General features: G+C 71.9%; 99 protein-coding genes (1 of these 99 cut by a window edge). 56 read left to right on the top strand and 43 right to left on the bottom strand.

Translation table 11 applies throughout. From position 1 onward, the window contains the following. Nucleotides 1-180 carry the 5' portion of an endonuclease/exonuclease/phosphatase family protein gene (locus GXW74_RS28040; RefSeq protein WP_338148266.1) on the bottom strand. The gene continues 753 nt to the left of window position 1, outside the view, so only the first 180 of its 933 coding nucleotides appear in the window; it begins with the start codon at nt 178-180; its stop codon lies beyond the left edge, outside the window. A 135-nt stretch (nt 181-315) separates the two neighbouring features. On the opposite strand from GXW74_RS28040, the gene GXW74_RS18080 reads away from it, so the two are divergent. The 4 genes from GXW74_RS18080 (at nt 316) to GXW74_RS18065 (ending at nt 3,704) form a co-directional block, all read left to right on the top strand. Continuing rightward, complete coding sequence (locus GXW74_RS18080; RefSeq protein WP_211847934.1) at nt 316-1,095, top strand: enoyl-CoA hydratase/isomerase family protein; 780 nt, start codon at nt 316-318, stop codon at nt 1,093-1,095. A gap of 69 nt (nt 1,096-1,164) precedes the next feature. After that, complete coding sequence (locus GXW74_RS18075; RefSeq protein WP_211847933.1) at nt 1,165-2,121, top strand: alpha/beta hydrolase; 957 nt, start codon at nt 1,165-1,167, stop codon at nt 2,119-2,121. Between the two features lie 534 nt (nt 2,122-2,655). Next, nucleotides 2,656-3,045, top strand: coding sequence for a thermonuclease family protein (locus GXW74_RS18070; RefSeq protein WP_211847932.1), 390 nt, complete (start codon nt 2,656-2,658; stop codon nt 3,043-3,045). Between the two features lie 125 nt (nt 3,046-3,170). After that, entirely contained in the window at nt 3,171-3,704 is a 534-nt protein-coding gene (locus tag GXW74_RS18065) for a M23 family metallopeptidase (protein WP_211847931.1), read from the top strand. 352 nt (nt 3,705-4,056) lie between these two features. Here the strand turns inward: GXW74_RS18065 and GXW74_RS18060 are convergent, their stop codons facing one another. Further along, the gene (locus GXW74_RS18060; protein ID WP_211847930.1) at nt 4,057-4,536 is read right to left on the bottom strand and encodes a YaiI/YqxD family protein; all 480 of its coding nucleotides are present in this window, start codon (nt 4,534-4,536) and stop codon (nt 4,057-4,059) included. Between the two features lie 119 nt (nt 4,537-4,655). On the opposite strand from GXW74_RS18060, the gene GXW74_RS18055 reads away from it, so the two are divergent. After that, nucleotides 4,656-5,183, top strand: coding sequence for a thiamine pyrophosphate-binding protein (locus GXW74_RS18055; protein WP_211847929.1), 528 nt, complete (start codon nt 4,656-4,658; stop codon nt 5,181-5,183). Beyond that, nucleotides 5,183-5,782 (top strand): thiamine pyrophosphate-dependent enzyme, encoded by a 600-nt coding sequence (locus GXW74_RS18050; protein WP_211847928.1) that lies wholly within the window; start codon nt 5,183-5,185, stop codon nt 5,780-5,782. The genes GXW74_RS18055 and GXW74_RS18050 overlap by 1 nt, the downstream gene beginning before the upstream one ends. A 417-nt stretch (nt 5,783-6,199) precedes the next feature. Here GXW74_RS18050 and GXW74_RS18045 read toward each other — a convergent pair whose 3' ends face one another. Beyond that, entirely contained in the window at nt 6,200-6,484 is a 285-nt protein-coding gene (locus tag GXW74_RS18045; protein WP_211847927.1) for a hypothetical protein, read from the bottom strand. Between the two features lie 324 nt (nt 6,485-6,808). Between GXW74_RS18045 and GXW74_RS18040 the strand changes: the two genes are divergently transcribed. The 4 genes from GXW74_RS18040 (at nt 6,809) to GXW74_RS18025 (ending at nt 11,150) form a co-directional block, all read left to right on the top strand. Continuing rightward, nucleotides 6,809-7,696 carry a thioesterase family protein gene (locus tag GXW74_RS18040; protein ID WP_211847926.1) on the top strand — a complete coding sequence of 296 codons (888 nt, stop codon included), beginning with the start codon at nt 6,809-6,811 and terminating at the stop codon, nt 7,694-7,696. A gap of 99 nt (nt 7,697-7,795) precedes the next feature. Further along, entirely contained in the window at nt 7,796-8,776 is a 981-nt protein-coding gene (locus GXW74_RS18035; protein ID WP_211847925.1) for a Bug family tripartite tricarboxylate transporter substrate binding protein, read from the top strand. Between the two features lie 141 nt (nt 8,777-8,917). Continuing rightward, nucleotides 8,918-10,264 (top strand): LLM class flavin-dependent oxidoreductase, encoded by a 1,347-nt coding sequence (locus GXW74_RS18030; protein WP_211847924.1) that lies wholly within the window; start codon nt 8,918-8,920, stop codon nt 10,262-10,264. A 58-nt stretch (nt 10,265-10,322) separates the two neighbouring features. Beyond that, nucleotides 10,323-11,150, top strand: coding sequence for an NADPH-dependent oxidoreductase (locus tag GXW74_RS18025; protein WP_246523597.1), 828 nt, complete (start codon nt 10,323-10,325; stop codon nt 11,148-11,150). A gap of 169 nt (nt 11,151-11,319) precedes the next feature. Here the strand turns inward: GXW74_RS18025 and GXW74_RS18020 are convergent, their stop codons facing one another. The 3 genes from GXW74_RS18020 to GXW74_RS18010 form a co-directional block, all read right to left on the bottom strand. After that, the gene (locus GXW74_RS18020; protein WP_211847923.1) at nt 11,320-12,282 is read right to left on the bottom strand and encodes a UDP-glucuronic acid decarboxylase family protein; all 963 of its coding nucleotides are present in this window, start codon (nt 12,280-12,282) and stop codon (nt 11,320-11,322) included. A gap of 374 nt (nt 12,283-12,656) precedes the next feature. Then, nucleotides 12,657-14,864: a glycosyltransferase gene (locus GXW74_RS18015; RefSeq protein WP_211847922.1), complete on the bottom strand. Its 2,208-nt coding sequence runs from the start codon at nt 14,862-14,864 to the stop codon at nt 12,657-12,659. Nucleotides 14,865-14,871: 7 nt separating this feature from the next. Beyond that, nucleotides 14,872-16,506, bottom strand: coding sequence for a thiamine pyrophosphate-binding protein (locus GXW74_RS18010; RefSeq protein ID WP_211847921.1), 1,635 nt, complete (start codon nt 16,504-16,506; stop codon nt 14,872-14,874). A gap of 167 nt (nt 16,507-16,673) precedes the next feature. Between GXW74_RS18010 and GXW74_RS18005 the strand changes: the two genes are divergently transcribed. Continuing rightward, nucleotides 16,674-17,654, top strand: a complete 981-nt coding sequence (locus GXW74_RS18005; RefSeq protein WP_211847920.1) for a Bug family tripartite tricarboxylate transporter substrate binding protein — start codon at nt 16,674-16,676, stop codon at nt 17,652-17,654. Between the two features lie 114 nt (nt 17,655-17,768). Next, nucleotides 17,769-18,743, top strand: a complete 975-nt coding sequence (locus GXW74_RS18000; RefSeq protein WP_211847919.1) for a Bug family tripartite tricarboxylate transporter substrate binding protein — start codon at nt 17,769-17,771, stop codon at nt 18,741-18,743. Nucleotides 18,744-18,974: 231 nt separating this feature from the next. On the opposite strand, the gene GXW74_RS17995 is transcribed toward GXW74_RS18000, so the two are convergent. Genes GXW74_RS17995 through queG form a run of 3 tightly spaced genes read right to left on the bottom strand, consistent with a single transcriptional unit; the run spans nt 18,975 to nt 21,270 of the window. Next, nucleotides 18,975-19,535: a VUT family protein gene (locus tag GXW74_RS17995; RefSeq protein ID WP_211847918.1), complete on the bottom strand. Its 561-nt coding sequence runs from the start codon at nt 19,533-19,535 to the stop codon at nt 18,975-18,977. After that, nucleotides 19,532-20,236 carry a 7-cyano-7-deazaguanine synthase QueC gene (gene queC, locus GXW74_RS17990; RefSeq protein WP_211847917.1) on the bottom strand — a complete coding sequence of 235 codons (705 nt, stop codon included), beginning with the start codon at nt 20,234-20,236 and terminating at the stop codon, nt 19,532-19,534. Before queC ends, GXW74_RS17995 begins: the two co-directional genes overlap by 4 nt. Then, nucleotides 20,233-21,270, bottom strand: a complete 1,038-nt coding sequence (queG, locus tag GXW74_RS17985; RefSeq protein ID WP_211847916.1) for a tRNA epoxyqueuosine(34) reductase QueG — start codon at nt 21,268-21,270, stop codon at nt 20,233-20,235. The genes queC and queG overlap by 4 nt, the downstream gene beginning before the upstream one ends. A gap of 112 nt (nt 21,271-21,382) precedes the next feature. Between queG and GXW74_RS17980 the strand changes: the two genes are divergently transcribed. Further along, nucleotides 21,383-21,955 carry a MarR family winged helix-turn-helix transcriptional regulator gene (locus GXW74_RS17980; protein WP_211847915.1) on the top strand — a complete coding sequence of 191 codons (573 nt, stop codon included), beginning with the start codon at nt 21,383-21,385 and terminating at the stop codon, nt 21,953-21,955. 74 nt (nt 21,956-22,029) lie between these two features. On the opposite strand, the gene queF is transcribed toward GXW74_RS17980, so the two are convergent. From queF to GXW74_RS17945, 7 genes are all read right to left on the bottom strand, one after another. Then, a complete protein-coding gene (queF, locus tag GXW74_RS17975) occupies nt 22,030-22,503 on the bottom strand; it encodes a preQ(1) synthase (protein ID WP_211847914.1) in 474 nt (157 codons plus the stop codon). Continuing rightward, a complete protein-coding gene (tgt, locus tag GXW74_RS17970; RefSeq protein WP_211847913.1) occupies nt 22,500-23,624 on the bottom strand; it encodes a tRNA guanosine(34) transglycosylase Tgt in 1,125 nt (374 codons plus the stop codon). The genes queF and tgt overlap by 4 nt, the downstream gene beginning before the upstream one ends. Continuing rightward, complete coding sequence (gene queA, locus GXW74_RS17965) at nt 23,621-24,661, bottom strand: tRNA preQ1(34) S-adenosylmethionine ribosyltransferase-isomerase QueA (protein WP_211847945.1); 1,041 nt, start codon at nt 24,659-24,661, stop codon at nt 23,621-23,623. Before queA ends, tgt begins: the two co-directional genes overlap by 4 nt. Nucleotides 24,662-24,718: 57 nt before the next feature. Beyond that, the gene (locus GXW74_RS17960) at nt 24,719-25,096 is read right to left on the bottom strand and encodes a hypothetical protein (protein ID WP_211847912.1); all 378 of its coding nucleotides are present in this window, start codon (nt 25,094-25,096) and stop codon (nt 24,719-24,721) included. A 73-nt stretch (nt 25,097-25,169) separates the two neighbouring features. Further along, nucleotides 25,170-26,780 (bottom strand): hydantoinase B/oxoprolinase family protein, encoded by a 1,611-nt coding sequence (locus tag GXW74_RS17955; RefSeq protein ID WP_211847911.1) that lies wholly within the window; start codon nt 26,778-26,780, stop codon nt 25,170-25,172. Then, nucleotides 26,777-28,849, bottom strand: coding sequence for a hydantoinase/oxoprolinase family protein (locus GXW74_RS17950; protein ID WP_211847910.1), 2,073 nt, complete (start codon nt 28,847-28,849; stop codon nt 26,777-26,779). Before GXW74_RS17950 ends, GXW74_RS17955 begins: the two co-directional genes overlap by 4 nt. Further along, complete coding sequence (locus tag GXW74_RS17945) at nt 28,842-29,801, bottom strand: Bug family tripartite tricarboxylate transporter substrate binding protein (protein ID WP_211847909.1); 960 nt, start codon at nt 29,799-29,801, stop codon at nt 28,842-28,844. The genes GXW74_RS17950 and GXW74_RS17945 overlap by 8 nt, the downstream gene beginning before the upstream one ends. Before the next feature lie 237 nt (nt 29,802-30,038). Here GXW74_RS17945 and GXW74_RS17940 point away from each other — a divergent pair, with 237 nt between their 5' ends. The 7 genes from GXW74_RS17940 to GXW74_RS17910 are packed head-to-tail and all read left to right on the top strand — an operon-like array spanning nt 30,039 to nt 37,885. Beyond that, complete coding sequence (locus GXW74_RS17940) at nt 30,039-31,109, top strand: TRAP transporter substrate-binding protein (RefSeq protein WP_211847908.1); 1,071 nt, start codon at nt 30,039-30,041, stop codon at nt 31,107-31,109. Continuing rightward, the gene (locus GXW74_RS17935; protein ID WP_211847907.1) at nt 31,106-31,741 is read left to right on the top strand and encodes a TRAP transporter small permease subunit; all 636 of its coding nucleotides are present in this window, start codon (nt 31,106-31,108) and stop codon (nt 31,739-31,741) included. Before GXW74_RS17940 ends, GXW74_RS17935 begins: the two co-directional genes overlap by 4 nt. After that, entirely contained in the window at nt 31,738-33,102 is a 1,365-nt protein-coding gene (locus GXW74_RS17930) for a TRAP transporter large permease (protein ID WP_211847906.1), read from the top strand. Before GXW74_RS17935 ends, GXW74_RS17930 begins: the two co-directional genes overlap by 4 nt. A 21-nt stretch (nt 33,103-33,123) precedes the next feature. Then, nucleotides 33,124-35,193, top strand: a complete 2,070-nt coding sequence (locus GXW74_RS17925) for a hydantoinase/oxoprolinase family protein (protein ID WP_211847905.1) — start codon at nt 33,124-33,126, stop codon at nt 35,191-35,193. After that, entirely contained in the window at nt 35,190-36,821 is a 1,632-nt protein-coding gene (locus GXW74_RS17920) for a hydantoinase B/oxoprolinase family protein (RefSeq protein ID WP_211847904.1), read from the top strand. The genes GXW74_RS17925 and GXW74_RS17920 overlap by 4 nt, the downstream gene beginning before the upstream one ends. Further along, nucleotides 36,818-37,297 carry a MaoC family dehydratase gene (locus tag GXW74_RS17915; RefSeq protein WP_211847903.1) on the top strand — a complete coding sequence of 160 codons (480 nt, stop codon included), beginning with the start codon at nt 36,818-36,820 and terminating at the stop codon, nt 37,295-37,297. The genes GXW74_RS17920 and GXW74_RS17915 overlap by 4 nt, the downstream gene beginning before the upstream one ends. Before the next feature lie 54 nt (nt 37,298-37,351). After that, on the top strand, nt 37,352-37,885 hold the full coding sequence (locus GXW74_RS17910) for a carboxymuconolactone decarboxylase family protein (protein ID WP_211847902.1): 534 nt from the start codon (nt 37,352-37,354) through the stop codon (nt 37,883-37,885). A gap of 219 nt (nt 37,886-38,104) precedes the next feature. On the opposite strand, the gene GXW74_RS17905 is transcribed toward GXW74_RS17910, so the two are convergent. Together GXW74_RS17905 and GXW74_RS17900 are read right to left on the bottom strand one after the other, a co-directional pair. Beyond that, the gene (locus GXW74_RS17905; protein ID WP_211847901.1) at nt 38,105-38,563 is read right to left on the bottom strand and encodes an amidohydrolase family protein; all 459 of its coding nucleotides are present in this window, start codon (nt 38,561-38,563) and stop codon (nt 38,105-38,107) included. A 190-nt stretch (nt 38,564-38,753) separates the two neighbouring features. After that, on the bottom strand, nt 38,754-39,686 hold the full coding sequence (locus GXW74_RS17900) for a Bug family tripartite tricarboxylate transporter substrate binding protein (RefSeq protein ID WP_211847900.1): 933 nt from the start codon (nt 39,684-39,686) through the stop codon (nt 38,754-38,756). A gap of 77 nt (nt 39,687-39,763) precedes the next feature. Between GXW74_RS17900 and GXW74_RS17895 the strand changes: the two genes are divergently transcribed. From GXW74_RS17895 to GXW74_RS17885, 3 genes are read left to right on the top strand one after another with little or no spacing between them, the layout of a single operon-like run. After that, nucleotides 39,764-41,440 carry a thiamine pyrophosphate-binding protein gene (locus GXW74_RS17895; protein WP_211847899.1) on the top strand — a complete coding sequence of 559 codons (1,677 nt, stop codon included), beginning with the start codon at nt 39,764-39,766 and terminating at the stop codon, nt 41,438-41,440. Between the two features lie 3 nt (nt 41,441-41,443). Then, on the top strand, nt 41,444-42,406 hold the full coding sequence (locus GXW74_RS17890; protein ID WP_211847898.1) for a 3-hydroxyacyl-CoA dehydrogenase family protein: 963 nt from the start codon (nt 41,444-41,446) through the stop codon (nt 42,404-42,406). Then, entirely contained in the window at nt 42,403-43,173 is a 771-nt protein-coding gene (locus GXW74_RS17885) for an SDR family NAD(P)-dependent oxidoreductase (protein WP_211847897.1), read from the top strand. The genes GXW74_RS17890 and GXW74_RS17885 overlap by 4 nt, the downstream gene beginning before the upstream one ends. Here GXW74_RS17885 and GXW74_RS17880 read toward each other — a convergent pair whose 3' ends face one another. Continuing rightward, on the bottom strand, nt 43,174-43,383 hold the full coding sequence (locus tag GXW74_RS17880; RefSeq protein ID WP_211847896.1) for a hypothetical protein: 210 nt from the start codon (nt 43,381-43,383) through the stop codon (nt 43,174-43,176). Between the two features lie 142 nt (nt 43,384-43,525). On the opposite strand from GXW74_RS17880, the gene GXW74_RS17875 reads away from it, so the two are divergent. Further along, nucleotides 43,526-44,728 carry a Zn-dependent hydrolase gene (locus GXW74_RS17875; protein WP_211847895.1) on the top strand — a complete coding sequence of 401 codons (1,203 nt, stop codon included), beginning with the start codon at nt 43,526-43,528 and terminating at the stop codon, nt 44,726-44,728. A gap of 264 nt (nt 44,729-44,992) precedes the next feature. On the opposite strand, the gene GXW74_RS17870 is transcribed toward GXW74_RS17875, so the two are convergent. The 3 genes from GXW74_RS17870 to GXW74_RS17860 all read right to left on the bottom strand — a co-directional run bounded on the left by GXW74_RS17870 (nt 44,993) and on the right by GXW74_RS17860 (nt 51,008). After that, nucleotides 44,993-46,594, bottom strand: a complete 1,602-nt coding sequence (locus GXW74_RS17870) for an AMP-binding protein (RefSeq protein ID WP_211847894.1) — start codon at nt 46,592-46,594, stop codon at nt 44,993-44,995. 1,160 nt (nt 46,595-47,754) lie between these two features. After that, nucleotides 47,755-48,468: a ligase-associated DNA damage response endonuclease PdeM gene (gene pdeM, locus GXW74_RS17865; protein WP_211847893.1), complete on the bottom strand. Its 714-nt coding sequence runs from the start codon at nt 48,466-48,468 to the stop codon at nt 47,755-47,757. Next, nucleotides 48,465-51,008, bottom strand: a complete 2,544-nt coding sequence (locus tag GXW74_RS17860) for a ligase-associated DNA damage response DEXH box helicase (protein WP_211847892.1) — start codon at nt 51,006-51,008, stop codon at nt 48,465-48,467. Before GXW74_RS17860 ends, pdeM begins: the two co-directional genes overlap by 4 nt. A gap of 48 nt (nt 51,009-51,056) precedes the next feature. Between GXW74_RS17860 and GXW74_RS17855 the strand changes: the two genes are divergently transcribed. The 6 genes from GXW74_RS17855 (at nt 51,057) to bfr (ending at nt 56,486) form a co-directional block, all read left to right on the top strand. Continuing rightward, entirely contained in the window at nt 51,057-52,109 is a 1,053-nt protein-coding gene (locus GXW74_RS17855; RefSeq protein WP_211847891.1) for a ligase-associated DNA damage response exonuclease, read from the top strand. Continuing rightward, on the top strand, nt 52,106-53,701 hold the full coding sequence (locus GXW74_RS17850; RefSeq protein ID WP_211847890.1) for a cisplatin damage response ATP-dependent DNA ligase: 1,596 nt from the start codon (nt 52,106-52,108) through the stop codon (nt 53,699-53,701). The genes GXW74_RS17855 and GXW74_RS17850 overlap by 4 nt, the downstream gene beginning before the upstream one ends. A 55-nt stretch (nt 53,702-53,756) precedes the next feature. Beyond that, on the top strand, nt 53,757-54,542 hold the full coding sequence (locus GXW74_RS17845; RefSeq protein ID WP_211847889.1) for an HpcH/HpaI aldolase family protein: 786 nt from the start codon (nt 53,757-53,759) through the stop codon (nt 54,540-54,542). A gap of 129 nt (nt 54,543-54,671) precedes the next feature. Further along, the gene (locus GXW74_RS17840; protein WP_211847888.1) at nt 54,672-55,694 is read left to right on the top strand and encodes an extracellular solute-binding protein; all 1,023 of its coding nucleotides are present in this window, start codon (nt 54,672-54,674) and stop codon (nt 55,692-55,694) included. A gap of 7 nt (nt 55,695-55,701) precedes the next feature. Beyond that, nucleotides 55,702-55,881, top strand: a complete 180-nt coding sequence (locus GXW74_RS17835) for a (2Fe-2S)-binding protein (RefSeq protein WP_211847887.1) — start codon at nt 55,702-55,704, stop codon at nt 55,879-55,881. 116 nt (nt 55,882-55,997) lie between these two features. Continuing rightward, nucleotides 55,998-56,486: a bacterioferritin gene (bfr, locus tag GXW74_RS17830; protein WP_211847886.1), complete on the top strand. Its 489-nt coding sequence runs from the start codon at nt 55,998-56,000 to the stop codon at nt 56,484-56,486. A gap of 273 nt (nt 56,487-56,759) precedes the next feature. Here the strand turns inward: bfr and GXW74_RS17825 are convergent, their stop codons facing one another. Together GXW74_RS17825 and GXW74_RS17820 are read right to left on the bottom strand one after the other, a co-directional pair. Beyond that, nucleotides 56,760-58,430 (bottom strand): ABC transporter permease, encoded by a 1,671-nt coding sequence (locus GXW74_RS17825; RefSeq protein ID WP_211847885.1) that lies wholly within the window; start codon nt 58,428-58,430, stop codon nt 56,760-56,762. A gap of 251 nt (nt 58,431-58,681) precedes the next feature. Next, nucleotides 58,682-59,500, bottom strand: a complete 819-nt coding sequence (locus GXW74_RS17820; protein WP_338148265.1) for a bestrophin-like domain — start codon at nt 59,498-59,500, stop codon at nt 58,682-58,684. A gap of 103 nt (nt 59,501-59,603) precedes the next feature. On the opposite strand from GXW74_RS17820, the gene glcF reads away from it, so the two are divergent. Then, the gene (gene glcF, locus GXW74_RS17815; RefSeq protein WP_211847884.1) at nt 59,604-60,920 is read left to right on the top strand and encodes a glycolate oxidase subunit GlcF; all 1,317 of its coding nucleotides are present in this window, start codon (nt 59,604-59,606) and stop codon (nt 60,918-60,920) included. Between the two features lie 47 nt (nt 60,921-60,967). Then, the gene (locus tag GXW74_RS17810; RefSeq protein ID WP_211847883.1) at nt 60,968-61,537 is read left to right on the top strand and encodes a tetratricopeptide repeat protein; all 570 of its coding nucleotides are present in this window, start codon (nt 60,968-60,970) and stop codon (nt 61,535-61,537) included. A 135-nt stretch (nt 61,538-61,672) separates the two neighbouring features. Here GXW74_RS17810 and GXW74_RS17805 read toward each other — a convergent pair whose 3' ends face one another. After that, a complete protein-coding gene (locus GXW74_RS17805; RefSeq protein ID WP_211847882.1) occupies nt 61,673-63,982 on the bottom strand; it encodes a Hint domain-containing protein in 2,310 nt (769 codons plus the stop codon). Between the two features lie 342 nt (nt 63,983-64,324). On the opposite strand from GXW74_RS17805, the gene ada reads away from it, so the two are divergent. After that, entirely contained in the window at nt 64,325-65,398 is a 1,074-nt protein-coding gene (ada, locus tag GXW74_RS17800) for a bifunctional DNA-binding transcriptional regulator/O6-methylguanine-DNA methyltransferase Ada (RefSeq protein ID WP_211847881.1), read from the top strand. 78 nt (nt 65,399-65,476) lie between these two features. Further along, the gene (locus tag GXW74_RS17795) at nt 65,477-66,418 is read left to right on the top strand and encodes a 2-hydroxyacid dehydrogenase (RefSeq protein ID WP_211847880.1); all 942 of its coding nucleotides are present in this window, start codon (nt 65,477-65,479) and stop codon (nt 66,416-66,418) included. A 12-nt stretch (nt 66,419-66,430) separates the two neighbouring features. On the opposite strand, the gene GXW74_RS17790 is transcribed toward GXW74_RS17795, so the two are convergent. Next, entirely contained in the window at nt 66,431-67,141 is a 711-nt protein-coding gene (locus tag GXW74_RS17790) for a transposase (RefSeq protein ID WP_246523592.1), read from the bottom strand. Here GXW74_RS17790 and GXW74_RS17785 point away from each other — a divergent pair. Together GXW74_RS17785 and GXW74_RS17780 are read left to right on the top strand one after the other, a co-directional pair. Beyond that, nucleotides 67,140-67,961 (top strand): BglII/BstYI family type II restriction endonuclease, encoded by an 822-nt coding sequence (locus GXW74_RS17785; RefSeq protein WP_211847879.1) that lies wholly within the window; start codon nt 67,140-67,142, stop codon nt 67,959-67,961. The two genes, GXW74_RS17790 and GXW74_RS17785, sit on opposite strands and share 2 nt — an antisense overlap. Next, nucleotides 67,945-68,601 carry an MT-A70 family methyltransferase gene (locus GXW74_RS17780; protein WP_211847878.1) on the top strand — a complete coding sequence of 219 codons (657 nt, stop codon included), beginning with the start codon at nt 67,945-67,947 and terminating at the stop codon, nt 68,599-68,601. Before GXW74_RS17785 ends, GXW74_RS17780 begins: the two co-directional genes overlap by 17 nt. 151 nt (nt 68,602-68,752) lie before the next feature. Here the strand turns inward: GXW74_RS17780 and pyk are convergent, their stop codons facing one another. The 3 genes from pyk to GXW74_RS17765 form a co-directional block, all read right to left on the bottom strand. Continuing rightward, the gene (gene pyk / locus GXW74_RS17775; protein ID WP_246523605.1) at nt 68,753-70,186 is read right to left on the bottom strand and encodes a pyruvate kinase; all 1,434 of its coding nucleotides are present in this window, start codon (nt 70,184-70,186) and stop codon (nt 68,753-68,755) included. A 539-nt stretch (nt 70,187-70,725) separates the two neighbouring features. Further along, nucleotides 70,726-72,006, bottom strand: a complete 1,281-nt coding sequence (locus GXW74_RS17770; protein ID WP_211847876.1) for a glycerate kinase type-2 family protein — start codon at nt 72,004-72,006, stop codon at nt 70,726-70,728. Nucleotides 72,007-72,378: 372 nt separating this feature from the next. Further along, complete coding sequence (locus GXW74_RS17765; protein ID WP_211847875.1) at nt 72,379-72,765, bottom strand: nuclear transport factor 2 family protein; 387 nt, start codon at nt 72,763-72,765, stop codon at nt 72,379-72,381. Between the two features lie 153 nt (nt 72,766-72,918). Here GXW74_RS17765 and GXW74_RS17760 point away from each other — a divergent pair, with 153 nt between their 5' ends. Next, complete coding sequence (locus GXW74_RS17760) at nt 72,919-73,230, top strand: DUF1244 domain-containing protein (protein ID WP_211847874.1); 312 nt, start codon at nt 72,919-72,921, stop codon at nt 73,228-73,230. A 196-nt stretch (nt 73,231-73,426) separates the two neighbouring features. Further along, complete coding sequence (locus tag GXW74_RS17755) at nt 73,427-73,696, top strand: DUF2312 domain-containing protein (RefSeq protein ID WP_211847942.1); 270 nt, start codon at nt 73,427-73,429, stop codon at nt 73,694-73,696. A gap of 739 nt (nt 73,697-74,435) precedes the next feature. Here the strand turns inward: GXW74_RS17755 and GXW74_RS17750 are convergent. Continuing rightward, entirely contained in the window at nt 74,436-78,008 is a 3,573-nt protein-coding gene (locus GXW74_RS17750; protein ID WP_246523591.1) for an ABC transporter ATP-binding protein, read from the bottom strand. Nucleotides 78,009-78,126: 118 nt separating this feature from the next. On the opposite strand from GXW74_RS17750, the gene GXW74_RS17745 reads away from it, so the two are divergent. The 4 genes from GXW74_RS17745 to GXW74_RS17730 all read left to right on the top strand — a co-directional run bounded on the left by GXW74_RS17745 (nt 78,127) and on the right by GXW74_RS17730 (nt 83,812). Next, nucleotides 78,127-79,038: a LysR substrate-binding domain-containing protein gene (locus GXW74_RS17745; protein ID WP_211847873.1), complete on the top strand. Its 912-nt coding sequence runs from the start codon at nt 78,127-78,129 to the stop codon at nt 79,036-79,038. Nucleotides 79,039-79,204: 166 nt separating this feature from the next. Beyond that, complete coding sequence (locus GXW74_RS17740; RefSeq protein ID WP_211847872.1) at nt 79,205-80,380, top strand: serine hydrolase domain-containing protein; 1,176 nt, start codon at nt 79,205-79,207, stop codon at nt 80,378-80,380. A gap of 117 nt (nt 80,381-80,497) precedes the next feature. Then, a complete protein-coding gene (ilvD, locus tag GXW74_RS17735) occupies nt 80,498-82,354 on the top strand; it encodes a dihydroxy-acid dehydratase (RefSeq protein ID WP_211847871.1) in 1,857 nt (618 codons plus the stop codon). A gap of 225 nt (nt 82,355-82,579) precedes the next feature. Beyond that, nucleotides 82,580-83,812, top strand: coding sequence for an alpha-hydroxy acid oxidase (locus tag GXW74_RS17730; protein ID WP_211847870.1), 1,233 nt, complete (start codon nt 82,580-82,582; stop codon nt 83,810-83,812). Between the two features lie 68 nt (nt 83,813-83,880). Here GXW74_RS17730 and GXW74_RS17725 read toward each other — a convergent pair whose 3' ends face one another. Continuing rightward, the gene (locus tag GXW74_RS17725) at nt 83,881-84,267 is read right to left on the bottom strand and encodes a c-type cytochrome (protein WP_211847869.1); all 387 of its coding nucleotides are present in this window, start codon (nt 84,265-84,267) and stop codon (nt 83,881-83,883) included. Between the two features lie 311 nt (nt 84,268-84,578). Here GXW74_RS17725 and hemA point away from each other — a divergent pair, with 311 nt between their 5' ends. Continuing rightward, on the top strand, nt 84,579-85,790 hold the full coding sequence (gene hemA, locus GXW74_RS17720) for a 5-aminolevulinate synthase (RefSeq protein WP_211847868.1): 1,212 nt from the start codon (nt 84,579-84,581) through the stop codon (nt 85,788-85,790). Between the two features lie 67 nt (nt 85,791-85,857). Next, on the top strand, nt 85,858-87,159 hold the full coding sequence (locus tag GXW74_RS17715) for a DUF3422 family protein (RefSeq protein WP_211847867.1): 1,302 nt from the start codon (nt 85,858-85,860) through the stop codon (nt 87,157-87,159). Between the two features lie 136 nt (nt 87,160-87,295). Here the strand turns inward: GXW74_RS17715 and GXW74_RS17710 are convergent, their stop codons facing one another. After that, nucleotides 87,296-88,933, bottom strand: coding sequence for a GMC family oxidoreductase (locus GXW74_RS17710; protein WP_211847866.1), 1,638 nt, complete (start codon nt 88,931-88,933; stop codon nt 87,296-87,298). Nucleotides 88,934-89,058: 125 nt separating this feature from the next. Here GXW74_RS17710 and GXW74_RS17705 point away from each other — a divergent pair, with 125 nt between their 5' ends. Both GXW74_RS17705 and GXW74_RS17700 read left to right on the top strand, forming a co-directional pair. Further along, a complete protein-coding gene (locus GXW74_RS17705; RefSeq protein ID WP_211847865.1) occupies nt 89,059-89,925 on the top strand; it encodes an alpha/beta fold hydrolase in 867 nt (288 codons plus the stop codon). Continuing rightward, entirely contained in the window at nt 89,922-90,722 is an 801-nt protein-coding gene (locus tag GXW74_RS17700; RefSeq protein WP_211847864.1) for an ABC transporter substrate-binding protein, read from the top strand. The genes GXW74_RS17705 and GXW74_RS17700 overlap by 4 nt, the downstream gene beginning before the upstream one ends. Nucleotides 90,723-90,822: 100 nt before the next feature. On the opposite strand, the gene GXW74_RS17695 is transcribed toward GXW74_RS17700, so the two are convergent. Together GXW74_RS17695 and GXW74_RS17690 are read right to left on the bottom strand one after the other, a co-directional pair. After that, on the bottom strand, nt 90,823-92,532 hold the full coding sequence (locus tag GXW74_RS17695; protein WP_211847863.1) for an N-acyl-D-amino-acid deacylase family protein: 1,710 nt from the start codon (nt 92,530-92,532) through the stop codon (nt 90,823-90,825). A gap of 12 nt (nt 92,533-92,544) precedes the next feature. Next, a complete protein-coding gene (locus GXW74_RS17690) occupies nt 92,545-93,528 on the bottom strand; it encodes a quinone oxidoreductase family protein (protein ID WP_211847862.1) in 984 nt (327 codons plus the stop codon). Between the two features lie 179 nt (nt 93,529-93,707). On the opposite strand from GXW74_RS17690, the gene GXW74_RS17685 reads away from it, so the two are divergent. After that, nucleotides 93,708-94,556, top strand: coding sequence for a hypothetical protein (locus tag GXW74_RS17685; protein ID WP_211847861.1), 849 nt, complete (start codon nt 93,708-93,710; stop codon nt 94,554-94,556). Between the two features lie 451 nt (nt 94,557-95,007). Here the strand turns inward: GXW74_RS17685 and GXW74_RS17680 are convergent, their stop codons facing one another. The 7 genes from GXW74_RS17680 to GXW74_RS17650 form a co-directional block, all read right to left on the bottom strand. After that, the gene (locus GXW74_RS17680) at nt 95,008-95,505 is read right to left on the bottom strand and encodes a cupin domain-containing protein (RefSeq protein WP_211847860.1); all 498 of its coding nucleotides are present in this window, start codon (nt 95,503-95,505) and stop codon (nt 95,008-95,010) included. 160 nt (nt 95,506-95,665) lie between these two features. Continuing rightward, nucleotides 95,666-96,151 carry a hypothetical protein gene (locus tag GXW74_RS17675; RefSeq protein ID WP_211847859.1) on the bottom strand — a complete coding sequence of 162 codons (486 nt, stop codon included), beginning with the start codon at nt 96,149-96,151 and terminating at the stop codon, nt 95,666-95,668. 77 nt (nt 96,152-96,228) lie between these two features. Beyond that, nucleotides 96,229-97,410 carry a M20 aminoacylase family protein gene (locus GXW74_RS17670; protein ID WP_211847858.1) on the bottom strand — a complete coding sequence of 394 codons (1,182 nt, stop codon included), beginning with the start codon at nt 97,408-97,410 and terminating at the stop codon, nt 96,229-96,231. A 161-nt stretch (nt 97,411-97,571) separates the two neighbouring features. Continuing rightward, nucleotides 97,572-98,429, bottom strand: a complete 858-nt coding sequence (locus tag GXW74_RS17665) for an SDR family oxidoreductase (protein ID WP_211847857.1) — start codon at nt 98,427-98,429, stop codon at nt 97,572-97,574. Then, the gene (locus GXW74_RS17660) at nt 98,426-100,123 is read right to left on the bottom strand and encodes a dihydroxy-acid dehydratase (protein ID WP_211847856.1); all 1,698 of its coding nucleotides are present in this window, start codon (nt 100,121-100,123) and stop codon (nt 98,426-98,428) included. The genes GXW74_RS17665 and GXW74_RS17660 overlap by 4 nt, the downstream gene beginning before the upstream one ends. 36 nt (nt 100,124-100,159) lie before the next feature. Beyond that, nucleotides 100,160-100,552, bottom strand: coding sequence for a VOC family protein (locus GXW74_RS17655; RefSeq protein ID WP_211847855.1), 393 nt, complete (start codon nt 100,550-100,552; stop codon nt 100,160-100,162). A 75-nt stretch (nt 100,553-100,627) separates the two neighbouring features. Continuing rightward, complete coding sequence (locus tag GXW74_RS17650; RefSeq protein WP_211847854.1) at nt 100,628-101,602, bottom strand: Bug family tripartite tricarboxylate transporter substrate binding protein; 975 nt, start codon at nt 101,600-101,602, stop codon at nt 100,628-100,630. A 200-nt stretch (nt 101,603-101,802) separates the two neighbouring features. Here GXW74_RS17650 and rplM point away from each other — a divergent pair, with 200 nt between their 5' ends. The 4 genes from rplM to GXW74_RS17630 all read left to right on the top strand — a co-directional run bounded on the left by rplM (nt 101,803) and on the right by GXW74_RS17630 (nt 104,507). Continuing rightward, entirely contained in the window at nt 101,803-102,288 is a 486-nt protein-coding gene (gene rplM, locus GXW74_RS17645) for a 50S ribosomal protein L13 (RefSeq protein WP_211847853.1), read from the top strand. Between the two features lie 4 nt (nt 102,289-102,292). Continuing rightward, nucleotides 102,293-102,778, top strand: a complete 486-nt coding sequence (gene rpsI, locus GXW74_RS17640) for a 30S ribosomal protein S9 (protein WP_211847852.1) — start codon at nt 102,293-102,295, stop codon at nt 102,776-102,778. A 138-nt stretch (nt 102,779-102,916) separates the two neighbouring features. Continuing rightward, entirely contained in the window at nt 102,917-103,882 is a 966-nt protein-coding gene (gene argC, locus GXW74_RS17635; protein WP_211847851.1) for an N-acetyl-gamma-glutamyl-phosphate reductase, read from the top strand. 76 nt (nt 103,883-103,958) lie between these two features. Then, on the top strand, nt 103,959-104,507 hold the full coding sequence (locus GXW74_RS17630; RefSeq protein WP_211847850.1) for a gamma carbonic anhydrase family protein: 549 nt from the start codon (nt 103,959-103,961) through the stop codon (nt 104,505-104,507). 339 nt (nt 104,508-104,846) lie between these two features. Here GXW74_RS17630 and GXW74_RS17625 read toward each other — a convergent pair whose 3' ends face one another. Then, a complete protein-coding gene (locus tag GXW74_RS17625) occupies nt 104,847-106,343 on the bottom strand; it encodes a caspase family protein (RefSeq protein ID WP_211847849.1) in 1,497 nt (498 codons plus the stop codon). 140 nt (nt 106,344-106,483) lie between these two features. Here GXW74_RS17625 and GXW74_RS17620 point away from each other — a divergent pair, with 140 nt between their 5' ends. From GXW74_RS17620 to GXW74_RS17600, 5 genes are all read left to right on the top strand, one after another. Then, the gene (locus GXW74_RS17620) at nt 106,484-107,995 is read left to right on the top strand and encodes an acyl--CoA ligase (RefSeq protein WP_211847848.1); all 1,512 of its coding nucleotides are present in this window, start codon (nt 106,484-106,486) and stop codon (nt 107,993-107,995) included. Nucleotides 107,996-108,178: 183 nt separating this feature from the next. Beyond that, nucleotides 108,179-109,159 carry a 2-dehydropantoate 2-reductase gene (locus GXW74_RS17615; protein ID WP_211847847.1) on the top strand — a complete coding sequence of 327 codons (981 nt, stop codon included), beginning with the start codon at nt 108,179-108,181 and terminating at the stop codon, nt 109,157-109,159. After that, the gene (locus tag GXW74_RS17610) at nt 109,156-109,725 is read left to right on the top strand and encodes a hypothetical protein (RefSeq protein ID WP_211847846.1); all 570 of its coding nucleotides are present in this window, start codon (nt 109,156-109,158) and stop codon (nt 109,723-109,725) included. Before GXW74_RS17615 ends, GXW74_RS17610 begins: the two co-directional genes overlap by 4 nt. 53 nt (nt 109,726-109,778) lie before the next feature. Beyond that, nucleotides 109,779-110,369: a hypothetical protein gene (locus tag GXW74_RS17605; RefSeq protein ID WP_211847845.1), complete on the top strand. Its 591-nt coding sequence runs from the start codon at nt 109,779-109,781 to the stop codon at nt 110,367-110,369. Further along, nucleotides 110,366-110,998, top strand: coding sequence for a hypothetical protein (locus GXW74_RS17600; RefSeq protein WP_211847844.1), 633 nt, complete (start codon nt 110,366-110,368; stop codon nt 110,996-110,998). Before GXW74_RS17605 ends, GXW74_RS17600 begins: the two co-directional genes overlap by 4 nt. Before the next feature lie 647 nt (nt 110,999-111,645). On the opposite strand, the gene GXW74_RS17595 is transcribed toward GXW74_RS17600, so the two are convergent. Further along, on the bottom strand, nt 111,646-112,779 hold the full coding sequence (locus GXW74_RS17595) for an OmpA family protein (RefSeq protein ID WP_211847843.1): 1,134 nt from the start codon (nt 112,777-112,779) through the stop codon (nt 111,646-111,648). Between the last annotated feature and the right edge of the window lie 154 nt (nt 112,780-112,933).

The following is a 112,933-nucleotide window of genomic DNA, read 5'->3' as shown; positions in this document are numbered from 1 at the left end:
ATGCCGCTCCGGCGCGGCGACGCCGAGCCGGTCCCGGATCCCCGCAGTCAGGCGGGCCAGGGTCGTCTTGCGTCCGTGAGGCGGCCGCAGGGGCTGCAGGTTCATCCGGTGGTCGATCCAGGGGTTCAGCCGGCCGATCAGGCCGCCGCGCTTGGGCAGATATAGTAGGCGACCCGGCACCTGCCATCCCAGGACAATTGATGCAGTCCGACGGTGCATGCGCGCCATGCCCGCCCGGATGGGACCGTCATGGCGCCGGCGCATGGCCAGCGGCGCCGGCTTCGGGAAGTATGGGCGGCGAGAAGGGGAACGCCGATGACCGAAGACACCCGCCTGGACCCGCCGAGCCTTGAGATCGCGGGGCCGCGCGCCACCATCCGCCTGCACCGGTCGCGCCACCGCAACCGGATCGAGCCGGGCGACATCGTCCGCATCCTGGAACATCTCGACACCGTCGATGCCAACAGGGACCTGCGGGTGCTGGTGCTGGCGGCGAGCGGCCCTGCCTTCAGCGCCGGCTTCCACCTCGGCGGATTCGCCGAGGACAAGGAGGCCGCCGCCCGCGCCCCCGGCTTCGACGCCATGGTCGACCGCTTCGAGGCGGTGCGCATCCCGACCATCTGCCGGTTGCAGGGGGGCGTCTACGGCGGCTCCACGGATCTCGCCCTGACGGCGGATTTCCGCATCGGCGTGACCGGGATGGAGATGTTCATGCCGGCCGCGCGGCTCGGCGTGCACTACTACCCGGGCGGGCTGCGGCGCTACGTCTCGCGCCTCGGGCTCAACACCGCCAAGCGGCTGTTCCTCACGGCCGAGAAGCTGGGTGCTGAGGAATTGCTGCGCATCGGCTACCTGACCCATCTGGTCGCGCCGCAGGATCTGGATGCGGCGGTGGACCGGCTGGCGGGGACGCTCGCCGCCATGGCGCCGCTCGCCGTGCAGGGGATGAAGCAGGCGCTGAACGAGATCGGCCACGGCGCGCTCGACGTCGCTGCCTGCAACGAGCGGGCGCGGATCTGCAAGGAGAGCGCCGATATCCAGGAAGGCCTCGCGGCCTTCCGGGAGAAGCGCACGCCGGTGTTCCGCGGCGCCTGACGGCCGCGCAGCCTCCTCGTTCCCCGACACCGCCCGCGCGGCGGCGCGGCCCTGCGGAAGGAAGCCGACATGCCCCTCGATTCCGGCGCCCAGCGCGTTCTTGACCTGATACGCGAGATCGGGCGTCCGCCACTGCACACGCTGAGCCACGAGGCGGCGCGAGCCGCCTATGCCGCCTCCCGCCGCGTGCTGCAGCCCGAGCCGCCGGCCGTCGCCGAAACCGATGACCTGGTCTGCCCCGGTCCGGCCGGGCCGATCCGGCTGCGCCGCTACCGGGGCCTCGGCACCGCGGCCGGCGAGGCGCTGCCCTGCCTGGTCTTCCTGCATGGCGGCGGCTGGGTGATCGGCGACCTCGACAGCCATGACCAGCTCTGCCGCAGCCTGGCGAACCATGCCGGCGCGGTGGTGATCGCGGTGGACTACCGGCTGGCGCCCGAGGCGCGCTTCCCCGCCGCGGTCGAGGATGCCGTCGCCGCGCTGCGCTTCGTCGCCGCCGAGGCGGCACGGCTCGGCATCGACCCCGCGCGCATCGCGGTGGGCGGGGACAGCGCCGGGGGCAACCTCGCCGCGGTGCTGGCGCTGATGGCGCGGGACGGCACGGTGCCGGCGCCGGGCTTCCAGCTCCTGCTCTACCCGGCGACCGATCTCGGCGGGAACACGCCGGCCTATCAGCGCTTCACCGAGGGCTATCCGCTGACCACCACGACGATGCGCTGGTTCATCGACCACTACGTGCCGGAGGCGGCGCAGCGGTACGACTGGCGGGCTTCCCCGCTGCGGGCGGTGACGCTCTCCGACACTGCGCCGGCCTTCGTCATGACCTGCGGCCACGATCCGCTGGTGGACGAGGGCATCGCCTATGCGCGGCGCCTCGACGAGGAGGGGGTGCATGTCACCCATCTGCACCTCGCCGACCAGATGCACGGTTTCCTGACCATGGGCCGCCTGATCCCGGCGGCGGAGCTGACGATCCGCCAGGCGGCGGCGGTCCTGCGGGTGCATTGGGGGCTGGACGGGTCGGCGTGAGCGCGGGCCGGCCACGGCGGCATCAGGGCGTCGGGGCGGCAGGCGCCGCATCGGCGACGGCAGGGCAGCCGGCCAGGGCAGCACGGACGCGCCGGTGCGCAAGCCGCGGGCGGGCCGGGGCATCGCCGGGGCCGTGGGCGGCGCGTCGCCGCGGCAGCCGTTCCGGTCGGCTGTGCAATGGGAAGGCGTTTTCGTCCCCGGCGTTCGGAGCTTGGCTTCGCGTCGCCCGGCATTTGGGCTCCCCACGAAGTGCGCGCGCCGTTCCCTCCGCACCTGGGCGATGCCTCGACACTCAGGGCATGCGGCGGCACATGCCGGGTTATGCGAACAGCCCTTTGGAATGACCGGTGAGGGCGGAATTGGAGGGGCTCCGCCCCTCCAAGCCACCCCGCCAAAGGCCCGAGGCCTTTGGAAACCATCAATTGGTGCCGCGCGGCCCGGCCGGCCCTGCCCCGCATTATCCACGGCATTCCGGGAGGCAGTGCGCCGCCCGGCGCACCCGCCTCCGGGGCCTTCGCCGCGCGGGCATCGGCGGTGGATGGCGACACCCTGGCGACGGCCGGCGGAAGGCTGCGCATTCACGGCATCGATGCTCCGGAATCCGACCAGACCTGCCGGCGCGGTGGCCAAGCCTATGCCTGCGGCGAAGCGGCGCGGCGGGCCCTGGCCGCCCTGCCGGGGAACGGGCGCCTGACCTGCGAGGCGCTCGACACCGACCGCTACGGCCGCCGCGTCGTCCGCTGCCGCAACGCCGGCGGCCTCGACATCGGCCGCGAACTGGTGCGCCAGGGCTGGGCGGTCGCCTTTGCCCGCTATGCCGAGGATTACGCCGCAGAGGCGAATGAGGCGCGCGCCGCCCGTCGCGGCCTCTGGGACGGCAGCTTCGAAAACCCCGCCGACTGGCGCGCGAGGCATCGTCCGTAGCGGGAGGGAAGCCGTTCCGCCCGCATTTCTTGTGGTGGGCGCGGCGGGTCGTCGGGTTGACGGGGTCGGCTGGCCCGGCCAATGCATGGGCGGGCTTCACGAAATGTAACCGGAGATATCACTGTATGCGCCAGACGCGCCTCACGACGCGCCTGATCCGATCCTTGGGCCTGGCCGGCCGGTTCCGTGCAACCATCCTTGCCGCTGCCGCCCTGTTTCCCGCCGCCGCCCTCGCTGCCCCTTGCCCGACCGGGATGCCGGTGGCCGGCGAGTTCTCCTCCGGCTTCGGCTATCGCGGCCGCGGCTTCCACCCCGGGGTGGATATTCGCGCGCCGATCGGCTCCGCGGTCCGCGCCGCCTCGGGCGGCACCGTTGTCTTCGCCGGGCGCTACTACGCCTACGGCATCATGCTCGAGATCGAGCACCAGGACGGCACGCGCGCCCGCTATGCCCATCTGGCGCGCATCGACCGCGATGTCCGCGTCGGCGAGCGCATCATGGCCGGTCAGGTCATCGGCGCCGTCGGCCGGACCGGGCGCAGCACCGGGCCGCACCTGCATGTGGAGCTGCGCCGCGACGGGCGGCCCACCGATCCCTGGCCCTGGCTGACGCGGACCGCCTGCACGGACGGCATCGAGATCGCCGAGGCGCGGCGCTGAGAGACCGTTTGGAAAGTCCGGCACCGGCCCGCACCCCCACCCGGCCTCGGGCGCCATACCGCCGACCCCGTCCGATGAGGTCATCGGCCAGAGCCTGCGGCATGATACGAGCGGCACGAGTTCTTGACTCGTGCCGAGGCCGCGAATGCGGCCCGCCGGCAGTCCGACGAAGCCAAGCGAGCCGGAGGTTTGCGCCCGGCGCCTGAGGGCAGGAAAAGCCTCATGCCAGCGGTCGCGAATAGCGGCCGCTGGCATGAGTCCCGGAGGTCCAGGGGACCCGGTCCCCTGGCGGGGGTCTCGGGGGCGGCGCCCCCGAGCCTCGCCTCGCTTCCTTATCGCCCCGGGCGCGAGCCTACCCGCGCGCCTTTCGGATCGCCGCCTGGGCCATGGTGTCGAGCGCGCTGAGGAAGCGCGACTTGTCCGCCCCGCCCATCGGTGCCGGCCCGCCCCCGATGGCGCCGATCTCCCGCAGGTGGCGCGCCACCTCCCGCCCCGCCAGCGCGCTGCCGATATTGTCCGTGGTCCAGGGCTTGCCCTTGAAGGACAGCGCGAAGGCCCCCTTGGCGAGGCAGCGCGCGGCGAGCGGGATGTCGGCTGTCAGGCAGATGTCGATCGGACGCGCTTCCTCGGCGATGAAGTCGTCGGCCTTGTCGGCCCCCTCGGCGACCACCACCAGGCGCACGAAGGGTACGGGCGGCGGGCGAACGGGCCGCGCGCCGTTGGTCACGAGGATCACCTGCAGGCCGAGCCGGCCGGCGACGCGCACCGCCTCCTCCCGCACCGGGCAGGCGTCGGCGTCGACCAGGAGGCGGGGCAGGGCGGGCGCTTCCATACGGCCACTCCTATGCGGTCGAGCGGCGCGGCCGTGCAAGCCGGATCGGCCGACCTGCCTTGGCGTTCCCGCCTGCCGGTGCGATACCGCCGGGACTGTGTTGAGGAGACGGGCAGACGATGAGCAGCACGGCCGAAGCGGCCCCGACATGGCACGGCATCCTGCGCCAGGCCTTCAAGGACCAGGACGTTCGCCTGGTCACCTATGTCCCCGACAACGTGTTGCGGCCGCTCATCGATGGCTGCCATGCGGACCCCTTCTTCACGACCTTCTCCTGCACGCGTGAGGAAGAGGCCGTCGGCATCGTCACCGGCGCCTGCATGGCCGGGATGCGCGGCGTCGTGCTGATGCAGACCTCGGGCTTCGCCACCCTGCCGAACGCGCTTGCCTCCCTGCCGGTCGCCTTCCAGGTGCCGGTGGTGATGGTTGTCAGCGAGCGCGGCACGATGGGCGAGTTCAATCCGGGCCAGGCGATCGTCTGCCGGACCATGCGGCCGATCCTCGATTCGATGGGCATCGAGCACCACACCATGACCCGGCTGGACGAGGCCGCCTTCGTCGCCGACCGCACCATCCGCCAGGCCTTCGCGACACGCTGGCCGGCCTGCCTGATCATTTCCCCGCTGCTGAGCGGAGGGCGCAAGTGATGACCGAGACGACCGGCAACCTGCATGTGATGAACCGCGCGGCGCTGACGAAGCGGCTGGTCGCGGGGCTGAAGAACCGCGAGGCGGTGATCGGCGGCATCGGCAATTCGAACTGGGATCTCTGGGGCGCGGGGCAGCGGCCGGAGAACTTCTACATGCTCGGCAGCATGGGCCTCGCCGCGCCGATCGCCTTCGGCGTCGCGATCGCGCAGCCGGCCCGGCGCGTCTTCGCGCTGGAGGGGGACGGGTCGCTGCTGATGCAGCTCGGCTGCCTGTCCACCATCGCGGCGCAGGCGCCGAAGAACCTCGCCATCATCGTCTGGGACAACGGCATCTACCAGATCACCGGCGGGCAGAGCACGCCGGCGGCGCAGGCGAGGACCGACATCGTCGCCATCGCCCGCGCCTCGGGGATCGCATCGGCTGCCTGGGCGGCCGACGAGGCGGAATTCGACGTGCTGGTGGCCAGGGCCCTGACCACCGACGGGCCGCATGTGATCGGCGTGAAGATCGACAACGAGCCGGGCCGCAACCAGACCGACCGCGACCCGATCCGCTTCCGCGAGAGCTTCATGCGCGCGATGGCGGAACCGGTCTGACCGGCGCAGGGCGGTTCGTGCCACCTGGTCCCGAAGGCGTGCGGCCTTCGGGACTCTCCTCTGCCTGCGGCCCACCGGGCCGCGCGCCGTCGCCGCTGGCGCGGCGGAGGCGCGAGTCGAGGCGGGGCGGGCGGTCCGGGCCCTGAAACCGCGGCCTGCGACGGAGCGCCCCGATGCGCCGCGTCGCGATATCGCGGGCCGGCGGCGGGCTGCCGACGTGCCCGCCGGCCTTCCGGCTGACCAGCCATCGGCATACCTCCTTCGGGCTCGGGGCGCTCTGCCTGTGCCTCGTTCGCCATCCGGCGGGCGCGCCCGGCCTTCGCGCGCGGGCTGGCGGGACGGCGGCGCGGATCGCGAGGCCGCCGGCGTCTGCGGGATGCAGCAAGGCCCCCCCCCCCGGGGGGGGGGAGGCCAGTGTCAGATGATCGGCCCGCGCAGGAAGCCCAGCGCCGGCAGCGGCGTCCATTTCCGCGGCAGGTCCGAACGCCGGATGGGCGCCACCGAATAATGCGGCACGGGCTGCTTCGCCCGCACCAGCCAATCCGCATAGGCCTTGACCTGCTGGTCCCGCCAGGCGCGATCGTCCAGCGCCTGGGCGCGCGATCGGAACACCTCCGCCACGCGGCTTCTTCGCCCCACCGTCGCCACGACGGCCCAGAGCGTGTCGTCATCCCCGGCGCGGACACTGACCAGGATCCCCACGGGCGAAAACCTTGCAAATCGGCCCCCGGCGGGTCAAGGCCCGCGACGGGTCACGCGGCCGTGCGGGAGGCGAGGCCGATCCTCTTCAGCGGGCCGAACCCGTGTACCAGCTTCACCTGCGCGACGGCGGCGTCGTGGATCGATGCCGTCGGCGTGCCGCGGTGCGTTCGCCCATCAGGCTGAACAGGCCGACATCCATGCCGTGTTTCCCTTCCTCTCTGGCCCCGATGGTCCCGCACCAGGTCGGTGGGCTCAAGGGACCCTGGCTTGCGGTACCGCGCGCGGCGCGCTGATCTGCCGTCCGGAATGCGGGGAGCGGAACGCGTGATCGTCATCGGCCGGGGCAGCGTGCAGCAGGAGGAATGCGACGTGATGGGGCACATGAACGTGCGCCACTACGTCGCACGTGTGGCGGATGCGCTCGCCTGGCTGATGCTGGAGGCGGGGCTGCCGCCTTCCCGCGGGGCGCTTTCGGTGCTCGACCAGCACATCCGCTTCCTGCGGGAGATGGCGCCGGGCACGCCCTTCACCATCCTCGGCGGCACCGTGGACCGGCGCGGCGACCGGCTGCGCTGCTTCGCCGAGATCCGCAATAGCGCCACCGGCCTGCCTTCGGCGACCGTGGTGACCGACCTCGGCCATGCCGACCCGGCCACCGGCGCGCTGCGGCCGCTGCCGGAAGGCCTGCGGTGGGAGGCGCTGCGGGTCGCGGTGCCCGACCACGCCGCGCCGCGCGGCCTGGCCTTCGCGCCGCCGCGCACCCTTCCGAACCGCGAGGAGGCGCTGGCGATGGGCCTCGCCGAGGCCTATCGCGGCGCGGTCCGCCCGGACGAATGCGACCGCGACGGCGTCATGCGCTCCGACGGTGTCATCGCCCGCGTCTGGGACGGCGTGCCGAACCTGCGCAACCGCGGCACCGGCCTCGGCGTGAAGGAGGAAGGCATCGGCGGCGCCGCGCTCGAATACCGGCTGCTGCACCTGCATCCGCTGCGGGAGGGGCAACTCGTCACCGTCACCAGCGGCCTGCGCGCGCTGGCCGAGAAGACCACGACCTGGACGCACCTGCTGCATGACGGCGAGACCGGCGCGCCGGTGGCGGCGGCGGAGGCGGTGGGCGTCGCCTTCGACCTCAAGGCACGCAAGGCCATTCCCATCCCGCCGGCGCAGCGCGCCGCGCTGGAGGCGCTGCTGATCCCCGGCCTCGGCCTGTAGCGTGGCGCCGAACCGTCGAGGGCCGCTGGCGGAGGCCGCGGCCAGCCGGTATCTCCGCATGCGACGCCCCCGCCGGAGGGGCAGGGAGGAAACAACGACATGACCTTCGCCATCGGCCGCCGCGCGGCACTCGGCCTGCTCGCCGCGGGGGCTTCGGTCCCCGCCCTGCATGCGCAGACCGTGTCGCGCCCCGCGCGCATCATCGTCGGCTTCCCGCCCGGCGGGTCCTCGGACGTGGTGGCGCGGCTCTATGCCGAAAGGCTGCGCGGCACCTACGCGCCGCAGTTGCTGGTGGACGGGCGCGTCGGTGCGGCCGGCCGCATCGCCGTCGAATACGTCAAGGGCGTGGAACCGGACGGGCTGACCTTCCTGCAGACCCCGGCCTCGATGCTGACGTTGCAGCCGCACGTCTTCCCGCGGGAGGTGCGCTACGATGCGCTGACCGACCTCATCCCGGTCTCCACCGTCTGCACCTACCCCTTCGCCTTCGCGGTGCCGAAGGACCATCCGGCGCAGACGCTTCCCGCCTGGATCGACTGGGCCAAGGCGCAGGGGCGGGAGCTGCCCTGGGCCTCGCCGGCGGCGGGCTCGGCGCCGCATTTCATGGGCATCATGCTCGGCAGGAAGGCCGGCATCACGCTGACCCACGTGCCCTTCCGCGGCGCCGCGCCGGCGGTGCAGGACCTGATCGCGGGGCGGCTTGCCTGCTTCATCGGCGTGCTGGGCGATGTCTCGACGCATCACGGACAGGGGCTGCGGCTGCTCGCCGTCTCCTCCGCCGCGCGCAATCCGCGCTTTCCGGATGTGCCGACCTTCCGCGAACTCGGCCATCCCGACTTCGACAAGGAGGAATGGTTCGGCGCCCTGCTGCCGGCCGGCACGCCCGCGCCCATCGTGGCGGGGCTGCACGGTGCCATCCGCGCGGCGGCGGCGACGCCGGAGATGGTCGCGGCCCTCGACCGGCTGGAATACGCACCGACGACGTCCGAGAGCCCCGCCGCCTTCGCGGCGCGCATACGGCAGGAACGGGAGGAGTGGGGGGCGATCGTGCGGGAGAGCGGGTTCCGGCCGGAGAATTGAGGAACGCCGGGGGGAAGGGAACGTCTCCCCCCGGCCCCCCAGCCTTCCTTGGGACCCTGGGGACTGATCGCTGCGGTCGGGCCGAGGGGGGCCTGTCCTTCCGAACTTGTCGGGCAACCGGCACCGCGCGACGCTGCCGCCATGCAGACCCCCCGCGAGATTCGCCTCAACGCCTTCGACATGGCCTGCATCGGCCACATCCAGCAGGGCATGTGGACGCATCCGCGCGACCGCGCCGTGGACTACCTCTCGCTGGACCACTGGACCGGACTCGCGCGCCTGCTGGAACGCGGCCTGTTCGACGGGCTGTTCCTGGCTGACGTGCTCGGCGTCTACGACGTGCATGGCGGCAGCCAGGACGCGGCGGTGCGGCATGGCGTGCAGATCCCGCTGCTCGACCCGATGCTGCTGGTGCCGGCGATGGCGGCGGTGACGCAGCATCTTGGCTTCGGCGTCACGGTGAACCTCGCCTGGGAACCGCCGGCGCTGCTGGCGCGGCGCTTCTCGACGCTCGACCACCTGACGCGCGGGCGCATCGGCTGGAACATCGTCACCGGCTACCTCGACAGCGCGGCACGCGCGATGGGGCTCGACCGCCAGATGGCGCATGACGACCGCTACGACATGGCGGACGAGTTCATGCAGGTCGCCTACCGGCTGTGGGAAGAATCCTGGGCCGCCGACGCCGTGAAGCGCGACCGCGACACCGGCGTCTACGCCGACCCGTCGCGCGTCGCGCGCATCCGGCACGAGGGCCGGCAATACCGGCTGGATGCGCCGCATCTTGTGGAGCCATCCCCGCAGCGCACGCCGGTGCTGTATCAGGCGGGCGCCTCGGATCGCGGCCGCGCCTTCGCCGCGCGCCACGCGGAATGCGTGTTCCTGAACGGCGGGCCGAAGCCGCATGTCGCGTCGCTGGTGGCCGACCTGCGCGCGCGGGCGGCGCCGCGCCCGATCAAGGCCTTCATGGGTGCCACGCTGATCATCGGCCGCACCGCGGCGGAAGCGCGCGACAGGCTCGAGGACTACCGCCGCCACGCGAGCGTCGAGGCCGCGCTGGTGCATGCCTCCGCCTCGCTGGGTATCGACCTGGCGCGACTCGGCATGGATGACGAGCTGCCCGCCGCGCCCTCCGAGGCCATCCGCTCCAATGTCGAGGCCCTGCGCGCCGCCGCCCCGCGCGCGACCAAGCGCGCGCTGATCGACCGCATGATCCTCGGCAGCCGTCAGCCGCCGATCCTCGGCAGCGCGGAGGAGGTCGCCGACGCCCTCATCGCCTGGGTGGACGAGGCCGACATCGACGGCTTCAACCTCTCCCGCACTGTCATCCCCGAATGCCTGGAGGATGTGGTGACGCTGCTGGTGCCGGTGTTGCAGGAGCGCGGCCGCTACAAACGCGGCTACGCGCCGGGGACCTATCGGGAGAAGCTTTTCGGCGCCGGGCCGCGGCTTGCCGCCCCGCACCCGGCGGCCGCCGTCGCCCGCTGACTTGCCGGGCCGCCGCGGCGCGCTACCTTCCCCAGCGAACCCCAGGGAATATTGAGACATGGACGGAACCCAGATGCCCGCCGCCGCGGCGCTGACGGCGCGCTACGGCGCCGGTGCCGAGCCCAAGGCCGGGCCGTGGAACGACACCATCGCGCTGCTGCTCTCGCACCGCTCGGTGCGCGGCTTCAGGACCGATGCGCCGCCCGATGGCACGCTCGAGACGCTGGTGGCCGCCGCGCAGTCGGCCGCGACCTCGTCCAACCTGCAGACCTGGTCGGTGGTTTCGGTCAACGACCCGGCGGTGCGCAGGGAGATGGCGACGATCGCCGGCAACCAGAAGCACATCGAGCAATGCCCGATCTTCCTCGTCTTTCTCGCCGACGTGTCGCGCAATGCGCGGCTCGCGGCGGCGGAGGGGACTGAGCTCGCCGGCCTGCCCTATCTCGAATCCTTCCTGGTCGCGTCGATCGACGCCGCGCTCGCCGCGCAGAACGCGGTGGTGGCGGCGGAGAGCCTCGGCCTGGCGAATGTCTATATCGGCGCGCTGCGCAACGACGTGAAGCGGGTGGCCGAACTGCTCGGCCTGCCGCCGGGCGTGGCGCCGGTCTTCGGCCTCTGCGTCGGCTACGCGCTGCCCGGCCGCGAAGGCGAGGTGAAGCCGCGCCTGCCGCAGGCGGCCGTGCTGCACCACGAGACATACGATGCCGACGACGCCGGCCACCGCGCCGCCTATGACCCGCGCCTTGCCGACTTCTCGCGCCGCAACGAGATGCTGGGCGACACCTGGACGCAGCGCGTCATCTCGCGCCTCGGCACGCTTGGCGCGCTGCGCGGCCGGGACAGGCTAAAGGACGCGCTGGTCGCCCTTGGCTTCCCGCTGCGTTAAGCAGCGTCAGCGCCTTCGCATCCTGCGGGGGCCACGGCCGGTCACGCTGCGTCCGGCGCGAGGCAAGGGCTTCGAAGGGCCTTTCGGCCGAGGGGCCCCATTCACGTTGCGGCGCAAGGTGAATGGGTTCCCATGATGGCGTGGCCCGGAGGCGCAAGGCCCCTCCGGTTCATCGCCCGGTGATGCTCTCCCGTAGCCGCGCGTCGAAATAGGCGACGGTGCGCCGCAGCCCGTCCTCTAGCGGCACCTTCGGCTCCCAGCCGAGCAGGCGCCTCGCGAGGCCGATGTCCGGGCAGCGTCGTGTCGGGTCGTCCTGCGGCAGCGGCCGCTGTTCGAGCCGCGCGCCGTCGCCGCAAAGCGCGAGGATGCGCTCCGCCAGTTCCCGCACCGTGATCTCGTGCGGATTGCCGAGGTTGACCGGCCCGGTCACCTCGTCCGGCGTCTCCATCAGCCGGATCAGCCCTTCCACCAGGTCGTCCACGAAGCAGAAGGCGCGCGTCTGCGTGCCTTCGCCGTAGATCGTCACCGGGTTTCCCTGCAGCGCCTGGACGATGAAGTTGGACACCACGCGCCCGTCGTTCGGATGCATGCGCGGCCCGTAGGTGTTGAAGATGCGCGCCACCTTGATGCGGACGTTGTGCTGGCGGCGGTAGTCGAAGAACAGCGTCTCCGCGCAGCGCTTGCCCTCGTCGTAGCAGGCGCGCGGCCCGAGCGGGTTGACGCTGCCGCGATAATCCTCGGGCTGCGGGTGCACCTCGGGGTCGCCATAGACCTCGCTGGTCGAGGCCTGCAGCACCTTGGCCTTCACCCGCTTGGCGAGGCCGAGCATGTTGATCGCCCCGCTGATCGAGGTCTTGGTCGTCTGCACCGGATCGAACTGGTAGTGCACCGGGGAAGCCGGGCAGGCCAGGTTGTAGATCTCGTCCACCTCGACATAGAGCGGGAAGCTGACGTCGTGGCGGATGGCCTCGAACTGCGGATGCGGCAACAGGTGCGCGATGTTGTCGCGCGTGCCGGTGAAGTAGTTGTCCACGCAGAGCACGGAATGCCCCTGCGCCAGCAGCCTTTCGCAAAGATGGGACCCGATGAAGCCGGCCCCGCCGGTGACCAGGACGCGCTTTCGGGAGATCATCGGCGAGGGCTCGTCATCGTTCGGGTCAAGGCGTCCTCCATGCGTGCCCGGCGGCGCGGCGCGGCCCGATGCTGCCGGTCCGCCGGGCCGCGGCAGGACACCATGGCGGATGGCACCGGACAAGGCGCCGGGGTGCCGCGTCGCCTCAGTGCGCCGCATGATGCGGACCCCATCCTTTACGCCGCCTGAAGCGGGCGAAGGATCAGCGTCCGGTCATCGGACCCGGCAATCCCATCGGCGCGTCCGGCCCGCGTGGCGGGTCGGGCGGAACCCTCATGCCGGAAGGCCGCTGTCTCGCGCACAGCCGCCACACCGGCCCTGCGCGCGATGCCGCCAGGCGCGCCTCCGGCACACCGGCCGCGAGGCGCGGCGCGTCAGCCCAGGCCTGCAGCCCGGCGCAACCGGCGGAGGGCTTCCTGCAGCCGGGGCGCGGCCACCATCGCGCCGGCTTCCGCCTGCGGGATCGGGCCGCATGGCGGCGGCAGCGCGTCGAGAACCAGCGAGACTTCCTGCAGCAGGACCTCGCGACGACCGGGCCGTGCCGGGATGACGACATCGAGGCCGCGCGCCATGGCCGCGTTGGCGTAGGGATCCCGGTCGTCTTCCGTCAGCCACCCGACGACGGGGCCGGAAAATCCCGCCGCGCGCAGCGGCACCACCCAATCCGTGCCGTCATGCGCGCGCAGCATGCGCAGGATGAGGTCGGCCTCCGGCGCGGCCTCGGGCGGTTCGGCGCGGATCTCCAGCGCGACGCCCTGCGCGGCGAGCACCGTGCGCGCTTCCTGTCGTGCGGCGAGGCTCATCGTCTCGGCGCACCACGGGTCGAGCAGCAGCAGGCGCGGCCGGCGCCCCTCCGGCGCGAGGGCGCGGCGCAGCCGCGCGCGCAGCGCCGCGTCGCGTTCGGGCGGCAGCGCCGGCGTCACCGCGCGGCCGCGGACCTTCACCTGTTCCTCGGCCAGGGCGATGCGCGCCGCGGTGCGCTGCGCGGCATGGATGCGGTACATCGCCACCGGCCAGGGCACCTGCGCGATGCGCGGTCGCAGCGCCGCCGCGCGCAACCACATCTCGTAATCGAAGACCGCCGCCAGCGAGGTGTCGAGCGCGCCGCCGATCCTCTCCCACAGCCGGCGGGTGAACAGCGCCTCCGGCTGGAGGAAGAAGGCGCCTTCCGCCCAGCGGCCGAAGATGTCGCCCATCGCGGCGACGGTGAAATCCTCCGGCCCCGCCGCGAGCGGCCGTTGCACGCCGAGGATGCGCCGCCGGCGATGCGGCAGGGAGAACCCGTGCACGATGTCGGCCTGCGGATCGCGTGCCCAGGCGGCGCCGAGACGATGCAGCGCGCCGGGTGCGAGCAGGTCGTCGGCGTTGATCCAGCCGAACAGGTCGGCGTCGCTGCCGGCGAAGCCCTTCCCGATTGCCTCGGCCGGGCCGCTGTCCTTCCCGACGATGGCGCCGTGCAGCAGCGGCCGATAGCGCGCCAGCACCTCCGCAGTGCCGTCGGTGGAGCAGGCATCGACGACCACATGCTCGACCGCCGGGTAGCCCTGGGCAGCGACGGAGAGGATCGTCTCCTCCAGCCACGGCCCCGGATTGTAGCAGGGCGTCACCAGGCGGATGCGCGGCCAGCGCGCGCCTTCGGGCAGCAGCGCGGCGAGGGCCTCGCGCGCCACCTCGGGCGGGCGGGCAAAGGGCCAGGGCAGCTCGCCGAAGCGCGGCCAGGCGGCGCCGGCCATGGCCTCGTCCCCGCAGGCGGGCAGCGGCGCGAGCAGATCCGCGGCTGCCCGCGCATCGCCGGCGGCGAGCGCGGCGAAGCCCGCATTGAAGCGCGCGGCGGGGTCTTCCGGCGCCTCGGCATGCGCCAGGGCGAAGGCGATGCCCGCGCGCCCCGGACGGCCGGTCGCGAGCAGTGCCAGGCCGGCCGCATTCGCCGCCGCCGCGTCGATGCCGGCGAGCGCCCGCGCCGCCGCCCCATCCCCCGCACCGAGCGCGGCGGCGCCGAGCCGGCGCAGCAGGTCGTCGCGACCGGCATCCTCGATGAGCCGCGCCAACTCGGCGAGCAATGCGCTCGGCATGTCCCGCGTCGCGGCGGCGGCGGCCGCGACCAGCTCCTCCAGCAGCGCCGTGTCGGCGCCCGCGTTCAGGCTGCGGCGGTAGGCGGGCAGGCCTGCTTCGAGCAGGGCACGGCGCATCGCAGGGCGCGGGCTGCCGCGCCAGGCGGCGCGCAGCATCGCGACCGCTTCCTCCACCGCGCCGCGCTGGCGCAGCGCCTCGCCCGCCATGCCGAGCAGATCGGCGAGGCGCGCATCGCCCCGGGCCGCCGCGAAGGCCGGCATGGCCACGCGCAGCGCCGTCGCCGGGCGGCGCAGCCGGGCGTGCAGCATCGCGACGCGCAGCCGCAGGACCGGATCCTCCGGCGCAGCCTCCAGAGCGGCGAGGCTCAGCGCCGCGGCCTCCGCGCCCAGCCCCGCATCCGCGGCCGCCGTTGCGGTGGCGAACAGCCCTTCGGGTGATCCCGCCGCCGACCCGCCGGGAGGGACCTGCCCGGGCAGGCGCAATGTCGTGCCGGGTGGCAGCCTCGCCATGCCGCTCCTATTCCGCCGCGCGCATCGCCGGCGCGGGCAGCACCGCGGCGAGCGAGGTGCGCACCACGATCGCCGCCGGCCCCGGCGCGGCGAGGGAAGCCGCCAGCGCCGGCATGTCGCCCGGCCCGTCGATGCGCGTCACCGGCACGCCGAAGGCGGCGCACCAGGTCGCGAAATCGGGGTTCTCCAGCGTGGTGCCGGAGACGCGGCCGGGATGCGCGCGCTCCTGGTGGATGCGGATCGAGGCATAGGCGCCGTTGTCCGACAGCAGCATCTTGAGCGGCACGCCGCGGGCGACGGCGACGGCGAATTCGCCGCCCGTCATCAGCGCCCCGCCGTCGCCGACCGCCGCGATCACCTGCCGCTCCGGATGGCGCAGCGCCGCCGCCACGCCGGCAGGCACGCCGAAGCCCATTGCGCCCGAGACCGGCGCGAGCAGCCGCTGCGGCGGCGTCCAGGGCACCTTGCGGTAGAAGGGGGCGCCGAAGGTGCCGGCATCGAGCGTGACGATCGCATCCGCCGCGGCGAGCTCGCCGATGCGGCGCGCGACCTCGGCGAAGGCGACGCCGTCCTCGTGCTCGCCGGGGCGCACGCCGGTGTCGGCGAGATGGAGCGCGCGCAGCCGGGCGTTCCACGCCTCGCGCGCGGCCGGCGCGGCCGGGGCCTCGGCGCGCAGCGCCGCGATCAGTGCGACCGCGTCGGCGGCGAGGGCCATCTCGGCGGGGAACAGCCAGCCGAGGAAGCGCGGCTCGGCGCAGACATGTACCAGCCGCTGCCCCGGCGCCGGCCAGGTCCAGCCCTGGGTGGTGATGTCGGTCAGCCGCGTGCCGAGGGCGAGGACGAGGTCGCTCTCGGCGAAGGCTGCGCGCTGCGCATCCGGGTTGCGCAACCCGAGATCGCCCGCATAGAGCGCATGCCCGTTCGGAAACAGGTCCTGCCGGCGGAAGGAGACCGCGACGGGCAGCTTCCAGGCTTCCGCGAAGGCATGCAGCTCCTCCCGCCCGCCGGGCCGGTCGAAGGCGTGGCCGGCGAGCAGGATCGGTCGTTCGGCCCCGCGCAGCATGGCTGCGAGCCGCGCGACCTCGGCCGGCGCGGGGATGGCCGGGGCGGGCAGCGTCGCGGGCGGCGCCGCGGCGGTGCAGGGTTCGGCCAGCACGTCCTCGGGCAGCGAGAGCACCACAGGGCCCGGTACGCCCTGCATCGCCATGGCGTAGGCGCGGGCGATCAGCTCCGGCACCTGGTTCGGCTCGGTCGCCTCGCCCACCCATTTGGCGATGCCGCCGAACATCCGCGCGTAGTCGATCTCCTGGAAGGCATTGCGGCGCAGGTCGCGCTTCTCCACCTGGCCGACCAGCAGGATCAGCGGCACCGCGTCCTGTTCCGCCGTGTGCACGGCGATCGAGGCGTTGCAGGCGCCGGGGCCCCGCGAGACCAGCACGACGCCCGGCCGCCCGGTCATCTTCGCGTCCGCCACCGCCATGAAGCCGGCACCGCCCTCGCTGCGGCAGGTGACGAGGTCCATCCGCGGATGGGCGTGCAGCGCATCCAGCAGCGCGATGTACGATTCGCCTGGCACGCAGAAGGCGCGGTCCACACCCTGGGCGGCGAGGAAGTCGATCAGGCGCTCGGCGGCGGTCGGCATCGGGCAAGGTTTCCTCTTTGCTTGCCCCGACCGATAGCGCGGGACCGCCCGGCGATCCATGTCGGGCGTGCCATCCGCCGCCAACCGCGATATGTGTCGGACAGAAGCATGGCGCGGGCCGGCCGTCCGGGACGGCGCGCAGCCATGACGCAGGGAGATGTCCATTGATGCCGACTCGCCGCTCGACCCTTGCCCTCGCACTTGCCGGGGGCATCGCCCCCTCGCTTGCGCGCGGGCAATCAGCGCCTGCCTGGCGGCCGACGCGACCCATCCGCCTGATCGTCCCCTTCGCGCCGAGCGGCTCGAACGACATCGTCGGCCGGATCCTCGCGGAATCGGTCGGCGCCGCGCTCGGCCAGCCGGTCGTGGTGGAGAACCGCGCCGGCGCCGGCAGCGTCATCGGCGCCGAACACGCCGCGCGCTCTCCGGCAGACGGCTACACGGTGCTGATCAACAGCGCCCAGGCCGCGGTGCCCGCGATCGTCGCGCGCCTGCCCTACGACACCATCCGCGACTTCGTCGGCATCGCGGTGGCCGGCTTCTCGCCGCATGTGCTGGTGGTCAGCAACAGCCTGCCGGCGCGCACGGCGGGCGAACTCGTCGCCCTGCTGCGCGCCAATCCCGGCCGCTACAACTTCGCCTCGGCCGGGATCGGCAGCGGCGTGCATGTCGCGGGCGAGCTCTTCCGCAGCACCAGCAACTTCCAGGCCGAGATGGTCCACTACCGCGGCGGCGGGCCTGCCGTCGCCGCGCTGGTCAGCGGCGAGGCGCAGTTCGGCACGCCGACCATGGCTTCCTCGATCGGGCAGATCCGCGGCGGTGGCATCCGCGCGCTCGCCGTCGCGGCCGCCGAGCGCAGCCCGGCCCTGCCCGACGTGCCGAGCGCGCCGGAGGCCGGGGTGCCCGGCCTGATCTTCGAGGAGTTCTTCCCCATCCTCGCCCCCGCCGGCACGCCGCCCGCCGCGGTCGCTGCACTCGGCGCCGCCTTCCAGACCGCGATCCGGCAGAACGCCGACAAGCTCGGCGAACTGGCCGGCGTCCGGCCGCGGGCGGGCTATGAAACCCCGGAGCAGGTGATGGCCCTCGTTCAGTCGGGGATTCAGCAATACACCTCGATCCTGCGCGCGGCCGGCGTGCAGCCCGAATAGCCGGCAGGCCGCGACGGCATGGCGTGGCAGCCCCGCCGAGGGGCGCCACCCGCACCGGCGCGACCCGGCCGCGGGCCGGGGAACGGCCAGACACGACAGGGAGGAAACAACATCATGACCATGACCCGGCGCCCGCTGCTGCTTGCCGGCCTTTTCGCGCCCGCCATCGCCCGCGCCCAGCCCGCCTGGCGCCCCGACCGACCGGTGCGCGGCGTCGTCCCCTTCGCCCCCGGCGGCTCCACCGATGTCGTCGCGCGGGTGCTGTCCGACACCGTCGGCACGCTGCTCGGCCAGCCGCTGGTCATCGAGAACCGCGCCGGCGGCGCGGCGGGGCTGATCGGTTCGGAATCGGTCGCCAAGGCCGCGCCCGACGGGCACACCGTGCTGATCCACTCCAACGCCCATGTCATCGCGCCGAGCCTCGTCTCGCGCATGCCCTTCGACCCGATCGCCGACTTCGCGGCGGTGGCCCATCTCGGCCGCATCCCGCAGGTGCTGGTGGTCAACAAGAACCTGCCGGTCACCGACATGGCCTCGCTGCTGGTCTGGCTGCGTGCCAATTCCGGGCGGATCAACTTCGCCTCGGCCGGCATCGGCAGCGCCAACCACCTGGGCAGCGAGGTGTTCCGCGCCGCCGTGCCGGGCGTCGAGATGCAGATGGTGCAATACCGCGGCGGCGGCCCGGCCATGGCGGCGGTCATCTCCGGCGATGCGCACATGGCGGTGGACCCCGTCGCCTCCGCGGTCAGCCACATCCGCGGCGGCAGCGTCCGCGCCATCGCGGTGGCCGGCCCGACGCGGGCGGGAATCCTGCCCGACGTGCCCTCCGCCAGCGAGGCCGGGCTGCCGGCCTGGACAGCGGCCGCCTGGTTCGCGGCCTTCGCGCCCGTGCGCACGCCGGCGCCGGCGATCGCGGCGCTGAATGCGGCCTTCAACACGGCGATGGAGCGGCTCGCGCCGCGGCTCGGCGAGCTCGGGGTGGAGCGCCAGCCGCAATACGCGACGCCGGAGGCGCTGATGGCCTTCGTCAGGGAGGACATGGTCCGCAGCGCCGCCGTCCTGCGGGCGGCGGGGGTGCAGCCGGAGTGAAGGGCGGGGGAGGGGAACCTCCCCCGCATCCCCCTTCCTTCTCTGGCAGGGCGCATCGCCGGTGGCGATGCGCGGCGCGTTATGCCGACGGCACGAGTCTGTGACTCGTGCCGAGGCCGCGAATGTGGCCCGCCGGTGGTCCGGCGAAGCCAAGCGAACCGGCGGTTTGCGCCCGGCGTCTGAGGGCACGAAAAGGCGGATACCAGCGGTCGCGAATAGCGGCCGCTGGCATTATGCCGGGACGATGCCGCGACGCTCGTCGCGGCGGCGGAGCAGATGGACGAAGGGGAGGGCCAACAGCACCATCCAGGCCTTGCCGATCACCTGGCCGGGCAGGTAGTCCAGGCTGCCGAAGGCGAGCCAGAGGAAGACCACGCTGTCCACCACCAGGCCGACGGCGCCGCTCGCCGCCACCGCCAGGACCAGGCCGCGCTTCTGCAGCGGGGTGTAGACGCCGAGGTCGGCCATCTCGCTCAGCAGGAAGGCGACGGCGGAGGCCACCACCAGCGCCGGCGGCGCCAGCAGCGCCGAGAGCGCGGCACCGGCCAGCACCGCACCCGCCGCCCAGCCGACGCCGAGCCGCCGCTGCACCAGGTCCCGCAGCACCAGCGCGAGGCCGATCATCAGCACGCCGGAAGGCGCCATCACCCCCGGCGCCACCGGCACCAGGCAGGGACCAAGCGGCACGCAGACCGTGCCGGCATTGCCGATCAGCCAGTTCGCCGCGGGAATGCAAAGGCCGAAGCCGATCAGCGCGAGCACGCCCTCGGCGCGCGGGGTGAGCGAGGTCATAGTCTCTCCGAAACGTACTCGGTCCAGCCCCTGGCGCGCAGTTCGCAGGCGGGGCAGGTGCCGCAGCCGTAACCCCAGGGGTGGCGGGTGGATCGCTCGCCGAGATAGCAGGAATGGGTGTGTTCCACCAAGGCCGCGACCAGTTCCTGCCCGCCGAGGGATTCCGCCAGCCGCCAGGTGTCGCCCTTGGTCAGCCACATCAGCGGCGTCTCGAGCACGAAGCGCCGCTCCATGCCGAGGTTCAGCGCGACCTGCAGCGCCTTGATGGTGTCGTCGCGGCAATCCGGGTAGCCGGAGTAGTCGGTCTCGCACATGCCGCCGACGATGCGCTTCAGGCCGCGGCGATAGGCCAGCGCGGCGGCGAAGGTGAGGAAGACGATGTTGCGGCCGGGGACGAAGGTGGTCGGCAGGCCCTCGGCGCCCATGGCGATCTCGGTGTCGCGGGTCAGCGCGGTGTCCGACACCTCGCCCAGCGCATCGAGGCGCAGCGTGTGGTCGGGGCCGAGCCGCCCCGCCCAGTCCGGATTCAGCACCGGGATGGCGGCGCGGAAGGCCGCGCGGCAGTCGAGCTCCACCCGGTGCCGCTGGCCGTAGTCGAAGCCGAGCGTCTCCACATGGGCGAAGCGGTCCAGCGCCCAGGCGAGGCAGGTGGCGGAATCCTGGCCGCCGCTGAACAGGACCAGTGCTGCGTCGTCCCTCATGGCTTCTCCTCGAGCCGCTCCGCCGCCCAGCGCGCGGCGTCCGCCACCACGGGGTCGGGATCCTCCGTCAGCGCCTGCGCTGCCGGCCGCAGCGAAGCCTCGCCCGAATTGCCGATTGCGACCAGCACGTTGCGCACGAAGCGGTCGCGCCCGATGCGCTTGACCGGGCTGCCGGAGAACAGCGCGCGGAAGGCGGCGTCATCCAGCGCGGCAAGCTCCGCGAGGCGCGGGGCGGTCAGCGCCTCCCGCGGGGCGAAGGCGGGTTCGCTGTGCGCATGCGCGAACTTGTTCCACGGGCAGACGGCGAGGCAGTCGTCGCAGCCATAGATGCGGTTGCCCATCATCGGGCGGAGCCCGGGGTCGATCGGGCCGCGGTGCTCGATCGTCAGGTAGGAGATGCAGCGCCGCGCATCGAGCCGGTAGGGCGCGGGGAAGGCGCGGGTCGGGCAGATATCGAGGCAGGCGCGGCAGGAGCCGCAATGGTCGGCCTCCGCCGCATCGGCGCCGAGGTCGAGCGTCGTGTAGATCTCGCCGAGGAACAGCCAGGACCCGTGCGCGCGGGAGACCAGGTTGGTGTGCTTGCCCTGCCAGCCGAGGCCGGCCTGCTGCGCCAGCGGCTTTTCCATCACCGGCGCGGTGTCGACGAAGACCTTGAGCGGGCTGCCCGGCCAGCGTTCCGCCATCCAGCGGCCGAGCGCCTTGAGCCGCTTCTTCACCAGGTCGTGGTAGTCGCGGTTGCGGGCATAGGCGCTGATGGTGGCGCGGTCGCGTTGCGCGAGCGTCGCCAGCGGATCGCCCTCCGGCGCGTAGTTGATGCCGAGGGCGACCACCGACACCGCCTCGGGCCACAGCGCCCGCGGATGGGCACGCTGCTCCGCGCGGTCCTCCATCCAGCCCATCTCGCCATGCATTCCGGCGGCGAGGAATTCCATCAGCCGCGCACGTACCTCCGGCGCAAGATGCGCGCGCGCGAAGCCCACGGCGTCGAAGCCGAGGTCGATGGCCTTGCTGCGGATCTCGGCGCGCATCTCCATGGGGGCGGCAGGCTCTTAGCGCAGAAGCCGGGGGAGGGAACGCCCGTCGCCGGGGCCGGCGGAGGCCGCTTGCCACCATCGGGCCGCAACGTATTCTTCGCAAATGGGAATTGTGCGCGAGCCGAACCTGGACCTTGGCGTCCCCACTGTCCACCGTTCCTTCCCGCAGCACCTCGTGCGGCGGCTGTGGCAGATCGCGGCGACCTTCCAGAGCGAGGTGCTGGCACCTCATGACGTCGTCTCGTGGCAGGTCGCGCTGCTGACGCAGATCCACGAGACGCCGGGGAAGGACCGCAACTGGCTCGCATCGGCGATCGGGATCGATGCCACCTCGGCGGGCCAGGCGCTGGCCGCCTTCGAGGCGCGGGGCCTGGTGGCGAGGGCCACCAATCCCAGGGACCGTCGCTGCAATGCCTTCACCCTGACGCCGGCAGGGGAGGCGTTGCGCATCGAGGTCGTTGGCCTGACGAGCGGCGTCGCCAGGCGGATGCTGTCCCCGCTGACCGAGGTGGAGGGCGAGACGCTGCTGCGTCTGCTCGCCCGCCTGGTCGATGCCCATGAGGTCCATGCCCGCCCGGGTGCCGGCCGCCGGGCGCCGCGCCGCGCCCGGAAGGCGGCCGCCCCCCTGCCTGCCGGCGTGGCGCCCGAAGCAGGCGACAGGCCTTCACCCCCCCGATCGGCATAGGCGAACTCCCGGTTTCCAGAGGCCTTTCGGCCTTTGGCGGGGGGTGGAGGGGGGCGGCGCCCCCCTCCCTCGCGTCACCCGCGCCCGCGATACGGCTGCACGTCCTGCGCCGGTATCCACACCCCTTCCGGCGGTGCTCCGGACTGCCAGAACACGTCGATCGGAATCCCGCCGCGCGGATACCAATACCCGCCGATGCGCAGCCACACCGGCGCCAGCAGGTCCACGAGCCGCCGTGCGATGTCGAGCGTGCAGGCCTCGTGGAAGGCGCCGTGGTTGCGGAAGGAGGCGAGGTACTGCTTGAGCGACTTGCTCTCGACGATCCATTCGCCGGGCACGTAGTCGATGATCAGGTGCGCGAAGTCCGGCTGGCCGGTCAGCGGACAGAGCGAGGTGAATTCCGGCGCGGTGAAGCGCACGCAATAGCGCAGATCCTTGTGCGGCGCGGGCACGCGTTCCAGCACGGCGTCCCTGGGGCTCGCGGGCAGCGGGGTGGTGCGGCCGAGCTGCGTCAGGCCGTGGTATTCGTGGTCGGGTCCGCCGCTCATGCCGTGATCTCCTCGCCTGCGCGCCAGCCGGCCTCGATGCGCGCGGCGGTTTCCTCGAAGCGACCTTCCAGGATGGCCTGGCGCAGCTCGGCCATCAGGTCCTGGTAGTACTGGATGTTGTGCCAGGTCAGCAGCATCGGCCCGAGCATCTCCCCCGCCTTGAACAGGTGATGGAGATAGGCGCGGGAGTGCCGCCGGCAGGCCGGGCACGAACAGTCGGGGTCGAGCGGCCCGTCATCCTCGGCATGGCGCGCATTGCGGATGTTGAGCACGCCGCGCCGCGTATAGGCCCGGCCGGTGCGGCCCGAGCGCGTCGGCATGACGCAGTCGAACATGTCGATGCCGCGCCGCACCGCGCCGACCAGGTCTGACGGCGTGCCCACGCCCATCAGGTAGCGCGCGCTTTCCGCCGGCAGCAGCGGCACGGTGCTGTCGAGGACGGAGAACATCATCTCCTGCCCCTCGCCGACCGCGAGGCCGCCGACGGCATAGCCCTCGAAGCCGATGCGCGTCAGCGCCTCCACGCTTTCGGCGCGCAGATCGGCATAGGTGCTGCCCTGCACGATGCCGAACAGCCCGTGGCCCTCCCGTTCGACGAAGGCGTCGCGGCAGCGCGCCGCCCAGCGCATGGACAGGCGCATGGAGTCCGCCGCCTGCTTCCCGGTGGCCGGGAAGGGCGTGCATTCGTCGAGGCACATGGTGACGTCGGCGCCGAGCAGGCGCTGGATCTCGACGCTGCGTTCCGGCGTCAGCCGGTGCTTCGAGCCGTCGACATGGCTCTGGAAGGTCACGCCCTGCTCGTCCATCTTCCTCAGGCCGGACAGGGACATCACCTGGAACCCGCCGGAATCCGTCAGGATCGGGCCGTGCCAGTCCATCATCCGGTGCAGCCCGCCGAGCCGCGCGACGCGCTCCGCCCCCGGCCGCAGCATCAGGTGGTAGGTGTTGCCGAGCACCATCCGCGCGCCGGTCGCGCGCACCGCGTCGGCGGTCATCGCCTTCACCGTGCCGGCCGTGCCGACCGGCATGAAGACCGGCGTCGGCACCTCGCCATGCGCCGTGTGCAGCATGCCGGCGCGCGCCGCGCCGTCGGTCGCGAGCCGTTTCCAGTGCAGCGTCATGCCGCGCGCTCCAGCAGCGAGGCATCGCCGTAGGAGTAGAAGCGGTAGCCCCGCGCCACCGCATGCGCATAGGCGGCCTTCATCCGCGCGGTGCCGGCGAAGGCGCAGACCAGCATGAACAGCGTGCTCTTCGGCAGGTGGAAGTTGGTCATCAGCAGGTCGGCGGTCCGGAAGCGGTGGCCGGGCAACAGGAACAGGTCGGTCAGCCCGCGGAAGGGACGGATGGTGCCGTCCTCGTCCGCGGCGCTTTCCAGCAGGCGGAGCGCGGTGGTGCCGATCGCCACCACCCGCCCGCCGGCAGCGCGCGCGGCGGCGATGGTGGCGGCGGCTTCCTCCGTCACCTCGCCCCATTCGGCGTGGAGGCGGTGCGCGCGGGGATCGTCGCCGCGCAGGGGCAGGAATGTTCCGGCACCGACATGCAGCGTGACGGTCGCCCGCGCCACGCCGCGGGCGGATATGGCGTCGAGCAGGGCCGGCGTGAAGTGCAGGCTGGCGGTCGGCGCCGCGACGGCGCCCGGGCGCGCGGCGAAGATGGCCTGGTAGTCGGCGGCATCTTCCGGGCGCGGACCTTCCGGGCGGGCGATGTAAGGCGGCAGCGGGATCTCGCCGGCCTGCTCCAGCGCGGCGGCGAGCGCCGCCGGATCGGGGCCGAAATCGAGCAGCGCCGCGCCGCCCTCCGGGGCGCCCAGGACCTTCGCGGTACAGGATTCCGCGCCCTCGATAGCGATGACGTCGCCGTCGCGCAGGCGCCGGGCGTTGCGGATCAGCGCGTGCCAGACGCCGCCGCCCTCGGCGCGGTTCAGCATGACCTCGATCCGCGCCGCACCGCGCCGGGCATGCAGCCGGGCCGGGATGACCCTGGTGTCGTTCACCACCATGACATCGCCGGGGCGGAGCAGCCCAGGCAGGTCCCGCACCCCTGCATCGGTCAGCCCGCCCGGCCGCACCACCAGCATGCGCGCGGCGTCGCGCGGCCGGGCAGGGGCCTGGGCGATCAGGGCCTCGGGCAGGTCGAAGTCGAAATCGGCGGTGCGCAGGGGGGTGGTCACGCGCGGGCGGTAGCCCGCGCCGCCCTCACGCGCAACCGCCCGGCGTCAGTTCTGGCGGCGGCGGAACTGGAAGCTGCGCTCGCATTGCGTGCCGCTGAAGGTCGCCGTCATGGTTGACCCGCTCGCCTGGCCCATGAAGCGGCTCGACCCATGGGCCAGGTCGAAGCGCCCATCCGGTTGGATCGGGCCGCTGAAGCTGATCCCGCTGCGGGTTTCGTAGGGGAAGGAGATCTGCCCGTTCTGGATGGTGAAGCGGCGGTCGGTGGTCTCCGGCCCGCAGGAGGTGCCGCGGCCGCGGCGCGCGATCAGCGTGCCGGTGCCGCTCCAGGTCCCGTCGAAGGCCGTGGTGGTCTGGGCGAGCCCGCCCGAAGGCTCGGCGGCCCCGAAGGCCAGGGCCATGAACGCAACCGTCGCGTACCGCATGCCGTATCTCCCCAGGAACCCGGCATGCGCAGTTTAACAGAATGATTCCGGTTGCGGAACTGACTGGCCGATGTCACTCCCGCGTGTAGCCGAGCGCGCGGTCTCGCCGTGCGGCCTCGGCGTCGCGTTCCGCCGGGTCGCCGTAGCCGCCGCCGCCGGGCATCTCCACCAGGATCCGGTCGCCGGCGGGGACGACGTGGAAGCCCTTGGGCTTGAGCTCCTGCCCCGAGGCCAGGGAGAGCCGCCCGCGCGCGCCGTTCGCGCCGCCCGAGCGCCCGCGCGCCGGATGCTTCACCCGCTCGAAGGTCGCGAAGATGCCGAAGGGCTCGCCGTCCCGCCGGCCGACCTCGATCACCTGGCCGAGCCCGCCGCGCTGCCGCCCGGCGCCGCCCGAGCCCTCCCGCAGTTCCTTCTTCCAGAAGACCAGCGGCGTGATCGCCTCCGTCACCTCCACGGGCACGTTGCGCACGCCGGAGGGGAAGGGGGTCGCCGAGAGCCCGTCGAGGTTCGGCCGCGCCCCGGCGCCGCCGGAATGGAAGGAGGTGATCATGAAGGCCTGCCCGCGGGCGCCGGTGTAGCCGGGCCCCGCGCCGAGCTTCAGGTTCCACAGGTTGGAGGTGCCCTCCGCCGGCACCCGCCCCGGGATCGCCTGGTCGAGCGCGCCATAGACCACGTCCGGCAGCATGTGCCCCATGGTCGAGCGCGCGGTCACCGGGAAGGGGAAGGGCGCGTTGACGATGGAGCCCTCCGGCGCCGTGACGATGACGGCATCGAGCGTGCCGGCATTGTTCGGGATCTCGGCGCCGACCACGCATTTCACGCCGAAGGCCGTATAGGCCTCGGTGTAGCAGAGCGGGCAGTTGATGCCGAAGGGCACGGCGTCCGAGGTGCCGGCATAGTCCACCGCGATGTGGTCCTCGGCGATCGTCACCGTGGCGTGCAGGTCGATCGGGCTGTCCACCCCGTCGATGCGCATGTGGGACTTCCAGGTCCCCTTGGGCAGCTTGCCGATCGCCGCCGCCATGCCGGCGCGGGAGCGGGAGATGATGAACTCGCCCAGCGCGTCGAGGTCGGCGAGCCCGTTCTCCGCCATCATGGCGGAAAGCCGCTTCTCGCCGGTCTCGTTGCAGGCCATCAGCGCGAAGACGTCGCCTTCGACCTGCACCGGCTCGCGGACATTGGCGCGGATGATGCGCATGACCGTCTCATCCACCACGCCCTGGCGCGCGAGCGGAATGAGCGGGATGAACAGCCCCTCGTGGAAGACCTGCTTGCCTTCGGCGGATTGCCCGACGCCGCCGATGTCCACGATATGCGTGGTGGAGGAGAACAGCGCGACCAGCTTGCCGTCGTGGAAGGCGGGCGAGGTGACGACCAGGTCGTAGAGATGCCCCGTCCCCTTCCAGGGATCGTTGGTGATGTAGTGATCCCCCGGCTTCATGGTATGCGCCGGGAATTCGCGCAGGAAATGCACCACGCTGCGCGCCATCGAGTTCACATGCCCCGGCGTGCCGGTCACCGCCTGCGCCAGCATGCGGCCTTCGAGGTCGAAGACGCCGGCGGAGATGTCTCCCGCCTCGCGCGCGCTGGTGGAGAAGGCGGTGCGCACCAGCGTGCGGGCCTGTTCCTCCACCACCGAGAGCAGGCGGTTCCACATCACCTGGAAGCGGATGTCGGTGTTCATGCCACGGCCTCCAGGAGGAGCTGACGGAGTGCGTTGACGCGCGCGGTGAAGCCGCGCGGGACGACGGTGGTGGTGCCGTCCTCGACGATGAGGGCGGGGCCGGGCACCGCCATGCCGGGCGAGAGCCCCGTGCGTTCATGCACCGCGGCGGCCTCGGTCGCGCCGGTCGCGGGGTCGGTCACGTCGCGCATGCCGCGCGGCGGCGGGGCGGCGAGGGCGGGCGGGTCCGCGACCTGCCCCGGCAATGGCCGTGCGGCGGAGAGCGAGAGGGCGAAGGTCATCGCTTCCACCTCCAGGCGCGGGATGACGCGGCCGAAGAGCGCGATGTAGGCAGCTTCGAAGCTGCTGCGCAGCGCGGCCGCGTCGCCCGGCCCATAGGCGCGGGCCGGCAGCGCGACGGCGATCTCGTGCCCCTGACCGCGATAGCGCATGAAGCCCGTGCGGGTCTCGGTCAGCGCCTCGGTCGGCGCGCCCATGCGCACCACCGCCTCCGCCTCCGCGCGCATCTCGGCGAAGAGCGCGTTCAGCGCCGCCGGATCGAAGGCATCGAGGCGCATGTGCCGGCTGCGCACCACCTCATAGGCGATCGGCGCACGCAGGAACCCGTGCGCGGACCCCACGCCCGCGCCCACCGGCACCACCACGCGCGCGATGCCGAGCTTCTGCGCGAGCCGCGCCGCATGCAATGGCGCCGCGCCGCCGAAGGCGATCATCGCGCGCCCGGCGGTGTCCTTGCCGTTCTCCACCGCATGCACGCGCGCGGCGTTCGCCATGGTCTCGTCGACGATCTCGGCGATGCCGACCGCGCCCTGCGCCGCCGCCATGCCGAGCGGGGCGGCGATGCCCCCGTCCACCGCCGCTTCCGCCTTCGTCACGTCCAGCGCGATCGACCCGCCGGCGAAGCGCGCCGGGTCGAGCCGCCCGAGCGCCGCATCCGCATCGGTCACCGTCGGCGCCGTGCCGCCGCGCCCGTAGCAGGCCGGCCCGGGCACGCTGCCCGCGCTGTCCGGCCCGACCAGGATGCGCCCCAGCGCATCGACGCGCGCGATGGAGCCGCCGCCGGCGCCGATCTCGACCAGCTCGATCACCGGGATGCGCACCGGCAGGCCGCTGCCCTGGATGAAGCGGTAGGCGCGTGCCACCTCGAAGGAGCGCGAACGCTGGAATTCGAGCCGGTCGATCAGCGTCAGCTTCGCCGTGGTGCCGCCCATGTCGAAGGCGAGCACCTCGCCGAGCCCGTTCTCCGCCGCGACGGCCTGCGCCAGGATCGCACCGCCCGCCGGGCCGCTTTCCACCAGCCGCACCGGGAAGCGCTTCGCCGTCTCGACCGTGGTGACGCCGCCCGAGGACATCATCAGCAGCAGCGGGCAGGCCAGGCCGGCATCGCGCAGCCCCTGTTCCAGCGCCGCCAGGTAGCGCCCCATCAGCGGCAGCACGTAGGCGTTGGCGATGGTGGTGGAGGCGCGCTCGTACTCGCGGATCTCCGGCGCCACCTCGGCGGAGATGGTGATCGCCGCATCCGGCAGCTCCTCGCCGAGGATCTCCGCCGCGCGGCGTTCATGCGCCGGGTTGGTGAAGGAATGCAGGAAGCAGACGGCGACCGCCTGGATGCCGCGGTCGCGCAGGCCCCGCGCGGCGGCGCGCAGCCCGTCCTCGTCGAGCTGCAGCAGCACCGAGCCGTCCGCCGCCATGCGTTCCCGCACGCCGAGGCGCAGGTCGCGCGGCACCAGCGGCTCCGGCCGCTGCATCGACAGGTCGTATTGCTCGAAGCGATGCTCGTAGGCCATCTCGACGGAATCGCGAAAGCCTTCGGTCGTCAGCAGCGCGGTCGGCGCGCCCTTGCGCTCGATCAGCGCATTGGTCGCGAGCGTCGTGCCGTGCACCACCAGCCCGACCTCGGAGGCCGCGCAGCCGGCGGCGGCGAGGATGGCGCGCGCACCGTCCAGCACCGCGCGCTCGGGCGCCTCGGGCGTGGTGAGCAGCTTCATCTCATGGGTGCCGCGCGGCGTCTGCAGCACGAGATCCGTGAAGGTTCCGCCGATGTCGACGGCCAGGCGCGTTTCACCCATCGATACGAATGTTCCCCGTTCTCACCACGCCTTCCCAGCGCGTGGAGTCCGCGCGGAGGAAGGCTTCGTATTCAGCAAGCTCCATCACGGCCGGATGCAGCCCGGCCTCGTCGAAGCGGCGCACATTGGCCGGGTCGCGCATCACCTTGACCACGGCGGCATGGATGGCGCGGCGGATCTCGGCGGGCAGGCCGGGCGGCGCGGCGAGGCCGTACCAGTTCTCGCTCTCGTAGCCCGGCACGCCTTCCGCCACCGCCGGCGCATCGGGCAGCAGCGGCCAGCGCCGGGGCGAGGTCACCGCCAGCGCCCGCGCCCCGCCCGCATTGATGAGCGACAGCGTCGCCGGATCGCCGAAATAGAGATCCACGACCTTCGCCGCGAGGTCGTTCAGCGCCGGCCCCGTGCCGCGATAGGGCACGTGCACCATGCGCAGCCCGGCCATCTGGTTGAACAGCTCGCCCGTCAGATGCTGGCTGGTGCCGAGCCCGCCCGAGGCGTAGCGCAGCTCCTGCCGCTTCGCGAGGTCGAGGAATTCCGCCAGCGTCTGCGCCGGCAGGTCGGTGCGCACGGCGACGATGAAGGGCATGCGCACCAGCCGCGTGATGTGCGTGAGCCCCAGCGCCTCATAGGGAAGCCGCCGCAGGTGCGGCCCGGCCGTGATGGTGCCCGCGCCCGTCAGCGAGAGCGTGTAGCCGTCCGGCGCCGCGCGGCTCATCGCCTCCACGCCGATCACGCCGCCGGCGCCGCCGCGGTTCTCCACCACCACGGTCTGGCCGATCTCGCGCGAGAGCGGTTCGGCGAGCAGCCGAGCCGTGAGATCGACGCCGCCGCCGGGCGGGAAGGGCGCGATCAGGCGGATCGGCCTGTTCGGATACCCCCCGGCACCCTGCGCGCGGGCGATGCCCGGCAGTGCGAGGCTGGCGGCGAGCAGGCTGCGGCGGCGGATCGTCATGGTCGATGCTCCCGGCGACGCCGCGAGCATGATCCAGAGTGTGCGACTGCGAAACCCCTCCATTCCCTGCCGCGCAGAAGGGCAGATGCGCCGGCCGCTGCCGCCGCATCGTGCATCGCGGTGCGCCGTGCCTGCCGCGGGAACGGCGCGGCCACTCGACGCATCTCCCGGACCGTGATCGAGTGTCGCGCCGTGGGCTGACGGAAGATCCGGCCCGGTCAACAGGAGGAGGTCGCGATGCTGCGACGCATGATTGCCGGGCTTCTCGCCTCGGCGGCGGTTTCCGTTCCCGCCTTCGCGCAGGTGCCGAGCCTGCCCGCCGGTCCGCAGTTGCGCGTCGTGGCGGTGACGCAGCCGCTGCCGACCCAGCCGCAATACACGCGCGTCGACATTCCCGTGCTGCGCGATGCCACGGCGCAGCGCAGCAACGGGCGCATCCAGGTCACGCTCTCGACCCACGCGGAACGCAACCTGGCGGGCAACGAGATCGTGCGCCTGGTGCGCTCCGGCCAGGTGGAGATCGGCGCCGGCACGCTGACGACGCTGTCGGGCGACGTGCCGATCCTCGACGGCGTCGACCTCGCCGGCCTCGCGCCGGACATGGCGGACGCGAAGCGCATCGCCGAGGCGATCATCCCGGCGGCCAACCGCGACCTCGAAAGGTTCAACACGCGGCTGGTCGCGCTCTATCCCTTCCCGGCGCAGGTGGTGTTCTGCCGCGCCGCCTTCACCAGCCTCGCCGACCTGCGCGGGCGGCGGGTGCGCACCTTCGGCAATTCGCTGGTGGATTTCTTCAACAGCCTCGGCGCGCAGCCGGTCAGCATCGGCTTCCCGGAAGTCTACTCGGCGCTCGAACGCGGCGTGGTGGACTGCGCCATCACCGGATCGGGCTCCGGTGCCGCGGCGCGCTGGCCGGAGGTGACGACGCACATCTCCAACCTGCCGGTGTCCTGGGCCGTCGCGGGCTACATGGTGAACCTGGCCTGGTGGAACCGGCTCGACCCGCAGGTGCGCGCCTTCCTGGAGGCGACCATCAAGGAGGTCGCCGACAAGCAGTGGGAGCTCGGTGCCGCCGCGACGCGCGACGGCATCGACTGCAACATCGGCCGCGCCGCGGAATGCCGCATCCATACCGTCGCCGCCCGCCCGATGACCGAGGTGCCGGCGACCGATGCCGACCGCGCCGAGGCCCGCCGCATCTTCCGCGAGGTGGTGCTGCCCGGCTGGGTGCGCCGCTGCGGCGCCCGTTGCGGCGAGGTCTACAACGAGGTGATCGCGCCGATTTCCGGCGTGCGCTTCGGCGGGTGAGCGGGGCGGTCGGCCCGGTCGCGGCGCCGTTCCGGGCGGTCCGCGCGCTGCGGCGCGTGGTCGCCGCCCTGGCGACGCTGATGGCCCATGTCGCAGGCTGGGCCTACATCGCCTGCGCGCTGTTCATCACCTTCGACATCGTCGCGCGGGCCTTCTTCGGCTTCTCCTCCCAGGCGACGGTGGAGATCACCGGCTACATCCTGGCCGGCGGCATCGCCTGGGCGCTCGCGCATACGCTGTTCCGCCGTGCGCATATCCGGGTGGACGTCTTCGTGAACCACCTGCCGGTGCGCCTGCGCGCGCCGCTGCATATCCTGGCGCTGACGCTGCTGGCGGCGCTCGGCGCCTTCATTGCCTGGGCCGCCTGGGAACTGGTGGACGAGAGCGCGCTGTTCGACGCGCACGACAATTCGGCGCTGCGGCTGCAACTGGTCTGGCCGCAGGGCGTCTGGGCCTTCGGCATCTCGGCCTTCGTGCTCTCCTGCTTCGTGCTGCTGGCCGAAGCGGTGCTGGCATGGCTGGCGGGGCAGGGGGCGGCGCTCGACGGGCTGCTCGGCTCCCGCACGCTGGAAGACGAGACGGATGAGGCGCTGGAGGCCGTCGCCATGGCGCATGAGGGCGAGGCCCGGTGATCGCGATCGTCTTCCTGCTGGCGCTGCTCGGCGTCACCATCTTCGCGGCGGCGGCCGGCGGCCAGGCGGTGCCGGTCGCCGAGATCCTCATGCTCACGGGGGTCTTCGTCGTCTTCTTCGGCTCGGGCGTCTACATCGCGGCGGTGCTCGGCGTGCTCGGCGTGCTGACCGGGCTGATGTTCTCCGACCGGCCTTGGTGGGACTTCCTCGGGCAGACGCTGTGGGCGCCGTCCTCCAACTTCGTGCTGGTGGCCGTGCCGCTGTTTCTGCTGATGGGCGAGATCCTGCTGCGGGCGGGGCTGTCGGACCGGCTGTATCGCGCGCTGAACGTCTGGCTGAACCGCATGCCGGGGGGCTTGCTCCACACCAACATCGTCTCCTGCGCGGTGTTCTCGGCCATCTCCGGGTCGTCGGTCGCGACGGCGGCGACCATGGGCTCGGTGGCGCTGCCCTATTTCCAGGACACGAAGTACAGCCAGCGCATGGTGCTGGGGTCGCTCGCCGCGGGCGGGGCGCTCGGCAACCTCATCCCGCCGGGGATCACCTTCATCATCTACGGGCTGATCACCGAGACCTCGGTGGGCGCGCTCTACATCGCCGCGCTGATCCCATCCCTGCTTGTGACCGGGCTGTTCATCCTGGTGATCCTGGCCCATGGCTTCACGCACAGGATGGAGAAGCCGGACCGCGTGCCGTTCGGCGTGAAGCTGCGGGCCCTGGTGGACCTGGTGCCGACGCTGCTGCTGATCCTGCTGGTGCTGGGCTCGATCTATGGCGGCCTGGCGACGCCGACCGAGGCGGCGGCGCTCGGCGTGGTGGGGGCGGCGGTCTTCGCGGCGCTGGATCGGAAGCTCACCTTCCGCATGCTGAACGCCTCGGCCGAGGCGACAGCGCGCAACACGGCGCTGCTCGGGCTGATCCTGTTCGGCGCCTACCTGCTCAACTACATCCTGACGACGATCAACGTGCCGCAGGCGCTGGCCGGGCTGATCGCCGGGCTGCCGATCCCGCCCTGGGGGATCATGCTCTGCATCATCGCGCTCTACGTGGCGCTCGGCACCTTCATGGAGGGCTTCTCCATGATCATCACCACCGTGCCGGTGGTGTTCCCGATCGTGGTGGCACTCGGCTACGACCCGATCTGGTTCGGCGTGATCGTCACCATGCTGGTGGAGATCGCCCAGATCAGCCCGCCGGACGGCACGGTGATGTACGTGCTGCAAGGCATGCGCAGCCGCCCCGGGCCGATCACCGATGTCTTCATGGGCGTCATGCCCTTCCTGGCGGTCTATCTTCTGGCCGTCGCCATCCTCATGATCTTCCCCGGCCTCGCCTTGTGGCTGCCGGCCGTCATGGGTTGAACCACTTCAGGAACGTCCCGCGTGTCCAGCACTGAAACGATCCGCCCCGTCCGCATCGCGGTCGATATCGGCGGCACCTTCACCGACTTGCAGATCCTCGATGCCCGCCACGGCATCGCCCGTGCCTGGAAGACGCCGACCACGCCGGAGGACCCCTCCATCGGCCTGCTGCGCGGCGTGACGGAGGCGGCGGAACGCTTCGGCTTCGCACTCTCCGAGGTCGGCCTGCTGCTGCACGGCACCACCATCGCGACCAATGCGGTGCTGGAACGCAAGCTCGCGCGCGGCGTGCTGCTGACCACCGCCGGCTTCGAGGACGTGCTGGAGATCAACCGCCATGTCCGTCGCGACATCTACGGCCTGGCGCCGGACCCCTTCCCGACGCTGATCCCGCGTGACCGGCGGCTCGGCGTGCCGGAACGGATGCGCGCGGACGGCACGGCGGAAATCGCGCTGGACGAGGCGGCGATCCCGGCGCTGCTCGACAGCATCGCGGCGCTCGGTGCGGACTGCGTCGCGGTGTCGCTGCTGCACGCCTATGCGAACCCGGCGCATGAACAGCGGCTCGCCGCCATGCTGCGCGCCGCGCGGCCCGACCTGCCGGTGTCGCTGTCGTCGGAGATCTCGCCGGAGATCCGCGAATACGAACGCTCCTCCACCACCGTGCTGAATGCGCTGCTGGTGCCGGTGGTGAAGGCCTATCTCGACCGGCTGGAGGCGCGGCTGGGGGAGGGCGGGTTCCAGCCGCTGGTCTTCCTGGTGCAGTCGAATGGCGGCGTGTGCAGCCTGCGCATGGCGGCCGAACAGCCGGCGCGGCTGCTGCTCTCCGGCCCGTCCGGCGGGGCGCTGGCGGCGGGGCGGCTGGCGGGGCTGCTGTCGCGGCCGAACCTCGTCGCGGTGGACATGGGCGGGACGTCCTTCGACGTCTCGGTGGTGCAGGACGGGCGCGTCGCCGTCATCACCCAGGGCGAGATCGACCGCCTGCCGGTGCGCCTGCCGATGGTCGAGATGCGCACCATCGGCGCCGGCGGTGGCTCCATCGCCGCCGTCGATGCCGGCGGGCGGCTGACGGTCGGGCCGCGCAGCGCGGGGGCGCGGCCGGGGCCGGTTTCCTACGGGCGCGGCGGGACGGAGCCGACGGTGACGGACGCCAACCTCGCGCTCGGCCGGCTCGATCCGGAATTCTTCCTCGGCGGCATGATGAAGCTCGACATGCCGGCGACGCGGGCGGCGCTGGAGGCGCGGGTCGGCGGGCCGCTCGGCCTCGGCGTGGAGCAGGCGGCCGAGGGCATCCTGACCGTCACCAATGCCAGCCTCGGCGCGGCGATCCGGCTCTCGCTGTTCGAGAAGGGGCTCGATCCGCGCGATTTCTGCCTGCTTTCCTTCGGCGGCGCCGGCGGGCTGCACGCGACGGAGGTGGCGGCGGAACTCGGCATCACCGAGGTCGCCTTCCCACGCGAGCCGGGGACGCTGTCCGCCTATGGCATCCTGTTCTCCGACCTGACGCAGGACATCGCCCGGTCGCGCGTGATGCGCGCCGAGGCGGCCAGCCTGCCGCGCATCCTCGAAACCCTCGCCGCCTTGCGCGCCGAGGCCGATGCGCGCCTGGCGCAGGACGGCATCGCGCCGGAGCGCCGCCGCATCTCCATCGCCGCCGACATGCGCTACCACGGCCAGGCCTTCGAGTTGCTGATCCCCTGGGGCGAGATCGCGGCGCCCGACGCCGAGGACATCGCCGCCCTGGTCGAGGCTTTTCACGCCACGCACCGCCAGCGCTTCTCCTACGCCAATCCCGGCGATCCGGTGGAGATCGTCACGCTGCGCGCCATCGCGACCGGCCTGCTGGACAAGCCGGAACCCGGCGACCCGCCGCCCGTCGACCGGCCCGCGCGCAAGGGCATGCGCCGCGTCTTCGAAAGCGGCGCCTGGCGCGACATCCCGGTCTGGGACCGCGAGGCCATGGCCGCTGCCGACACCATCGAAGGCCCCGCCATCGTCGAGGAAGCCTTCGCCACCCATTGGATCACGCGCGGCTGGACGGCGCGGCTCGGCGCCGCCGGCACGCTGATGGCCCGGAGGGAGACGCCATGACGCTCGGCCCCATCGAGATCGAGGTCATCCGCAACGCGCTGACCGCCGCGGCCGCCGAGATGGACATCACCATCTGGCGCACCAGCCGCTCGACCATCGTGCGGGAGCTGCTGGACTACTCGACCGCCGTCTTCGACGCGGAAGGCAACAACGTCGCGCAATCGGCGCGCATCCCGCAGCACCTCAATTCCATGGGCGCGGCGCTGCGCACGCTGCTCGACCGCTTCGTCAACGCCGAGGAATGGGGCCCCGACGACGTCGTCGCCACCAACGACCCCTATTGCGGCGCGCAGCACCTCAACGACGTGCTGGTCTTCAAGCCGGTGATGCATGAGGGCAAGCGCGTCGCCTATGTCGGCGCGCTCTGCCACCACATCGACATGGGCGGCATGGCGCCTGGCTCCTACGCCGCGACGGCGACCGAGGTGTTCCAGGAAGGCCTGCGCATCCCGCCGCTGAAGCTGATCGAGAACGGCCGGCTCAACCGCGCGGTCTGGGAGATGATCGGCCAGAACGTGCGCAAGCCGGCGCTGATGCTGGGGGATTTGCAGTCGCAGCTCGCCAGCCTGGATGTCGGCGCGGCGTCGATCCGTCGCCTCGCGCAGCGCTACGGCGCGCCGGGGCTGCTGGAGGCGACGGGGCGCATCCTCGACATGAGCGAGGCGGCGATGCGCGCCGCCATCCGCGCCATGCCCGACGGCCGCTACGAGTTCGAGGACTTCCTCGACGATGACGGCGTCTCTGGCGAGCCCGTCCGCCTGCATGCCGTCCTGACGGTGCGGGGCGACGAGATCGAGGTCGACCTGACCGGCTGCGCCGACCAGCAGCGCGGCCCGATCAACTGCACGCCGGCGATGTCCAACTGCGCGGTCTACTACTCGATCATCGCCGCGACGGATGGCGCCATGCCGGCCAATGCCGGCTGCTACCGGCCGATCCGCATCCGGCACCGCGACGGCAGCGTCACCGCCTGCCGCGCGCCGGCCTCGGTCGCGCACCGCGTGGCGGTGTCGCACCGTCTGGCGAACGTGATGTTCGGCTGCCTGCACCAGGCACTGCCCGACCGCATGCCGGCGGCCTATTACGGCGGTTCCTACGTCGCCACCTTCCAGACCGAGGCGGCCGATGGCGGGCGCGAGGTGCTGGTCGAGATCGAGATCGGCGGCACCGGCGCCGCGCCGGGCAAGGACGGCGTCAGCGCCTGGTCCTTCGGCATGCACAACAACGCCAATATCCCGGTCGAGATGATCGAGAGCCAGATGCCGCTGACCATTGCCCGCTACGGCCTGCTGCCGGGCTCGGGCGGGGCGGGAAAGCACCGTGGCGGGCTTGGCCTGTTCCGCGAATGGCGCCTGGACAGTCCGGCCGGTGTCTTCACCGCGAACATGGACCGTTTCCGCTTCCCGCCCTACGGGCTGGCGGGCGGCGGGCCGGGCAGCCTCGGCCGGCTGGTGCGCATCCGCGGTGGCGTGGAAACGCCCATCGCGCCGAAGTCCGACGGCGTGCGCCTGCTGCAGGGCGACATCGTACGGCTGGAAACCTCCGGCGGCGGCGGTTTCGGCGATCCGGCGGCGCGCGATGCGGCCGATGTCGCGCGCGACCGTGAACTCGGCTACGTGAAGGCATGACCGGCTTCGACCCCACCGCCCACCGCATGGTCCCCCAGCAGCGCTGGTTCGAGGATTTCACCCTCGGCGAGCGTTTCGTCCTGCCCAGCCGCACCATGACGGAGGCGATCTTCCTCGCCTTCCAGGCCGCCTCCGGCGACAACCATCCCGTCCACTACGACGCCGAATACTGCCGCGCGCGGGGCATGCCGCACATGCTCGCGCATGGTTTCCAGGTGGTGATCCAGACCGCGGCGGGGGCGGGGATGTTCCCGCACATGGTGGAGGAGAGCCTCAAGGGCTTCCTCGACCAGTCGAGCCGCTTCCTGCACCCGGTCTTCGTCGGCGACACGCTCTACCCGGCGCTGGAGGTGGACGAGATCACGCCGCAGCGTACCACCGGCGTGATCGGCCTGCGCAGCACCGTGCACAACCAGAAGGGCGAACTCGTGCTCGACGGCCGCCAGCGCTACCTGCTGCGCCGCCGCCCGGGCTGACTTCACGGCTCCCTCCGTCCACGCCACACTCGGCGCAACGGAGGAACCGCACCCATGGCCCGCATTCCCTATGCCGATCCCGCGCAGCCGGATCTCCAGGCCGCGGCGGAGGCGATCCGCGCCTCCCGCAGGAAGATCGGCCATCTGCACCGCATGCTGCTGCATGCCCCGCCGATCGCGCAGGGCTGGATCGCCATGTTCGATGCGGTGCGCTGGAACTCCACCCTGCCGGGCAGGCTGCGGGAGATGGTGATCTGCCGCATCGCCGCGATCAACGGCGCGACCTACGAATGGGACGCGCATGCGCCGATCGCCCTGGCGGAGGGCATGACGCAGGCGCAGCTCGACGCGTTGCCGGCCTGGGAGGGCAGCGCGTTGTTCGACGCCACGGACCGCGCCGCGCTCGCCTACTGCGACGCCATGACGAACGACGTCCATGTCCCCGACGAGGTCGCCGCCGCCGTGCGCGACCTGTTTCCGCCTCGGCAGCTCGTCGAGCTGACCGTGACCATCGCCGGCTACAACTGCGTCTCCCGCGTCCTGGAAGCGCTGGAGATCAAGGGCACCGACCCCCTGCCGGCGGCCTGATACCGACGGCCGCCATTCGCGGCTGCTGGTACCAGCCTGTTCGTGCCCTCGGACGCCGGGCGCAGACCTCCGGTTTGCTGGGCTTCGCCGGATGACCGGCAGGCCGCATGCGCCGCCTCGGCACGAGTCAGGAACTCGTGCCGCTGGTATGAGTCCGGGCGGTCCAGGTGGCCCTGCCACCTGGCGGGAGGGTGCAGGGAGGGCGGCGCCCTCCCTGCGTCACGCCTGTCGCCGCAGCAGCTTCCCGCTACGAGCCCCGGTCACGCCATGCCCGTGGACATGGGCGGATTCCCCGTTCACCCAGGTCTCGATGATGCCGTCCGCCGGCTGCACCGGGTCCTCCCAGGTCGAGCGGTCCTTCACCGTCGCCGCATCCAGCAGCACCAGGTCGGCGTAGGCCCCGGGCGCGATGCTGCCGCGGTCCTCGATGCCGAAGACCATGGCGGTGCGGCCGGTCATCTTGTGGATGGCGGTTTCGAGGTCGAGCGGCCCGAACTCGCGGACATGGTGCCCGAACACGCGCGGGATGGTCCCCCACAGCCGCGGATGCGGCTGCTTCGCGAGCGGCCCGCCATCGCTGCCGATCATCGACAGCGGATGCGCCTTGCTGCGGCGGACCTCCTCCTCGGACATGTCGTGGAAGATGCCGGAGGCCGGCAGCAGCCGGTCGCGCGCCATCCAGGAGCGCTTCTGGGTGGACCTGCCCCGTCTGCCGCTCGGCGAGTATTCGCGCATGACGGCGCACCGCAAGACCATCACCGGCATCCCGGTCGGCCTGCCGAGCTTCTGGGGCGTGCGGCGGGCATGACCCGCCCTGCCGGCACGCCGGCCCCAGGCCGCGGCCGGCGCGCGGCGCCGGCGACCGGGCCTATTCGGCGGCGCGCAGCCCCGCCGCCTCGATCAGCGCGCGGAACTTCTCGCTCTCGCTCTGCGAGAAGGCGGCGAAGTCCGCGCGGTTGCGGTACATGATCGGCTGCGCCACGCGGTTCATCCCGGCCACCACCTCCGGGTGGCGCATGGTGCGTTCGCAGGCCGCTTCCAGCCGCGCCATCACCGGCTCCGGCGTGCCGGCCGGCACGTAGAGGCCGGACCAGATCGTGTAGACCAGGTCGTAGCCCTGCTCGCGCATCGTCGGCACCTCCGGGAAGTCCGGGTTGCGGCGCTCGGTCAGGAAGGCGAGGGCATGCAGGTCGTATTGCCGGATCAGCAGCGTCTGGTCGGTGAACAGCTGCACCTGGCCCTGCTGGAATGCGAGCATCACCTCGCCCGAGCCGCGATAGGGCACATGGTTCATCTCGATGTTCGCCAGCCGCATGAAGGCGACGTTGGAGATGTGCGGGATGCTGCCCGCGCCGGTGGAGGCGAAGGGAAAGCCCGTGCCCTGCGCCCGCGCGCGCGCCACCACGTCGGCGACGGTGCGCAGGCCTGAATTCTTCTGCGTCATCATCACCACCGGGCTGTCCGCCACCTGGCAGATCGCGGCGAAGCTCGCGAGGTTGTAGGACAGGCCGCGCCGGAAATGCGGCTGGATCGCCATCGGCCCGACCGGGGAGAACAGGATCGTCTGCCCATCCGGCCGCGCCCGCGCCGCCTCCGCGGTGCCGATGGTGCCGCCGGCGCCGGCGACGTTGCGCACCACGACGGGCTGGCCGAGCGCCGCCGCCATCTCGTTCTGCATCAGCCGGCCGACGATGTCGGTCGGGCCGCCGGCGGCGAAGTTCACGATCATCTGCACCTGCGCCCGCGCGGGCAGGGCAGGCAGTACCAGCGCCGCGACGAGCGCGGCCCACATCATCCTCATCCGTTTCCTCCTGCCTGCTTGTCGGCGCAGGCCTATGACGGCAGGCTAGCCGCAAGAACGGAGGAAGCGATAGGCGCATGAGCGGGATGATGACCGGCGGCGCCTGGCTGGCGGCGAGCCTCGCCGCCTCGGGCCAGACCCATGTCTTCTTCGTCGATGCGGTGCTGCGGCGCACGCTGCTCGCCCTGTCGGAAGCCGGCGTCGCGCCGGTGCTCGCGCATACCGAGAAGGCGGCGGTCTACATGGCCGACGGCCATGCGCGCGTCGCCGGGCGCCCGGGGATTGTCGCGGCGCAGTCGGTCGGTGCCGCGAACCTCGCGGCCGGCCTGCAGGATGCCTATCTCGCGCGCACGCCCATCGTCGCGCTGACCGGGCGCAAGGTGCCGGCGCACCAGCATCGCAACGCCTACCAGGAACTGGACCACGCGCCGCTCTTCGCGCCGGTCACCAGGTACCGTGCCGATGTCGCGGAGGCGGCCGACCTGCCGCGCGCGCTGCGCCAGGCCTTCGCCGCCGCCACGGCGACCCCGCCGCGCCCGGTGCACCTTGACCTCTTCGGATTGCAGGCGGAGGTGGTGGAGGCCGGCGCCGTTCCCGGGCCGCCGGCGGATCTCTCCGCCTTTCGCACGCCGCTGCACCGCCCCGAGCCGGATCCCGCGGCCGTCGCCGCCGCGGCGCGGGCGCTGCTCGCCGCGCCGCGCGTCGCGATCGTCGCCGGCGACGGCGCTTCCCTGTCCGGCTGCGGCGCGGAACTGCTCGCGGTGGCGGAGGCGCTCGCCGCACCGATCGCGACCTCGCTCGGTGCGCGCGGCATCGTCCCGACGCGCCACCGGCTGCACATCGGCGTCGCCGGCGCCTATGCCGCGCCGCCGGCCAACCGTATCCTGCAGGAGGCCGACCTGATCCTGATGGTCGGTGCCGACACCGGCGACATGCTGACCAACTACTGGCGCACGCCGGCAGCAGGATCGCGCATCGTGCAGATCGACGCCGACCCGCTGGAATTCGACCGCTCCTATCCCGCGATCGTCGCCGTCCAGGCCGATCCGCGCGCGGGGCTGCGCGCGCTGGCCGCGGAACTCGGCAAGCCGGTGCGCGAGATGGCCTATCTCCAGGCGGCGCAGGCGCACGTGGCGGCGTGGCGCGCGGCGATCGCGCCGCGCCTCGCCAGCACGGCATCGCCCATCGACCCGGCGCGCCTCGCGGCCGAGATCACCGCGGCACTGCCCGCCGACGGCATCCTGGTGGCGGATACCGGCTATTCAGGCATCTGGACCGGCACGCTGGTCGAGATCGAGCCGACCCAGGCCTATCTGCGCGCCGCCGGCTCGCTCGGCTGGTCCTTCCCGGCCGCGCTCGGGGCGAAATGCGCCGCGCCGCACCGCAAGGTGGTCTGCTGGTCCGGCGACGGCGCGCTCTACTACCACCTGGCGGAGCTCGAGACCGCGCGCCGCCGCGGCATCGCCGTCACGCTGGTGGTGAACAACAATTCCGGCTTCGGCCAGGGCTGGCCGAACCTCGTGCGCCAGGCCGGCAACCGGCCGGATGCGGCGGCCGAGCTGCTGCGCTTCGGCCCCACCGATTTCACCCAGGTCGCGCGCTCCTTCGGCCTCGACGGCATCCGCGTCGAACGGCCGGAGGACATCGCCCCGGCGCTGCGACGCGCCATGGCGGCCGACCACACCATGGTGGTGGACGTCGCCACCGACATCGAGGCCCGCGCCCCCGCGCCCTGGGCCCCTGAAGGAAGATGATCCATGGCACGTGTCGCAGTCCTCGGCGCCGGGACGATGGGCCACGCCCTCGCGCTGGTCTTCGCCCTCGGCGGACATTCCGTCCGGCTGACGGACAACAGCAGGGAGACGCTCGCCCGCGCGCAGGGGCTGATGGAAACGGCGCTCGCCACGCTGGCCGCGGCGGGGGAGGCACCGGAAGGCTGGACCTCGGCCCATCTCGCGCAGGCCGTGACGCGCCATGAAGCGCTCGCCGATTGCGTTGACGGCGCCGACCTCATCGTCGAGGCGATCGTCGAGAACCCGGACGCCAAGCGCACGCTCTACGCGCAGCTCGACGCCGTTGCGCCGGCCGGGGCGATCATCGCCTCCAACACCTCCTACCTCGACATCTTCCCGCTGATGCCCGCGGCGCGGCAGCGGACGACGCTCATCGCCCACTGGTACACGCCGCCCTATCTCGTCGACCTCGTGGACATCGTCGGCGGGCCTGAAACCGATCCCGCGGCGATCGAGACCGTGCGCGCCATGGTCGCCGCCATGGGCAAGCAGCCCATCGTCATGCGGAAATTCGTCCCCGGCTACATCGCCAACCGGCTGCAATCGGCGATCGGGCTCGAGGTGCAGCAACTGCTCGACGACGGCGTGGCGACGCCGGAGGAGATCGATGCCGCCATCATCCATGGCATCGCGCTGCGCCTGCCCATCCTCGGCGTGCTGGCCAAGGCGGACTTCACCGGCCTGCCGATGATGCAGCACGCGCTGCGCAACAGGATGTACACGCCGCCGCCGGTGCGCGGCCGCAGCGAGAGCCTCGATGCGCTGGTCACTGCCGGCAGGACGGGCGTCATGTCCGGCGCCGGCTTCTACGACTGGGGCGGCAAGGACCCTGCGGCGCTGTTCGAGGAGCGCGACCGCCGCCTCCTCGCGCTGCGCAAGGCACTCAGGGAGATCGGCACCATGGCAGGACTGGAGCGCGACGCATGATCCGCTATGACCTCAAGGGCAAGACGGCGCTGGTCACCGGCGCCGCTTCGGGCATCGGCCTCGCCACCGCGGTGATGCTGCTGGAATCGGGCGCGAAGGTCGCGATCAACCACCTGGCCGACGACCCGCGCGGGCCGGAGGTGGTGGCGAAGCTGCGCGCCAATGGCCGCGATGCCGTCTCCGCCCCTGGCGATGTCGGCGATGCCGAGGATTGCGTGCGCATGGTGAACCAGGCGGTCGCCGATCTCGGCCGGCTCGACTACCTGGTCAACAATGCCGGCACGCCCGGCACGCGCAGCATCATCCGCCCGCAGGAACTCGACCGCCTGACCGAGGAGTTGTGGGAGACGGTGTTGAGCGTGAACCTGCTCGGCGTCTTCCGCTGCACCAAGGCGGCGGCGCCGGCGCTGAAGGCGGCGGGCGGCGCGGTGGTCAGCGTCGCCTCCATCGCCGGCCTCGACAGCCCGGGATCGTCCATGGCCTACGGCGCGACCAAGGCGGGCGTGATCAGCCTGACCAAGAACCTCGCCCGCGCCCTGTCGCCGGATGTGCGCGTCAACGCCATTGCGCCCGGGGCGGTCGATTCCAGCTGGATGGTGGAGTGGACCGAGGATCGCCGGAAGGCGAGCGCGGAGAAGGCGCTGCTCAAGCGCCGCTGCCAGCCGGCCGACCTTGCGGAGGTGATGGTCTACCTGCTGGCCGGCGCCGCGATGGTCACCGGCCAGACCATCGTGGTCGATGGCGGGCTCACGCTCGAAAGCCGCTGATCAGGCGGTCTTCGCCGCCATGGCGCCGAGCGCGCCGGCCATCAGCGCCAGCGCGGCAAGGCCGCGCAGGTGGTCCGCATCGCCGAGCGGCACGCGCAGCAGCGTGCCCTCCTGGCTGCGCAGGTGCAGTTCCGCGCCCTTCGCGGATTCCAGGAGGGCGACGGAGGACAGGTCCTCGGGCTGACGGCGGGGGGGAGCCAGGTCGGGCATTTCTTGGCCTTTCTGACAGATGCACCGCAGTTTGCGGTCCCCCTCAGCAAACCGCATCCCTCTTGCCCGCCGGTTAACGCCGCGCCTTGCCGCGACGGATTTCGCGCCGCAGCATGGCGCCAAGACGAGAAGGACCCCGCCCATGCCGAGGATCGACACCGACCGCTTTCTGCGCGACCTGAACGAACTCAGGAAGATCGGCGCCTACAAGACCGGCGTGCACCGCCCGACCTACTCGCCGCAGGACATGGAGTCGCGGCGCTGGCTGATGGAAAGGCTCGCCGAATGCGGGCTCGAACCCTCCATCGACGGCATCGGCAATGTCTATGGCCGCCACAAGGGCCCGGGGCCGCACCTGCTGGTGGGCAGCCATATCGAGAGCCAGAACCAGGCCGGCTGGCTCGACGGTGCGCTCGGCGTCGTCGCCGGCGTGGCGCTGGCGCGCGCCGGCCTGCCTGTCGATGTCTGCGCCTTCGCCGACGAGGAAGGCCATTTCGAGGGCGGCTTCCTCGGCTCGCGCTCGATCATCGGCGAACTTTCCGAGGAGGAGATCGACCGCAGCCGCAGCCGCAACGACGGCCAGAAGCTGCGCGAGGCGCTCTCGGATGCGGGCCTTGCCGGCAAGCCTCGCATGCAGCTCGAACCGGGCCGCCACAAGGGCTTCTTCGAGATGCACATCGAGCAGGGCACGCAGCTCGAATCGCGCGGCCTGCGTGTCGGCGTCGTCACCGGCATCGTCGCCATCTGGCAGTGGCTGATCCAGTTCCAGGGCCAGCAGGACCACGCCGGTGGCACCACCATGGCCGAGCGCAAGGATGCCGGCCTCTCCGCGGTGCGGCTGCTCGCCGCGATCGACCAGGAATTCCCGCGCATCTGCGGCGAGCGATCCACCTGGACGACCGGGCGGATCACGCTCGAGCCCGGCGCGCCCTCGATCATCCCGGGTTCGGCCGAGGTGCTGTTCCAGTTCCGCGACGTCTCGGTCGAGGTGCTGGAGAGGATGGAACGCACCCTCCGTGCCCTGGTGCAGGAGAATGACCGCCGCGAGAAGTGCCCCGCCACGCTGACGCAGAAATCCCGCGCCACGCCGGCGCTGTGCGACCCGGCGATGATGGCGGCGCTCGACGCGGCGGCGCAGGAGGAGGCTCCGGGCGCCTGGATGCGCCTGCCCTCCGGCGCCGGCCACGACGCGCAGTACATCGCCAAGCGCATGCCGGTGGCGATGCTGTTCACGCCCTCGATCGGCGGCATCAGCCACCATTGGGCGGAGGACACCAAGGAGGAGGACCTGGCTCTGTGCTGCCAGGTGCTGGGCAACGCAGCGGAGCGGTATCTCGCGTCCTAGAGCAGGTCCCGATCAGGTGGAATCACCTGACCGGGTGAAGATGCTCGCGAGAACAAGAGGCCGGAGCGGTTGCCGTGAGCCAAGGCGAACGGAAGCCGCTCCAGCAAGGGGTTCCGAGAGGGGCGCCGCCCCTCACGGGCTCACCCCGCCAAAGGCCGAAAGGCCATTGGAAACCAATACTCAGAGTCACCGCGGGTGCAGGGGACCGTGTCCCCTGCTGGGGGAGTTCGAGGGGGCAAGGCCCCCTCGGCGGCCTGGCATGCCTCAGCATTCGGCGCCGCCGGCGCCGATCCCGATGGTCCGTTCCAGAGCCTGCCGCATCGCCGGCCCGGCCACGTCGCCTGGCAGCCTCCGCGCGAAGGCGACGCGATGCGGGCAGCGATCCGCCTCCAGCCTGGCCCGCAGGAAGCGGCGAAGCTCCGCCGCGAGGTCCGGTCCGGGCCGCGCTTCCGGCCGCGGCACGATGAGGGCGGTGGCCCGGCTCGCCTCCGGCGCCGCGAGCACGGCGGCCATGGCGACGGAGGGGTGCTGCAGCAGGCAGTGCTCCACCTCGACCCGTTCGGCATCGCCCGTTGGCGGCGAGAGGCGGCCCGCGCCATCCATCGCGCCGCGCAGCCCGGTCAAGAGCCATGGCCCGCGATACGCCGCCGCCGTGGCCTGCGCGTCCCGCCAGTAGCCGATGAACAGCCCGGGGTCCGGCCGGCACAGCGCGACCATGCCTTCCTCGCCTGGCCGCCGGGGCACCCCGTCAGGCCCGAGCACGGCGACACGGCGCCCCGGCACGACGCGGCCGTCGATGGCGAGCGCGCCACCTTCGGCGCAGGCCTGGCCCTCGACGAGAGGGAGGCCGAAGGTTTCGCGCACCCAATCGTGCAATTCAGGCTCGAGCGGGCCATCGAAGCTTCCGAGGCTGCGCAGGCGATGTGCGTGCCGCAGCCCGGCATCCCGCAGCAGGCGCAGGGCACGGGCTGGCAGGACGGCGTGCCGGACCTCCCCCTGCGCGAGCAGGCGGGCGGCGCGGCCGGCATCGAAGCTCTCCGTGGCCTGGGTGAGCAAGGGCAGGCCGAGGGCCAGGGCCGGCAGCACGGTGTCGAGCAGGCCGCCATGCCGGGCCCAGTCGACGGGCGCCCAGAGCAGGGATCCCGGCTCCGGGCTGCCGCCCAGCAGCATGCGCAGGCCTGCGCGCCGTGCCGCCACCGCCCGCTGCGCGTGCAGGACCCTGTGGGGCGCCTTCGCGCCGTCGAGGATCATGGCCGGCATCTCGGCGTCCAGCGTGACGGCGGGAATCTCCTCCCTGGCGCGCGCCATCTCCGGCCAAAGCGACAGGGTGCCGGGGGCAGCCCCGTCCGTGCAGAACACCAGGCGCGGCCCGCGCGAGCCCAAAGGTACCGCCGCCAGGGCGCAGACACCGGCCGCGTCGGCGATGACCGCTGCGCAATCCGTCTCCCGCAGCCGCTCGGCCAGCGCCTCCGATCCGCAGCGCCGACCGAGCAGCACGGCGATGCCACCGAGCCGGAATGTCGCCAGGCAGGCGATGACTGCCTCCGGCCCTGGCGGCAGGAGGATGCCGATGCGATCGCCCCGCTGCACGCCCCTCGCGCGCAGGACATGCCCGAGGCGGGAGGAGGTCGCGCGCAGCGTGTCGTAGCTGACCCGTTCCACCTGACCGTCCCGCCGGAGGTGAAGCAGCGCGACGCGCCTGGAACCATCCGCCAGCGCGTCGCAGCACGCGGTCGCGATATCGCGCGGCTGCGGCGCAGCCGCCGGGTCTCCGGAGAGGTTGTGCCCGTGCTCCGCTGCGCCCTTCGGCTGGCAGCCGGCGGGATGCCGCTGCGATTCTGTCGTGACGCCGGGGGGCTGCGTCATGGTGGGGCCTACTGTTGTTGCACCGTCGCCGATCCAGGCTCGTCGCCGCATATCGTCGATCCGGGGAGGTTTACGCTGCGTCGGAGGGAGTGTCGCAGCATCGTCGTGAACAATAAAATTGATCAAACGAAAAATATTGTTCTGATATTCGAGATTTGCGCAGGTTGCGACCGCAACGTGTGGCGCGAGATTCTATTTGCCTTTCGTGGCTCAGGACGAGGGAAGCATCGCGCCTGATTTGTGCGTGCTCCGACATTGTCGTGTCGAACGTGATGCTGCTGCGCCAGATGCAATCATGCGTGGCGGACCTTCCTGTCGTCGGCGGCCCACCCTTGGTCTTCTCGCGGGGCGTGCGGGGGGTGCCACGGCCTGGACGCGGCGGTGGTGCCCGGGGGGCGTGGGGCCGAAGCCGCGGGCGTAGGTCCGTGGGCTTTCGCGCTTGAGGGGATTGGAGAGCCGTCGGGCCTCCTCCGAGCCCGCCGCGCCGCCGGAATGGTGAGTCTTTTCGGCAACACGGGACCGTTACCCGCGCCTCCGCCACGCCAGGCGGCATTTTGCCCATGCGCGGGCAGGCACCTTTGCGCATCATGTCGAGAGAGTGTGATCAGGGAGCATACCGCCGCGATGGGGGACGTCGTGGCGGCTGGATGGCCGATGAACCATTGCATTGACGGCGTCACCATCGACCGGGGTCTTAGCTCGGGGCACGGCGGGCATGAAACCGTGCCGGACCCGATCGCGGAGGCGGTCGCCGGGGTGGAGCATTGCCTCGCCCGGGCGCACGAGACCGGCCGGACGGATGCAGTCCGCCTACTCCACGCGGTCCTCGCCCTGCTGTCCGCCGCCCCGAGGCATTAGGGCACATCCCGTTCGGGTGGAATCACCTGGTCGGGTGAAGATGCCCGCAAAGGCAGGAAGCTGGAGCGGTTGCGGTGAGCCAGGGCGCACGGAAACCGCTCTCATGTCCTGATTCCGAAGTCCCGGGACTTCGGAATCAGGTCACTGGCCCTTGTTTTCAGCGGCCTGCCTGTCTGTATCGTTCGCTGGAGATCCGGTGAACTTCGTGGGCAGGACATTGAGGCCGATCCCGGCCGGGTGATTCCACGGCGCGGGGTCGGCTCGCGCGGACCTCGCTCTGCCGCCGCGGCCGCCGCTCCGTCTCAGGGCGCCTCGGCAAACAGGTCAGGCGCGCCGGTCCGCACCGGGCCGCGGCCCGCCAGCGGAAAGCTGTAGAGCCGTTCCGGCCCGAGCAGGAACGACCGGCCGCCGCGCGGAAACAGAGACGCGATGGCGGCATCGCCGATGTCGAGCCCGCCCGTGTAGGCACCGAAGGCCGGCATCAGCACGCGCCGCGCGTCCGTGACGAAGCAAGGGCGACAGACGCCCCCCGCCCGCGTCGGCGCGGTCGCCTTGGGGTGCAGGTGGCCGGCGATCTCACCCGTGGCGCGCGGTGTCGGGATGTGGCGGAAGGCGAGGGGGCCCTCCGCCCAGGCCTCGACCGCCTGGCCGGGCAGGCCTTCCGGCGCGACCGGGTCGTGGTTGCCGGCGACCCAGACCGCTTCCGCGCCGTTCAACGCTTGGACCAGCATCGCGCGCTCCTGCGCCGGCAGGCGGGCGGCGCCGTCCCGGTCGTGGAAGGAATCGCCGAGAAAGACCACGCGCCGCGGGCGGTAGCGCCGCAGCAGCGGGACCAGCCGCGCCAGGGTCTCCCGCGAGTCATAGGGTGGCACCAGCCGGCCGCGGGCGGCGAAGGCGCTGCCCTTCTCGAGATGCAGGTCGGCGACGCAGAGCAGCCGCCGTGCCGGCCAGTGCAGCACGCCGGCGGGGTCGAGCATCAGCCGCTCGCCGGCGATGTGGATCGGCGCCGCGTTCATCGGCCGGTCACCATCTTCGGCGCGCCGCGGATATGGCGCGATCGCCGCCGGTCGCGGGCCTTGGCCCGCGCGATGGAGGTGCCGCGGACGGGGATCGATTCCGTCACCTCGGCGAGCGCCTCGGTGAAGTGTTCGGCGCCGTCGGTCGCCTCCTCGACCAGGGCGGCGGCTTCGGCGAGCAGCGCGTCCTCCGCCCCGCCCGGCACCCATTCGCGGCCTTCCTCGATCAGCGCCGGGACGGCGAGGGGCGAGACGCGGTCCAGCACGCGATGCCGGATGCGCCCCTGCACGCGGGCGAGCAGCGTGGCGAGGCGCGCCACGTCGGTCAGGCCCTGTGCGGCCTCGGCGCGCGTCGCGCGGAGCAGGATATGGTCGGGCTGGTGGCGGCGGAGCACGTCGTAGATCAGGTCCGAATTCATCGTCATCTGGCGGCCGGATTTTTCCGCGCCCGGGTGGGATTTCTCGATCAGGCCGGCGATCGTCGCGATGTTGCGGAAGGTCCGCCGCAGCATCGAGGACTCCGCCAGCCATTCCTCCATCTCGTCGCCCAGGATGTCCTCGGTGAACAGGGCCTGCACGTCGGTCGGCTCGAAGGCGGACCAGATGGCGAGCACGTAGTCGGTGCCGACATAGCCGAGCGGCCCCATGCCGAGCTTCTCCATCCGCTTCGTCACCAGCATCCCCAGGGTCTGGTGCGCGAGCCGCCCTTCGAAGGTGTAGGCGACCAGGAACCACTTCCCGCCGCGCGGAAAGGTCTCGACCAGCAGCCCGTCACGCGGCGGCAGTTCCGACTTCAGCCGTTGCAGCCGGAGCCATTCGCGCACCGGCTCGGGCAGGTGCTTCCAGCGGCGCGGGTCGTGCAGGATCGCGCGCACGCGGGCCGCGAGATAGGTCGTCAGCGGCATCCGCGCCCCGGCATAGACCGGCACGCGCGGCTCGCCCTCGCCGCCGCGGGAGACGATGACGGCGGCGGGTTCCAGCCGCTCGTAGCGCAGCACCTGGCCGCCGAACAGGAAGCAGTCGCCGGGTTCCAGGGTGGAGACGAACCATTCCTCCACCTCGCCCAGCACGCCGGCGCCACGCAGCCGCACCTTCAGCAGCGGGGTCTCGACGATGGTGCCGAGGTTCATCCGCAATTGCCGCGCGACCCAGGTGCCGCGGACATGCAGCAAGCCCTCGGCATCTCGGAACAGCCGGCGGAATCGGTCATAGGCCTGCAGCGCGTAGCCGCCATCCTCGACGAAGCGCACCACGTCTTCGAAGTCGCGGCGCGACAGCGCGGCATAGGGGCCGGCATGCGTCACCTCGGCGTAGAGCTCGTCGGGCCGGAACGGCGCGGAACAGGCCATGGCCAGGACGTGCTGCGCGAGCACGTCGAGCCCGCCGGGGCGGGGTGGCTCGCCGTCCAGGTCGCCGGCTTCCACCGCCTCGGTGGCGGCGACGCATTCCACCACTTCGAAGCGGTTGGCCGGCACCAGCACGGCGCGCGAGGGTTCGTCCATGCGATGATTGGCACGGCCGACCCGTTGCAGCAGGCGCGAGACGCCCTTGGGCGCGCCGACCTGGATCACCTGGTCGACATCGCCCCAGTCGATGCCGAGGTCGAGCGAGGCGGTCGCCACCACGGCGCGCAGCCGGCCCACCGCCATCGCCGCCTCCACCTTGCGGCGCAGGCCGATCTCGAGGCTGCCATGATGCATGGCGATCGGCAGCGCCGCCTCGTTCAGCCGCCACAGCGCGGCGAAGATCAGCTCCGCCTGGGCGCGGGTGTTGACGAAGACGATGGTGACGCGCGCCGCCTCGATGCGGCGGTAGATCTCCGGGGCGGAGGCGAGGCCCATATGCCCGCCCCAGGGCAGGTGGCCTTCGGGCAGTTGCAGGTCGAAGACCGGCGCGGCGCCGCCGCGCGTCTCCACCAGGCGGACGTCGTCGGCGCGGGCGGTCGGCGAGAGCCAGGCACGCAGCGCCTGCGGATGTGCGACCGTGGCCGACAGGCCGACGCGGCGCGCGCGCGGCGCCAGCGCGGCCAGCCGTGACATGCACAGCGCCAACTGGTCGCCGCGCTTGGTGCCGGCCAGCGCATGCGCCTCATCCACCACGATCGCCGACAGGCCGGCGAACATCTCCGGCGCATCGGGCAGGGAGAGCAGCAGCGTCAGGCTTTCCGGCGTGGTCAGCAGCAGGTTGGGCGGGCGTTCGCGCTGGCGCTGGCGGCGGTTGACGGGGGTGTCGCCGGTGCGGGTCTCGATGCTGATCGGCAGGCCCATCTCGGCGACCGGCGCGGTCAGGTTGCGCGCGATGTCCACCGCCAGCGCCTTGAGCGGCGAGATGTAGATCGTGTGCAGCCCCTCCCGCGGATGCGCCGCGAGATCCAGCAGCGAGGGCAGGAACCCGGCCAGCGTCTTGCCGCCGCCGGTCGGCGCCAGCAGCAGGACGTGCTCGTCCCGCGCCGCGGCGTCCAGCAGCGCCATCTGGTGCGGGCGCGGGCTCCAGCCGCGCGCGGCGAACCAGCCGGCGAAAGGTTCTGGCAATGTTCTCATCCGCGGGGCAATATGCCGATGGTTCCCGCGCCCGGGAAGCCCGCCCATATGCGTCCCGTGAGCATCCCGCACCCCGAAACCTGGCTGAAGGTCACGCCGTCCGGCCTGTTCTGCGAGCCCGGCGGCTTCTTCATCGACCCGACCCGCGCGGTGGACCGCGCGGTGATCAGCCACGGCCATTCCGACCACGCCCGGCCGGGCCACCGGCACGTGCTGGCGACGCGGGAGACGCTCGCCATCATGACCGCGCGCCTGGGGGAGGGGCGGGCGGGACATGCCCAGCAGGCCCTGGCTTTCGGGGAGGTGCTGACCGTCAACGGCGTGCGCCTGTGGCTGCGACCCGCCGGGCACGTGCTTGGGGCGGCGCAGATCTGCATGGAATGGCGCGGCAGCCGCGCCGTCGTCTCCGGCGACTACAAGCGCCAGCCCGACCCGACCGCCGCGGGCTTCGAGGTCGAGCCCTGCGACGTCTTTGTCACCGAGGCGACCTTCGCCCTGCCGGTCTTCCGCCACCCGCTGGCGGAAGGCGAGATCGCGAAGCTGCTGCGCTCGGTCGCGCTGTTCCCGGAACGCACCCATGTCGTCGGCTGCTATTCGCTCGGCAAATGCCAGCGGCTGATCGCCATGCTGCGCCAGGCCGGCTGGGACCGGCCGGTGCATCTGCACGGCGCGCATGTCGCGTTGTGCCGGACCTATGAGGAGCTCGGCGTGCCGCTCGGCACCCTGCGCACGGCGACGGTGGCGAAGAAGGACGACCTCAAGGGCGCGATCGTGCTGGCGCCGCCCTCGGCGGTGGCGGACCGATGGGCGCGGCGGCTGGCGGAACCCGTGGCCGCGGTCGCCTCGGGCTGGATGCGCGTGCGGCAGCGGGCGAAGCAGGGCGGCGTGGAACTGCCCCTCGTCATCTCCGACCATGCCGACTGGGATGAGCTGCTGGCGACCGCCATGGAGGTGCAGGCCCCCGAGATCTGGGTGACCCATGGGCGGGAGGATGCGCTGATCCACGCGCTGTCGCTGCGCGGCATCCGCGGCCGCGCCCTGCACCTGGTCGGGCGCGGCGAGGAGGACGAGGGCGAGCCGCCGGAGGCCACCGCGGCATGAGCCTGCCCGCCTTCGCCGAATTGCTGGAACGCCTGGTCTTCACCCCCGGCCGCAACGCCAAGCTCGCCCTGCTGGGCCAGTGGTTCGCGGAGCAGCCGGACCCGGATCGCGGCATCGGCCTCGCCGCCCTGACCGAGGAGCTGGCCTTCACCGCCGCCAAGCCCGCGGTCATCCGGGAGATCGCGGCCGAGCGCACCGATCCCGAATTGCTGCGGCTGTCCTACGACTATGTCGGCGACCTCGCCGAGACCGTCGCGCTGATCTGGCAGCCGCGCGCCGGCGTGAACGCGCCGCCGCCGACACTGTCCGAGGTGGTGGAGACGCTGGAAACCGCCCCGAAACCCGAGGTGCCGGCGCTGATCGCCGGCTGGCTGGACACGCTCGATGCGGGCGGGCGGCTGGCGCTGATCAAGCTGGTCACCGGGGGCCTGCGCGTCGGCGTCTCGGCGCGGCTCGCGCGCGTGGCGCTGGCCGAATGGTCCGGCCAGGCGGTGGAGGAGATCGAGGAGGTCTGGCACGCCGTCGCCCCGCCCTATGTCCCGCTGTTCCGCTGGCTGGAAGGCGCCGCGCCGCGCCCGGACCCGCGCGATGCGCCGGTCTTCCGCCCGCTGATGCTGGCGCATCCGCTGGAGGCGGCCGACCTCGCCGCGCTGCGCGCCGAGGCGTGGCGCGCCGAATGGAAATGGGACGGCATCCGCGTGCAGCTCACCGCCGGGCCCGGCGGCAAGCGGCTGTGGTCGCGCGGCGGGGAGGACATCTCCGGCGCCTTCCCGGAGATCCTCGCCGCGATGGACTTCCACGCCGTGCTGGACGGCGAATTGCTGGTGGTGCGGGACGGGGAGGTCGCGCCCTTTGCCGACCTCCAGCAGCGGCTCAACCGCAAGACCGTCACGGCGCGCATGCGGCGCGACTACCCGGCGGCGGTGCGGCTCTACGACCTGCTGGTGGAGGGCACCGAGGACCTCCGACCGCTGCCCTTCGATGCGCGCCGCGCGCGGCTGGAAGCCTGGCATGCCAGGGCGGCGCCGGCGCGCATGGACCTCTCGGCGCTGGTGCCCTTCGACAGCATCGAGGCGCTGGCCCGATTGCGCGACGGCGCCCGCGCCGCGTCGATCGAGGGGCTGATGCTCAAGCGCGCCGACGCGCCCTATGTCGCCGGCCGCACCAGGGGGCTGTGGTGGAAATGGAAGCGCGACCCGCTGACGGTCGATGCCGTGCTGATGTACGCCCAGCGCGGCCACGGCAAGCGGTCCTCCTTCTACTCCGACTACACCTTCGGCGTGTGGCGGGAGGACGGCGAGCTGGTGCCGATCGGCAAGGCCTATTCCGGCTACACGGATGAGGAACTCGCCTGGCTCGACCGCTGGATCCGCAGCAATACGGTCAACCGCTTCGGCCCGGTGCGGGAGGTCGAGCGCGGCATCGTCTTCGAGGTCGCCTTCGATGCCGCGCAACTGTCGTCACGCCACAAGTCGGGCGTCGCGCTGCGCTTCCCGCGCATCGCCCGCATCCGCCGCGACAAGCCGGTGGAGGAGGCGGACAGCCTTGCCGCGGTGATGGCGCTGGTGGAGAACCGGCCTGCCGCCGATTGACCGCCCCCGGGGCGCGTGGTGCCGTGCCGCCACCGACAACCAGGGGAAACGTACCATGCCCATCGCACCCAATCTCGCGCGCCGCCGGCTCGAGAAGGGCGAACTCGCCCTCGGCTTCGGCGTGCACCACCTGCGCACGCCGGCCGTCGGCATGATCGCCGCCGCTTCCGGCTTCGACTGGCTGTTCATCGACATGGAACACGGCGCGATGAGCGTCGATGACGCGACCCGCATGTGCATGGCGGCGCTCTCCCAGGGCGTCACGCCGATCGTGCGCTGCTGCAAGGACGCGCTGTTCGAAGGCACGCGCTGCCTCGACAACGGCGCGATGGGCGTCGTCGTCCCGCATATCGACACGCCGGAGGAAGCCGCCGCCGTCGTCCGCGCCTTCCGCTACCCGCCGGTCGGCGAGCGGTCCTGGGGCGGCCCGCCGGCCCATTATGGCTTCGTCGTGGCCGACACCGCCGCCGCGCAGGTGGAACTGAACAAGGAAATCCTGGTCTGCGTCATGATCGAGACGCCGCAGGCCGTCGCCAATGCCGACGCCATCGCTGCGGTGCCGGGGGTGGACAGCCTGATGATCGGCACCTCCGACCTCACGGCGTCCATGGGCATCGCCGGGCAGATCGGCCATCCGGATGTGCGCGCGGCCTATGCCAAGGTCGCCGCCGCCTGCAAGGCGCATGGCAAGCACATGGGCATGGGCGGCGTCTATGACGAGAAGGTGGCGCCGGACTACATCGCTCTCGGCGCGCGCTTCCTGCTGTCCGGCTCCGACCACGCCTTCCTGATGGCCGGCGGCGGCGCGCGGGCGAAGTTCCTGCGCGGGCTGCAGACATAGCGGCGCGGGGCGGGGGCGGCGGCGTCGCCTCCGCCGAACCAGATAGGAGATTGCGAACAATTCGCATTTCATCTTGCGAACGCATCGCAACTGACATAAGCCGCTCCTCGCTCCAGGACGAGGTTCCCGATGCTCCGCCGACATCTGCTCGCGCTGGCTGTGATCGCCGCTCCCGCGGCCGTCCAGGCCCAGGCCCAGGAAATCGCCATCTATACGGCGCGCCACTACGATACCGACGCGCAGCTCTACGAGGCCTTCACGCGGGAGACCGGCATCCGCGTCCGCACCATCCAGGCGGAGGCCGACCAGCTCGTCGCGCGCATCCGCTCGGAAGGGGCGAACAGCCCGGCCGACGTCTTCATCACGGTCGATGCGACACGCCTCGCCCGCGCCGAGCAGGCCGGCATCCTGCAGCCCTACGCGATCCCCGCCGTGGACCAGCGCGTGCCGGCCGGGCTGCGCGACCCGAACGGGCAGTGGTTCGCCATCACCATGCGCGGCCGCGTCATCATGTACGACAAGCAGGCGGGCCGGCCGGAAGGGCTGAACCGCTACGAGGACCTGGCCGACCCCCGCTTCCGCGGGCAGATCTGCGTGCGCGCCTCCAACCACCCCTACAACGTGGCGCTGGCGACCAGCATCCTCGCCGCGGATGGCGAGGCGGCGACCGAGGCCTGGGCGCGCGGCGTCGCCGCCAACCTCGCCCGCCCGCCGCAGGGCGGCGACCGCGACCAGTTCCGCGCGCTGCCTTCGGGTCAGTGCCGCATCGCCATCTCCAACACCTACTATCTCGGCCATGTCGGCCGCTCGGAGCGGCCCGAGGACCAGGCGCTGTTCCAGCGCATCGGCGTGATCTTCCCGAACCAGGCGGCGGGCGACCGCGGGACGCATGTGAATGTCTCGGGCGCGGCGCTGGTGAAGACTTCCCCGAACCCCGCCGCGGCGCGCCGCTTCCTGGAATTCCTGGTTTCCGACCGGGCGCAGGAGATCGTCGCCCAGGGCAACATGGAATACCCGGCCGTGCCGGGCGCGCCGATGCATCCGCTGCTGCGCAGCATGGGCGAGTTCCGTGCCGAGAGCATCGAGGCGCTGCGCGATCCGGCGCGGGCCACCCTCGCGCTGCAGATCATGCAGCGGGCCGGCTGGCGCTGAGGCGGCCGTGGTCGTTTGCCACTGCAATCGCCTGACGGACGCGCAGATCACGGCGGCGATCGCCGCCGGCGCCTCCCGTCCCGCGGAAGTCTATGCCGGCTGCGGCTGCGGCGCCCAATGCGGGTGCTGCTGCCAGACCATCCTCGACCTGCTGCGCGCCAGCGGCGGCGAGTGCAAGTCCAACTGAGAATGCACCGCAGAAGCATTCATCAATAGATTCATGGTGTTGCTTGACACCCCGGCGAGCCGTCCCTGTATCTACGGCGCGGCGCGCCGGGGTTCGTCGCGTCGAGGGAGGATGCCATGCTGCGCGACCCGAAGGTGATCGAGCACCTGAACACTCAGCTCACCAACGAGCTGACCGCGATCAACCAGTACTTCCTGCATGCGCGCATGCTGCGTCACTGGGGCGTGACCAAGCTCGGCAAGCACGAATACGAGGAATCGATCGAGGAGATGAAGCATGCGGATGCGCTGATCGAACGCATCCTCTTCCTCGGCGGCCATCCCAACGTGCAGCGGCTGAACCCGATCCTCACCGGGCAGAGCGTGCGCGAGATCCTGGAATGCGACCAGAAGCTCGAGGAGAAGGCGATCAACGACCTGCGCGAGGCGATCGCCTATTGCGAGTCGGTGCGCGACTTCGTCTCCCGCGACCTCTTCGCCTCCATCCTGCGCGACGAGGAGAACCACGCGGACTTCGTCGACACCCAGTTCGACCTGATCGAACGGATCGGCATCGAGCGCTACACGATGCTCAATTCCGACGCGGCGCCGGACCAGGGGCACTGATGGCGGCACTGTGACGGAGGGGCGTTGCCCCTCCGGACCACCCCACCAAAGGCCGGAAGGCCTTTGGAAACCATCACTTGGTGCCGGGCGCGGCGGCCATTCGGGACCGACGCGGCAGGCGTCGTGCACGAAGGCGGATTTCGACACTGTTCCTGACCGCGATGCGCAATGCCAGGTCACGGTTTCCAAAGGCCTTCCGGCCTTTGGCGGGGTGAGCCCGAGAGGGGCGGCGCCCCTCTCGGAAGAGCCCTTCCGGGGCCCTAAGACCGCCCGCTACTCCGCCCTTCGCATCGCCCGCGTCAGTGCGATCACCGGCAGCAACCCCGCGACGACGATCAGCAGCGCCGCGGTCGAGGCCTCCGCCAGCCGCTCGTCCGACGCCAGGTTGTAGATGCGCACCGCCAGCGTATCGAGGTCGAAGGGCCGCACGATCAGCGTCGCCGGCAGCTCCTTCATCGTGTCGACGAAGACCAGCACCGCCGCTGTCAACAGAGCCCCGCGGGCGAGCGGCAGTTCCACTTCCCGCACCGCCTGCCCCGGCGTGCGGCCGAGCACCCGCGCCGCGGCGAAGAGCGAGGGCTTCAGCCGCGCCAGCCCCGATTCCACCGACGAGAGCGCCACCGCCAGGAAGCGCACGAGATAGGCAAAGACCAGCGCCGCCATGGTCCCGGACAGCAGCAGCCCGGTCGAGACCCCGAGCCTCTGCCGCATCCAGGCATCCAGCGCATTGTCGAAGATCCCGAACGGCACCAGCGTGCCGACCGCGATGACCGAGCCCGGCAGCGCGTAGCCCAGCGACGCCACGCGGTTCGCCGTGCTGCGCAGCGGCGAGGGGTGCATCCGCGCCGCCCAGGCCATCACCGCCGCCATCACCACCGCGAGCGTGGCGGTGATGCCGGCGAGCGTCAGGGAATTCAGCGCGAATGGCAGGAAGCGCCGGGGGTCCAGCGGATCGCCCGTGGTCAGCGCGAGCCAAGCCAGCGCCCCCGCCGGCACGCCGAAACCCAGCACCACCGGCATGGCGCAGGAGAAGACCGCCAGCGCTTCCTTCCAGCCGCGCAGCACGACCGGGCGCAGCGGCGGGTGGCGTGTGGTGGTCGGATGGAAGCGGCGGTCGCCGCGCGAGATGCGTTCGAGCCCTAGCAAGACGAAGACGCAGCCGAGCAGCGCCACCGAAAGCTGCGCCGCCGCCCCGCGGTCGTCCATGCCGAACCAGGCCTCGTAGATGCCGGTGGTGAAGGTGCGCACGCCGAAATGCTGCACGGTGCCGAAATCGGCCAGCGTCTCCATCAGCGCCAGCGCGATGCCGGCGGCGAGCGCCGGCCGCGCCAGCGGCAGCGCGACATGGAGGAAGGTGCGCGGCAGCCCGTGCCCAAGCGTGCGTGAGGCTTCGAGCAGGCAGACGCTCTGCTGCAGGAAGGCGGCGCGGCAGAGCAGGTAGACATAAGGGTAGAGCACCATCGCCAGCATCACCGCCGCGCCGGGCAGGGAGCGGATCTCGGGCAGCCAGTATTGGCCGTAGCGCAGCCCGGTCAGGCTGCGGAACGCCTCCTGCGCCGGCCCCGCCACGTCGAACAGCCATGTGTAGACGTAGCCGCAGAGATAGGCCGGCATGGCGAGCGGCAGCAGCAGCGCGACCTCCAGCACCCGATGCCCCCGGAATTCGCAGGTCGAGACGATCCAGGCCGAGACCGCCCCCGCGGAGCCCGCCATCAGCGCCACCAGCAGCGCGAGCAGGGCGGAATTGCCGAGCATCTCGGGCAGGGTGGTGGTGGCGATGTGCCGGAAGCTCGCCCCCGGGACGGCAACGGCGGTCGCCACCACGGCGATCAGCGGCCCGGTGATCGCCGCGGCCGCCAGCAGCGAGGCCCAGGCCCAGGCAGGCGCGCGGCGACGCCGCGGTGCCGGGCCGTTCGCGGCCTCGATGGTGATCGTGCGAGCCATTCTCACTCACGCGATAGCATGCCGATCCGCGGGCGGCGAGCCCGCGCCATGCGTGCGCAAGGGGGACTCGGATCGCCTCACCTGGTTGCCGGGGGCGCGGTTCCGGGGCTGCCGTGACAATCCCCGCAGCGGGGTCGTGCAGCGTGGCGGTCACCGCCTCCAGCCCGGCGTGTGCGACGAAGGCCGGCGCTGCGGCGGAGGCCGCGGACCCCCGACCGCGCCGGATCGGGTGGGCGACCGCCATGCCGTCCTCAGCGCGGTGGCGGCAGGGGCGGAATGCGCAGGCCGCCGGCGAAGCCCTGAATGGTCCAGTCGTAGGGTGCGGTGCTGGTGCGCACATCGCCGAGCCGCGGCGAACCGAGGTCGAGGATCGCCGTCATGACCACCGTCCACATCATGATGAGCACCACGCTGAGCGCGCGCAGCTGCAGGCCACGCAGGCCGAGCTGATAGCCGAGCCCCCCCATGCTCACGAAGGTCATGCCGATCAGCAGCCAGAAGAGCGTCGGCGGCATGCCGGTGGCGAAGGCGAGGCGCTCGACGGCCGATTGGTCGATCACGTCGTTCACCGCAGCCATCAGGGATGCGGCGACGGGGTCCGAGCGCTCCCGCACCAGGGCAGAGACATGGCCCCAGATCTCTCCCTGCAGCGTGTCCGAGCGCGCCTGGATCTCGGCGAGCCGCTCCGCGTCCAGAGGGGCCAGCACGTGCTCGCGCCGCACCGGCGCATAGGTCTCGAGCAGCCGGGCCACTTCGGCGGCCCGGGGATGATCGATCGCGACGGCGCGCAGCCAGGCGGTGCCGATCGCATTGGCCTCGGCGAGCGTTCCTTCGCGCCGCTCCTGGAAGCGGGCGGAGGCGAAGGACAGGGTAAGGGCGAGGACGAAGGCGAGCAGGCCAAGCATGCCGCCGACGATGACGCCGACCCCTTCGGGCTCACCGGCTCGCTTGGCTGCCCTGTGCTGCCCCATCCAGAGACCGAACTCCCGCGAGACCATCTGCAGGATGAAGAGGACGCCGGCGAAGGGCAGGGCGCCGAGACGGGCGATTTCGATCACGAATTCGGTCACGGCGCGTCCTCCGCGGGGCGAGCGGATGGTATGCAGGCGGTTGCCCTCCATGCAAACCTGCCCGGCGCTGGCGGTTGTGGCCGGCGGTCCCTAGATTGGCCGCATGCAGACCAGCTTCTCGGCCGCGCAGCTCGCAGACCCGGACACCGCGGAGAGCAACCGCATCCTGCGCACCTGCGTCCATTGCGGCATGTGCACGGCGACCTGCCCGACCTTCCTGCTGCTCGGCGACGAGCTCGATTCGCCGCGCGGGCGCATCTACCTGATCAAGGAGATGCTGGAGAGCGGCAAGCCCGCGACCGAGGCGGTTGTCCGCCATGTCGATCGCTGCCTGTCCTGCCTGTCCTGCATGACGACCTGCCCCTCGGGCGTGCACTACATGCATCTGGTCGACCATGCGCGGGCCTATATCGAGCAGACCTACACGCGGCCCTGGCCCGAGCGGGCGCTGCGCCGCGTGCTCTCCTTCGTGCTGCCGTATACTGGCCGCTTCCGCCTGGCGCTGATCGGCGCGTCGATCGCCCGGCCCCTGGCGCGGCTGGTGCCCGGCCGATCGATGACGGCGGAACGGCTGCGGGCGATGCTGCGCCTGGCGCCGGCCTCGGTGCCGTCGTCCTCCGAGGTCGAGCGGCCGCGGGTGCATCCGGCGATCGGCCCGCGCCGCGCCCGTGTCGGCATCCTGACCGGCTGCGCCCAGCAGGTGCTGGCTCCCTCGATCAACGAGGCGACGATCCGCCTGCTGACCCGCATGGGGATCGAGGTGGTGGTGACGCCGGACCAGGGCTGCTGCGGCGCGCTCGACCACCACATGGGCCACCACGGCCCGGCGATGCGCCTCGCCCGCGCCAACATCGCCGCCTGGACCCGCGAGATCGAAGGGGAGGGGCTCGACGCGATCGTGGTCAACGCCTCGGGCTGCGGCACCACGCTCAAGGACTACGGCTTCATGTTCCGCGAGGAACCGGAGCGGGAGAAGGCGGCGAAGGTCGCCGCCCTCGCGGCCGACATCAGCGAAGTGCTGACCCGCTTCGGCTACGCGGCGACGCGCGCGAAGCCGGGCCTGGCCGTCGCCTACCACGCCGCCTGCTCGCTCCAGCACGGCCAGAAGATCACCGCCGAGCCCAAGGCGCTGCTCAAGGCCGCCGGCTTCACCGTGAAGGAGCCGGCGGAAAGCCATATCTGCTGCGGCTCGGCCGGCACCTACAACCTGCTGCAGCCGGAGATCGCCGGGCAGCTCAAGGCGCGCAAGCAGGCCAGCATCGCGCGCACCGGCGCGGCGCTGATCGCCTCGGGCAACATCGGCTGCCTGACGCAACTCGGCGACGGTGCGATCCCGGCGGTGCACACGGTGGAACTGCTCGACTGGATGGCGGGCGGGCCGGAGCCGGCGGCGGTCGCGCGCGCCCGCGCGGCAGCGTGACCATGCGGCGCTTGCCCCGCGCGCCCCGGAAGGCGGAGCATGGGCCCATGCGCGCCGCCCTGCTCGTCCTGATGCTGCTGCTCGCGCCCGGCCTCGCCGCCGCGCAGCCCCAGCCGAACCGCGCCGAGCAGAACCGCCGCGCCGAGCTCGACAACCTCTTCGAGGCGCTGAAGACCGCGCCCGACGAACCCCTCGCCACCGCGATCGAAGGGCGCATCCGCGCGATCTGGATCGAGCAGGCCTCGCCGGCGACCGTGCTGCTGCTGCGCCGCGGCGTCCGCAACCTCGCCGCCCGCACCCATGACGAGGCGCTCGAGGATTTCGACGCCGCCATCATCCTCTCCCCGCAATCGGCCGAGGCCTGGCACCAGCGCGCCCAGGCCTATGCGGCGCTCGGCGACACCGCGGCCGCGGCGCGCGACCTGCAGGAGGCGCTGCGCCTCGAACCGCGGCATTTCAGTGCGCTGGTGACGCTCTCGGCGCTGCAGGAAGGCGCCGGCGATGCGCGCGCCGCGCTGCGCAGCATGGAGGCCGCCCTGGCCCTGCATCCGCACCTGCGGGGCGGGCAGGAAAGGCTGCGCGAACTGCGCCGCAAGGCGGAAGGCGACGTGACGTGATCTGATCGCGGCGTCGCGAGGCTCCGCCTCGCGCCCCCGCGCAGTGCGAGGCTCCGCCTCGCGCTCCGGCAGGGAGGCGCCGCCTCCCTGCACCCTCCGCCAGGTGGCAGGGCCACCTGGACCGCCGTCGACAGGTTACGCGACGCAGGGCTCCAGCTCGCGCAGGCTGGCCGCGAGGCGCAGGCGGATGCCGTCCAGCGCGGGGTCGCCCTCGCGCACCACCGGCGCGCAGGCGGCCGCGAGGTAGCGGCCATTGGCCCGCAGCGCGGCGAAATCCACCGCCAGCGCGGCAAGCCGCGAATTGTCGAAGAGGTGGCGGTTGCCGTCGTCGAGATAGGTCTCTGCCACCGCGCCATCGGCGACGACCAGGCCGTGGCTCGCCAGTTCGAGGTGATAGTAGGTGACGTTCGGGCACCAGATCTCGCGCAGGATGGTGCGGCCGTTCACCAGCAGCCCCGCCGGCACGAGCTGGCCATCGAGGAAAAGGGCGTGCTCCGGGCTGACGCGCAGGTCGCGGACCGGCACGCCGGGACCCAGCGCGCCGGCGCGGATGCGCACCGGCGCCACCTTGCCGCGGTCCCGCTGGCGCGCCAGCTCGACCCGGGTATGGCCCACCCAGACCAGGGGCTGGAGGCTCGCCCCGCCATGGACCGCAAGCACGAGGTCGCCGGCGCGAAGGGTCTCCACCGGCACCTCGCCGCGGGCGGTCATGATGCGGGTACCCTCGGCGAAGCAGGTCACCTCCTCGAAGTTCCGCGCGTGGATCGTCGCGCCGGTCGGGATATGGGTGAAGATCGTGTAGCCGTCCTCGCCCTCGGCGAAGGACCAGCTCGCGTTGCCGCCCGGCGTCCAGCCTTCGAGGTCGAGGCGGTCGGTGCCGTCCCCCATGTCGACGGTGTCGCTGCCGTCGCCCTCCCGCCAGATGACGAGGTCATTGCCGCCGCCGCTGGCGATCTCGTCGTCGCCCGCGCCGCCGGTCAGGGTGTCGTCGCCGGGCGAGGCCGCGAAGGCGTCGTCGCCGCTGATCACGTCGTTCCCGGCGCCGCCGAGGATGCTGTCGTTGCCCTCGCCGCCTTCGAGGATGTCGCCGCCGCGGCCGGGGTCGTTCACATCGGTGCCGACCAGGGTGTCGTTGCCCGCGGCGCCGTAGAGTTCCGCACCATAGATCACGCCGTCGCTGACCAGGCCGGGGCCGGAGGCGATGATCAGGTCGTCGCCTTCGCCGCCATGCGCCGGGGCGAGGTAGCCATAGCTCGCCGAACCTTCGAGGGTGATGAGGATTGTATCGTTGCCCAGATCGCCGTCGTAGTAGCCCTCCCCACCCATGTCGATGATGAGGTCGTGGCCCTCGCCGCCGGTGAGCTCGTCGTAGCCGAGGCCGCCCTCGAGCGTGTCGTTGCCGCCCTCGCCCATGAGCCGGTCGTCGCCGGCGCCTCCCGCAAGGTAGTCGTCACCATTCCTGCCGGCGGCGTTGTCACTGCCGTCGCCGAGCCGGATGGTGTCGTTGCCTTCGCCCGTGACGATGCCGAAGGCCTCGAAGTTCACGATGGTGCTGCCGTCGGTGGCCAGCAGGGCGCCGCTCGCGCCGTCCACCGTGTAGCCGAGGTCCTGCGTCGCCGTGCTGCGGTCGATCCCGGCGTAGTCGATGCCCTGGCCGCCATCGAGGCTGTCGATGCCGCCGTAGGTGTAGACGCTGTCATTGCCGGCGCCGGCGAGCACGGTGTCGTTGTCCGCCGTGCCACCGAAGGCGGGTTCCTCATCGGCGTAGATCTGGTCCCCGCCCGCACCGCCGATGATGCTGTCGGCTCCGTTGCCGCCGTTGAGCACGTCGCCGCTGACGTATTGGATGGGCTCATACACGTCCGAGCCGACGAGGGTATCGTCGCCCGCATCGCCGTAGAGGCTTGCTCCGATCAGGATACCGTCGCCATCGAGGCCCGGGCCGCTCGCCGTGATCAGGTCGTTGCCGGCGCCGCCATAGGCATTGACCGTGAAGGAGACCGTGGCCGATCCGCTCAGGGTGAGGGAGATCGTGTCGTGGCCCGCGCCGCCCGCGTAGTACCCATCGCCGCTGGCATCGACGATGCTGTCATCGCCGTTGCCGCCAAGGATCTGGTCGTAGCCATCGCCGCCGTCGAGCGTGTCGTTGCCGTCGCCGCCGTCGATCTGGTCGTCGCCCGCGCCGCCGAGCAGGCTGTCGTTGTCCGCACCGCCGTTGAGGATGTCGTCATCCGCACCGCCATTGAGGATGTCGTCATCCGCACCGCCATTGAGGATGTCGTCATCCGCACCGCCATTGAGGATGTCGTCGCCGCCGAAGCCCTCGAGCACATCATTGCCCGCCCCCGCCTCGACCGGGGTATCCGAGATCAGCGGGTCGCCGGTGAAGGTGTCGTCGCCATTCGTAGGGTCCGTGGTTGGACCGTCGGCATTCGACCAGGACATCCGGAGGACCCTCTCGGCAGGCTGCGATCACGCGATGGAGATGAATGAAAGGTTAATCGCTCCTTCGTGAGCGCCTCAAGGACAGGAAGGTGAAAGCAACTGTCAAAACTGCGCAAAATTTGAATCGCACGCGGTAGATTGCGGCGGAGTTGCACGTTCGATTGGCGTGCTGGACGGAAGTCTGCGGCGCGCCGGGCGGCTCGCTTCCGAACTGGCCAGGTTGCCGGGGCCAGCCGGGTGCCGCCGGTCCTTTCGCGATTGCGATCGGACGAACATGTCCCCCGACGCGCCGCCGCAATGTCCGGATGGCGTTGGCGCCAATGCAGATGGCACATGGTCCGCATGCCCGACGATCTCCGCCCCTCCGCCGATGACAGCCGCTGGGCCGCCGTGCTGGCGCGGGACCCGGCCCCGGCCTGCGGGCCGTTCCTCTATGCCGTGACGACGCAGGGGGTGTTCTGCCGGCCGGGCTGCCCGTCCCGCCCGCCGCTGCGGCGCAACACGCGCTTCTTTGCCGATGTCGGCGCCGCCGAGGCAGCCGGCTTCCGCCCCTGCAAGCGATGCGACCCCAAGGGGGAGCGCGCCGCGATCCACGCCGCCGCCATCCGCGCCGCCTGCGACCTGATCGAGGCGTCCGAGACCATTCCCTCCCTGGCGGTGCTCGCGGACCGCGTCGGCTATGCGCGCCATCACTTCCTGCGGCTGTTCCGCGACATCACCGGCGTCACGCCGCGTTCCTATGCCGAGAGCGTGCGGGCGCGGCGGTTGTCGGCGGCGCTCGCCAGCGGCGCGCGCGTCGCCGATGCGGTGGCCGAGGCCGGCTTCGGCAGCGAGAGCCGGGTCTATGAGGACAGCGCCCGCGTACTGGGCATGACGCCGGGCTCGGCGCGGCGCGGTGGGGCGGGGGAGGTGATCCGCGTCGCGCTGGCGGAGAGCGCGCTCGGCCCGCTGATGGTCGGCGCGACCGAGGCCGGCGTCTGCTTCATCGGCTTCGGGGAGGACGAGGCCGGGTTGCGCGGCGACGTCATGCAGCGCTTCCCCAAGGCACGGATCGAAGATGCCCCGGAGGAACTCGCCGAGACCGTCCGCCAGGTGGTGGCCTTCGTGGCCGAACCGAAGGCCGCGCTCGACCTGCCGCTCGACCTGCGCGGCACGGCCTTCCAGAAGCGGGTGTGGGACGCGCTGCGGGCCATTCCGCTCGGCGAGACGCGGACCTATTCGGGGCTGGCGGCGGAGATCGGCGAACCGCGCGCGACGCGGGCGGTGGCGCGGGCCTGCGCGCAGAACAAGGTCTCGCTCGCCGTGCCCTGCCATCGCGTGGTGGGCAAGGATGGCGACCTCACCGGCTATCGCTGGGGGGTGGAGCGCAAGCGGGCGCTGCTCGCCGGCGAGAAGGCCGGGCGCGGGCGGGGTTGAGAGACACCGCGCGGCGTGGTGGGATGCGCGCGAGGGAGTGAAGCGCCGAACGCGACGCAGCCTTCGGAGTCTCCCGCCATGTCCCCGCCCATCCTTCTTGCCATGCCCCTGGCCGCGCGGCTGCGCGAACGTCTCGACGGCATCTACGACGTGCATGGCCCGTTCAGCCCGGTGACGCCGGACGCGGTGCCGCAGGCGGCGCGCGGCGCCCGCGCGCTGATCACCCTCGGCGGCCACCGCACCGACAGGGCGATGATGGATGCGCTGCCGGAACTCGGGCTGATCGCCTGCTACGGCACGGGGTTCGAAGGGGTGGACGTGGAGGAGGCGGCCAGGCGGGGCATCCTGGTGACGCATGCGAAGGATGCCAATGCGACCTCGGTCGCGGAGTTCGCGATGGGGCTGGTGATCGCCGCCGCGCGCGACATGGGCAGGGGCGAGCGCGATCTGCGCGCGGGCAAGTGGCGCACGATCGAGAGCATGGGGCTGGTGCCGGGCCTCGCGGGGCAGCGCATGGGGGTCTATGGGCTCGGGGCGATCGGGATGAAGATCGCGACGCGGGCGGCGGCCTTCGAGATGGAGATCGGCTACCACGGGCGGGCGCCGAAGGCGGGGGTGGGGTTCGCCTATCATCCCACCCTGCTGTCGCTGGCCGAGTGGTGCGACGTGCTCGTGGTCGCGGTGCGGGCGAGCGCCGAGACACGGCACGCGGTGAATGCCGAGGTGCTGGCCGCGCTGGGCCGCAAGGGCGTGGTGGTGAACATCGCCCGGGGGTCGGTGATCGACGAGGCGGCGCTGGTCGAGGCGCTGGAGCAGGGGGTGATCCATGGCGCCGGGCTCGACGTGTTCGAGCATGAGCCGGCGATCCCCGAGCGGCTGCTGGCGGTGCCGAATGCGGTGCTGACGCCGCATATCGCGGCCTTCACCACGCTCGCGCAGCGGGTGCAGCAGACGCTGGTGCTGGAGTCGCTCGCGGCGTTCTTCGCGGGGGAGACGCCTTCGAACCTGGTGGCGGCGTAAGGGCGCACCGGGTCAGCACCAGCCGAGGCGTAGCCGGCGGGGGATGTGCTTGATCCCGCCGGCCATGCGGTGGAGGTGCCTGAGCGCCTTCAGGTAGCCGAGATAGGCGGTGATCCGCTTCCGCGTGGCGGGTGGGGGCGGCAGGCGCAGGCGCTTCAGCTTTTCGGACAAATCGGGGTCGGGGAGCTTGTGCGGCGGGCCGTTGAGCGCGTGCAGGAAGCCGAGGCGGCGGATGAGGGCGATGAATCGGAGGCCGCGGAGACGGATGGCGCGGCGGCAGGCGCGGAAGATGAGGGGGGCGATTTCGTTCAGCGGATGTTTGGGATCGTTTTCCTTGATGCCTTCGAGCAGGCGTTCCCACAGGCCGGCGTGGGTGAGGCGGCGGAAGTAGCGGGAGACGGTGTCGGGCTTGCCGTGTTCGGGCGGGAGCGCGTGCCAGGGGTCGGTGGTGCAGGCGAGGTGGAATATGGCGTTGAGCCGGCCCTTGAGATCGCCGATCTGGCGGCCGGCGGGGGAACGGGGGAGGATGTAGGGGAGGAGGGCGAGGAATTGGGTGGGGGTGAGGGGGTGGGGGCGCATCATACTAATGATATAGGAAAACATTCGGAAATACAACCTCTTTCCGCCAGAGCCGGTGCCATACAGGCTAAGCTCGGTGGCAATGCCGAGTCGTGCTGCCGTTAGCGCATTCGTCTGCGCCGTGGTTGCTGATCGGAGAGACATGTCCGACGTTGACGATGAGGACGACGAAGAACTCGATGGTGGCGGCGTTGCCGGCGCGCCAAACGATGCTGCCGATCCATCGGGAATCGTAGACGCAGCAATCCCTCATGATATCCGCGATCGTTACGAAATTCACAGCTATCGCGGCGCTGCGATGATCCTGAGCCGGGCTCACCCGACGCATTGTGCTGAGTTGATGGACGCGCTTAGGCAGTTTTCCATCACGACGCATATGATTCGCACAGCGGGAGGCAACGAGAGTGACATTCCGAAACTGCTGTCCACGTCGTTGCGGCCGCAGGGGTGGCATGAGACTGCGATCCACGGTGACCTGCTCGTGCGACTGGATTGGCGAGAACAAGTCGGCCTGAAGCGATCAGGCAAGCCAATCATTGAGAAACGTCGGCAGGAATTGCGGCGAGAGCGTTTCCTCGACGGCCACAAGATCGACTATGTGAAGGGCAAGGTTGCGTTCGACCTGGAATGGAATTCCAAAGATCAGACTTTTGACCGCGACCTATACGCGTTCAGCGCCTTTGCGACTTGTGGCGTGATTGACGTGGCTGTTCTCGTCACTCGTTCAGCTTCTCTCAACCCGGTGTTCCGGAAACTTGGGCCAGCACTTCGCAAGGACGGCCAGCCAGAGACGACGAAGAAAGGCACAGTGCGACAGACTGCAAGCAAATACGGGGCGAGCACAACCTGGATGGGCAAGTTGCTGTATCGCCTTAATGCGGGCCGCAACGGGGCGTGCCCGGTTCTAGCAGTTGGCATCACCCCGCGCTGCATAAAGGATTGGACTGATGACGAAGGTGCCTGACGCTGCGGCTGAGTTCCGGGAGGCGCTCTCGAGCCGTAAATTCGGCACGGTGCTTGCCGACCCGCCTTGGCGCTTTACAAACCGCACGGGAAAGATGGCGCCGGAACATCGGCGCCTTTCGCGCTATGGCACAATGGACCTGCCGGAGATTATGGAACTCCCGGTTCAATCCGTTCTCGCGGCGACAGCACACCTTTATCTCTGGGTTCCGAATGCTTTGTTGCCCGAGGGGCTGCAAGTGATGCGCGCGTGGGGCTTCGATTACAAGTCGAACATCGTCTGGCACAAGATCCGCAAGGACGGGGGCAGCGACGGGCGCGGCGTAGGCTTCTATTTCCGGAATGTCACTGAACTCGTCCTATTCGGCGTGCGCGGTCGCAACGCTAGGACCGAGGCGCCTGGGCGGCGGCAAGTGAATTTACTCGCGACCCGCAAGCGCGAGCATTCGCGCAAGCCCGACGAATTCTATGACATTGTAGAGTCGTGTAGCCGCGGGCCGTATCTTGAATTGTTCGCGAGAGGCACGCGGCCAGGGTGGACCGGCTGGGGTAATCAGGCTGAGGATTACGAAATCGGCTGGGACACCTATTCGCATCACTCTCAGCGCAATCAGGCGCAACTGCCCCTCGCCGGGGAATAGGTCGTCTGTCGCGCGCTTTGCTGGATGGATCCTGCATGTGGCGTGGTGCGACGGTCTGACAGCCCGAAGGTGCAGGAAACTGAGTTTCCTGCCGGGGTGCAGGGGCAGAGCCCCTGCGTCCTACGACCTCACCACCAACGCGGCATAACCCTCACTTCACCACCGCCACCCGCAATGCATTCGTCGTCCCTGGCGTGCCGAACGGCACCCCGGCGGTCACCACCACCTCGTCCCCGTGCCCCGCGAAGCCTTCGTGCTGTGCTGCGCGGATGGCGCGGCCGACCATTTCGGTCATGGAGTGGATTTCGCTGACTTCGAGCGGGTGGACGCCCCAGATCACCGCCATGCGGCGGGCGGTGGCTTCGCTCGCCGTCAGGCCCAGGATCGGGCAGATGGGGCGTTCGCGCGCCACGCGCAGAGTGGTCGATCCGGTGGAGGAGAAGGTGGCGATGACCTCGGCGGAGATGGTTTCGGCGACCTGGCGGGCGGCGGTGGCGATGGCGCCGGCGGATGACTTCTCGGGCGCGGGGCGGGATGCGTCCATGAGGCGGCGCCAGTCGCTGTCCTGTTCCACGCGGGCGATGATGCGGTCCATCATGTTCACCGCCTCGTAGGGGTATTGGCCGGCGGCGGTTTCGGCCGAGAGCATCACGCAGTCCGCGCCGTCGAAGACGGCGGTGCCGACGTCGGAGACTTCGGCGCGGGTGGGGCTGGGGGCCGTGATCATGGATTCCAGCATCTGGGTCGCGACGACGACCGGCTTGCCGAGGGCGCGGGCGGTGCGGACGATGCGCTTCTGCACCAGGGGGACTTCCTCGGGCGGGAGTTCGACGCCGAGGTCGCCGCGGGCGACCATGACGCAGTCGGTGAGCGCCAGGATGGCGTCGAGGTTTTCGACCGCCTGGGGCTTTTCCATCTTCACCATGACCCAGGCGCGGCCGGCGGCGATGCGCTTGGTTTCGGCGACGTCCTCGGGGCGTTGGACGAAGGACAGGCCGATGTATTCGATGCCGAGGGGGAGGACGAAGTCGAGGTCGGCGCGGTCTTTTTCGGTGAGGGCGGGGATGGGCAGCGCGACGTCGGGGACGTTGACGCCCTTGCGGTCGGAGAGGGGGCCGCCGACGACGACTTCGGTTTCGAGGTGGTCGGGGCGCACGCGGGTGACGCGGAGGCGGAGCTTGCCGTCGTCGAGGAGGAGGGTGGTGCCGATCTGGGCGGCGTTGATGATCTCCGGGTGCGGCAGGTTGACGCGGCGGACGTCGCCGGGGGTGGGGTTGAGGTCGAGGCGGAAGGCCTGGCCCTGGCTGAGTTGCACGCGGCCGGCCTGGAAGCGGCCGACGCGGAGCTTGGGGCCCTGGACGTCGGCGAGGATGCCGATGGGGCGGCCGACGCGGCGTTCGACCTCGCGGATCATGGCGATGCGGCTGGCGTGGTCCTCGTGGGAGCCGTGGGAGAAGTTGAGGCGGAAGACGTCGGCGCCGGCGCGGTAGAGGCGTTCGATGACCTCGATGGTGGAGGAGGCGGGGCCGAGGGTGGCGATGACCTTGGTCCGGCGGCGGCGGCGCAAGGCGGGGCGGGAGGCCATGCGGATCGGTCCTTCGGGCCTTGGCGGGGGCAGGGTGGAGAGGTCGGGGCGGAGGGCTTCGGGTGCGACGCCGAGGATGCGGGCGACGTCGACGACGCGCTCGTCCGGGACGCGGCGCCATTGGGAGACGGCGGCGGTGGAGATGCCGAGCTCGGTGGCGATCCGGGTGATCGCACCGCGGCGGGCGAAGGCTTCTTCGAGGGCAGGGTCGCGCATGGGCGAGACCTTATCCTGGATAAGAAAATACTGCCGAGAAATTTTCGATACTTAACTTGAATAAGGTTCGGGTTCGGCGATCCACGCCATCGGGCCGCCGTGGGGTGCGGTCCAGGCGACCGGCTGGCCATTACGGGTAGCCGGAAGCGCCTCGGCGCCGGCGGGGAAGACCCCCTGCGCTTCATTGGCGATCCAGGTGTCGGCCAAGTGCCGCGCAGGCACGGGCGGCATCGTCGCGCAGGGGGGGCGCGATCATTGGTCCGGGTCGCGCGCTTGCGTCGCCGCGGAGCGCCGGTGGCGGGCGGCCAGCCGGTCGGTCTCGCTCATCCGATCAGGATCGCGCGGAAATCGTTGACGTTGGTCAGGGTGGGGCCGGTGGTGACGAGATCCCCGAGTGCTGCGAACAGGCGGTGGCTGTCGTGGCCGGCAAGCAGGCCGCGCGGATCGAGCCCCGCGGCGCGGGCGCGCGCCAGGGTGTCGGGGGTGGCGATGGCGCCGGCATTCTCCTCGGATCCGTCGATGCCGTCGGTGTCGCCCATCAATGCCCAGACGCCGGGCGCGCCGGCCAGGCCCAGGGTGCAGCCGAGCAGGCATTCCCCGTTCCGGCCCCCGCGGCCGGGATTCCCGGCACGAATCGTCACCGTGGTCTCTCCGCCCGAGAGCAACACGCAGGGGGCGGGCAGGGGGAGGCCATGGGCGCGGGCGGAGAGGGCGATGCCGGCGAGCACCGTGCCGACCTCCCGCGCCTCGCCCTCCAGGGCGTCGCCCAGGATGAGGGGCGTGAAGCCCAGCCCGCGCGCGGCCCCGGCCGCGGCCTCCAGCGCCATCAGCGGCGTCGCGATGAAGCGGTAGTCAGTGTCCGCCAGGCGCGGATCGCCGGGCTTGGGGCTTTCCTCCGCGGCGCGCGCGAGATGCGCGGTGACCGCCCCCGGCAGCGCCATGCGGTAATGGGCGACGAGGGCGCGGGCCTGCTCGAAGGTGGAGGGATCCGGCACGGTGGGGCCGGAGGCGATCACCGTCGGGTCGTCCCCCGGCACGTCGGAGATGGCGAGCGTCACCACCCGCGCCGGATGCGCCGCCGCCGCCAGCCGTCCGCCCGAGAAGGCGGAGAGATGTCGGCGGATGCAGTTCATCTCGTGGATGGTCGCGCCGGAGGCGAGCAGCGCCTTGTTCACCGCGATCAGATCGGCAAGCGCCAGCCCGGGGGCGGGCAGGGTGGTCAGCGAGGAGCCTCCACCGGAGACCAGGAACAGCACCAGGTCGCCCGCCGCCGCCGCGGCGGCGAGGTCCAGCATGCGCTGCGCCGCAATCGCGCCGGCCTCGTCCGGGACGGGGTGGGAGGCCTCGACGACCTCGATCCGCCTGGTCGGATGGCCATGGCCGTAGCGCGTGACGACGAGGCCGGAGAGCGGCACCTCCGGCCAGGCATCCTCCACCGCGGCGGCCATGACGGCGGCGGACTTGCCGGCACCGAGCACCAGCACGCGGCCGGCCGGCTTCTGCGGCAGGTGCCGCGCCAGCACGACGCGCGGATCCGCGCTCGCCACGGCGGCGTCGAACAGGCGGCGCAGCGCCTCGCGGGCCGATGCGTCGTCAAGGGCCATGCGGTCCGTCCTCGATCTCATCGGGCGGCATCATCCGCCCTCTCGCCCGCGAGGCAATCCCGGGCGCGCGCCGGCCTTCGCGTGGCGAAGTCCCGTGCTTGCCGTCGCCGGGCTGCCAGCCACCGCCCCCGATGGCCGGCCGATCCGCTGCCCTTCCCGCGGAACGCCATGACCTTCGCGGGCGGGGTGCTGGCGCCCTGGTGCGGAAGTCCTGCTTGCGCCGTTCTCGCGGCACCGGCCCCCGGTTGTCAGCAGGCCTGCTCATCCGTCGGGTCCGCGGGCGGTCAGGCGGACGCCATTCTCACGCCACCGCCCTTGCCTTCGGTGGCCTGCCTGTCCGCCGGAGATCCAGTGAACGAAACAGGCAGCGCACTACCCGCAACTCACCTCGTCCCAGGCCTGGACGGTCAGGTGGCGGCGGATGCGCCCGTCGCGCAGTTCGAGCGTCATCGCCGAGACCACGTGGCAGCCATCCGGATAGGCGCAGCGTTCCACGAAGGCGGCGCGGTGCGCGTCGCTCACGGCCTCGCCCACGGCATGGGTCATGTCGCGCGCGCAGACGTCGCGCCAGAAGGCCGCGATCGCCGGCCGGCCGACCAGGCGCAGCGGCGCGCTGGGCGGGCGGTTGCGGTCGATGATCTCCATCTCGGCATCCTCGTCGTAGAGCGCCAGCAGCGAGTCCGCGTCGCTCTGCTCGAGGGCTCGCTTCAGGGCCGCGAGATCGAAGGCGGCCGCGGCGGATGGCACGCTGTGCGACATGGCCTGTCCTCCCCGGCGCGGCGATCGTTCCGCCGCGCGCGCGGCAAGACTACACCCGGGGCCGGCGAACCGGGGGCGGCAAATCCATCCCGGCGGGAGGTTGGCGGCCGCTTCCGCCTGCACCAGATTGGCCCCGGACGAGGAGGATGCGCCATGCCCGTGCCCGACATCGACGACGCCACCCGCACCGAGCTGGAGGCCGCGGCCTTCCGGCGCCTGATCCAGCACCTGCGCGAACGCACCGACGTGCAGAACATCGACTTGATGAACCTGGCCGGCTTCTGCCGGAACTGCCTCTCCCGCTGGTACCGCGAGGCCGCCGAGGCGAGGGGCCTGCCGCTCGCCGACCCCGATGCGCGCGAGATCGTGTACGGCATGCCCTACCGGGAGTGGCAGGCGAAGTACCAGAAGGAAGCGACGGCCGAGCAGAAGGCGACGTTCGCCGCCGCGAATCCGGGGCATTGAAGGCCCATTCGGGAATGTCCCGAACGGCGCGTTCTCGTGCCGGCACCGGCCCGCGCGCCCAACCCGGCCACCCGACGACAGTATTCCGGACGGGTGGGGGGCACGGGCCGGTGCCGACATTCGCAAAGGGACAAGGTTGATGGCGCGCAGGCCCAAGGCTAAACCCGCCGCCCTTCAGACGGAGGCACGGAAGAACATGTCGCAGGCGGCGACGAAGCAGGACGATACCGAGGTCGGCGGCATCGCGGCCGATCGGCTGCGGTCCATCATCGAGCGCGTCGAACGGCTCGAGGAGGAGAAGAAGGCGCTCTCCTCCGACATCAAGGACATCATGGCGGAAGCGAAGTCGGCCGGGTTCGACGTGAAGGTGATCCGCCAGATCATCCGCATCCGCAAGCAGGAGCCGGCCGAGGTGGAGGAAATGGAGACGCTGCTCGACCTCTACCGCCGCGCGCTCGGCATGTGAGGGCGGTGGGTCACCGCATGGGGCATCGGAAGCATGCCCTGGGCGGTGATGGGGATCGATGGAAGGCGCGGGCCCGAGAAGATGCGGGCTCGCGCCCGAGCGAGGATCTCCTGTGCCGGTTGGCGGGAACGGGATTCTCTTCGCCGCGCCTGCGTGAAATGTCTTCCAGAGGGCAAGCCGTAACCTACTCGGTGCTCGCGATCCCGGCGGGCGGGTACCCCGGCGGCCGTCTTCCGTGCGGACGGGGCCTCAAGCGACGGCGCGGCGCGTCGCTGCCTCGTCATCGGATCATACCAGCGGCCGCTATTCGCGACCGCTGGCATCAGCCTTTTCGTGCCCTCATACCAACGGCCCTTTGGAATGACCGGTGAGGGCGGAATTGGAGGGGCCCTGCCCCTCCAAGCCACCCCGCCAAAGGCCCGAGGCCTTTGGAAACCATCATCTGGTGCCGCGCGGTTCAGACAGTCCCATCGTTTCGGAGCGCGATTCGTGCGCAAGGGCGGATTTCGGCACTGATCCTGACAGTGGCGCACGGCGCCAGGTATCGGCTTCCAAAGGCCTTTCGGCCTTTGGTGGGGAGAGCCCGAGAGGGGCAAGGCCCCTCTCGGTTCCACAGGTCAGGCAAACGGGCCATTGGTATCAGACGCCGGGCGCAAACCTCCGGTTTGCTCGGCTTCGCCGGACCCCGGCGGGCCGCATTCGCGGCTTCGGCACGAATCAAGAACTCGTGCCGTTGGCATCACTCCGCCGCGGCCGCGGTCTGCCAGGCGATCAGCCGGGCATAGGCTCCCCCCTTGGCCAGCAGCGCGGCGTGGGTGCCGCTCTCCACCACCCGCCCCTGTTCCATCACCACGATGCCGTCGGCATTGCGGATGGTGGACAGGCGATGGGCGATGACCAGCACCGTCCGGTTGGCCATCAGTGCCGCCAGCGCCCGGCGCACCTGCGCCTCGCTGATGGTGTCGAGATGGGAAGTCGCCTCGTCCAGCACCAGCACCGGCGCGTCCTTGAGGAAGGCGCGGGCGATGGCGATGCGCTGGCGCTGGCCGCCCGAAAGCTGGACGCCGCGCTCGCCGACCGGCGTCGCCAGGCCCTGCGGCAGGCCGGCGACGAAGCCGGACAGCGCGGCGCGTTCCAGCGCGAGGCCCATCTCCGTCGCCGTGGCCTCCGGCCGGGCGAGGCGGATATTGGCCTCCAGCGTGTCGTTGAACAGGTAGGTGTCCTGCGCCACCAGCGCGATGTGCTGGCGCAGCCCTTCCAGCGACAGCTCGCGCAGATCCACCCCGTCCAGCGTGACCCGCCCCGCATCGGGGTCCCAGAAGCGCAGCAGCAGGCTCGCCACGGTGGACTTGCCCGCCCCGGAAGGACCGACGAGGGCGATGGTGCGGCCGGCGGGCAGGGTGAGGTCGACGCCGTCCAGCGCCGGCCGGGTGCGGCCGGGATAGGTGAAGCGCACATCCGCGAACACCACCTCGGAGCCGCCGGGATGGTGCGCCGGGCGCAGCGTGCCATCCGTCACCAGCGGCACCTCCCGCTCCACCACCCGCAGGCGGCGCGTGGAGGCGATGGTGTCGGCGAGCTGCCGGCCGACCTGAGCGATCTCGGAAACCGGCAGGAAGGCGGCGATGGCGAGCAGGATCAGCATCGGCAGCAGCCCGGCCGCGAGCGTGCCCTGCGCCACCAGCGCGGCGCCCGCCGCGGCCACCGCGATGCCGCCGAGGCCGGTCGCCACCTCGAGCCCCGCCGCCGCGCGGGCCTGGTCGTCGAGCAGCGCGAGGCGATGGCGCTGATAGGTGGCGATGTGCGCCTGGAACGCGTCCCGCCGCATCGGGACGGCGCGGAAGGCGAGCAGGTCGCCGAGGCCCTGGATGGTTTCCGTCACATGGGCGCCGAGCGTCCCCAGCGCGCCGCGCGCCTCCGCCCCCATGCGGTCGATCCGCGCCCGGCCACGCAGCGGCGACAGCGCGGCAAACAGCAGGAAGGGCAGCAGCGCGACGGCCAGCGGCCAGGCGATGACCGCGAGCACGGCCAGCACCGTCAGCGGCACCAGCAGGGCCACCACGGCAGGGGCCACGGTATGGGCGTAGAAGTACTCCACCGTCTCCACATCGGTGGTCGCCAGCGCGACCAGATCCCCCGCGCGGCGGCGCATCAGGTAGGCCGGGCCCAGCGCGTCGAGCCTGGCGAAGAGGTCGATGCGCATCTCCGCCAGCAGGCGATAGGCCATGTCGTGCGCGAGCCAGGATTCCAGCCAGTGCAGCAGCCCGGCGGCGGGTGCCACGGCGAGCAGCGCGATGGCCAGGCCGAGGGTCGGCGCGCCGTCCCGCAGGGCGGCGATCAGCAGGGCGCCGAGCACGCCCACGCCGATGAAGGCGGCGACGCGCAGGATGCCGAGCAGCACCACCATCGTCATCTTGCCGCGCCAGGGCGCGATGTGGCGCAGCAGGCTGGCGATCGTCTCCCGCCAGCCGATGGATGCCGCCTCCGGCCCGAGTTCGACCGGGGCCGGGGCGTTGGCTTCCTCCGCCGCGACGCCCGCCGCGCCGATCTCCGCCAGGCGGTCGGGTGCCGCGGCGGCGCCGCGCTCGGCCGCCTGGTTGCCCATGAGCCGGCGATAGATGCCGTCCTGCCGAATGAGCTCGGCATGGCTGCCGCTTTCCACCACCCGTCCGTGGTCGAGCACCAGGATGCGGTCGGCGCCGATGACGCTGGACAGGCGATGCGCCAGGATCAGCGTGGTGCGACCCTGCATCAGCCGGTCCAGCGCCTGCTGGATGACCGCTTCGTTCTCGGCATCGACGGCGGACAGCGCCTCGTCGAGGATCAGGATCGGCGCATCGCGCAGCAGCGCCCGCGCGATGGCGATGCGCTGGCGCTGGCCGCCGGACAGGCGGGCGCCGCGTTCGCCGATCACCGCCCCGTAGCCGCCGGGCAGGGCCATGATGAAGTCATGCGCATTGGCGGCGCGGCAGGCGGCCTCCATCTCGGCCTCGCTCGCGCCGGGCCGGCCGAGGCGCAGGTTCTCGGCGATGCTGCCGTGGAACAGCGTGGCATCCTGCGCGACGATCGCCACCTGCGCGGCGATGCCGGCGGGATCGAGCCCCGCGACATCCTGCCCGCCGATGGTGATGCGCCCCGCCTGCGGGTCGTGCTGGCGCAGCAGCAGCCGGAGGATGGAGGACTTGCCCGCCCCGCTCGGCCCGACGATGCCCACGCGCTCCCCGGCCGCGATCGAGAAGTCGAGCCCGTCATGCGCGGGGGCGCGGCCGCCGGGATAGGCGAAGCGCACGCCCTCGAAGGCGATGGAGGGCGCCGGGCCTTCCCCGCCCAGGCGCAGCGTGGCGCCACCCGGCGCCACCGCGGGCTGCGCTTCCAGCAGCGCATTGACGCCATGGGCGGCGGACTGGCCGACCATGCCCTGGTGCAGCACGGAGCGCAGGTCGCGCAGCGGGCGGAAGATCTCGGTGCCGGCCATCAGCACCACCAGCAATGCCTCCAGGCTCATCTCGCCGGTGCCGACGCGATGCGCGCCGAGGATCAGCGCGATGGCCGCACCCAGCGCCATGCCCGTATCGGTGATGCCGCGCGTCAGCACGCCGAGCGCGAGGACCCAGAAGGTGCTCTGGTAGAGCGCCCGCGCCTTGGCGGCGAGCTTCTCGCCGTAGGACCGGCTCTGGCCGAAGGCCTGCAGCGTGGGCAGCCCCTGCACCGCGTCGAGGAACTCGCTGCCGAAGGCCTTGAAGGCCTTCTGGCGGGCGAGCGCGGCGCGCCGGTCCCACCGGTGCACCATCGCCGGCAGCACGAGCGTCACCAGCGACGCCGCCAGGAGGACCAGCGCCACCGGCACGTCCCAGAAGGCCATGAAAAGGAAGATCGCGACCGGCGCGCAGGCGGCGATGGCGAGTTGCGGCACGTATTGGCCGAAGAAGGTCTGCAGCTGCTCCACGCCATCGACCATGGAGAGCATCACGCCGCCGGTGCGCTCGCCGGCGAACCAGGCCGGGCCGAGTGCCGCGATGCGGTCGAAGAGCATGCCGCGCAGCCGGCCCTGCACCGCCGCCGCCGTCCGGTTGGCCTGCACCGTCCGCGCATGGTCCAGCGCCGCGCGCAGCAGGACGGCGAGCGCCGCGCCGGCCAGCGGCCAGGCGGCGGCCGCCATGCCTTCGCCCGCGAAGACGCGCGCCAGCGCCACGCCGAGGAAGGCGAAGCGGGCTATCCCGGCAGCCAGCGCGAGCAGGCCCAGCAGCACGCCCCCCGCCATGGCGAGCCGCAGCCCGGCCGTCAGGCGCCAGAGGCGAAGGTCGAAATACATGCTGGGCGCTCCTGGCTGCGCGAGGATTCGGCGGTAGGCTTGTCCTCCAGGCTGGCCGCCAGCCGATGGTTCCGCAAACGCAGGTTATTCATCTGCTGTTGAGCTATATTGAACGGCGATGAATGCCCATCTTCCTCCACTGGCCGCGCTCCGCGCCTTTGCCGCCGTCGCCCGCCAGGGCAGCTTCGCCCGCGCCGCCGCCTCGCTGCACGTCAGCACCAGCGCCGTCAGCCACCAGATCCGCGCGCTGGAGGCGGAACTGCGCACCCCGCTGCTGACCCGTGCGCGCAACGGCGCCGGGCACAGCCGCACCGAGCCGACCCCGGCCGGCGCCGAGCTGTTGGTGGCGGTGGAGGAGGCGCTGACACGGCTCGGCGATGCCTGCGACGCCATCCGCGGCCAGGCCCGGCGGGCGCGCCCCCATCTGACGGTGGCGGCCAACGGGTCCTTCGCCTCGCTGTGGCTGGCGCCGCGGCTCGCGACCTTCGCCGGCCAGCATCCGAGCACGGCCTGGACCATGCGGGCGGTCGAGGAGGACCGGCCCGACATGATGCGGGAGGGGATCGACCTCGCCATCCTGCGCGTGCGGGCCGGGGCGGTGCGTCCCCCGGACCAGCTCCTGTTCGAGGAGACCATCTTTCCGGTCTGCAGCCCGGCGCTTGCCGGGCTGGAACGGCCTGACGGGCTGCTGCGCCACAGCCTGCTGGAGGAATCGCACAACGAGAGCCCCGAGAAGGATTGGCGCCATTGGCTGGGCCTGCTCGGCCTGCCGACGGCGTCGCGCCGGATCGTCCGGTTCAGCAGTTTCAACCAGGTGATCGCGGCGGCGATCGCCGGTGCCGGCGTCGCGCTCGGGCGCGTCCCGATGCTGGATGCCGAACTCGCCTCGGGGCGATTGGTGCGGCTGTTCGCGCCGCACGAACTGCCGGGATCCTGGGTCTTCGCCCTGCACAACCGGCCGGGCTTGGCGCGGGATCCGCATGTGCTCCTGCTGCGGAACTTCCTGCTGGAATCGGCGCGCGGCGCGTGAGCCTGCGCCACGCCCGCGGAAGGCCGTGTACCGGGGAGGGGCCTGCGGGCCTCCCGCCGCGGCTTGAGGCTCTCGCCGTGCTTCCGTACACCGGGGCCTTCGAGTGCCATGGGACGATGATGGACATGCAGCGCGGGTTGCCGCCTTCCGACCGAGGCCCGCGCGCATGAGCGATGCCATCGCCCGGCCCGTCGCGTGCCTGCCGGCCGGCGAGGATTTCCTCCTCCTGCCGCCGTCCCAGCAGCCGCATGCCTATGCGAATGTGGACCGCATCTTCGCGACCCGCCCCATCCTGCGCGGCCCGCGCATGCGCGCCCTGCCGCGCGGGGCGGAGATCGTCGCGCGCTACCGCGTGGGCGGGCGCGACCTCGGCATCGCGGACTACATGCGGCGCGCCAACGTCGCCGGGCTGATCGTGCTCAGTGAGGGGCAGATCGTCCTCGAACGCTATGGGCTGGGGCTGACGGAAGCGACGCGCTGGTCGACCATGTCCACGGTCAAGTCGCTGACCTCGACCCTGGTGGGCGTGGCGCTGCGGCAGGGGCGGATCGGCAGCCTCGAGGACAGCGTCGCCGGCTACCTGCCGGCCTTGCGGGGGTCGGCCTATGACGCGGTGAAGGTGCGCCACCTGCTCACCATGTCCTCCGGCGTGCGCTGGAGCGAGGACTACACGGACCGCAATTCGGACGTGAACCGCTACAGCAAGTCCCTGGGCGACAAGGTGCCGGGCGGGGTGCTGGCGCTGATGCGCTCGCTGCCGCCGGAGGCGCCGCCGGGCACCCGCTTCAGCTACTGCACCGGGGATACCTATGTGCTCGGCTGCCTGGTCTCCGCCGCGATGGGGGAGCCCCTGGCCGAGACCATGTCGCGCAGCATCTGGGCGCCGGCCGGCATGGAATTCGACGCCTACTACACGCTGGAATCCGATGGCGGGCAGGAGATCGGCGGCAGCCGCGCCGGCATCGCGCTGCGCGACTTCGCCCGCTTCGGCCAGTTCATCCTCGACGACGGCATCGTGGATGGCCGCCGCATCCTGCCGCAGGGCTGGGTCGCGGATGCCGGCAGCCGCCACTTCGACCTCGATCCCGCGACCAACAGCTATGGCGCGGTCGGCTACGGCTACAGCTGGTGGATCGATCCGGACGGGGCGATGGTCGCGGTCGGCTTCGCCGGGCAGAGCATCTACGTCAACCGGGCGGCGGGGGTGGTCATCGTCACGCTCGCCTGCTGGCCCCAGCCGCCCTACGCCGCCGCCTACGGCATCGATTTCGGGGCCGAGCGCAGGGCCTTCCACCGCGCGGTGCTGGCCGCGCTGGGCCAGGGCGGCGCGGCGGCACCGTAACGAAGCCGCGCCGGGCGGGCTGGCCGCGCCTGCCCGAAGGCGTTAGACCATGCGCAACCCCCGGCCGGTGCGCCGCCCAGGCGCCCGGCCGCATCCCTGCCGCAGGACCGTCCGCACATGCCCCAGTACCGTTCGCGCACCACCACCCATGGCCGCAACATGGCCGGCGCCCGTGGCCTGTGGCGCGCGACCGGGATGAAGGACGGCGATTTCGGCAAGCCCATCATCGCCGTGGCCAACAGCTTCACCCAGTTCGTGCCCGGCCATGTCCACCTGAAGGACCTCGGCCAGCTGGTGGCGCGGGAGATCGAGGCCGCCGGCGGCGTGGCGAAGGAATTCAACACCATCGCGGTGGATGACGGCATCGCCATGGGCCATGACGGCATGCTCTACAGCCTGCCCTCGCGCGACCTGATCGCCGACAGCGTCGAATACATGGTCAACGCGCATTGCGCCGACGCGATGGTCTGCATCTCCAACTGCGACAAGATCACGCCGGGCATGCTGATGGCCGCGATGCGGCTCAACATCCCGACGATCTTCGTCTCCGGCGGGCCGATGGAGGCCGGCAAGGTGGTCCATCGCGGCCAGAAGCGCAGCGTCGACCTGATCGATGCGATGATCGTCGCCGCCGACAGCAGCGTCACCGATGCCGAGGTGCAGGTCATCGAGCGCTCGGCCTGCCCGACCTGCGGGTCCTGCTCGGGCATGTTCACCGCCAATTCGATGAACTGCCTGACCGAGGCGCTGGGCCTCGCGCTGCCCGGCAACGGCACCGTCGTCGCGACGCATGCCGACCGCAAGCGGCTGTTTCTCGAAGCCGGCCGCCGCATCGTCGAGATCACGCGCCAGCACTACGAGACCGACGACATGTCCGTGCTGCCGCGCAGCATCGCGACCGTCGCGGCGTTCGAGAACGCGATGACGCTCGACATCGCCATGGGCGGGTCGACCAACACGGTGCTGCACCTGCTGGCCGCGGCGCATGAAGGCGGCGTCGCCTTCGGCATGCAGGACATCGACCGGCTGTCCCGCCGCGTGCCGGTGCTGTGCAAGGTCGCGCCCTCGGTCGCCAATGTGCATGTCGAGGACGTCCACCGCGCCGGCGGCATCATGGGCATCCTGGGCGAGCTCGACCGCGCCGGGCTGCTCGACACCTCGGTCTCCCGCGTCGATGCGCCGAGCCTCGCCGAGGCGCTGCAGCGCTGGGACGTGCGCCGCACCGCCGACGACAAGGTGCGCGAATTCTTCCGCGCCGCCCCCGGCGGCGTGCCGAGCATCGAGGCCTTCAGCCAGGCCGAGCGATGGGAGGATCTCGATCTCGACCGCGAAGGGGGCGTCATCCGCGACGTCCCGCATGCCTTCTCGGCCGATGGCGGGCTGGCGGTGCTCCACGGCAACCTCGCCGAGCACGGCTGCATCGTGAAGACGGCGGGGGTGGATGCCTCCATCCTGGTCTTCTCCGGCCCGGCCCGCGTCTTCGAGAGCCAGGATGCGGCGGTTGAGGGCATCCTCGGCGGTGCGGTGAAGGCCGGCGACGTCGTCGTGGTGCGCTATGAGGGGCCGCGCGGCGGGCCCGGCATGCAGGAGATGCTGTACCCGACCAGCTACCTGAAGTCGAAGGGCCTCGGGAAGCAATGCGCGCTGGTGACGGATGGACGCTTCTCGGGCGGGTCCTCGGGCCTGTCGATCGGGCATCTCTCGCCGGAGGCGGCGGAGGGCGGGCTGGTCGGCCTGGTCGAGGACGGCGACCGGATCGAGATCGACATCCCCGGCCGCAGCATCCGCCTCGCGGTGGCGGAGGACGAGCTGGCCCGCCGCCGGGCGGCGATGGAGGCGAAGGGCGAGGCCGCCTGGCAGCCCGCCGCGCCCCGTGCGCGCAATGTCAGCACGGCGCTGCGGGCCTACGCCGCGATGGCGACGAGCGCGGCCAGGGGCGCGGTGCGGGACCTGCGGGGACTGCGGCGCGGCTGATCGCGGCCGGCCGTTCGGCTGGCCCGGTATCCGGATCCTGGCTTCGCGCGCGGCCGCCCGGCACGGGATCGGTGGCGGCGCGTCCGCGCCGGCGAAGCGGGATCCGCCGGAATCAACGGATTCCCAGAAACCCGCGAACCGCACGGCAGCCCCGCGCGGGTGGGGTCTGGCCTCCTTCGCCCACCCTGGTCATCATTGATCGGAAACATCCCGGGTGGAACCTCAATGACCGCCGAAGGCCCCGCAGAGTCCCGCGCGCCCACGCCGGCGCAGGCCCTGTCCCAGAAGCGCGCCGCGCCGCCGGTGCCGCCGAACCTGCAGAAGTTCCTGTCGCTCAACGATTTCGAGGCGGCGGCGCAGAAGCACCTGCCGAGGATGCTGCACGGCTACCTCGCCGGCGGCGTCGAGACGGACTGGTCGCTGGAGGACAACCGTCGCGCCTTCGCCGAATGGGGCTTCATCCCGCGCTGCCTGGTCGATGCCCGCGCGCGCAGCACGGCCGCCACGCTGTTCGGCAAGGAGTACGACGCGCCCTTCGGCATTCCGCCGATGGGGTCCTCGGCGCTGATCGCCTATCGCGGCGACCTGGTGCTGGCCCAGGCGGCGCGTGCGAAGCGCATCCCGATGATCATGTCGGCCTCCTCGCTGATCAGGCTGGAGGAGGTGGCGAAGGCCAATCCGGATGCCTGGTACCAGGCCTACCTGCCGGGCGAGCCCGAGCGCATCGAGCCGCTGGTGGACCGCGTCGTCGCCGCGGGCTTCCAGACCTTCGTGCTGACCGTGGACGTGCAGGTTTCGTCCAACCGCGAGAACAACATCCGCAACGGCTATTCCATCCCGCTGAAGCCCTCCCTGCGGCTGTTCTGGCAGGGGGCGACGCATCCACGCTGGTCCTTCGGCACGTGGTTCCGCACGCTGAAGAACCACGGCATGCCGTATTTCGAGAACATGGATGCCGGGCGCGGCCCGCCGATCCTCTCGCGCGAGCTCGAACGCGCCTTCGGCGCGCGCGACGGGCTGTCCTGGCCGCATCTCGAACTCATCCGCAGGCGCTTCCCCGGCAAGCTGCTGATCAAGGGCGTGCTGCACCCGGACGACGTGGTGCGCGCGAGGGAGATCGGGGTGGACGGCTTCATGGTCTCGAACCATGGCGGGCGGCAGCTCGACGGCGCGGTGTCGGGCCTGCGCATGCTGCCGGAGATCGTGCAGGTCGCCGGCGGATTGCCGGTGATCTACGACGGCGGCGTGCGGCGCGGGACGGACGTGCTGAAGGCCTATGCGCTCGGCGCGGCCTTCGTCTTCGTCGGCCGGCCGATGCTCTGCGCCGCGGCGGTGCGCGGGCAGCCCGGCGTGGAACGCGCGATCGACCTGCTGAAGGAAGAGATCCACCGCGACCTCGCGCTGATCGGGGCGAACTCGATGGCGGAACTCGGGCCGCGGTTCCTGCGGCGGGTGTGAGGGGGCGGGGCCATCGCGGCCCCGCCACCCTTCGACGCTTCCGGCGGGCGATCGCCCGCCCGCCGCGGCTATCTCTGCGCCGCGATATACGCCATCAGGTCGTTGATCTGCGTCTCGTTGCGCAGGCCGGGGAAGGACATGCTGCCGGTCGGCACGACGGATTTCGGATTCTGGACGTAGGCGCGCAGGCGGTCCTCGGTCCAGGTCAGGCCGCCTTCCGCCAGGCTGCGCATGTTGGCGGAGTAGCGGAAGCCCTCGACGGCGCCGGCACGGCGGCCGACGATGCCCCACAGGTTGGGGCCGACGCCGTTGCGGCCGCCCTGGTCAATGGTGTGGCAGGCGCGGCACTGGTTGAATACGCGCTGGCCGGCGGCCGCGTCGCCGGACTGGGCGAAGCCCGTCCCCGGCATCGCCACCGCGGCTGCCATCACCATCGCCACCATCACTCGTCGCATGGGCAACTCCTTTCGACGGGTTCGCGCCGGGCTGACGTCGCGTCGCGCCGGCGTGCCTCGGCGCTTCGCTCGACCAACCCCTGAGGCGGAATGGGCCCGCCGTGCCGATCTTGCAAGGCGAAAGCGCCGGGCCGCGGACGGGGCTGTTCGCCCTTGCGAAGGGCTGCAACCTGCGCCATTCCCAGCCTCCATCGGCCGGCACGCGAGGGCCGGGTGCCGCCGGCCGCATGATCCATGTCAACGCCATCGCGCCAAGCCTCTGATTTGCTGCGCGACCTGGCGGGTGGCCCAGCGCCGCCGAGGGAGCAGCGATGGACTACGAAGCCTATTTCCGGGCGCGGATCGACGACCTCCGGCGGGAGGGCCGCTACCGCGTCTTCGCCGACATCGAACGCTGCGCCGGCGGCTTCCCGCGCGCGATGCGCCACCTGGGCGGGCAGCTCCGCGAGGTCACCGTCTGGTGCTCCAACGACTATCTCGGCATGGGGCAGCATCCGAAGGTGCTGGCGGCGATGCATGCGGCGCTCGACCGCTACGGCGCCGGCGCCGGCGGCACGCGCAACATCTCCGGCACCAACCACGAGCATGTGCTGCTGGAACGCGACCTCGCCGCGCTGCACGGCACCGAGGCGGCGCTGCTGTTCAACTCCGGCTACATGTCGAACTGGGCGTCGCTGTCGACGCTGGCCTCGCGCATCCCCGGCTGCGTCATCGTCTCGGACGAGATGAACCATGCCTCGATGATCGAGGGCATGCGCCATTCGCGCGCCGATCGGCGCGTCTTCCGGCACAACGACGTCGCCGACCTGCGCCGCCTGCTGGCGGAGCTCGACCCCGCCCTGCCGAAGCTCGTGGCCTTCGAGAGCGTCTACTCGATGGACGGCGACATCGCGCCGATCGCCGACATCTGCGACGTCGCGGATGCCCATGGCGCCATGACCTATTGCGACGAGGTGCATGGCGTCGGCCTCTATGGCCCGACCGGCGGCGGCATCACCGAACGCGACGGCGTCGCGCATCGGCTGACGGTGATCGAGGGCACCCTCGCCAAGGCCTTCGGCGTGATCGGCGGCTACATCGCGGGCTCGGCGGCGATGGTGGATTTCGTGCGCTCCTTCGCCTCGGGCTTCATCTTCTCGACCGCGCTGCCGCCGGCGGTCGCGGCGGGCGCGCGGGCGGCGATCGCGCATCTGCGCGAGAGCGGCGCGGAGCGCGACAGGCTGCACGAGCGCGCCGCGACGCTGCGCAGCCGCCTCGATGCGATCGGCGTGCCGCATCTGCCGAACACGAGCCACATTGTGCCGGTGATGGTCGGCGACGCGGTGCTGTGCAAGACGGTCAGCGACCTGCTGCTCGACGAGCACGGCATCTACGTGCAGCCGATCAACTACCCGACCGTGCCGCGCGGGACGGAGCGGCTGCGCATCACGCCGTCCCCGGTGCATTCCGATGCCGACATCGACCGGCTGGTCGCGGCTCTCGGGGATGTGTGGGCGCGCTTCAGCCTGAAGCGCGCCGCGTAATGCCGGTGCGGCGCCGCGTCCTGGCCCGGACGGCGCCATCGGGCGGGGCCTCGTCGCCGGCGCACCGATGAGCGCGCGCTTCCATCTGCCGGCCTGGCACGCGCAGCGGGTCGAGCTGAACGACGAGGTGCATGCGCGTCCGCCCGAGGCGCTGGTGGCGCCGGCCTCGATCTCATACCTCGCGCTGATCCCGCCCGAGGGCGCGCCGAGCGACCAGTCGCTCGATGCCGTGCGCGACCTCGTGCGCCGCGTCGGCGGTCCCGCGCCGGCGCCGGGCGCGAGCCACTACAGCACCGATCTCGGGGCCTTCCGGCTGAAATGGGAGCGGCACACCGAGTTCAGCCGCTTCATGGTCATCGTCCCGGGCGTCGCGCCCGACCCTTTCGCGCGCACGGCGATGGATGCGGTTCCCGCCGACTGGGTGGCGGCGCTGCCCGGGCGGGTGATCGTCGCCGCGCATGCCGCGCTTCTGCACGATGACGGCGCGCCGCTCGACCTTGCCGGGATTGCCGAGCGCTGCTTCGCGGGCAACGACCTGGTCGGGGCCGAGGTGAGTGGCGGCCGCGCCACCGCCATCACCGACTTCCGGATCCATGGCGACGGTTTCAGCCGCTTCATGCTGCTCGACCGCGGCATGGGCCGGCGCCAGGCCGGCCGCGTCCTGCAGCGGCTGCTGGAGGTCGACACCTACCGCATCATGGCGCTGCTCGCCCTGCCGGTGGCGCGCGCTCTCTCGCCCCTGCTTTCGGCCCAGGAACGCGAACTGGCCGACGTCACCGGCGCGCTCGTCGCCTGCGCCGAGAATGACGAGCCGGTGCTGCTTGATCGGCTGACCCGCCTGGCGGCCGAGATCGAAAGCGCCGAGGCGCGCAACCGCTACCGCTTCTCGGCCGCCCGCGCCTATTACGAGCTCGTCCAGCGCCGCATCGACGACGTGCGCGAAGGCCGCATCGAGGGCTTGCAGACGATGCGCGAATTCACCGAGCGGCGCCTTGCGCCCGCCATGAACACCGTGCGCGACGTGGCGCGCCGGCAGGAATTGCTCAGCCAGCGCGTCGCCAGGGCGACGCAGCTGCTGTCGACCCGCGTGGACCTGACGCGCGAGCGACAGAACCAGGCCCTGCTCGCCTCGATGGACCGGCGTGCGCAGCTGCAGCTCCGCCTGCAGCAGACGGTGGAGGGGCTTTCGGTCGCCGCGATCACCTACTACGTCGTCGGTCTCATCGCCTATGTGGCCAAGGCGCTGGCCGATGGCGGGCTCGCCGTGCAGCCCGGACTCGTCGTGGGTATCGCGGTGCCGGTGGTCGCGGCAGCGGTCTTTGCCGGCATGCGGCGCCTGCGCCGGCACATGGAGCACGACGGGGCCTGACCGGCGCCTTGTGCCGGCCAGCCCCTCGGCTGGCCCCGTATCGGGGGCCCTGCTTCGCGCGCAGCCGCCCCACCGGCCCGGCGCGCCATGCCGTTCGCCTTGCCGATGACCGGGTCACCGGCAAGGCCCGGCGGTACTATGCCACGGATGAGAGCGGCGGCCGGCCGCGGATGAAGTCGCTGCCGCGCTCGGCGATCATCATCGTCGTCGCATAGGTGTTGGCCGAGGTCATGGACGGCATGATCGAGGCATCGACCACCCGCAGCGCCTCCAGCCCGTGCACCTGCAGCCGGTCGTTGACGACGGCGGTGCTGTCCTCGGCCGTACCCATGCGGCAGGTGCCGATCAGGTGGTAGGTGGTCGAGCCGTTGCGGTAGGCGAAGTCGAGCAGCTCGTCGTCGCGCTCGACATTCACGCCGGGGAGCACCTCGCTGTCCAACAGCTTCGCCATCTGCGGCGTGTTGAGCAGGCGGCGGATCAGGCGGATGCCGCCGAGGTGGACGCGGCGGTCCATCTCGTCGGCCAGGTAGTTGGGCTGGATCTCGGGATCCTCGAAGACATCGGCGCTCCTCGCGCGGACCCAGCCGGTGCTTTCGGGGCGGTGCTGCCAGGCGCCGGCGGTGCAGCCGGGATAGTCGTCCAGCACGTAGACCTTGCCCTCGGCATAGGAGCCGGGGGTGAAGACGCCCTGCAGGTCGGGCTCGTCCAGCCCCTCGAAGGACTTCCAGAAGATGTGCACGTGCGATGGCGCGGTGGCGAGGATGGACGGCCTGCCCATCGCCCAGCGCGCCACCTGCTGCGCGAGCTTGAATCCCTTGGCGAGCTGGTTCAGCGTCTCCACCCCGTCCTTCGCGCGCATGACGATGCGGGACGCGTAGTGGTCGCGGAAATTCTCCCCCACCGGCAATTCGTGGAAGACCGGCACGCCGATGCGCGCCAGCGTCGCGGCCGGGCCGATGCCCGAGACCTGCAGCAGCCGCGCCGTGTTCACCGTGCCGGCGGAGATGATCACCTCGCGCCGCGCGCGCACCTCCATGGGCGTGCCGTTGCGCTGCGTCAGGTAGCGGATGCCGACCGCGCGCCGGCCCTCGAAGACGATGCCGCAGGCGCGGGCATTGGTGCGGACGTCCAGTTCCTTCCGCGCCATCGCCGGCCTGAGGAAGGCGCGCGCGGCGGAGACCCGCCAGCCTTTCTGGATGCCGCGCTGGAAATACCCCACACCGGCCTGGTCGCCGCTGTTGTAGTCCGGGTTGCGCGGCAGGCCCGCCGCCACGCAGCCTTCGATGAAGGCTTCCGAGAGCGGGTGGATCCAGTCCATGTCGGTGACGGGCAGGGACCCCTGCTTGCCGCGGCGGTCGTCGCGGCCGAAGCCGATGCGGCGCTCGGTGCGCATGTAGTAGGGCAGGCAATCCTCGTAGCCCCAGCCGCGGTTGCCGCGCTGCGCCCAGGAATTCAGGTCCCCCGGCTGGCCGCGATTGTAGATCATGCCGTTGACCGAGGAGGAGCCGCCGAGCGTCCGGCCCTGCGTCGTGGCGATGCCGCGGCCGCCGGTGCGCTCGGTCGGCGCGGTCTTGAACTGCCAGGTGACGGAAGGGTCGACCAGCGTCTTGATGAAGCCGGCCGGGATGTGGATCCAGGGGTTGCGGTCCGGCGGGCCCGCTTCCAGCACGCAGACGGTCACGCCCGGATCCTCGGTGAGGCGCGCGGCGAGGATCGACCCCGCGGCGCCGGCGCCGACGATGACGTAGTCGAAGGTGTCGGGCGTGCTGGCCATCTGGACGCGACTCTCCCTGCCGTGGCGGGCCAGCCTAGGCGCGCCGCCAGCGTCCCGCCAGACGGCGACAGCGCCGGCGGGCTGCGCCATGCTCCGCCCCCTCGGCGAGCATCCGGAGGAATCGCATGACCAAGACAGCCCTGGCAGAAGCGGCTGCCGGCTTCATCGCCCCGCCCCGCCGCGCGGGCTGGATCGAGCGGCCGGATGCGCGCATCCGCTACGAGGTGACGGGGCAGGGGCCGGCGCTCGTCTTCGCGCACGGCCTCGGCGGCTGCCTGCTCTCCTGGTGGCAGCAGGTGGCGCATTTCGCGCCGCGCTACACCTGCGTGGCCTTCTCCCATCGCGGGTTCTTCCCCTCGACGGCGCCGGCCGCCGGGCCCGATCCGGCGGAGTATGCGGGGGATGTGGCGGCGCTGGTCGACGAGCTGCGCCTGGGCGACATCCGGATGGTCTGCCAGTCCATGGGCGGCTGGAGCGGGGTGGAATACGCGCTGATGCGGCCGGGACGGGTGAAGGCGCTGGTGCTGGCGGCGACGACGGGTTCGCTCGACCCGCGGCAGATGCGGGAGCCGGAACGCTCGCGCCTCGCGACCTGGAGCAGGGAGAGCGCGGAGGCGCGGTCGGACCTGCTGGCGCGCAACATGCTGCCGGCCTCGGGCGCGCGCATGGCGGAGGAACAGCCGGCGCTGCACCAGCTCTACACCCACATCAACGGGTTGTCGCAGGGCTTCGACCGGGAGGCGGTGCGCGCGAAGCTGCATGCGGCCCGGACGCGGCGGCCGGAGGATTTCGCGGCCGCGAACACCCCGGTGATGTTCGTGCCCTGTGAGGAGGACGTGGTCATCCCGCCCTTCGCGCCGGCGGGGATGGCGCCGGTGATCCCGGGCGCGCGCGTCTCGCCGCTGCCGAAGGCGGGGCATTCCGGTCACTTCGAGCATGCCGCGGCCTTCAACGCCAAGGTGGATGCCTTCTTCGCGGAGGTCGGCGCATGACGCAGCGCGTGCTGACCGCGGCGATCGGCGACTACCCGCACACCGCAGCCCTTGCCGACACACCGGCGCTGCGGCTCGATCGTGTCTCGATCACGCCCATCAACATGGCCTTCGCGCCGATGGTGCGCGACTTGCGCTTCGACGTCTGCGAAATGGCCATCGCCACCTTCCTGATGGCGAAGGAGGCCGGCATCCCCATCACCCTGCTGCCGGTGGTGATGGCCGAACGCTACCAGGAAGGCGCGCTGGTCTGCCCGAAGGACAGCCCGATCCGGGGTCCCGCCGATCTGAAGGGAAGGCGCGTCGGCGTGCGCGCCTACAGCCAGACGACGGGGATGTGGCTGCGCGGCGTGCTGGCGGACAGCCACGGCGTCCCGCCGGAATCCATCGCCTGGACGACCTTCGAGGACGCGCATGTGCCCACCTTTCGCGACCCGCCCTTCGTGACGCGCGCGGCACCGGGCAGCGACATTGCGGGCATGCTGCGCGCCGGCGAGCTGGACGCCGCGATCTTCGGCTTCGAGGTGCCCGAGGACATGCGGACGGTCTTCCCCGATCCCGCCGCCGCCGGGCGCGACTTCCAGGCGCGCTACGGCTTCAAGCCGGTGAACCACCTGGTGGTGGTGAAGTCGGAACTGGCGCGCGACGCGGCGGTGATGGAGGGGCTGCGGCACGCCTTCGCGGCATCGCTGACGACGCCCGAGGCGCTGGCGCCGGCCATCGCGCTCGCCGGCCGCTTCTGCGCGGAGCAGGGGCTGATCTCCAGGCCCCTGACGCCCGGGCAGGTCTGGTCCTAGAGCAGATCCCGATCAGGTGGAATCAGCTGATCGGGCAAAGATGCTCGCGAAAACAAAAGGCTGGAGCGGTTGCCGTGAGCCAAGGCGAACGGAAGCCGCTCTAGGCGACGGCCTGCGGCCCACGCACGAGGCGGCCGGGCAGCGCCCCCGTCGCCTCGCCCTCGCGATAGGTGATCGCGCCGGACAGCACCGTCGCGACATAGCCTTCCGCCTCCTGCACCAGCCGCTTGCCGCCGGCGGGAAGGTCATAGCGCATCTCGGGCGGGCGCATCCGCAGCCGCGCGAAGTCGATGACGTTGATGTCGGCCTTGCGCCCGGCCGCCACCACGCCGCGATCCGCCAGCCCCATCGCCACCGCATTGTCGTGGCTGATGCGCTTCACCGCCTGCTCCAGCGGCAGCCGCGGCCCGCGCGTGCGGTCGCGCGCCCAATGCACCAGCATATGCGTCATGCAGGACGCATCGCAGATGTAGCCGACATGGGCCCCGCCATCGCCGAGGCCCATCAGCGTGTGCGGATGCGTCATCATCTCGCGGATCGCGGCGAGGTCGCCATCGGCGTAGTTCAGCAGCGGCCGGTTCAGGATGGCGCGCCCGTCGCGTTCCAGCATCAGGTCGTAGCACAGCGCCTCGGCCGCCATGCCGCGCGCGGCGGCCATGGCGGCGACGGAACGCTCGGGCGGCGGTTCGTAGTCGGGCGGGTCGCCGAGCGGGAAGATCTTGTCCCAGTTGTTCAGCCGTACCTTCAGCGCGCTGTCGTCGGTCGGCTCCGCCAGGATGCGCGCGCGCCGCGCCGGGTCGCGCAGCATGGCGACGCGCTCGGGCAGCGGCAGATGCGCGACCTCGCGATAGGACGGCCGCGTCAGGAAAGGGTGCTGCGAGAGTTCGAAGCCGAACATCAGCCCGACCGGGCGGCCCATGACCTGGCCGAACATCGTCACGCCATCGGCATTGGCGTCCTCGACCCGGTCGAGCAGCCAGCGCCAGAAGGCGGGCTTCGATTCCCGCTGCAACAGGGAGAAGGTGAGCGGCCGCCCCGCCACCGCGGCGACGCGGCGCAGGCGGGCGAATTCCTCCTCGGCCGGGTCGTCGAAGTCGGAGATCACCTGCAGCCAGCCGCCGCCGTGGTTGCGCAGCGCGCGGGCCAGGGCTTCGAGTTCGGCCTCGGGCGCGCCGAGGGTGGGGATGTGCCGCCCGTCCAGCGTGCGATGCGCCAGCGCGCGGGACGTTGAGATGCCCACTGCACCCGCCGCCAGGCCCTCCGCCGCCAGCCGCGCCATCTCCAGGCATTCGGCTTCGGTCGCCTCGGCATGGGCTTCCGCGCGTTCGCCCATCACATGCACGCGCAGCGGAGCGTGCGTGACCATCGCCGCGATGTCGGTGTCGTAGCGGCGGCCGCCGAGGAAGTTCAGGTAGTCGGGGAAGGATTCCCAGCACCAGGGCAGGCCTTCCGTCAGCACGACCTCGGGCAGGTCCTCCACACCCTCCATCAGCTTCACCAGCATGTCGCGCCGTTCCGGCCGGCAGGGCGCGAAGCCGACGCCGCAATTGCCGATCAGCGCGGTGGTGACGCCGTTGATGGAGGAGGAGAGGAGCTGGCTGCTCCAGGTCGCCTGCGCGTCGTAGTGGGTGTGGATGTCGATGAAGCCGGGCGTGACGAGCAGGCCCTTGGCGTCGATCTCCTCCACGCCGCGGCCGGCGACGCGGCCGACCTCGACGATGCGGGAGCCCTGCACCGCGACATCGGCCTCGAACGGCGCGGCGCCGGTGCCGTCCACCACGGTGCCGCCGCGGATGACCAGGTCGTGCATGCTGCGCTTCCTTCAGACCGAGAGCACGATCTTGCCGAAGTGCCGGTTGGCCTTCATGTGGGCCAGCGCCTCGACCGCCTGGTCCAGCGGGAAGACCTTGTCGATCGGCAGGCTGAAGCGGCCTTCCTGCACGGCGCCCCACAGGTCGCGCTTCATCGCGGCGTATTCGGCGCGGATCTCGTCGCGGGACCGCGTGCGGTGCGTGACGCCGATATAGGCGATGCGGCGGTTGGCATGCAGGTCGAAGTCGAACTCGCCCCTGCTGCCGCCGAGCCGCCCGACATTGACGATGCGGCCGGTGATCGCGGTGCAGCGCATCGCCGCGTTGATGGTGGGCCCGCTGACCTGGTCCACCACCAGGTCCGCGCCCTTGCCGCCGGTCGCCGCCAGCACGGCATCCGGCCAGCCGGCATCCCCGGTGTCCACCGCGAGGTCGGCGCCGAACTCGGCGAGCCTCCCCCGCCGCGCCGCATCGGTCGAAGTGCCGGCGACGAAGCCCGCCCCCATGAACTTCGCGATCTGCATCGCCATCAGCCCGACGCCGGAGGAGGCGCCGAGGATCATCACGCTCTCGCCCTTCGCCAGCCGCCCGTTCACCACCAGCGCGTCGTGCATGGTGGCGAGCGCCACCGGCAGCGTCGCCGCCTGTTCCCAGGAGAGGTTGCGGTCCGGCACCGGCAGCACGCGGCCCATGTCCGCGATCGCGTATTCGGCATAGCCGCCGGCGCCGGAGGCGGTCACGCGGTCGCCCGGCCTGATCCCCGTGACGGCGCTGCCGACCGCGGCGACCTCGCCGGCGAAATCGAGGCCGAGGATGGTCCCCGGCCCGCCCATCGCGCCATGCGCATGCCCGGCGGCAACGCCGAGATCGGCGCGGTTCAGCGTCGCGGCGCGGACGCGGACCAGCACCTCCTCGGGCCCCGGGGCGGGGCGGGGCATGTCCTGCACCCGCACGCCCTCCGCCGTGACGACAGCCGCGCGCATCGTTTCCGTCATGGTCGTTCCCATTCCCCCGGTGCCGTTGAGGCCCCGCACACGGATGGGGCCGTCCGGCACGGTGCGCAAGCCCTCGATCGCGGCCGACCCTGCGCGCGGCGGCACGCGCACGGTTTCCCGGCGGCATCGATGCGTCCTAGAATTCCCCGGGGCCCAGATTGCGCAGGCGGAGCGTACCGATGCCCAGATGCGATGGGACCCGTGCAGGCCGCAGCCGTGGCGACGCGCCGCGACGCGGCTGTGCCCGTCGCGGCTGGCTCGTCCTCGCCGCGGCCTCCGTCGCCGCCTGCGCCGCCCGCCGGCCGGCCGCCCCGCCGCCGCCCGATGCCGCCGGCGCGGAGGCCCAACGCCTGCGCGCCATCATGCTCGCCGACGTGCCCGGCGCCGCGGTGCCGGATCCGGCGCAGGCGGCGCGCTGGATCGCCCTTGCGCGCAGCGCGCTGGACGCGGCCGGCCGCCTGCCGCAGGGCACGGAACTGGCGCTCCTGGTGGACCGCGCGCCCGCCGTGCAGCGCATCGGCCTGCTGCTGCTGCGCGCCGAAGGCCCTTGGGAGGTGCTGGCCACCGCACCGGCCTCGACCGGCATCACCGGCCGGCGCGGCTATTTCGTCACCCCGACCGGCGTCTTCGTGAACGATGGCGGCATCATGGGCTATCGCGCGCTCGGCACGCCCAATCGCGAAGGCATCCGCGGCCTTGGCGCGCAGGGCATGCGGGCCTGGGATTTCGGCTGGGTCTGGGCACCGCGCGGCTGGACGGAGGACGGCAGCGAGGCGCCCATCCGCTTCCTCCTCCACGCCACCGACCCCGACCATTTCGAGCCGCGCCTCGGCGAGCCGGGATCGCAGGGCTGCGTGCGCATCGGCGGGGCGATGAACATCTTCCTCGACCGCCACGGCGTCATCGACGCCGATGCCGAGCGTATCGCGGCCGAGAGCCCGCGCATGGCCGCGCTGCTTGCCCCCGACCGGACGCCGACGGCGATCGCCGGGCGGATGCTGATCGTGGTGGACAGCGCCGCGCGGTGACCGCGCCGCGGATGGCGCAGGCCGGTCCGGCAGGAAAGCCCCTGCTGCGCGGGCGGTCGCCACGCCGGCCCGGCGCGCCGGGACCCTGCCGGGGGGCGAGCCCTCGCGCTTCGCGATCATGCCGCCGAGCCTTGCCGATGACCTCATCCGCGCTGCTGGGGTGGCCGAGCGCGAAACAGGATCTTGATGCCAGCAGCCGCCATTCGCGACTGCCGGTTTCAGGGCGGCTTCCGTTCGACCTGGCTCACGGCAACCACTCTCGCCTTGCGTTGTCGCGAGCATCTCCACCCGATCAGGATCTGCTCTCGCTTTTCCTGCCTTGGGACACTTGGCGGGGGCTTCCGGTTTGCCCGGCTTCGCCGGATGACCCTAGGCCGCATTCGCGCCTCGGCACGAGTGAGGAACGCGTGCCGCCGGCATGATGCCACGTCAACCGACAGGCCGGCCGGGGTCAGCCGCCTGGCGCGCGGTGGATGGGGTCCACCCAGAGCACGGTTTCCGGCTTCTCCACCGGCTCGATGTCGATGTTGATGGCGACCGCCTCGTTGTCGCTGCGCACCAGCACGCATTCCAGCGTCTCGTCGGCGGAGGCGTTGATCTCCTGGTGCGGCACGTAGGGCGGCACGTAGATGAAGTCGCCGGGGCCGGCCTCGGCGACGAATTCGAGCCTTTCGCCCCAGCGCATGCGGGCCTTGCCCCGCACCACGTAGATCACGCTTTCCAGATGGCCGTGATGGTGCGCGCCGGTCTTGGCATCGGGGTGGATGTGCACCGTGCCCGCCCAGATCTTCTGCGCGCCGACGCGCGCCGCATTGATCGCGGCGGCGCGGTTCATGCCGGGCGTCTGCGCCGTGTTGGTGTCCAGGCTGTCGCCGGGAATGACGCGGACGCCGGTGTGCTTCCAGCCATCCTCGGGGATGGAGGGATGGTCGTGGCCGTCATGGGGCATGGCGCGGGTCCTCGGCAGGGGTGTCCTGCCCAGGGAAGGAGGCCTTTCCGCGCGCCACCGCAAGCGGGCCGCGAAAATAGCGATGCGCTGCTCCGGCGCGGCGCGCGCGGAGCAGGCCGTGCTGTTGCGCTGCCCGCGGCGGGGAGGACTTTCCCGCCCGTCAGGCGATGCTCGGCCCGGCGAGCCAGAGCCGCGTGCGGTGGCAGGCCCAGAGCAGCGCCGCCTGGCCGGTGAACCAGATCGCCACCGGCGGCACCCTTTCGTGCAGCACGATGATGCCGAGCACGCCGGTCACGCTCAGCACGAAGGCGAGATGGACGGCGTTGTCGAAGGCGCGCAGCGCGGCCTGGCGCATCGGTGCCGGCAGGGTGAGGACCGGCGTGACCACGGCGACGCCGACGAGCATCGCGACCAGCGCCAGCAGCAGCGCGAATCCGCCGCTGCAGCCGACCAGCGCGACGAGCTTGGCCAGTTCCGGCCCCAGCCCGCTTCCCGGCAGCGCGAGGCGGAGCGGCAGCAGCAGCGCCGCGAGGCCGATGCAGGCCGCGACCGCCGCGCGCGCCGGGTCATCCTCGGGCCGCGGGCGGCCGCCGGCCGGGCGCGGCAGCAGCGGCCAGGGGTCGAAGGCGGGGGTCGGACGGGCCATGGGCGGGTTCCGGTCGCGGGGTCATGCCTGCGCCACCTTCATCCGCCCATGGTTTCGGCCCTGCTAACGCCGCCGGATCAATCCTGGCGCGGCAGGAGCCGCTCCGCCAGCGCCGCCCACCAGGAGGCGCCGACCGGCAGGATCTCGTCGTTGAAGTCGTATTTCGGATGGTGGACGTTGGCGTCCTGCTCCGAGCGCCCGCCGCCGAGCATCAGGTAGGCGCCGTCCTTGGCGTTGAGCATGAAGGAGAAATCCTCCCCGCCCATGGTCGGCTTGGGCATCGTGATGACGCGCGCCTCGCCCTGCACCGCGCGCGCGGCATCGGCGGCGAGGTGCACGCTCGTCACCTCGTTGATCGTGGCGGGGTAGAGGCGGATGAACTTCGCCTCCGCCGTGGCGCCGAAGGCCGCGGCGATGCCGGTGACGGTCTCGAGGAAGCGCTTCTCCAGCAGGTCGCCGACCTCCTTGGCGAACCACCGCGCGGTGCCGAGCATCTGCACCGTCTGCGGGATCACGTTGTAGGTGTGGCCGCCGGTGATGTGGCCGATGGTGATGACGCCGGCATCGACCGGTTCGACGTTGCGCGCGACGATGGATTGCAGCGCCTGCACGATGGCGGCGGCGATCACGATCGGGTCGTTGCCGTTGTGCGGCATGGCGCCGTGCGCGCCCTTGCCGGTGATGGTGACTTCCAGGTTGGCGACGGCGGCCATCACCGGGCCTTCCCGCCAGGCGAAGGTGCCGGCCGGCAGGGCGGGCCAGTTGTGCAGTCCGAAGACGCGCTCCATCGGGAAGCGCTCGAACAGGCCCTCCTTCACCATCACCTCGCCGCCGCCGAAATTCTCCTCGGCGGGCTGGAAGATGACGTAGACGGTGCCGTCGAAGTTGCGCGTCTCCGCGAGGTACTTCGCCGCGCCGAGCAGCATGGTGGTGTGCCCGTCATGGCCGCAGGCGTGCATCTTGCCGGGCGTCTTGGACGCGTGCGGCAGGCCGGTGTCCTCGAGGATCGGCAGCGCGTCCATGTCCGCGCGCAGCCCGATGGCGCGGCCGGAGGCGGCGTTGTTGCCACGGATCACGCCGACCACGCCGGTCCTCGCGATGCCGGTCACCACCTCGTCGCAGCCGAATTCGCGCAGCTTCTCGGCGACGATGCGGGAGGTGCGGACCTCCTCGAAGGCGAGCTCGGGGTGTTCGTGGAAGTCCCGCCGCCAGGCGGTCATCTCGGCGTGGAAATCGGCGATGCGGTTGTTGACAGGCATGAGGCGGCTCCGGGGCGTGTCAGAGGCTGGTGGAGAATGCCGGCACCGGCCCGCATCCCCACGAGGCATCCGGCGATCGTCGTCCGGAAGGGGCGCCAAATGGGGGTGCGGGCCGGTGCCGCATCGGGAATGCGTCGTTCGGCGCAGTCCCGGAAGATCCTTCAGGCCGAGGTTTGGTCCCGCCGGAAGGTGAGGGCAAGACCCTGATCGAGCGGAATCGGCTCGACCCCCAGGATCCGGCGCATGGGGCCGATGTCGAAGGCCTTGTCCTCGGTCAGCCGGCGGATCTCGTCGCCGCCGATGCGCGGCAGGCCCGGAATGATGCGCGCCAGCGGCGCCAGCAGGCGCAGCGGCAGGGCCGGGATGGGCAGGATCGGCGGGGCGCGCAGCCCGGCCGCCGCCGCGACGGCGCGCAGGAAGTCGCGGTAGGCGAGCGGGGAAGGCCCGGCGATGACGATCGTCTCCGGCTTCGTCCAGCCGTGCCGGATCGCGGCGATCAGGCAGCGCGTCACGTCGTCCTGGTGGATCGGCTGGACCAGCGCGCGGCCGCCGCCCGGCAGCGGCGCGACGGGCAGCTTCGCCAGCAGGGCGGCGAGGCGCTGGACGTTGTCCTCGCCCTGCGCCCCGTAGATCATCGTCGGGTGCAGCATGACCCCGGGGCGGCCGGCGGCCAGGAAGGCGGCCTCGCCCGCCCGCACGCCGTCGCCATGGGCATCGGGCCATTGCGAGAAGCGGCGGGTGGAGCCCATCAGCACCCAGGATGCGGCGGGCTCCGCGGCGGCGAGCAGGGCCGGCGCCCAGCGGGCATGCACCGTGCTGACCACGCGATCCGCTCCGGCCAGGGCGCGGCGCAGGGCCGCGGCGTCGCGCAGGTCGGCCACCCGCGGCTCGCCCGCCAGGCCGAGCGCCGTCCATTTCGCGGCGCTGCGGACCACCGGGACGAAGGGCATGCCATGCGCCGCCAGCGCCCGCGCCAGCGCGGCGCCGGAGCGCCCGCTGGCGCCGACCAGCGCGATCAAGGTGCTGCGCGCAGGAAGGCGAGGTCGGCGCCGAGCGGCGCCTGCGTCACCTGCTCATGCACCAGGCGGTCCCAGCCGCGTGCCGGCGCCGGCGCCGGCGTCCAGGCGGCGCGGCGCTTCGCCAGCACCGCCTCGTCCACCAGCAGGTCCAGGCTGCGGTTCTTCACCGACAGCCGGATGCGGTCGCCGGTCTCCACCAGCGCGAGCGGGCCGCCGACCGAGGCTTCCGGCGCGATGTGCAGGACGATGGTGCCGAAGGCGGTGCCGGACATGCGGCAGTCGCTCATGCGCACCATGTCCTTCACGCCCTGGCGCGCGAGCTTCTTCGGGATGGGCAGGTAGCCCGCCTCCGGCATGCCCGCCGGGCTGCGCGGACCGGCGTTCTTCAGCACCAGGATGTCCTGCGGCGTGACGTCGAGATCCGGGTCGTCGATGCGGTCCGACAGGTCCTTCAGCCCGTCGAAGACCAGGCAGCGCGCCTCGGTCTCGAAGAGCGAGGGCGTCGCCGCGCTGCGCTTGAGGATCGCGCCGTCCGGCGCCAGCGAGCCGAACAGCGCCACCAGCCCGCCGACCGGCGAGACCGGCTCGCCGCGCGCGCGGATGATGCGACGGTCGACGAAATGCTTGCCGTCGCCGATGCGGTCGGCAAGCGAGACGCCGTCGAGGTCCTTCGCCGTCAGGTCGAGCAGGTCGCGCAATTCCCACAGCAGGGCGCGCATGCCGCCGGCACTGTGGAAGTCCTCCATGTAGCCTTCGCCGGTGGGCTTGAGGTCCACCAGCACCGGCGTGGTCTCGGACAGCGCATCGAGCCGCTTCAGGTCGAGCGCCAGCCCCGCGCGCCCGGCGATGGCCGCGAGGTGGACGATGGCATTGGTCGACCCGCCGAGCGCCAGCAGCACGCGCACCGCATTGTCGAGATTGCCCTGCGTCATCAGCGAGAGCGGCGCGACCGGGTTGCGGATCAGCCGCACCGCCTGCGCGCCGGCTTCCTCGGCGATGCGCAGCCGGTCGGCATGCACCGCAGGCGCCGAGGCCGCATCGAGCGGCATGAAGCCGAGCGTCGCGGCGAGACAGGCCATGGTGGAGGCCGTGCCCATCACGCCGCAGGTGCCCGCGGTGGTGGCGAGCTTGCCCTCCAGCGTGCTGATCTTCTCGTCCGAGACCTCGCCGGCGCGGTAGCGCGCCCAGTAGCGGCGGCAATCGGTGCAGGCGGACAGGCGCTCGCCCTCGAAGGCCTGCGCCAGCATCGGGCCGACCACCAGCATCACCGACGGCGTGCCCGAGCTGATCGCGCCCATGAGCTGCGCCGGCACCGTCTTGTCGCAGCCGCCCACCAGCACCGCCGCATCCATCGGCTGGTTCGCCAGCATCGTCTCGGTGTCGAGCGCCATCAGGTTGCGGTAGTGCATGGAACACGGCGAGAGCGAGGGCTCGCAGATGCTGATGGTCGGGAAGGCGAGGGGCAGCCCGCCGGCGGCGAGCACGCCGCGCTTCACCGCCTCGATCAGTTCCGGGACCGTGCGGTGGCAGTTGTTGTAGTCGCTCGCGGTGTCGGCGATGCCGACCACCGGCTTGTCGAGCATCGCCTGCGAATAGCCCATGGACTTGGCGAAGGAGCGCCGCAGATACAGCGCGAAGGCGGGGTCGCCGTAGTTCGAGGCGTTGCGGCCGAGGCCGTGGGGCTTGTCGGTCATGGGCGTCCTTTGTCCCGCCGCCGCGGCCCCCGGCCCTCAGGCGGGGCGGTGGCAGACGCAGCAGATCTTGTTGCCGTCAGGGTCGCGCACATAAGCACCGTAGTAGTCGGGGTGGTAGTGCGGGCGCAGGCCGGGCTTGCCCTCATCCGTCCCTCCCCCGGCCAGGGCGGCGGCGTGGAAGCGGTCCACCGTGGCGCGGTCGGGGGCCTCGAAGGCGATGGTCACGCCGTTGCCGACGGTGGCCGGCCTGCGGTCGAGCGGGGTGGTGACCCAGAACTGCGGCGTCGTCTCGGGCTTCGCCGCGTAGCCGGCATAGCCGCGATCCAGGTCCGACTCCTGCCGCTGCAGGCCGAGATCCGCCAGCAGGGGGTCGTAGAAGGCGACGGCGCGGCGGATGTCGTTCGTGCCGAGGGTGACATGGCTGTACATCGGGAGCGGCCTCCTCCGCCGCGCCGGCAGGCTAGCGCGGCGGCGTTGATCCGGGTTGCGGATCGGCGGGTGGCGCTATTCCGGCTGGATGCCGGCGCGGCGCATCAGCTCGCGGTTCTGGTCGAGCTCCCGCCGGATGCGCGCGATCAGCGCCTCGGGGCCCGGTTCCGCGGCGGCGAAGCCGAGACGGGCGAAGGTCTCGGCCGCGGCCGGCGTGCCGAAGGCCTCCTTCGCCAGGTCGTTGACGCGGTCGAGGATGGGCTTCGGCGTGCCCGCCGGCGCCTGCAGGCTGAACCAGCCGCCGACGACGAAATCCCTCTGTCCGAGTTCCGTCATGGTCGGCACGTCCGGCAGGGCCGGGGTCCGCGCGGCCGAGACCATGCCGAGCGCGCGCAGCCGGCCGCTTTCCACATGCGGCTTGGCCGGGGCGAAGGTGGAGATCATCACGTCCGTCCGCCCGGCGATGGTTTCGGTCAGCGCCGGCGGCGTGCCGTTGAAGGGGACGTGCAGCAGCTCCGTGCCCGTCCGCTGCATCAGGTCGACCATGCCGAGATGGGAGGTGCTGCCGACGCCCCAGGTGGCGTAGGTGAGCTGCCCCGGGCGGCGCCGCGCCTCGGCGAGGACATGATCGAGGCTCTCCCACCGCGGATGGGCCACCATGACGAAGAGCGTCTCGGCGATCTGGGTGATGTGGGCGAAGTCGCCCACCGGGTCGTAGCCGAGGTTGCGCAGCGCATAGGGCGCCATGGTGAAGGTCACGATGGTGCCCATCAGCAGGGTCGCGCCGTCCGGTCGCGCGCGGGCGACGTGGCGGGCGGCGAGCGTGGTGGAGGCTCCCGGCTTGTGGTCCATGATGAAGGTCGCGCCGGTCCGCTCGGCGAAGCCCTGGGTGATGATCCGCCCGAGCACGTCCGGCGAGCCACCCGCCGCATAGGGGATGACCAGGCTGGTGGTCTGGCCCTGCGGCCAGTTGCCCTGGGCGCGGACGAGGCGCGGCGCGGCGAGAAGCCCGGTGGCGGCGAAGAAGGCGCGGCGGTCGAGACGGGTCATGGCGTTTCCCCAAGCAATGCTGTTGCGCCTTCGGGCGCGCTTGGGACCAGCCTCGCAGGCGCCCGGACGGAGGGGAAGAGGGCCGATCGGGAATGACGGTATCATGATACCGCAACCGCAAATCCCGCTTCCGGCTTGACTTTCCGGCCCCCGACCGCGATAAGCCGCGCCACTGAACACGCCTGACACTTGGAAAACCGATGCTCACGAGACAGACCACCTCGCTGAAGCCGGCGGAGGTGAAGAAGGGCTGGGTGCTGATCGATGCGGACGGGCTCGTGCTCGGCCGCCTCGCGACGCTCGTGGCCAATCGCCTTCGCGGCAAGCACAAGCCGCAGTTCACCCCGCATGTCGATTGCGGCGACCACGTCGTCATCATCAATGCCCGCAAGATCCGCGTCACCGGCGCGAAGGCGGAGCAGAAGGTGTTCTACTGGCACACCGGCTACCCGGGCGGCATCAAGCAGCGCACCGTGCGCGAGCGGCTTGAGAGCAAGTACCCGGAGCGGGTGATCGAGAAGGCGGTGGAGCGCATGATCACGCGCGGCCCGCTGGGTCGCCAGCAGATGCGCAACCTGCACGTCTATGCGGGCGCCGAGCATCCGCATGCCGGCCAGCAGCCGCAGGCGCTCGACGTCGCGGCGCTGAACCGCAAGAACTCCGTGCTCGTGAAGAAGGTGGCCTGAGGCGATGAGCGAGACCCGTACCCTCGCGGACCTCAAGGAACTCGTCGCCGGCACGCCGGCGGCGCCCGAGGCCGCCCCGAAGCGCGAACCGAAGCGCGATGCCTTCGGCCGCGCCTATGCCACCGGCCGCCGCAAGGACGCCGTGGCCCGCGTGTGGGTGAAGCCCGGCAAGGGCCAGATCCTGATCAACGACAAGCCGGCGGCGCGCTATTTCGCCCGTCCCGTGCTTCGCATGCTGATCACGCAGCCCTTCCTGGTGGCCGACCGCTACCAGCAGTTCGACGTGTTCTGCTCGGTGAATGGCGGCGGGCTTTCGGGCCAGGCCGGCGCGGTCCGCCACGGCATCTCCCGCGCGCTCTGCAACTTCGAACCCGAGCTGCGCGCCATCCTGAAGAAGGCCGGCTTCCTGACCCGCGACCCCCGCGTCGTGGAGCGCAAGAAGTACGGCAAGGCGAAGGCGCGACGTTCCTTCCAGTTCAGCAAGCGCTGACGCCAGCGGATCGGCGTCCGGCGCCGGTCCGTTCTACGCAGGACTGTCATGCAGGAGGGGTGGATCCGCGAGGGTCCGCCCCTCTTGCATTTCGGGCCGCAATTCGCGGCAAATGGCCAGACAACGGAGGTCCATCCCATGGCCAAGACCCCCACGGTGTTCATCGACGGCGAGGCCGGCACGACCGGCCTGCAGATCCGCGAGCGTCTGGCGGCGAACCCGCATGTCGCGCTGCGATCGATCGCCGCCGACCGCCGCAAGGACCCCGGGGCGCGGCGCGAGCTGATGGAGGAGGTGGATCTCGTCATCCTCTGCCTGCCGGACGACGCGGCGAAGGAAAGCGCGGAGCTCGCCGCCTCGCTGGGGGCCAGGGCGCCGAAGCTGCTCGATGCCTCCACGGCGCACCGCGTCGATCCCGACTGGGTCTATGGCCTGGCGGAGCTGACGCCCGACCAGCCGGCGGCGATCGCGGCGGCGCAGCGCGTGTCCAATCCGGGCTGCTACCCGACGGGCGCGATCCTGATGCTGCGCCCGCTGGTCGAGGCCGGGATCATGGCCGCCGACCATCCGGTCACGGTCAATGCGGTCTCCGGCTACACCGGCGGCGGCAAGTCCATGGTCGCCGCCTATGAGGCCCGCACCGCGCCGGATTTCGAGATGTACGGCCTCGGCCTGCATCACAAGCACCTGCCGGAACTCCAGGCCTATTCGCTGCTGACGCGCCGGCCGATCTTCGTGCCGGCGGTGGCGGACTACGCGCAGGGCATGCTGGACGCGATCCCGCTGCATCTCGACACGCTGCAGCGCAAGGTCAGCCCGGCGGAGATCGAGACGCTGCTGCGCGAGCGCTACGCGGGCAGCGAATACGTCCGCGTCGTGCCGGCCGAGGGCAACGGCAAGATCGAGCCGCAGGCGCTGAACGGCACCAATGCGCTCGAGATCCGCGTCTATGGCGATGCGGCGCTCGGCCAGGCGGTGCTGGTGGCGCGCTTCGACAACCTCGGCAAGGGCGCGTCCGGCGCGGCGGTGCAGAACCTCGGGCTGATGCTCGGCATTCCGGTGAATGCCGACCTGCCGATCGCGGCGCCGCGCGCCGCCGAGTGACCAACCGGGCGGGGCGGCCTTCCGCTGCCCCGCCCGTCGGCGCATCCTGCACCCGAACGACCGGGAGGAACCCGCCATGGACACCAACCAGACCCTGACCGCGCCGCCGCTCTATGTCTTCGAAGGGCACCGGCCGGTCGTGCATCCCTCGGCCTTCGTGGCGCCGACCGCGGCCGTGATCGGCCAGGTGACGATCGGGGAGGGGTCGAACATCTGGTATCATTGCGTCCTGCGCGGCGACACCAACACCATCACCATCGGCCGCGGCAGCAACATCCAGGACGGCACCATCATCCACGTGAATGCCGGCCGCCAGTGCACCACGATCGGCGACGACGTGACGGTCGGCCACGCCGCCATCATCCACGCCTGCACGCTGATGAACCGCGCCTTCGTCGGCATGGGCGCGACCGTGCTGGACGAGGCGGTGATCGAGGAAGGCGGCGTGCTCGCCGCCGGCTCCGTGCTGCCGCCGGGCAAGAAGATCGGCGCGTTGGAGCTCTGGATGGGCAACCCCGCCAAGCTGGTGCGGGTGCTGACGCCGGAACATCGCGCCGGCTTCGACCGCACGGCGCCGCACTACGTGGAACTGTCCGGGCGGCACCGCCGTTCCCTCGGTGGCTGATCCCGGTCAGCCTTTCTGCTGACGGGCATCAGACCCGCGGCATGAGGCCCTGACTCACGCCGAGGCCGCGAAAGCGGCCCGCCGGCAGTCGCGCGAAGCCAGGCGAACCGGAGGTTCGCGCCCGGCGACCGAGGGCACGAAAAAGGCGGATGCCACCGGCCGCGAGTAGCGGCCGGCGGTACGATACGGGCGGCGCGGGTCTTTGACTCGTGCCGAGGCCGCGAATGCGGCCCGCCGGCAGTCCGGCGAAGCCCAGCAAACCGGAGGTTTGCGCCCGGCGTCCGAGGGCACGGAAAAGCTCATGCCACCGGCCGCGAATAGCGGCCGGCGGCATGAGCCTCAGCGGCGGATGCCGCGCCGCCTTTCGGCCAGCACCACACGGTCGCCGACGGCATAGAGCAGGCAGGGGCCTTCGCGGTTGGCGCGCTCGTTCGCCTCGGTGCAGGCGCGCAGCGCGGCCTCCTGCGCCTCCTCGTCGCTGGCGGCGCCGGTGCGCCAGTAGAGCCGGCCGGTGCCGTGGATCGCCATCGCCTTGTGCTCCCGCCCCGCGGCGTAGCGCAGCAGGTCGGAGTCCGGCCCGCGCCGCGAGGCCGGCTGGCCCGGCACCTGCGCGGGGTCGAAGGCCCCGGCATGGGCGAGGCGCGGCATGGGTTCCGGCCGGCGCCCGGGCGTCAGCTCCTCGTCCAGGCCGACCAGTTGGCACGGCGAACCGTAGAAGAGCTGGCAGCGTTCGAGCACCATTTCCGCCACGTCGCTGCCTTCCGCCGCGGCGGTCACGCGGAAGCTGCGGCGCCGGGCGGGATTGATGGCAATGGCCTTGGCCGGCCCGCGTTCCGAGAGGTAGGCGGCGGCGATCCGGCGCGCGGTATCCAGCGGCAGTTGCGTCGCGAGCGCGGCGGCGAGCGTGTCCTCCGTCAGCACGATGCCCTGCGGGGAGGTCGGCGCGGCCATGGCGCGCAGCCGGTTGCGCGCCAGGTCGACGAAGGCGCCCTGCGGATAGCGGGCGAGGTAGGCTTCGAGGTCGCGCCGGTCGGCGCTGCCGCGCACGCTCTCCCAGAAGACCTGCTCCACGCCGATGGCCGGCGGGCCGCCCGAGAAATAGAAGCTGCCCTCCAGTGCCGAATGCTCCCAGGGCACCTGCTGGCCGCCGGTCGCCTCCCGCACGTCGCGGCGCACCTCGGCGAGCATCTGCCGCAACTCGAGCCCCGGCGTGCCGATGCGGCGGAGCAGGGCGGCGGTGAAGGGACTGTTGCGCCCGCTGCCGTCGGCGGCGACGGTGCCGGGCGCGGTGGAGAAGGCGACCAGCGTGCCCACCGCCGCATGCACCCGGCCGAGGCCCATCCCCGTCGCGCCGCTGCGCGTCCCGGCCGCGAGCCGCAGGCGGAAGGGATTGTCCCGGCAGGCATCGAGCAGCACGATCGACAGCCGCGCGATGCCGTCGAGCTGCTCGGTGACGATGTCCATGTCGAGCGCCTCGAAGCGCAGGTCGCGCTCGCTGCCGATATTCGCGCCGACCGGCAGCAGCCAGTTGCGCCCGCCGGCTTCCAGCGCATGGCCGGCGTAGAAGAAGATGGCCGCCTCCGCCCCGCGCGCCGCCTGGCCGAGCCGTCGCACCGCCTGTTCCAATTGCGCACGGTCGGGGTCGGTCACGAGATCCGTGCGGAAGCCGAGCCGCGTGAGCGCCGCCGCCACGTCCTCCGCATCGTTGGGCGGGTTGGCGAGGGGCGGGACATGCCGGTAGCCGCCGACGCCGATGACGAGTGCCACGCGCTCCGCCGCCGCGGGCGCGGTGGCGGACAGCATGGCGGCAACGAGCAGGAGGACCAGGCGTCGCATCGGTGCGTGTCCGGATCCTGAAGGCCGTGGCAGCCTGCCATGGGCGGGCCGCCCCGGGGAAGCGCGGTCGCGCACGCGGGGGGCTGACGCGGCCTCGCGCCGATCCCATAGTCGCGCCCGTCTCCGGGAGAGGAACGCCCATGACCGAGACGATATCCCGCCTGTTGGCGGGTGGTGCCGCCGGCGCCGCCGCGATCCGCGGCACCAACGACCGGCCGGCGATGAGCTTCGGCGCCTTGCGCGAGTTGTGCGGGCGGACGGTCGCCACGCTCAACCGGCTCGGCATCGGGCGCGGGGACCGTGTGGCGATCGTGCTGCCCAACGGCCCGGAGATGGCCGCCGCCTTCCTGGCGGTCGGCGCGGGGGCCACCACCGCGCCGCTCAACCCGGCCTACCGCGCGGAGGAATTCACCTTCTACCTGACCGACCTCGAGGCCCGGGCGCTGGTCATCCTGCACGGCATGGCGAGCGATGCGCGGGAGGTGGCGGCGCGGCTCTCCATCCCGGTGCTCGACCTGGTGCCGGGCGTGGCGGCCGGCGACTTCACGCTGGAAGGTGGGGCCCCCGGCAATGCGGCGAAGCCCGGCCTGGCCTGGCCCGAGGACGCTGCGCTGGTGCTGCACACCTCCGGCACCACGGCACGGCCCAAGATCGTGCCGCTGACCCAGGCGAACATCTGCGCCTCGGCGCGCAACATCGCGCGCACGCTGGAACTCGGGCCGGACGATGCCTGCCTCAACATCATGCCGCTGTTCCACATCCACGGGCTGATGGCCGCGGTGCTGGCCTCGGTGGGCGCGGGCGGGGCGGTGGTCTGCACGCCGGGATTCGACGCGCTGCGCTTCTTCCGCTGGCTGGACGAGGAACGGCCATCCTGGGTGACGGCGGTGCCGACCATGCACCAGGCGATCCTCGCCCGCGCCGAGCGCAATGCCGACATCATCCGGCGCGCGCGGCTGCGCTTCCTGCGGTCATCCTCGGCGTCCCTGCCCGGGCCGGTGATGCGGCAACTGGAGGAGGTCTTCTCCGCCCCGCTGGTCGAGAGCTACGGCATGACCGAGGCCGCCCACCAGATGTGCTCCAACCCGCTGGCGGGGCCGCGCAAGCCGGGCTCGGTCGGACAGCCGGCGGGGCCGGAGGTCGCCATCATGGACGAGGACGGCGCGCTGCTGCCGCCGGGCGCGATCGGCGAGGTCGTCATCCGCGGCCCCAACGTCACCGCCGGCTACGAGGCGAACCCCGAGGCCAACGCCAAGGCCTTCACGAATGGCTGGTTCCGCACCGGCGACCAGGGCGCCTTCGACGCCGACGGCTTCCTCACCCTGACCGGCCGGCTCAAGGAGCTGATCAACCGCGGTGGGGAGAAGGTCAGCCCGCTGGAGGTGGACGGCGTGCTCTCCGGCCACCCGGCGGTGGCGCAGGCGCTGACCTTCGCCATCCCGCACGTCAAGCTCGGCGAGGAGGTCGGCGCGGCGGTGGTGCTGCGCGACGGCATGGGTTGCACCGAACGCGAACTGCGCGAATTCGCCGCCCGCCACCTTGCCGACTTCAAGGTGCCGCGGAGGGTGGTCTTCCTGGAGGAGATCCCGAAGGGCGCGACGGGCAAGCTGATGCGCATCGGGCTCGCCGAGAAGCTGGGGCTGACGGCATGACGATGCCGAGTGTCGTGCCCGCGAAGTTCGCCGGATCGCCAGCGAGCGAAGCGGAGGAGCAGGCCACTGCAAGCCATGGCCAGCGGCGTGGGAGCGACGTCCGCCGGACTTCGGAATCAGGACGCCGGTGGAGCGCAGCGGCGCGCGGTGCGGGAAGCGGAATGTGAAGCGGATGACCGGAAGATGAGGATCTGCGTCTTCGGCGCCGGCGCCATAGGCGGTCTCATGGCGGCGAAGCTGGCGCTTCGCGGCGAGGCCGAGGTCACCGTCATCGCGCGCGGCCCCCACCTCGCCGCCATGCAGGCGGACGGGCTGCGCCTGGTCAGCGAGGGCCGGGAGATCGTCGCCCGCCCGCGCTGCGTCGCCAGCGCCGGGGAAGCCGGCCCGCAGGACTACGTCCTCGTCACGCTGAAGGCGCATTCGCTGCCCGGGGCAGCGGCGCAGATGCAGCCGCTGCTCGGGCCGGAGACGGCGGTGGTCAGCGCCGTCAACGGCGTGCCCTGGTGGTATTTCCACGGCATCGGCGGCGCGCATGAGGGCCGCATCGTCGAGAGCGTCGATCCCGGCGGCATCGTCTCCCGCCTGCTGCCGCCGTCGCGTGCGATCGGCTGCATCGTCTACCCGGCGGCGGAGGTGGTCGAGCCCGGTGTCATCGAGCACGGCTATGGCGACCGCTTCTCCCTCGGCGAGCCGGACGGCTCGCGCAGCCCGCGCGCGCAGCGGCTCTCCCAGGCGCTGATCGCCGCCGGCTTCAAGGCGCCGGTGCGGCCGCGCATCCGCGACGAGCTCTGGGTCAAGCTGTGGGGCAACATGGCCTTCAACCCGATCTCGGCGCTGACCACCGCGACGCTCGACGTGCTGGTCAACGACGACGGGCAGCGCGGCGTGGCGCGCGCGATGATGCTGGAAGGCCAGCGCGTGGCGGAGGCGCTCGGCGTGCGCTTCGCCATCGACGTGGACAGGCGCATCGCCGGCGCGGCGGAGGTCGGCGCGCACAGGACCTCGATGCTGCAGGACCTCGAACGCGGGCGGCCGATGGAGATCGAGGCGCTGCTCGGCGCCGTGGTGGAACTGGCGGAGCTGGTCGGGGAGGCAGCGCCGACCTGCCGGACCGTGCTCGCGCTGGTGCGCGCGCGGGCGCGGGCGGCGGGGTGCCTGCCATGAGCTTCGCGCGGCGCCGGGGCTGGGCCATGGCGGCCTTGCTGTCGCTCGCCGCCTGCGGCGGGTCCGTGGCGCCGCCGGTCGCGCTGCCGCCGGAGGCGACGGTCGGCTTCGCCGATCCGGCGCGGCAGGCGATCATCGTCACCGCCTACAGTTTCGGCCGGCCCTCCTCCCTGGCGGGACAGCCGGCGGAAGCCGCCAGGGTGATCGGGCAGGCGGAATTCCTCGCGGTGGAACTCGCCACCGGGCAGCGCTGGATCGGCTTCGCGCCGTACGTGGCGCAGGAATTCGCGGCGGCGCGGCGCGAATGGCGCGGGGTCATCGGCATTGCGCCCGAGGCGCCGCCGCAGGCGGTGATCGACGCGCTGTTCGCGACACGTGGCGCGCTGCTCGCCGGCGACCGGCGCGCGGCGATCGCGGCGCTGTCGCCGACGACCGTTCCCGGCGGAGGGGAGGGCGCGGTTCAGCGCCTCGCCGCCCTGCCGCCGCTGCCGCTCGCCGCGCGCGCGGCGTCGGACGCCGAGTCCGAGATGTGGCGCGAGTCGGTGCAGATCGACGTCGAGCCGTGAGGCGTTGCGGCATCCTCGCGGAAGGGCCAGATGCGGGCCGGGAGGAACCGGCCATGGTGAACTCTTCGGGCTTCGGTCGGCGGGCGGTGTCGCTGGCGCTATGCGGCCTGGCCGCGGGATGCACGGGGCTGCCGCAGCCGCCGGTGACGCGGCTGCCGGTGGACCCGACGCTCGGCTTCGCCGACCCGACGCGGCAGGCGATCATCCACGCGTCCTACGTGTTCCCGCAGCCGGCCTCGCTGCGCGGCAATCCGGTCGAGGCGGCGCAGGCGATCTCGGAGGCCGAGCATCTCGCCGTCGAGCTGCGCTACGGGCCACGCTGGGTCGAGATGTCGCCGCTGGTGCCGATGGCCTTCGCCCAGGCGCGGGAGGAATGGCGCGGCGCGCTGGGCATCGCCCCGGAGGCGGCACCGCAGGCGGTGATCGATGCCATGACGGCGGTGCGCCTCGCCCTCGCCGCGCAGAACCCGCCGGGCGCCGCGGCCGCCTTGCGGCCGCCGGTCGTCGCGCCGGGCGGGGCGGCCAGCCTGCAACGGCTGGCGGAACTGCCGCCTCTACCGAGGACCGCCTGGGCCTCGCAGATGGCAATGCAGGAGATGTGGCGTATCCAGAGGCAGGATTCGAGGAATCGGCCTTGGCTATGACATCTCGTCGCTTGCTTCTCCTCACGCCCCTGCTTGCCGCCGCCTGCGAGGAACTGCGCACGCCGGCCGCGCCGCCGCCCGCGGTGCTCGCCGGCGCGCCGCAGGCCGGTGCACCGCTGCGCGCGGCGGTGCAGGCGACGGCGGCTGCCTTCGCCCGAGAGGGTGCGGCGCTGGCCGGCCACCCGGCCGAGGCCGCGCTCGCCCTCGCGCGGCTCGAGGCGCTGGAGATGGAGGTCACCAACGGCCGCGCCTGGCCCTCGCTGTCGCCCTCCATCGGTTTCGCGATGCGCACGGCGCGGGACGAGAACCGTGCCGCGCTCGGGGCGGCGCGGAGCGCGGCGGGGGCGGATGTCGTACGGGCGCTCTCCGCCACGGCGGCGCGCCTGCGGGCGGGGGACCGTGCGGGGGCGGAGGCGGCGCTCGCGGCGCCGATCTTCGAGCCCGGAGGGGCGCCGACGCTTGATCGTCTCGGCGATCTCGGCCCGCTGCCGGCCGCGGAGCAGGCCATGGCGGCGCTGGCGCGGGAGGTGCGGCGGCTCGATCTCGACCGCGGCTGGGCCGGGGCGGGGAACTGGTGGCAGGCCGGCGCGCCCGGCGCGATCACCGACGGGCTCGGCGCGGGCTACTGATACCGGCGAGCCTTGCCGGCTGCCTCGTGGGCGAGGCTCGGCCGTGCGTTGCGCGGGGCCGGCGGGGCGGCCGACCGCGAGGCCAGGACTCCGAGCCCGGGCCAGCCGAAGGGCTGGGCTGTGCGGGAGAGCATTCGTAGGAGAGCGTGGCCTTCGCGGGAGAGCGTCGCCTTCGCGATGCGGTCTTCGCGCCTGTCCTGCGTGTGGCACGCCCTGCGCCATGCCCGGTCACCTCCTGCCAGCGGCATGAGTTCCTGACCCGTGCCGAGGCCGCGACCGGGGATCCGGAATGCGGCCCGCCGGCAGTCCGGCGAAGCCAGGCAAGCCGAAGGTTTGCGCCCGGCGTCCGAGGGCGGAAAAGCCGGATCCCGGCGGTCGCGAACAGCCGCGCTTGGTATCGGGTGAGGGCATGACGCGCCCGGCTGCCGGTCGCGAGCCTCGCCTCCGGGTCGGATCGGCAGCGGCACCGCCCGGCGGAGATCCGGCGGCGAGGCGCCGGGTCTGCGCGGCGATCGCCTGCCTTCCCGGCAGAGAGGGCGGATCGCGCCAGGCTGCCCGTCAGGACCCGCCGACCGGAGCGGTCGCCCCGTGAGCCGGCGCGGATGCGGAATGCTCCGGTCCGGCGCGTTGCGGGGCGGTGCCGGCCTTCAGCGCAGCACGATCTCGACGCGGCGGTTCTGCGGTTCGCGGGCCCCGTCGGCTGTGGGGACCAGCGGCTGCGTCTCGCCGAGCGCGGTGACGAAGATCTCCTCCCGCGCCACGCCCTGGCGGACGAGTTCGGCCGCGACGGTTTCCGCCCGGCGGCGCGACAGCGCCTGGTTGTACTGCACGGTGCCGGAGCGGTCGGCATGCCCGGCGACCTCGATCCGCGTGCTGCGCTGCGTGCGGGCGTGCTGCACCGCCTCGCCGATGATCTGGCGCGCGCGGTCGGTAAGATCGGCGCGGTTCCAGTCGAAGAAGACGAGGAAGGTCCGCTGCGCCTGTGGAGCGGCGGCCGGCGCCGGCGCGGGGGCGACGGACGGCCGCGCGAAGGAGTAGCGCAGGCCGAGCATCAGCGAGTGGTTGAAGTTGTCCGGTTCCACCGTTCCGGTCGCGACCGCGGCGCCAGTCGTCGGATTGTCGAAGCGTGCCCGCAATTGCGGCTGCAGCGTGCCGAGGAAGCGGTACTCGGCGGTGACCGAGAGGCCCGGCGCGAAATTGAGCGGGAAGGCGAGGCCGGCGATGCCCTGGTAGGCGAAGCGGCCGTCGCTGTCGTCGACCGTCATGCGCAGGGTGCCGTTGTGCCCGATGCCCCGCACGCCCGACCAGTCGGTCACGATGTAGCCGGCGCCGAGGCCGACATAGGGCACGACCGGGCCGATCACGCCGAGGTCGAGCAGCAGGTTGCCCATGACGCCCCAGCTTTCCTGGCGGCCGCCGGGCTCGCCCGCACTCGCCCAGCCGGCGAGACCGGAGGCGCTGTTCAGGTCGTTGCTGCGCCAGGAGCCCTCGATCTCGGCGCGCAGCCCGTTGCCGAAGCCCCAGCCGAGGCTCAGCACGCCGGCGAATCCGGTGGTGAAGCCGACCGAGCTGGAGCCGCCATAGCCGGCCTGCCCGAGTCCGAGTCGGGTCGTCTGGTCGAGGTTGAGGTCGGTGTTGGGCACCAGGTTCACGCCGGCACCGCCGGCGATGTAGGGGCCTTCCGGGAATTGCGCGGCCGCCGGCCGCGGATCTGCGGCAAAGGGGGCGGCAGCGAGGAGGATCGCGCAGGGAAGGCGACGGCAGCGGATGGCAGGCGGCATTGAAGTCTGAGCTTATCACATGCGGGCGAAAGGAGTGTGGCCGAGCGACCAGGGCACCGCAACGCAGAAAGGGGCGCCTTTCGGCGCCCCTTCCCGTGTGGACCTTGCGCGGAAGCGCAGGATCAGCGGAGGACGATTTCCACGCGCCGGTTCT

Source organism: Neoroseomonas eburnea, from assembly GCF_018129005.1.
Classification (GTDB): domain Bacteria; phylum Pseudomonadota; class Alphaproteobacteria; order Acetobacterales; family Acetobacteraceae; genus Neoroseomonas; species Neoroseomonas eburnea.
This window is presented reverse-complemented; position numbering and strand designations above follow the sequence as displayed.

Coding starts and splice junctions, on each gene's coding strand:
- GXW74_RS18080 (WP_211847934.1), top strand. CDS start 316: ATGACCGAAGACACCCGCCTGGACCCGCCGAGCCTTGAGATCGCGGGG.
- GXW74_RS18075 (WP_211847933.1), top strand. CDS start 1,165: ATGCCCCTCGATTCCGGCGCCCAGCGCGTTCTTGACCTGATACGCGAG.
- GXW74_RS18065 (WP_211847931.1), top strand. CDS start 3,171: ATGCGCCAGACGCGCCTCACGACGCGCCTGATCCGATCCTTGGGCCTG.
- GXW74_RS18060 (WP_211847930.1), bottom strand. CDS start 4,536: ATGGAAGCGCCCGCCCTGCCCCGCCTCCTGGTCGACGCCGACGCCTGC.
- GXW74_RS18055 (WP_211847929.1), top strand. CDS start 4,656: ATGAGCAGCACGGCCGAAGCGGCCCCGACATGGCACGGCATCCTGCGC.
- GXW74_RS18050 (WP_211847928.1), top strand. CDS start 5,183: ATGACCGAGACGACCGGCAACCTGCATGTGATGAACCGCGCGGCGCTG.
- GXW74_RS18035 (WP_211847925.1), top strand. CDS start 7,796: ATGACCTTCGCCATCGGCCGCCGCGCGGCACTCGGCCTGCTCGCCGCG.
- GXW74_RS18030 (WP_211847924.1), top strand. CDS start 8,918: ATGCAGACCCCCCGCGAGATTCGCCTCAACGCCTTCGACATGGCCTGC.
- GXW74_RS18025 (WP_246523597.1), top strand. CDS start 10,323: ATGGACGGAACCCAGATGCCCGCCGCCGCGGCGCTGACGGCGCGCTAC.
- GXW74_RS18020 (WP_211847923.1), bottom strand. CDS start 12,282: ATGATCTCCCGAAAGCGCGTCCTGGTCACCGGCGGGGCCGGCTTCATC.
- GXW74_RS18015 (WP_211847922.1), bottom strand. CDS start 14,864: ATGGCGAGGCTGCCACCCGGCACGACATTGCGCCTGCCCGGGCAGGTC.
- GXW74_RS18010 (WP_211847921.1), bottom strand. CDS start 16,506: ATGCCGACCGCCGCCGAGCGCCTGATCGACTTCCTCGCCGCCCAGGGT.
- GXW74_RS18005 (WP_211847920.1), top strand. CDS start 16,674: ATGCCGACTCGCCGCTCGACCCTTGCCCTCGCACTTGCCGGGGGCATC.
- GXW74_RS18000 (WP_211847919.1), top strand. CDS start 17,769: ATGACCATGACCCGGCGCCCGCTGCTGCTTGCCGGCCTTTTCGCGCCC.
- GXW74_RS17995 (WP_211847918.1), bottom strand. CDS start 19,535: ATGACCTCGCTCACCCCGCGCGCCGAGGGCGTGCTCGCGCTGATCGGC.
- queC (WP_211847917.1), bottom strand. CDS start 20,236: ATGAGGGACGACGCAGCACTGGTCCTGTTCAGCGGCGGCCAGGATTCC.
- queG (WP_211847916.1), bottom strand. CDS start 21,270: ATGGAGATGCGCGCCGAGATCCGCAGCAAGGCCATCGACCTCGGCTTC.
- queF (WP_211847914.1), bottom strand. CDS start 22,503: ATGAGCGGCGGACCCGACCACGAATACCACGGCCTGACGCAGCTCGGC.
- tgt (WP_211847913.1), bottom strand. CDS start 23,624: ATGACGCTGCACTGGAAACGGCTCGCGACCGACGGCGCGGCGCGCGCC.
- GXW74_RS17960 (WP_211847912.1), bottom strand. CDS start 25,096: ATGCGGTACGCGACGGTTGCGTTCATGGCCCTGGCCTTCGGGGCCGCC.
- GXW74_RS17955 (WP_211847911.1), bottom strand. CDS start 26,780: ATGAACACCGACATCCGCTTCCAGGTGATGTGGAACCGCCTGCTCTCG.
- GXW74_RS17950 (WP_211847910.1), bottom strand. CDS start 28,849: ATGGGTGAAACGCGCCTGGCCGTCGACATCGGCGGAACCTTCACGGAT.
- GXW74_RS17945 (WP_211847909.1), bottom strand. CDS start 29,801: ATGACGATCCGCCGCCGCAGCCTGCTCGCCGCCAGCCTCGCACTGCCG.
- GXW74_RS17940 (WP_211847908.1), top strand. CDS start 30,039: ATGCTGCGACGCATGATTGCCGGGCTTCTCGCCTCGGCGGCGGTTTCC.
- GXW74_RS17920 (WP_211847904.1), top strand. CDS start 35,190: ATGACGCTCGGCCCCATCGAGATCGAGGTCATCCGCAACGCGCTGACC.
- GXW74_RS17915 (WP_211847903.1), top strand. CDS start 36,818: ATGACCGGCTTCGACCCCACCGCCCACCGCATGGTCCCCCAGCAGCGC.
- GXW74_RS17910 (WP_211847902.1), top strand. CDS start 37,352: ATGGCCCGCATTCCCTATGCCGATCCCGCGCAGCCGGATCTCCAGGCC.
- GXW74_RS17905 (WP_211847901.1), bottom strand. CDS start 38,563: ATGGCGCGCGACCGGCTGCTGCCGGCCTCCGGCATCTTCCACGACATG.
- GXW74_RS17900 (WP_211847900.1), bottom strand. CDS start 39,686: ATGAGGATGATGTGGGCCGCGCTCGTCGCGGCGCTGGTACTGCCTGCC.
- GXW74_RS17895 (WP_211847899.1), top strand. CDS start 39,764: ATGAGCGGGATGATGACCGGCGGCGCCTGGCTGGCGGCGAGCCTCGCC.
- GXW74_RS17890 (WP_211847898.1), top strand. CDS start 41,444: ATGGCACGTGTCGCAGTCCTCGGCGCCGGGACGATGGGCCACGCCCTC.
- GXW74_RS17885 (WP_211847897.1), top strand. CDS start 42,403: ATGATCCGCTATGACCTCAAGGGCAAGACGGCGCTGGTCACCGGCGCC.
- GXW74_RS17880 (WP_211847896.1), bottom strand. CDS start 43,383: ATGCCCGACCTGGCTCCCCCCCGCCGTCAGCCCGAGGACCTGTCCTCC.
- GXW74_RS17875 (WP_211847895.1), top strand. CDS start 43,526: ATGCCGAGGATCGACACCGACCGCTTTCTGCGCGACCTGAACGAACTC.
- GXW74_RS17870 (WP_211847894.1), bottom strand. CDS start 46,594: ATGACGCAGCCCCCCGGCGTCACGACAGAATCGCAGCGGCATCCCGCC.
- pdeM (WP_211847893.1), bottom strand. CDS start 48,468: ATGAACGCGGCGCCGATCCACATCGCCGGCGAGCGGCTGATGCTCGAC.
- GXW74_RS17860 (WP_211847892.1), bottom strand. CDS start 51,008: ATGAGAACATTGCCAGAACCTTTCGCCGGCTGGTTCGCCGCGCGCGGC.
- GXW74_RS17855 (WP_211847891.1), top strand. CDS start 51,057: ATGCGTCCCGTGAGCATCCCGCACCCCGAAACCTGGCTGAAGGTCACG.
- GXW74_RS17850 (WP_211847890.1), top strand. CDS start 52,106: ATGAGCCTGCCCGCCTTCGCCGAATTGCTGGAACGCCTGGTCTTCACC.
- GXW74_RS17845 (WP_211847889.1), top strand. CDS start 53,757: ATGCCCATCGCACCCAATCTCGCGCGCCGCCGGCTCGAGAAGGGCGAA.
- GXW74_RS17840 (WP_211847888.1), top strand. CDS start 54,672: ATGCTCCGCCGACATCTGCTCGCGCTGGCTGTGATCGCCGCTCCCGCG.
- bfr (WP_211847886.1), top strand. CDS start 55,998: ATGCTGCGCGACCCGAAGGTGATCGAGCACCTGAACACTCAGCTCACC.
- GXW74_RS17825 (WP_211847885.1), bottom strand. CDS start 58,430: ATGGCTCGCACGATCACCATCGAGGCCGCGAACGGCCCGGCACCGCGG.
- glcF (WP_211847884.1), top strand. CDS start 59,604: ATGCAGACCAGCTTCTCGGCCGCGCAGCTCGCAGACCCGGACACCGCG.
- GXW74_RS17810 (WP_211847883.1), top strand. CDS start 60,968: ATGCGCGCCGCCCTGCTCGTCCTGATGCTGCTGCTCGCGCCCGGCCTC.
- GXW74_RS17805 (WP_211847882.1), bottom strand. CDS start 63,982: ATGTCCTGGTCGAATGCCGACGGTCCAACCACGGACCCTACGAATGGC.
- ada (WP_211847881.1), top strand. CDS start 64,325: ATGCCCGACGATCTCCGCCCCTCCGCCGATGACAGCCGCTGGGCCGCC.
- GXW74_RS17795 (WP_211847880.1), top strand. CDS start 65,477: ATGTCCCCGCCCATCCTTCTTGCCATGCCCCTGGCCGCGCGGCTGCGC.
- GXW74_RS17785 (WP_211847879.1), top strand. CDS start 67,140: ATGTCCGACGTTGACGATGAGGACGACGAAGAACTCGATGGTGGCGGC.
- GXW74_RS17790 (WP_246523592.1), bottom strand. CDS start 67,141: ATGTCTCTCCGATCAGCAACCACGGCGCAGACGAATGCGCTAACGGCA.
- GXW74_RS17780 (WP_211847878.1), top strand. CDS start 67,945: ATGACGAAGGTGCCTGACGCTGCGGCTGAGTTCCGGGAGGCGCTCTCG.
- pyk (WP_246523605.1), bottom strand. CDS start 70,186: ATGGCCTCCCGCCCCGCCTTGCGCCGCCGCCGCCGGACCAAGGTCATC.
- GXW74_RS17770 (WP_211847876.1), bottom strand. CDS start 72,006: ATGGCCCTTGACGACGCATCGGCCCGCGAGGCGCTGCGCCGCCTGTTC.
- GXW74_RS17765 (WP_211847875.1), bottom strand. CDS start 72,765: ATGTCGCACAGCGTGCCATCCGCCGCGGCCGCCTTCGATCTCGCGGCC.
- GXW74_RS17760 (WP_211847874.1), top strand. CDS start 72,919: ATGCCCGTGCCCGACATCGACGACGCCACCCGCACCGAGCTGGAGGCC.
- GXW74_RS17755 (WP_211847942.1), top strand. CDS start 73,427: ATGTCGCAGGCGGCGACGAAGCAGGACGATACCGAGGTCGGCGGCATC.
- GXW74_RS17750 (WP_246523591.1), bottom strand. CDS start 78,008: ATGTATTTCGACCTTCGCCTCTGGCGCCTGACGGCCGGGCTGCGGCTC.
- GXW74_RS17745 (WP_211847873.1), top strand. CDS start 78,127: ATGAATGCCCATCTTCCTCCACTGGCCGCGCTCCGCGCCTTTGCCGCC.
- GXW74_RS17740 (WP_211847872.1), top strand. CDS start 79,205: ATGAGCGATGCCATCGCCCGGCCCGTCGCGTGCCTGCCGGCCGGCGAG.
- ilvD (WP_211847871.1), top strand. CDS start 80,498: ATGCCCCAGTACCGTTCGCGCACCACCACCCATGGCCGCAACATGGCC.
- GXW74_RS17730 (WP_211847870.1), top strand. CDS start 82,580: ATGACCGCCGAAGGCCCCGCAGAGTCCCGCGCGCCCACGCCGGCGCAG.
- GXW74_RS17725 (WP_211847869.1), bottom strand. CDS start 84,267: ATGCGACGAGTGATGGTGGCGATGGTGATGGCAGCCGCGGTGGCGATG.
- hemA (WP_211847868.1), top strand. CDS start 84,579: ATGGACTACGAAGCCTATTTCCGGGCGCGGATCGACGACCTCCGGCGG.
- GXW74_RS17715 (WP_211847867.1), top strand. CDS start 85,858: ATGAGCGCGCGCTTCCATCTGCCGGCCTGGCACGCGCAGCGGGTCGAG.
- GXW74_RS17710 (WP_211847866.1), bottom strand. CDS start 88,933: ATGGCCAGCACGCCCGACACCTTCGACTACGTCATCGTCGGCGCCGGC.
- GXW74_RS17705 (WP_211847865.1), top strand. CDS start 89,059: ATGACCAAGACAGCCCTGGCAGAAGCGGCTGCCGGCTTCATCGCCCCG.
- GXW74_RS17700 (WP_211847864.1), top strand. CDS start 89,922: ATGACGCAGCGCGTGCTGACCGCGGCGATCGGCGACTACCCGCACACC.
- GXW74_RS17695 (WP_211847863.1), bottom strand. CDS start 92,532: ATGCACGACCTGGTCATCCGCGGCGGCACCGTGGTGGACGGCACCGGC.
- GXW74_RS17690 (WP_211847862.1), bottom strand. CDS start 93,528: ATGACGGAAACGATGCGCGCGGCTGTCGTCACGGCGGAGGGCGTGCGG.
- GXW74_RS17685 (WP_211847861.1), top strand. CDS start 93,708: ATGCCCAGATGCGATGGGACCCGTGCAGGCCGCAGCCGTGGCGACGCG.
- GXW74_RS17680 (WP_211847860.1), bottom strand. CDS start 95,505: ATGCCCCATGACGGCCACGACCATCCCTCCATCCCCGAGGATGGCTGG.
- GXW74_RS17675 (WP_211847859.1), bottom strand. CDS start 96,151: ATGGCCCGTCCGACCCCCGCCTTCGACCCCTGGCCGCTGCTGCCGCGC.
- GXW74_RS17670 (WP_211847858.1), bottom strand. CDS start 97,410: ATGCCTGTCAACAACCGCATCGCCGATTTCCACGCCGAGATGACCGCC.
- GXW74_RS17660 (WP_211847856.1), bottom strand. CDS start 100,123: ATGACCGACAAGCCCCACGGCCTCGGCCGCAACGCCTCGAACTACGGC.
- GXW74_RS17655 (WP_211847855.1), bottom strand. CDS start 100,552: ATGTACAGCCATGTCACCCTCGGCACGAACGACATCCGCCGCGCCGTC.
- GXW74_RS17650 (WP_211847854.1), bottom strand. CDS start 101,602: ATGACCCGTCTCGACCGCCGCGCCTTCTTCGCCGCCACCGGGCTTCTC.
- rplM (WP_211847853.1), top strand. CDS start 101,803: ATGCTCACGAGACAGACCACCTCGCTGAAGCCGGCGGAGGTGAAGAAG.
- rpsI (WP_211847852.1), top strand. CDS start 102,293: ATGAGCGAGACCCGTACCCTCGCGGACCTCAAGGAACTCGTCGCCGGC.
- argC (WP_211847851.1), top strand. CDS start 102,917: ATGGCCAAGACCCCCACGGTGTTCATCGACGGCGAGGCCGGCACGACC.
- GXW74_RS17630 (WP_211847850.1), top strand. CDS start 103,959: ATGGACACCAACCAGACCCTGACCGCGCCGCCGCTCTATGTCTTCGAA.
- GXW74_RS17625 (WP_211847849.1), bottom strand. CDS start 106,343: ATGCGACGCCTGGTCCTCCTGCTCGTTGCCGCCATGCTGTCCGCCACC.
- GXW74_RS17620 (WP_211847848.1), top strand. CDS start 106,484: ATGACCGAGACGATATCCCGCCTGTTGGCGGGTGGTGCCGCCGGCGCC.
- GXW74_RS17615 (WP_211847847.1), top strand. CDS start 108,179: ATGAGGATCTGCGTCTTCGGCGCCGGCGCCATAGGCGGTCTCATGGCG.
- GXW74_RS17610 (WP_211847846.1), top strand. CDS start 109,156: ATGAGCTTCGCGCGGCGCCGGGGCTGGGCCATGGCGGCCTTGCTGTCG.
- GXW74_RS17605 (WP_211847845.1), top strand. CDS start 109,779: ATGGTGAACTCTTCGGGCTTCGGTCGGCGGGCGGTGTCGCTGGCGCTA.
- GXW74_RS17600 (WP_211847844.1), top strand. CDS start 110,366: ATGACATCTCGTCGCTTGCTTCTCCTCACGCCCCTGCTTGCCGCCGCC.
- GXW74_RS17595 (WP_211847843.1), bottom strand. CDS start 112,779: ATGCCGCCTGCCATCCGCTGCCGTCGCCTTCCCTGCGCGATCCTCCTC.